This is a genomic window from Amycolatopsis sp. NPDC039088 (assembly GCF_055598845.1).
Window position 1 is genome coordinate 1 of sequence record NZ_JBVKAE010000023.1, and the last position, 113084, is coordinate 113084.

Here is a 113084-nt window from a genome sequence, read left to right on the forward strand (position 1 = left end):
CAGACACACCCCAAACACCCACACCACACCGGTGGATCCAGGCTCAACGTCCCAATTCCTTCATAGACGTCGGCCTGCGCCATGACCAAGAGGTCCCCGACCTGCACGATCCCGACTTTGCCGGGCCCCTGACCTTGAGCGTAGGGAAGGAGGCCTTCACGGAGTCTTTCCGAACAGGGCCTCCTGTGCCGCGCCCATCGCGGTCAGCACCGCGCCTTCCCGCACCGCGCCGCCGCCGACGGTCCCCGCGCGTACCTCGGTTCGCAGCGGCGAGATCTCCGCGAGCCGGCGGCTCACCCGGTCCGCCAGCGCGTCGCCGCCCGCCCGGCCGACTTCGCCACCGAGTACGACACAGCCCGGGTCCAGTACCGCGGTGACCGCGGCGGAGCCGATGGCGATCCGCTCCGCGAGGATCTCCAGGAAGTCTTCGGCATCCGCGTCGATCGCGTACCCGACAGCCGCTTCGGCCGCTTCGGCGTTGTCGGCGGGCGAAGCCGGGATGCCGTGCGCTCGGGCCAGTTCGCAGATCGCGGCGCTGCCCGCGAGGGTGTGGAAGCCGCCGTCGCAATCGGTCGCCGTAGGAAGCCGACCGGGACCGAGCATCGGCAGGAACCCGATCTCCCCCGCACCGCCCGACGCGCCCCGGCGCAGTGAACCGTCGAGGACCACGGCCGCGCCGACGCCGAAACCGAGCCACAGCAGGACGAACGTGTCCCGGTCGCGGGCGGCGCCGAGTCGTTGTTCGGCCGCGGCCGCGAGGTTGACCTCGTTCTCCAGCAGCACCGGGATGCCCAGCCGTCGCCGGAGTTCGAAGACGAGTCTCCCGTGCCACGCGGGCAATCCCCCGGCGGGACGCAGTCCTCCGGTCGCCGGATCGACCAGTCCGGGAGCGCCGACGGCGATCGTGTGCAGCACGGACGCGCCAGCTTCGGCGGTGGTGGTCTCCAGCAGTGTGATCGCGCGTTCGACGGCCACGTCGGTGTCGATGTCCAGCTCGAACGGGAGCGAGGCCTCCGCGCGGGTCCGCCCCAGCAGGTCCGCGACCGAAACGGCCATGCCGTGCGTACGGATGTCGAGGCCGGCGAGGAACGCGCGTTCGGCGACGATGCCGTACAACTTCGCGTTGGGACCTCGGCGTTCGGCGCCCGCTTCGCCGACGACGGCGATCAGCCCGGCGTCCTGCAGCCGTTCGACGAGGTCGGCGACGGTCGGCCGGGAAAGCCCGGTCGACGTCTTGAGCTGAGCGGCCGTCAGCGGGCCCTCGCGCTGGAGCAGGTCGAGGGCGAGCCGGTCGTTGATGGCCCGTGCGGTACTCGGGGAGGCGGACGGCGTCCGAATGACACTCACCGGCAGATCCTCCCAGAATTAATTATCAGGTTCCCTTCCTGATAGTTTACGCTGACGCTCATCGGGTTGTCTCGTGGACCTTGGGGGCCCAGTGAGTAATGCAGTGGAAACCGTCGGCGAGCCGACGCGGCGGGTACGGCAGGCGCGGGTCGCCGTCGCCGCCGTCTTCGCCGTGCACGGCGCGGTGACCGGGAGTTTCGCCACCCGGATCCCGTGGATCCAGGAACACGCGGGGATCAGCGCGGGGCAGCTCGGCCTCGCGCTCGCCTTCCCCGCCATCGGTGCTTCGCTCACCATGCCGCTCGCCGCGCGGATCGGGCACCGGCTCGGTGGTCGTCAGGGACTGCGAGTGCTGCTCGCGTACTGGACGCTCGCGCTGATCCTGCCGTCACTGGCGGGCAATCTCTTCACCCTGTGCCTGGCGCTGTTCGTCTTCGGCACGGCGGCGGGCACCTCGGACGTGCTGATGAACGCACTGGGTGTCGACGTCGAGGAGAAGATGGGCAAGTCGGTCATGTCGGGGCTGCACGGCATGTGGACCACGGGCGCGCTCGTCGGATCCGCCGCCGGTGCGCTCGCCGCGCACGCCGCACTGGACGCCCGGGTGCATCTGGCGATCGCGTCGGCCGTGCTCACCGTCGCCGGCGCGCTCATCTGCCAAGGGGTGCTCGACGTCCGCAGCGCACCCGACGAGCATCCGCCGCCGAGGTTCGCGTTGCCACCGAAGTCGGCCGTGATCATCGGGGCCGTCGCGTTCTGCGCTGTCTTCGCCGAAGGGGCGAGCCTCGACTGGTCCGCCGTCTACCTGCGCGACGTCCTCGGCACCTCGCCCGGTATCGCGGCGGCGTCGACCACCGCGTTCACCTGCACGATGGCGGTCGCCCGCCTTTCCGGCGACGCGTTGGTGCGGCGCTTCGGCGCGGTGAAGACGGTTCGCGCGGGCGGCGCTTTCGCGACGGCGGGCGGTCTGCTGGTCGTCTCGGCCGCGCATCCGGTGATGGCGATGGCCGGGTTCGCGTTGATCGGGCTCGGTGTCTCCGTCGTCGTGCCGCTCGCCTTCGCGGCGGCCGGACGCAGCGGCCCGACGCCGAGCCAGTCGATCGCGGGCGTCGCGACCATCACCTACTCCTCCGGGCTCGTCGCGCCGTCGCTGATCGGCGGGATCGCCGACCTGACGTCGCTGACGGTGTCCTTCGGGCTGGTCACGCTGCTCGCACTCGGGTTGGTGGCGGGCGCCGGCGTCCTTCGATCCCGTTAGCCGAACTGGAGGGAACGCTTGGCGAGGCCGTACCAGTAGCCGTCGATGACGGTCTCGCCTTTTCCTTCGGAAGAACTCGCGCCGAGCGAGACGAACAGCGGTGCGAAGTGCTCGATCCTGGGGTGCGCGATGGCCGCGGCGGGTGCCTTGTGCTGGAAGTCCAGCAGCGCGTCGAGGTCGCCCTCGCGCAGGGTTTCCGCACCCCAGTGATCGAATTCGCTCGACCATGACGGCGGCGTGCCGTCGGTGCCGTCGGTCTGGCGCATCGCGCTCAGGTTGTGCGTGAAGAAACCGCTGCCGATGATCAGCACGCCCTCGTCGCGCAGCGGCGCGAGCTTCCGGCCGAGGTCGAACAGCTCCCGCGGGTCCAGCGACGGCATGGACACCTGCAGCACCGGGATGTCGGCGTCCGGGTACATCTCCACGAGCGGGACGTAGGCGCCGTGGTCGAGGCCGCGGTCGGGCGCGTCGTGGACCGGAGTTCGGGTCGAGCGCAGGAGTTTCCGCACCTTGTCCGCGAGTTCGGGAGCGCCGGGTGCGGCGTATTTCACCTGGTAGTAGCGATCGGGGAAGCCCCAGAAGTCGTAGACCAGCGGCACCGTGGTGGTGGCGCCGAGGGTCAGCGGCGCCTCTTCCCAGTGCGCGGAGACGACGAGGATGGCCTTCGGCTTTTCGAGGTCCGCCGACCAGCCGGCGAGCTGGCGGGTCCAGGTGGCGTCGTCGGCGAGCGGCGGCGCGCCGTGGCTGAGGTAAAGCACCGGGGTCATGTCAGCTCCAGGTGTTTGAATTTTCAACTAATACGAGAGACGACGCCGCCGCGTTCCGCCTTATTCCCCGGTGGGGATACTCGTCCTGTGAACAACGACGCCGTCGCCGACGTGGAACGCGCGATGATCGCCATCCGGCGGAGCCAGGCGAGACGCTCGCTGTCGAAGCTCGCCCGCGATCGCGCCGAATCGATGCCGGACCAGGCGGTGCAGGGCCTCCTCGACGCCGTCGAAGCGGCCGAGGAGAGCGGCGAGCCGGGCACCGTCACGAGCCTCGCGGTGGCACTGACCATCGACCAGCCGCGCGCGAGCCGTCTGGTCGCGCGGGCCGTCGACGATGGTTTCCTCCGGCGTGAGGCCGATCAGCGTGACGGCCGCCGGGCCGTCTTGGTGCTCACCGACGCCGGGCGCGCCGAGGTGACGCGCATGCACGAGTTCCGTCGTTCGGTGTTCGCCGAGGCGATGGCGGACTGGCCGGAAGAAGACCGGCGCGAGTTCGCCCGGCTGCTGACCGCCTTCGTCCGGAACTACGGCGCGCTCGGCGTGAAGTAGTTCACCAGGTTGCCGTCCGGGTCGCGGAACAGCAGCGACCGGTTCCCCCACGGCATCGTGGTCGGCTTCTGCACGATCTCGGGGGCCAGGTCCGCCAGCCTTTCGTACTCCCGGTCGACGTCCTCGACGCGGAACTCGAGGATCGCGGTCCGGTTCGATTCGGGCACCGCGGCGCCCGCGCCGAACAGGGTCATCGTCTCGGCGCCGCCGATCGCCAAGGTGCACGACGGGCCGACGAGTTCGGCGAACTGCTCCGCGCGCCATCGGGCCTCGATGCCGGTCGCCCGCTCGTAGAAGCGGGTGAGGCGGGCGACGTCGTTGGTGATGACGCGGACGGAAACGAACTGCATGGGTGGATCCTCTCGGTGCGGGAAGCGGGACACCGACCACGCTAAAAGCGATACTGGACAGAATCCGCCCGGTATTGCGACGCTCTTTTCGTGACCCGTCCGATCGCGCGAGTACTGGCCCTGCTGGAGATCCTCCAGAGCGGCGGCACCCGCACCGTCGCCGAACTCGCCGGACGGCTCGACGTCGACGAGCGCACCGTCCGCCGCTACGTCGAGCACCTCCTCGACCTGGACATCCCGGTCCGTTCGGTGCGCGGCAGGTACGGCGGATACCGCCTCGCCCCCGGCTACCGGATGCCGCCGCTGATGCTCACCGACGAGGAGGCGCTCGCCGTCCTGCTCGGACTCGTCGCGGGACGCCGTGCCGGGCTGATCACCACGTCGGTCGCGGCCGCCGAGAGCGCGGTCGCGAAAGTCCGTCGGGTCCTGCCCGAAGCCCTGGGCAGACGGCTGGACGCGTTAGTGGAGACCGCCGACTTCACCGCGCCCGCCCGGCAAGCCCTGTCCGCCGAGGCAGAGGTCCTGCTCACCGTCGCGGAGGCGGCGCGGGATCGCCGCCCGCTCGGACTCGCGTATCTCGCCGGTCACGGCGGTGCCAGCGAACGCGTCGTCCATCCGTACGGCGTCGTCGCGCACTCCGGACGGTGGTATCTGACCGGCTTCGACTCGGCCAGCGGAGAGGTACGGACGTTTCGCGCCGACCGGATCAAGTCGGTCGAGGCACACACCGGAACGTTCGAGATGCCGTCCGATTTCGACCCGGCCGAGCACGTGCTGACAGCGCTCGCCGAGACACCGCACCGGCACGACGTATCCGTGTGGATTCGAGCGACGCCCGAACGGATCCGGACCGTCTTCCCGCCGTCCGTCGCCATCCTCGAACCGGATGGTGCCGGAGTCCGCGTCCGGATCCGGGCCCAACGGCTCGACTGGATCCCGCCCCTGCTCGCCTCGCTCGACAAGCCGTTCGTCATCGAACGGCCGGATGAACTCCGTGACCTGGTCAGCGCACTGGCAGGCCGATTGGCGGCAAGTGCGGAAAATCAGACGGCCGACGGATAGACCGCCGGCCGTCTCGTTCTTCCTCACTTACCGCAGAAGACCGTCTTGAGCAGCTTGTTCAGCGCCGCCGGGAAGGCCTGCGTCGGGTCGCTCGCCGCGTCACCGGCGGTGATCGACGCGGTCAGCGTCTTGCTGCCGTCCGGCGTGCTGTACATCAGCGATCCGTAGCCGTTGAGGCCGCCGTTGTGGTTCAGGACGGGGCCGATACAGCCAGGGCCAAGGTCCTGAGTGAACTGTCCGAGGCCGTAGCGGCCGTAGAGGCTTTCGCTCTGCGGGTGCGTCTTGCGCATCTCGGCCAGGAGGGTGGCCGGGAGAAGCTTGCCGCTCTGCAGCGCGGAGAAGTAGGTCTGGAGGTCCTTGGTCGTCGAGATCATGTCCCCCGCGCTGGAGATCCAGGACGGGTTCTGGTGGGTGATGTCGATCGTCTTCCACTGACCGGCGTCTTCATAGCGGTAGTACGCGTGGGCGTACGGCTTGGGCATCCCCGGCCAGGCATCGGGCGACAAGGTGTCCCGCAACTTGAGCGGCCGCAGGATCCGCCGGTCCAGCTCGTCCGCGAAGGCGTGGCCGGTGAGCTTTTCGACCAGGAGCCTGGCGACCACGTAGTTGGTGTTGGAGTAGCTCCAGCCCGCCCCCGGCTCGAAAACCGGCGGTTTGGCCACCGCCAGCCGCACCAGCTCCTCGGGCTGGTAGGTGTGGAAGCGCTTGTCCACCCACTCCTTGCCTGCCCACGGGATCCCCGGCGTGACCGTCCCGTCCGGGTTGTACTGGCCGGTGTGGTTGAACAGACCGCTGGTGTGCTGCAGCAGCATGCGCACGGTGATCCGCCGGTCCAGCCCGAACTGCGGCAGGAAGCCCGCGACCGGGGTGTCCAACCCGATCCTGCCTTCGGCGACCAGCTGCAGCACCAGGGTCGCGGTGAAGTTCTTGGTCGTGCTGCCGACCCGGAAGTGGCCGTTGACCGGCGGCTTCGCCGTTCCGCCCAGCTCACGCACCCCGGCGCTGCCGGTCCACTCGCCCCGCTCGTCGCGGACACGCAGCAGCATCCCGCCGAAACCGGCGTCGACGAATTCCTGGGCGGCGCGCTGCAGCTCCGGCCGGTCCTGCCCGGCGGAGGCCGTCGGCGCGGCCACGCCTGCCAGCAGTGTGACGCCCAGCGCCGTGAGCCCGACGCGCCGGAGAATTCCGTTCCTCTTACCCCTCAGTGACTTGGTCATGGTGACCACGTTCGCGTGCCGCGCTGACACGGGGCAGTCACCGCGCTGACACGGCGGCTGTCACGGCGTTTGCCGCGTCAGGCGGGCTTCGATGCCGTCGAGCAGGAAGTCGAGGCCGATCCGGAAGGTCTGGTCGGCGTCCAGGTGGACGGCGTCGCGCACCACCGTCTCCAACGCGGGGAACCGGCCGGTGGCGAAGAGCCGTTCCAAATAGGGTCCGTGCGCGCTCTGCCACCGCTTCTCGTCCATCCCGCTGGCCCGTTCGGCACGCCGCTCGGCGATCTCCCGGCGCACCGCACCGATCACGTACGAGTTGACCGCGGCGACCACCGGCATTTTCGCGTCCACGCCGACGTCGTCCAGCGCGGCCAGCACGGTCTCCCCGCTCGCCATCGCGTTCGGCCCGAGCCGGGGCCTGCCGCCCAGGAGATCGGCGAGCCATTCGTGCTGGTGAGTGACGTTTCGGGTGGTTTCGGCGAGCGACCGCAGCACCTCTCGCCAGTCGTCTCCGGCAGGCCGGATCTCGGCGTGGACGGCGTCGACCATCAGGTCGAGCAGCTCCTCCTTGCTCGCGATGTAGCCGTACAGCCGCATCGGGCCGACGTCCAAGGCGGCGGCGACCTTGCGTAGTGACACCGCTTCCAGGCCGTCCGCGTCGGCCAGTCGGATCGCCGCTCGGACGATCCCCTCCCGGCTCAGCGAGGCCGGTACCGGACGATTCGGCGGCTCCGGCCTTTCCCACACCAACATGGCGCTGACAATACATCGCATTAAGCGATACAGTGTATCGACAAGTACAGCGTATCGAGGGAGTGACGACATGACCATCGCCATCGTCGGAGCAGGTCTGGGTGGCCTGGCTCTCGCCAGGGTGCTGCACGTGAACGGCGTCGACGCCGTCGTCTACGAACGGGAATCGTCACGCGAGGCGCGCGGTCAGGGCGGGATGCTCGACATCCACTCCGGCCAGCGGGCGTTGCGCGAGGCAGGTCTGATCGACCAGTTCTACGAGATCGCCCGTGGTGAAGGGCAGGACATGCGGCTTCTCCAGCCCGATGGCACTTTGCTGCTCCAAGAGGACACGCCAGACGACGCCCCGCTCGCCCGGCCCGAGGTCGACCGCGCCGATCTACGCGACCTGCTGCTGGATTCGCTCCCCGAAGGCACGGTGCGCTGGGGGCACGCGTTCGAATCCGCCGAAAACGGCAGGGTGCGGTTCGCCGATGGCGCGAGCGCGACCTGTGACCTGCTGGTCGGCGCGGACGGCGCGCAGTCCCGGGTCCGCGCGCTGGTCACCGACGCCCGCCCGGCGCATCTCGGCCAGAACGTCGTCGAGGTCGGCATTCCCGACATCGACCGCACACACCCCGACCTCGCGGCGATGGTCGGACGCGGCAACTACTGGGTGCTGGGCGACGGAGTGTCCTTGGGGGCGCAGCGAAACGGTGACGGCCGCGTCCGGATCGGCGTCAGCTTCTACAACACCGGCGAAGACTGGCTCTCCACCAGCGGTATCCCCTTCGACGACCCCGACGGCGCCCGTGCGCGGCTGATCGACCTGCTCGACGGATGGGACCCACGGATCACCGCGCTCATCGAGGCCTGCGACGACCTGGTCGTGCCGCGGTCGCTCACCGCTCTCCCGGTCGGACTGACCTGGCCGTCGGCACCGGGCGTCACGCTGATCGGCGATGCCGCGCATCTGATGCCGCCGGTGGGCGAGGGCGCCAACATGGCGCTGCTCGACGGCGCCCTGCTCGCTCTCGCCCTGGCCGCGCATCCCGACGACTACCCGACCGCCGTCAAGGAATACGAACGCGAGATGTTCGAACGAACCAGCGCCGCCGCCCGCATGTCCGCGGACATGCAGGAACTGCTGATGGCGCCCGACGCCGCCCAGAGGCTGCTCGCGTTCTTCCAGCCCGGCTGAAGTCACGCCTGAAGTGGCCTGACCGTCAGTCGCGCCCTAGTCGTGCGAGAGGTCGACGAACCGGCTGTAGTGCAGCTGGTGCGCGACGGTGATCGTCGCCGTCGGCCCGGCACGGTGCTTCGCGATGATCAGGTCCGCTTCGCCTGCCCGCGGGTCGTCCCGCTCCCAGGCGTCGGGGCGGTTGACCAGGATGACGAGGTCGGCGTCCTGCTCCAGCGAACCGGACTCACGGAGGTCGGACAGCATCGGGCGCTTGTCGGTCCGCTGCTCGGGACCACGGTTCAGCTGACTGATCGCGATCACCGGGACCTCGATCTCCTTCGCCAGCAGCTTCATCTGCCGTGAGAACTCCGAGACCTCCTGCTGCCGGGACTCGACGCGCTTGCCCGACGTCATCAGCTGCAGGTAGTCGAGGACGACGAGTTTGAGGTCGTTGCGCTGCTTGAGCCGACGGGCCTTCGCGCGGATCTCCATCATCGTCATGTTCGGCGAGTCGTCGACGAACAGCGGCGCCTCGGAGACCTCGCTCATCCGGCGCGCGAGCCGCGTCCAGTCGTCGTCGGACATCTTGCCACCGCGCATATCCGCCAGCCGGATCCGAGCCTCGGCCGAGAGCATGCGCATGACGATCTCGGTCCTGCTCATTTCCAGCGAGAAGATGACGCTGGTCAGACCGTGCTTGATGGACGCCGAACGCGCGAAATCCAGACCCAGCGTCGAGTTGTGGGTCGGGACCATCGATCGACCGGCCAGATACAGATGATCCGGCGCGTCGACTTCCACGCACCGCACCGGAACGGACGGTACGGGGCGGACGTCCACGATGTAGCGGAGGTGGGGGCGGACGCGGACGTTGGTGAGCCGTTCCTTCTGCAGCAGGTGCTTGCGCTGCAGCCAGAAAACTCGATCCTGCGTGGTGAAACCGAGGATGTAAGCCGTCGAGGTCGCCTCACTGCGTCCCTTGACCTTCTTGGTCGTGAGCGAGCAGCGATAGCCGAGGCTGATGATCAGTTCCCGTGTCTGTTCCGCGAGCACCTTGTTCGTCACGGCGAACTGAACCGCGCCGGAATGGGTGACAGTGCCGTCGGTGTCGAGCAGACCGGCGAGCAGGGCGCGGCGCTGTTCGACGGACGCCCGCAGGTAGTCCACGGGGATGTGTTTGTCGCCGAGTACGCCCATCGTGCGGAGAATCGCCTGCACGCTGCCGTGCTCGTTGCGGCACGGCTCTCCGCATACCTCGCAAAGCCGGTATTCCACCGGGTCCGGGGGGACGAGCCGCAGGGTGTACGACAGTTCACCGCGGCGTTCCACCAGAAGTCCGGCTTCCGCCTCGAGGTAACAGATGATCTCCGGGTCGGCCGTGGTGAACCGTGCACTGGCCGAGTGGCCGTCACCCAGCCAGGCTCCGAGCGCGTAGGGATGGAGCGGGAGTTCGCGTTCGGGCAGCTGCAGCGGGGCCGTGGTCGCGATCGAGTGGTTGGCTCGCCGGTCCCCGGTCTCGCACCGCACGGAGGCCGCCAGCTCTTCCGTCGTCCGCACCGACGGCGCTGACCGACCCGATCGGCGAGACGCCCTGGTGTCGGTCAGCCATTGGTGTTCGGCGTCCGCGACGATCACCGTGCCGTCCGAAAACTCGACTTCATAGCAGGGGCGGTCGTCCATGACCTCGGTCGCCGCGACCACGGTCGTGGGGCGTCCGTTCGCACCGAGCAGCCTGTCGCCGGGCTGGACTTCGCCCATGGTCGTCCAGCCGTCGGGAGTGGCCAGCGGGGTGTCCAGCGAGAGTGCCTTGCCGACACCGGGCCGCGCGGCGACGATGATCATCTGTCCCGGGTGCAGACCGTTGGTCAGATCGTCGAAGTCGGCGAATCCGGTCGGGATGCCCTGCGACTGCCCGCCGCGCGACGCGATCGCGTCGATCTCGTCCATGGTCGGCTGGAGCAGTTCTTCCAGCGCGACGTAGTCCTCGCTGGTGCGCCGCTCGGTGACGTCGTAGATCGCGGCCTGCGCGCGGTCGACGACCTCGTCGATGTTCGCGCCGTCGGCCGCGGCCGCGCCGTAGCCGTACTGCACGATCCGCGTGCCCGCCTCGACCAGGCGCCGCAGCACCGCCTTCTCGGAGACGATCTCCGCGTAGTACCCGGCGTTCGCCGCCGTCGGCACCGTCGCGATCAGGGTGTGCAGGTACGGGGCGCCGCCGACGCGGCCGAGTTCGCCTCGGCGTTCCAGTTCGGCGGAGACGGTGATCGGGTCCGCGGGTTCACCGCGTCCGTAGAGGTCGAGGATGACGTCGTAGATCGCCTGGTGCGCGGGCCGGTAGAAGTCGTCGGGGCCGAGGGCTTCGATGACGTCGGCGACGGCGTCCTTCGACAGCAGCATGCCACCGAGCACGGACTGCTCGGCCGCGATGTCCTGCGGCGGCTGGCGGTCGTATTCACCGCCACGCGGACCGGGGTCGCTGGGACCCGGGTCGGACTCCGCGTACATCGGATTGCGGTCGTCGGTCAGCGCCACCGCTGCTGCCACCTCCTCAGGCATCGAACACGCGTTCGATTATGCCAGAATTTCCCCGGTCAGTCCCCTGCGCCCGCCGTCCGCCCTCCCGCGGCTCCCCGAGCTCCCCTGCGTTCATCTCCCGGACCCCTCCGACGCAACACTGCGTACAGGCCCGGCGGGCACGGTAGGCCCCCCGAAAGGACCAGCGCAATTTCGCCTGGGGACCGCCCTGTGGACAACCTGGGGATGACTGCGGGCATCCCTTCACAGGTGGCCCAAAGCCTGTGTACAACTTGTGGGCAACGCTGGAATGGTCTGACAAAACAGCTGGTCAGGGCCTGTGGAGAGACTGTGGAGAACTTTATTCAAATCCGTCCGGCGTGTCGGGCAAAACACGTCGTTCGGCGTGTCGCACGGCGGCGCACAGGGGTGCCCTGTGGATGAATGCTACGGAGGGTAGAGGGTCCACCCGCCGAGCTGAACGGCGTGTGATTCAGGATGCGAACAACCTGCCCTGTGCGCTCCGTAGTCGTTCCGCGAGAACCTGCTGGTCGGCGGGTGTGAAGGCGATCCGCGGCTCGCCACTCCCCGGTACCTCTTCGGTCAGCCACCGGCCCTCGGCCGTATCGATGTAGTTCACCGGGCGTTCGATCCGCTGCCGCGCGCCGCTCCGGCCGCGAGCGGCGACATACAGGCTGCCGCTGCCCATCCGGCGTAGCGCGAGGATGCGGCGAAGCTCGTCGGCCTCCTGGCTGCCGGCGCTCTGCCGCCCGCTGCGAAGCACCTCGAAGCCCTCGTCCTGTGCTGTCGACGACGAGCGCGGCGCTTCGATCTGGCTCTTCGGAACGGCGATCGGACGTCCGCGTCCCGGCGCGAGCTTCGGGATCTGGTCGAGGAACTCGGTGAGCAGCGCCTCGGGCCGTACCGAACCGAGCGCGATGCCGTCGTGTTCGCTGTGCCGGGCGAGTACGAAGCCCTCCCCGCCGCTGCTGCCCGCCAGCAGGGTGAAGCTCAGCGCCTTGCCCTCGAATCCGCCGTCGACCCAGCCGTAGTACTCCAGGGACGGCCTGGCGATGGCTTCGAGCGTCGCCTTGAATCCGGGGTGCAGTCCCCTGGCGCCGAAGAGGCCCTGGCTCGCCAGTTCCTCGTTGGCCCGTTCGTCCTCGGTCCGCTGCGCGTCGTCGCTGTACCAGGTCGGGGTTTCCGACAGGATCGTGTGCGGTTCGCCGCCTCGGCGGCGGATCAGCGTGATGAGGGTGCCGGTCGTGATGGTGACCTGCTTGTCCAGCACCGGAACTGCCCCCTAGTCGTTCGTGTTCGTCCAGCCCGGAACAAGACAAGCCGGGCGCGGCGCCAATTTTGGCACGCGCCCGGCGCGGGAGTACGTATTACTCCCCGATCACCGGCGGCGCGGTGAGTTCGTCGGTCCCGAAGATCTCGTTGGGGTCGTCGCCGACGAGGAATTTGGAGCTGCGCTCCTCGTCCTCGCCGCCCTTGCCTTTCGCGCCACCGGCTCCCATACCGCCCATGCCGCCCATCATGCCGCCGGCGCCACGACCCGCTCCGGCACCGGCTCCGGCCGCGCCGCCGCCCATGCCGGCGCCGCCCATCGCACCCGCGTTGCCGGGCAGGGCCGCGCCGCTCCCGGCACCGGGACCGAACCCTGGGCCGAAGCCGCCGTCCGGACCGAAGCCGCCTGCTCCGGGGATGTCGGTGCCGCCGAAGCCGGCGCCACCACCACCGCCTCCGCCGCTACCCGGGCCGAAGCCGCCGGCACCGGGGATCTTCGGCGGGGTGAAGCCGGAGGCGTTCGTCCCGTCGTCCCAGGACGGCGGCTTGTAGTTGCTGCCGGGGATGTTCGGGTTGTACTGCCCGCCGGGCAGGCCGGAACCCGGCAGGTTCGAGCCGGGGATGTTCGACCCGGGCAGGTTGCTGCCCGGAAAATTCGACCCCGGCGGGTGCGCACCCGGCGTACCGATACCCGGGATGTTCGCACCGGGCACGGTCGGCATCCCGCCGGGCGGCATCGAACCGGGCGGCGTCGAGATGCCCGGCATGCCGTTGTGCCCGTTCCGGTCGCCCTGGCCGTTCCCGTTGCCGTCCTTGTCCTTGCCGTTTCCGCCGCCGCCGTTGACGTCGACGTTCGTGTTCTGCCCCTCCATCTTGCTGTAGGTGGGCAGCTTCTTGCCGTTCTCGGAACTGGCCTTGAAGTACTCGTTGAACGCGTCGACGTTCGCTTGACCCTTTTGGTTGTAGTCCCGGATCGCGCGGTCGGTGTCGGTCGTCCACGGGGTGATGGAGTTGAGCAGGTTGTTCTTCGGCGGATCCTTCGGAACCGGCTGGACCTTCGCCTTCACCGTGGTGAACGCGGTGTTCTGCTCGCCGAGGTACTTGTCGGAGTCCGTCAGCTTCTTGCCGGAGTCCTCCATCCAGGCCCGCAGCGGATGCGCGCCGGACTCCTGCGCGGCTTCGGCGCTCTTACCCGTCCAGGCGGCGTCCATCTCCTTCGACAGGCTGTCGATGGTGGTCAGCCTGTCCTGGTAACCGGCCTTGAGCCGGGTCGCCGCGGCCTGGCCCTCCTGGATCGACCCGGTACCCGGGCCGGTGACGATCTTCTCCCAGATGTTGTAGCAATCGATCTTGCGATCGCCGCCCGACGCTTCGAAGTCGCCGGATTTCGTGGTCGCCAGGTTGTAGGCCGAGTACCCGGCGATGATCGGCAGCAGGAACACGCCTCAGCCCTCCTTCAACGTCTCGATCATCGCTTCCCCCACTTTGCGCGCGACCGGGCACGGGTCGCTCGCGCCCGGCCCGTGGTCGTACTGCACCAGGATGTTCACGGACAGCTGGTCGGTCACGCCGACGAACAGCCCGCATTTGCCGCTCTTGCGGCCGTCGAGCGCCGCGGCGTACACCGCCGGGTATCCGGCGATCTCGGCCGGCTCGAAGTATTCGTCGTTGGCCTTCGTGTCGTAGACGTCGCTGAGGCCGTTCTTGTTCGCGAGCACCGGGCTGATGTCGATCTGGTTCAGCCGGTCGTCCACCGCGAACAGGGAGCAACCGGGGCCGGCGCTCGTGGTCCCCTGCTCACCGTCACTGAGCCCGAGTTCGGACCGCTTCGCCGGGGAAAGCGCGGAGCACGCGTTGCTCTCGATCGACGAGGTCTTCAGTGGGCTGGACACCTTGGGCGCGGAGCCGGACGAACCGCTCGACGCGCTCGGGGCGCCGGTCGTGTACGACGGCTCGGAGGACGCCGTGCCGTTCTTGGTGCCCGAACAGCCCGCGACCAGCGCGGCGGCGGCAAGAACGAAGACGAGGGAACGGCGCATCACACGGCCCGGTGCTTGTTGAGCGAAGCCTGCGTTTCGGCCTCGTTCGTGGCGATCTTCTGCTTCGCGGCGGTCAGCTGGTCGATGTAGTTCTGGACGTAGTCCTGCATCTTCTGGTTCTGCTCCAGGAACGCCTTGCCCGAGGGGTTGGCCAGCTTCTCCCAGTCGCCGCTCGCGAACTCCTTGCCCGGCGCCTTGACGTTCGCCATCAGGTTCGCGTCGCGGAAGTCCTTCTTGAGCTCGACCTGCAGGTCCGTCCACTTCTTGATGATGCCGTCGATCTTGTCCTTGTCGAAGGTGAAGCCGCCGCCACCTCCACCGGACGTCGACGCCGGCTTGTCCGGGTTGGCCGGCGCGGACACCGTGACCTTCTCCTGCCGGTTCTGCTCGGCATTGCTGTCGTAAGCCATTGCTCCCAGATCCCCTTTTTGCGTCCCCGTGCCTCGACGTCGAGTCAATCCTAAGACGTGACCCGGCCGAGTGGGGTTCCGTGGCAAAGCAAAGGGCGGGGCATCTCCGTGAAGGAGAAGCCCCGCCCTGTACCGAAGCGGTGTTACTTGGCCTTGACCTCGAGCCGCACGTCGACGCGGACGTCGGGGTGCAGGCGGGCGCCGACCGAGTGCTTGCCCACGGTCTTGATGTGGTCCTTCAGCTCGATGACGCGCTTGTCGAGCAGCGGGCCGCCGGCGGCCTTGATCGCGTCCACGATCTCGGCGGTGGTGATCGAACCGAAGAGCTTCTTCGAGCCTTCGGCCGCCTTGCCGGTCAGCTGGATGGCGCCGAGGCCTTCCAGGGTCGCCTTGATCTCCTTGGCGTGGTCGAGGTCGCGGATGCGACGGCTCTCCTGCGCCCGCTTGATCGTGCGCACGTTCTTCTCCGCACCCTTGGTGGCCACGATCGCGTAGCCGCGGGGAAGGAGGAAGTTGCGTGCGTAGCCGTCCTTGACCTCGACGATGTCGCCGGGTCCACCGAGGTTGGCGACGTCGGTGGTGAGAATGATCTTCGCCATTGACGTGCCTCCTTAGCGTGCGGTCGAGGTGTAGGGCAGCAGCGCCATTTCGCGGGAGTTCTTGACCGCGATGGCGATGTCACGCTGGTGCTGGCTGCAGTTGCCGGTCACCCGGCGGGCACGGATCTTGCCGCGGTCGGAGATGTACTTCCGCAGCAGGTTGGTGTCCTTGTAGTCGATGTTCTCCGGGCGGCCCTTCTTCTCGGCCTTGCAGAACACGCAGACCTTCTTCTTGGGCTTGCGGATGGGTGGCTTGGCCACGGTGCTACTCCTGGATTTCTACGTAGTGGTTGTCTCTGGGTGTCTCGCGGAGCTTTCGCCCGCGGTGGACGCCCTATGCGACTTTCGGATCAGAAGGGCGGCTCGTCGGAGAAGCCACCGCCACCACCGGCACCGCCGGCGGGCGGAGCGGAACCCCACGGGTCGTCGGCGGGCGGGCCGCTCTGGCCTCCACCGCCGCCACCACCGAAGCCGCCGCCACCGCCACCGGTGCCACGGCTGACCTTGTTCACCTTGGCGGTGGCGTAGCGCAGCGACGGACCGATCTCATCGACCTCGAGCTCGACGACAGTGCGCTTTTCGCCTTCTTTGGTCTCGAAAGACCGCTGCTTGAGGCGCCCCTGCACGACGACTCGCGCGCCACGGGTCAGCGACTCGGCGACGTTCTCGGCCGCCTGACGCCAGATGTTGCAGCGCAGGAACAGGGCCTCGCCGTCCTTCCACTCACCGGACTGCTTGTCCAGCGTGCGCGGGGTGGACGCGACGGTGAAGTTCGCGACCGCCGCACCGGAAGGGGTGAAGCGAAGCTCCGGGTCGGACGTGAGATTGCCGATCACCGTGATGACGGTGTCTCCAGCCATCGGAAAAGTCCTTCGGCTCAGGCCTTGGCGGCGACGGGCTTGGCCGGCTTGATCTCGCGGCGCATGACCTTGGTGCGGAGCACGGTCTCCTGAAGCGAGAGCTGACGGTCCAGCTCCTTGACCGCTTCCGACGTCGAGTTCAGGTCGAGGAGCGCGTAGATGCCCTCGGCGTGCTTCTTGATCTCGTACGACAGACGGCGGCGTCCCCAGACGTCGACCTTCTCCACGCTTCCGCCCGAAGTGCGGATGACGTTGAGGAAGGTGTCCAGGGTCGGTGCGACCGTACGCTCATCGAGCGTGGGGTCCAGGATGACCATTACCTCGTAATGGCGTGACACAACCACTCACCTCCTATGGGCTCGCGGCCACGGACTGTCCGTGGCAGGAGGGTTTGTCCAGGTAAGCGTACCTGGCGGCTTTCACCGGCCCCGAGCGGGCGTCAGGAGACGCGGCGAAGGACCCAGGTGCGGACCAGCGCGGCGGTCACGCCGGCGAGCACGAGCACCGCGAGCAGCATCGGCAGCTGGACGTCGCCGCCGGGCATGCCGTCGGTCGCGAGCGCCTCGGCGTTGCCCGCGTTGCGCACGTCCGGGCCCTGCCCGGCCTGGCCATCGCCGGGAAGGCCGTACTGCGGGGCGCCTTCGCCGGGAAGCGGGCTGTTGGCCGGGTAGCGCACGCCCGGCGCCACCGCGACACCCGGCTGCGCGACCGGCAGGTTGCCGTAGTCGCGCGGCGGGGCGTAACCGGTGCCGTTGTTGTTGCCGGGGAGCAGGTTCGGGGTGGACGGCAGCGCGTTGGTGCCGCCGCCGTTGCCGCCCTGCTGCGGGCCGGTGGTGCCCTGCGTGGGCAGCGTCGGCGCGACGTAGTTCGTGGCGACCGTGGTCAGGCCGCAGCTGCCGGCGACCTTGTGCTGGATGGAGTCGAGGGTCTTCTCGGGGTTGAGCCCGAGGCCCCAGGATTTGGTGTCCTTGACCGCCTGCCGCACGGCCGCGCCGATGGCCGCGCCCTGGACGGAGCCGCCCGCGGCGTTCGGGACCGTGCCGACGGAGATGGTGTTGACCTTGGCGATGTCGTTCGCGGCGACGTCGTAGAGGGCCAGCGTGCCCGCTTCCTTCGCACCGGCGCGCACCAGTTCCTTGACCGAGGTGCCGGTGATGGCGACGGTGTCGCCGATCCCGCCGTTGACGGTGCCGCCGCACGCGTTCGCCAGCGTGGTCGCCGCCGAGGCGGTGCCGCCTGCCAGGAACGCGCCGCCGGTGACCATGGCCGCGAGTGCGGAGACGGTGAGCGCCTTGCGGGTGGTCTGCCAGATGGTGGTCTTCCGCACGAGCGCGATCCTCCGGGGTCGGTGGGGGCGTGTGGCAGTGCATCAGGTTTTCACCGGCGAAAAAAGCACAGCCAACGGGGATAACGAGGGAGTGATCAGAAAGATACTAGGCGGTAGGACTAACTTGAAGCGGCCATTCGGCGGAGGACCCAGGTCCGGACCAGACCCGCGCTGACTCCGGAGAGTGCCAAAACGGCGATCAGCAGCGGAAGTTTCCCGTCCTGAGTGAATCCGTCGCTCACGTTCGGTAGCGCTTCGGCTTGTCCCGCGGTGTGGACGTCCGGGTTCGCGGTGCCGTTCTCACCTTCGGCGGCGACGCCGAACTGCGGCGCGTAACCGGGGATCTGGCTGCCGTAGCGCAGGCCGGGCGAAGGACTGAAGAGCCCGGCCGTCGCCATCGGGATGGAGCTGTAGTCGCGCATCGGGGCGTAGCCCGTGCCGATACCCCAAGGCAGGCCGCCGAAATTCGGGGTGAAGGTGCCGGGCAGCAGCGGGCTGTTCGCGGCCGGGATACCGGGGCCGCTCGCCGGGTTGCCGCCCTGCGCCGGAGTGCCGCCGGAGCCACCCTGTTGCGGGGCGCCGGTCCCGGGGGCCGGTTTCCCCGGAGCGGGCTGGGTGCCGGGGGCCTTCTGGCCGCCGCCGGTCAACGCCTGGGTGGTGCCCGTGACGGCGCCGTTCAGTGCTTCCGCGGCGGGTTCGCCGACGACCGGGACCGGTGCGACCACCGTGTTCACCACGGTCACCGTCACCTTGCAGACCGTGCCGAGCAGTGCGTTGATCGTGCCGGTGAGCACTCCGGAGACCGATCCCGCCTGGCCGAGGTTGAGCGGGATGCCGAGCAACGGTGTGGTGCCGAGGATCGTGTCGCCGGGCTTCGCGGTCACCGATCCACCGCAGGCGGCGGTCTTGGTCTCGGCGGCCGCGGCCGTGCCCGGCATGGCGAGGGCGGCCGAGCCCGCGAGAATGAAGGCCGAGGCACCCAGGGCGGTCGCCCTCCGTGTCCGTTCGCGCATGCCTTCGACTCCTCCGTCGTCGGGGTCATCTACCCGCATAACGACGCTAATGGAGACGAGTGACGCCCGCTCACTCGAAGAGGTCGGGCATTCGAGTGGAAGCGGGCGTCACGGACGGTGAAATCAGGCGGGCTTGCCCCGCAGCCAGGCACGGACGAGCGCCGCGGCGACGACGGCCAGCGCCAGCACCGCGAGGAGCAGCGGCAGCTTGGCCGGGGCGACCGGTGCCTGGACGGCCTGCGCGTTGCCGGTGTCCTTCTCGTCGACGGTGGGCGGCGGCACCTCGCCGGGGATGATCTCGGTGATCACCGGCGCCTGGACGAAGTTGCCGGGAAGCAGCGCGGCGTTGCTGATGACACCGGCGATCGAGTCGCCGCCGATGCCGGTGGAGGAACCCGGGCCGGATTCGACCGGGAGTTCGCTACCCGGACCGCCGGGCTGGCCCGGCCCCGGCTTCGGGGGCTGCGGCTGCGGCTGCGGCGGCTTGGGGTTCGGCGGGTTGGTCTCCGGCGGAGTCACGACCGGCGGGACGTCCTTGGTGACACCCTGCGTCAGATCGCCGACCGCGTTGACGGTGCCCTGCACCGGCGGGCAGACGCCCTTCGCGGCGAGGACGCCGACCGCGTTGTCGGTGAGGCCGGTCGCCTTCACGAGGTCACCGACCGGCAGGGAGAGCAGCGGCTTGCGACCCTCGGCGGTCTTGGCCTTCGAATCGAGACCGACGGTCAGCGCCTCGGGCGAGTTCAGCGGAGCGCCCGCGTCGAGAACGAGGCCGTTGCCGGACTGTCCGTTCTGCAGCGTGGTGGCGCAGTCGCCGGAAAGGGTCGGATTCGGCCCTTCCGCGGCCATCGCGATCGTCGGGAACGCGAGTCCGGCCGAGACCGAGAGCGCGAATCCCCAAACCGTGATCCGCCCGGCAGTCTTCCCCATCGAGTTCGTCCTCCGCCCCTCAAGACCCAACGCGGTTTTCACAGAACGCGCTCACGCTACCTCACGAGCGTGACCATCCGGCCCGCGCCGGGGAAATTCTCGCGAGGGTAAGTTGCCAGCATGAAAATTGGCGCCCATGTCCGCGACGACGACCCGCTGTCCGCGGTCGCCGAACGCGACGCCGAGGTTCTCCAGTTCTTCCTTTCCGACCCGCAGGGCTGGAAGGCTCCGAAACCCCACCCGCACGGCGAAGCGATCAAAGAGTCGCCGGTCGAGGTGTACATCCATTCGCCGTATTTGATCAACGTGGCGTCGATGAACAACCGCATCCGCATCCCCTCGCGGAAGAACGTCACGCAGCACGCGAACGGCGCGGCCGAGATCGGCGCGAAAGGGCTTGTCGTGCACGGCGGCCACGTCGGTTCCGCGGAGGACGTCGAAGAAGGCCTCGTCAACTGGCGCAAGCTCTTCGAGCGTGAACAGGAGAAGGGCGGCTTCGCCGTGCCGATCCTGATCGAGAACACCGCGGGCGGCGACAACGCGATGACCCGCGACCTCGACACGATCGCCCGGCTCTGGGACAAGGTCGGCGAATTCGGCGCGGGCTTCTGTTTCGACACCTGCCACGCGTACGCGGCGGGCTGGGACCTGACCGAGGCGGTCAAGAAGGTCAAGGCCATCACCGGCCGGATCGATCTGGTCCACCTCAACAACTCGCGCGACGAATTCGGCTCCACGCGTGACCGGCACGCCAACGTCGTCGGCGGCGACGGCACGATCGATCCCGAGGTGCTGGCCGCGGTCGCGGCCGAGGCGGGCGCGCCGGTGGTCGTCGAAACCCCGGCCGACGGCCAGGCCGCGGACATCGCCTACGTCCGCGAACGCGTCGCCTCCGCCTGACCCACCCACGCATTCAGTCCTCTAAATGCGCTCACGGCGTTGATGCCACGGCGCATTCAGAGGACTGAATGCGTCAGTCGGCGTCCTCTTCTTCGTGCTTCCGGCGCCGCATCTCGGCCCGCGCCGCGAGGGTGTCGCGGTGCCTGACCATCTGCGAGACGAGCGCGGCGGCGTCGCGCAAGGCTTCCCGGGTGTCGAGCTCGTAGTCGTAATCCGACGACTGGTAGCGCGCCCACGCCAGTTCGGTGTCGGTGCCGACAGCGCTCGTCCTCAGCCAGCTCACCGTGGTGTCGATCATCGAATCGAGCTGCGCCAGCCGGGCGTGCAGTCCACCGGTGCCGCTTTCGTCCGGTGCCTGGGCGAACTCGCTGGGCTCGTCGACGGCGTCGCCCAGCTTCTCCCGAGCGGTGGCGCCGGTGATCTCCTCGGCGGCGCGCGGCAGCTCCGCCGCCAGCTCCCACCGGCCCCGCGCGTAGCGCTCGACCATGATGATCGCGGAGTATCCGTGCAGCGTCGTGGTGCGGTACACGACCGTGCCGTGCGCCAGGTGGAAGGCCATGCGCGGAGGCTACCCAGGCGGGAGATCGTTCCCTCTCCAGCGGGAGGACCTCCCCCGCCGATCGCGAAAGGCTCGACCTCGGCCGGGAAACACCCGGCACTGGAGGGGAAGCCATGAACATCAAGTCGAAGATCGCCGCGGTCGCCGTGCTGGCCGTCGTCGGGGGAACGTTGGCGGCGACGCAGGCGACGGCGGCTCCGTCGTCCGGTTCGGTCGTCGTGGGATCGGCGGGAGGCCCGCTGACCTTCCCCGGTTACGAGGGTGAGCCTGTCCGGTTCGACTTCGCGGCTTTCGGCGAGCCTGGAAAGTCTTCTGGTCGGTTCCACGTGAATCACTTGTCCGTGGCCGGGAAGCTCGTCGCCGACTTCGACGGCCGGGTCGACTGCGTCGCGCGCGCCGGTGACCTCGCCATGGTGACCGGCGTGATCGAACGCGCGGACATCCCAGGGCTCCCGGTGAACGTCGTCGGCCGCCGAGTCGGCTTCTCGGTGCGTGACGAACCGCGCGGCCACGACTGGATCGGCTGGAGCTGGGCCTACGGCTCCATCGAGCAGGACGTCCTGCCCTGCACCGGGCCGGTTCCGTTCTTCCGGACCGGTGAGGGCGGCTACACCGTGCGGTAATCGGCTTGACCCTCACGCCACGGGAGGGTCGAACCTGATCCGCATGATCGAGCACCGGACCGTGTACCGGGCGGAGGACGGCGAGCACGTCGGCTACGTCGTCCCCGCCCGAGAGGACACTGCCGCGCGTTGGCAGGCACTGACCGTTTTCGGCTACCCGCTCGGCGGGCCTGCCGCCTTCGACGACTCCGTCGCGTTGCTGGAGGCCGAAGGACTGGCCGTCCTCGCCGACCGCTGGTCGGTCAAACACGGTGAGGACTGGTTCGCCTGCCGCCTCGTCGAGACCTCGCCCGACGAGGTCGTCGTCCAGATCGACGACTTCGGCGCCGAGGACTTCGGCGAGCGGATCAAGCTGGAGCGCCCTGGGCCTGAGGTGTTGAAACGCGCTTAGCGTCGGGCGCGCCGTCGAGGAAGCCACCCACCGGGTCGTCGTCCCCGGCGAGGCGGACGGGGTCTGTGCGCGGCTGGTAGATCTCGCGGATCACCAGCGCGCACAGGCCGATCACCGCGAGGTCGCGGACCACGACGGTGCCGAGGAACCAGTCCTCGGGCAGCCCCTTGTTGTCGACGCCGAGGTAGTACATCATCCGCGGCGCCCAGACCAGCGCGTCGATGATCATCCAGCCGAGCAGCAGCCGCCAGCGCGGGATCGCGAGCACCGCCAAGGGCACCAGCCACAGCGAGTACTGCGGGCTCCACACCTTGTTGGTCAGCAGGAACGCGGCCACCACGAGGAAGGCGAGCTGGCCGAGCCGTGGCCGTCGCGGTGCCTTCAGCGCGAGGTACCCGATGCCGGCGCAAGCGGCGAGGAACAGCAGTGCGACGACGGTGTTGAGCACGACCGGCGTTTCGCCCGTGGCGAGCTTCCCGTCGAAACCGGTCCAGCCGGAGAGGTGGGAGATCACGTTGTAGAGCGAATCCGGATCCATCGGGCGGACCGTGTTGAGCCGGAAGAACTCCCACCAGCCGGTGGGCGCGGCGAGCGCGAACGGGACGTTGACCACCACGAACGTCGCCACGGCGAGGCCCGCGGTGAGCGCCCACTGTTTGACCTTGCCCGCGCGCAGGCACAGGAAGAACAGCGGGATGAGCAGGAGCAGCGGATACAGCTTCGCCGCCGCGCCGAGGCCGAGCAGGAAACCCGCGACCTCCGGCCGCCGCCTGGCCCAAGCGAGCAGCGCGGTCGCGGTGAACGCGGTCGCGATCGCGTCGAAGTTGGTGAATGTGTGCACCAGCACCAGCGGTGAGATCGCCACCAGCGCGGCGTCCCACGGGCGGCGTTTCAACGACCGGCCGGTCGCCCACACCGTCACCAGCCAGGCCAGCGCGAGCCAGAGCGCGGAGATGTTGAAGTAGACGGCGACCGGGAGCGCGCCGGGCAGCCAGCCCGATTCCGCGACCGAAAGCCAGGCTTCGGTGAGCTTCGCGTTGATCCACTGGAACAGCCCGGTCACGACCGGGTACTCCATGTACCGCGTGGTCTCCTTCACCGTGCCCGCGTTCTCGGTCCACGAAGTCACGTACGGGAAGGTGTCCGGATTGTTCAGCCGCTCGGAACTGTAGAGCGGAACGATGTCCGAGTAGCACATCGCGACGAACGGGCGGCCCGCCCGCCAGTCGAGCTGGCTCATCCCGGAGTCGTCGGTGTACTGCTGGATGCAGGACGCCTTGCCGAACCACGACAGCAGCAGCGCGAGGCAGGCCAGCATCAGCCCGACTCTCTGCGGCGACCAGAACCAGTGCCGCCCCACCGCCGCGTGCTCGCCGAGCGGGCCGCCGATCGGCCGGGTGGCCGTGGCCACGAGCGGTTCGTTCCAGCTCGGGATGACCCGTTCGCCCGGGGTGAGGGAGAGCGGGGCCTCGGGCTCCGGCGGGGTCGTCTGGTCGGACACGTGGCGGATGTTAGCGCCTAACCGGGTGACCATCCGGTGATGTCGCCGCTGTCGTAGAACCCGGCCAGCACCTCGGCCGCCGCCCCGAACGCGACGACGTCGTCGCCCATCTCGTCGAGATCGACCTGGATTCGTTGCCAGTGCGGCAAAGGCAGCAGTTCCCGCAGCCGCGCGGCGACGGTGTCGCGGTAGATCTCCGGCTCCGCGCGGACCGCGCGTCCGGTCAGCACCACGCGTTCGAGGTCGAGGATCTGGACGAGGTCGGCGAGGCCGGTGCCCAACAGGCCCGCCGCCTCTTCCGTGGTCGCCGCCGCGTTGTGCAGCACCTCGACGCAGCCGCGGCGCCCGCAAGCGCAGCGCGGCCCGTCGAAGGCGAGGGTCGTGTGCCCGAACTCGCCCGCGTTCGTACGGGGACCGCGGTACAGCCTGCCGTCGATCAGCAGGCCGACGCCGATGCCGGTGCCGACGAGCACGACGGCGGTCCCGGTCTGGTCGCCTTCGGGCCAGTGCTGGGCGAACGCGGCGGCGTTGGTGTTCTTGTCGAGCCGCACGGGCAGTCCGGTGCGGTTCGCGAGCAGGTCGCGCAGGGGGACGTGGTGCCAGCCCGGCATGTTCGTGGCGTCCCGGACGACGCCTTCGCGATGGTCGAGCGGTCCGACGGCGCCGACGCCGAGGCCGAGCACGCGTTCGCGGTCGACGCCGTCGAGCAGCGTTTCGGTCGCTTCGGCGAGTGCGGAAACGGCCTGGTCAGGGGTGAACCCCGCGGGCAGCGTGCCGCCTTCCGACGAGATGATCTTCCCGGTCAGGTCGGTACTGAGCACGCGGAAGGAGTCCCGGTCGAGCTGGGCGCCGAGGGCGTACCGGGCATCCGCGCGGACGCGCAGCAGCGTGCGCGGCTTGCCGACCCCGGCCGCGGGCTGGCGCTCTTCGTCGAGCAGGCCGGCGTCGAGCAGTTCGGGGACGATCTTCGAGACGGCCTGCTGGGTGAGGCGGGTGCGTCCGGCGAGTTCGACGCGGCTGAGGCCGCCCGCGCGCAGGATGTGCGCGAGCAGCAGCGCGCGGTTGTGCTGGCGCAGGCCGCGCAGATTGACCCCGGTCTCCGGCATAGCGCGCATCCTGCCACGGCTGGCCTATTACGCAACACTGTTGTTTAATGGAGCCATGGCTGACTTGCGAGTGGGGATCTTCGGATACGGCACCGGCGGGCGGGTCTTCCACGCCCCGCTGGTCAACGCGACACCAGGGCTGACCCTGGCCGCGATCGTCACCTCGAATCCGGAACGGGTCGAACAGGCAGGCGCCGACTATCCGGACGCGGAGGTGCTGCCGGACGCGGACGCGCTGTTCGCGAAGGCGGGTGAACTGGATCTGGTCGTGGTCAGCACGCCGAACCGCACGCACGTCCCGCTCGCCCTCCAGGCGATCGAAGCAGGGCTGCCAGTCGTCGTCGACAAGCCCTTCGCGCCGACGGCGGCCGAAGCGGCGAAGGTCGTCGAGGCCGCGAAGGCCAAGGGCGTCGGCTTGACGGTGTTCCAGAACCGCCGGTTCGACTCGGACTTCCTCACCGTTCGAAAGCTCATCGAAGCCGGTCGTCTCGGCGACGTCTTCCGCTTCGAATCGCGCTACGACCGGTGGGTGCCGAAACCGCGGGACAACTGGCGCGAGTTCGGCGACCCGGCCGAGGCGGGCGGGCTGCTCTACGACCTCGGCGCGCATATCGTCGACCAGGCACTGCAGCTGTTCGGCCCGGTCGCCGAGGTCTACGCGGAGCTCGACAAGCGGCGTGCCGGGGTGTCGGTCGACGACGACGTCTTCGTCGCCCTTCAGCACACCAACGGCGTGCGCTCGCACCTGTGGGCGTCGGCGCTGGCGGGGACCCGGAACCCCCGGTTCCGCGTGCTCGGCGACAAGGCGACGTTCACGAAGTACGGTCTCGACGTCCAAGAGCCGCAGATCAAGGACGGACTGCGGCCCGGCGATCCCGGCTGGGGCGTGGAACCGGCGTCGGACGCCGGTCGGCTCGGCGTGAACGACGACGTCGAAACCGTGCCCACCGAGGTCGGCCGCTACGAGGACTTCTACGCGCAGGTGCGCGACGCGCTGCTCGGCAAGGGCGATTTCCCGGTCGATCCCGCTTCCGCCGTCGAGGCGCTCCGGGTCATCGAGGCCGCTCACCGTTCCGGTGCCGAAAAGCGCGTCGTCACCCTCTAGCTATTCGTTGTCGCCTCTGCCGCCGCCACGGCCGGGAGTGTTGCCGCCGCCTTCTTCGCCGTTGTTCTCACTGGACGACGGAGGATTCTTCGAGCTGGACGGCGGCTCCTCCTCTTTCCGCGAGGACGACGAGCCCGTCGACGGGCCGGTCGACGGAGTGCCGGTCTCACCAGGGTCCTCGTTGTCGTCCGGCGGGGTCTGCGTCGACGGGACGGTGTTGTTGTTGTCGTCCCCGCCGATGATCTTGACCTTGTCGAAGCGTTCGCCCGGCTTCCCGTTCAGGTACAGGGAAAGGAACTTCTGCCAGATCGGCCCGGCGATCGTCGAACCGAAGATCGCCTTGCCGTTCTTGCCCTTCAGCGGCTTGTCACCGTCGCCGCCGACCCAGACCGCGGCCGCGATCGACGGCGTGTAGCCGACCATCCAGGTCTGCGAGTTGGAGTCCTTCGCCGACGCGGGCTCGCCCGGACGGTAGGTGTGCTGCTGGGTTCCCGTCTTGCCGGCGCACTCGTGCCCGTTGGGGCACTTGAGCTTCGAGAACGGGATGACACCCTTGAGCGACTCGGTGACATTGCCGGCGATCTGCTTGCTCTTGTCGGCGTCGTCGGAGAACGCGGGCTTCGCCTCTTCCGGAGCGGAGTACGCGGCTTCGTCCTGCGAGTTGGTCACCTTGGCGACGAAGTGCTTGGTCCGCCGCTGGCCATCGGCCGCGAAGGTCGAGTACGCGGCTGCCATGTCCTCCGGGGTGACGGCCGTCTTGCCGCCGCCGAGGGCGATGTTGTTGTCCGCGAACAGTTCGGAGGCGCCGTCGGGAGCGGGTTTGACCCCGGCGTCCTTGGCGGCCTGTGCCACCGGCCCCGGCTTGGTCACGTTCACGACCATGTCGTAGAACACCGTGTTCGCCGAGCGCTGCATCGCCTCGGACACCGTGCACTGCTGCGAACAGGAACTGCCGGGACCGGCGTTTCGGATCTTCTGCTTCCCGAATTGCCTGCCGTCGGTGCCGTCGAACGTCGAGTTGATACCGCCCTTGCCGAGCTGCATGTACGCGGTGAGGTCGAACGGCTTCATCGACGATCCGGGGTTCTGCGGCGTATTCGCCCAGTCGCGGCCCTTTTGGTCCTTGCCGTCGGGTCCCTTCACGATGGACGCGCCACCGTAATACGCCTTCACCCCACCGGTTTTGGGGTCGACCGCGACGAGCGCGTTGAGCAGGTTCTCGTCGGTCTGGCCCTTCATCCCGTCGGCGACCGCCTGTTCTGCCGCGGCCTGCGCCTTCGGGTCGATGGTCGTGTAGACCTTGTAGCCGCCCCGGTAATAGACGTCGTCGGTGATCCCGTTCGCGGCCAGTTCTTCCTTGACCTTGTCGCGGATGAACGGATTGACCACACCGGCCTGCTGCTTGTCCTCCTGCGGGATCGGCGTCGGGAACTGCAGGTTCGCGCGGTCCGCGGCGGAGAGGAAACCGTTCTGCACCATGCGGTTCAGCGCCACGGTCCAGCGGTCGTTCGCGACCTTCGGGTTCTCCGAGCGGCCCGGCTGCTGGATGAGACCCGCGAGCAGCGCCGCCTCGGACGCGTTCAGCTCGCCGGCGGGCTTGCCGAAGAACGCCTGCGCGGCCGATTCGATCCCGTACGCGCCGCGCCCGAAGTAGATGATGTTCAGGTACGCCGAGATGATGTCCTTCTTCTCGTACGTCTGGTTCATCTTGAAGGATTTGGCGAGTTCGGTCCATTTACGGGTGAGCGACGATTCGTCGTCCCCGCTGGCGACCTTGATGTACTGCTGGGAGATGGTCGAACCACCGCCCTTGCCCGCGGTCACCTGGTTGTAGACCGCGCGCAGGATGCCGCCGATGTCGAAGCCGGAGTTCGTCTCGAAGGAGGCGTCCTCGGTGGCGATGACGGCCTTCTTGACGATGTCCGGGATCTGCTCCGGCGTCAGGATCTGCCGGTTGCCACCCTTGGGCACGTCCTTGCCCATCTCGGTGTTGTCGGCGTAGTAGTAGGTCACCGCCTGGCCCTGCGTGGCCGCGACGGACTGCGGCGACGGGACGTCGACGACGAAGTAGGTGATCACGAACGCGATCGCCGGGATGACGACGAACAGGCAGAACAGCGCGAGCAGCACCCGCCGGATCCGTCTCCACCTGCGCTTCTTGCGTTGCGCCGGGGTGAGGATGGGCTTGCCGTCTTCGTCGGTCTCTGGGCCGGGCCGCTCGTCGTCGTACGGCTCTTCGTAGCCGCGGTCGGCGTCGTACCGGTGCTCTGTGCCGTTGTGCTCGTGATGCGTGATGAGGTCCGGCTCGTGCTGCGGCGCGACCGGCGGTCGCTGCGAACGCCGGGGCGGCGGCTGCTGGGGCGAACCCTGCTGCCGTTGCCATGGCGCTTGCCCGGGACCTTGCTGGTGGGCGCCCGGTCGCTGTCCGTGGCCCGGAGGCGGGCCCGCGGGACGACGGGGTGGTCCGGCCGGGCGTTGCGGACGACGTGCGGGGTCAGGGTCCTGACCTGGCCATCCGCCGTGGGGATCGTCGTTCACTTGGACGTCCTCCGAACCTTTCCGTGGTGAGCGCGGTCCTGCGGTCGCAGGTCTCCTTCTATAGAAGACGTGTCAGATCCGTTCAGGTTCATCGGATACGCCCGAAAGAAGGTGTGCCGGGCTCGCCCGGCACACCTTCTTCAGTCGTTTTCGCCCGGTCAGGGGTCCCCGGTATTCGGGAACAACGGATCGGAGGTCCCCGGCCCCGGACGAGACCATGGCGGCTTCGTCGGTTTCGTGGGTTTCGTCGGCGTCGTCTCCGTCGGCTCGGTGGAGGAGGGCGGCGGCGGAGCCGACGAGGTCGTCTCCGGCGGCGGCGTCGACGTCTCCGGCGGCTTCGGCTGCGTGGTCGTCACCACCGCACGGGCGTCCTTGCCGATGGGTTTGACCTTGCCGAACTTCTCCGTCGGCTTCCCGGTCAGGTACCGGGACATGAAGTCTTCCCAGATCGGGCCGGCGATCGTCCGGCCGTAGATCGGCTTGCCGCTCTTGTCGTGCAGCGGCTTGTTGCCGTCGCCGCCGACCCACACCGCGGTCGAGATGGACGGCGTGTAGCCCACCATCCAGGTCTGCGCGTTGCGCTCGCGGTAGCTCGCCGGGTCGCTGTCCTTGAAGTCGTACTGCTGCGTCCCGGTCTTGCCCGCGCAATCGTGGTTGGACGGGCACTTCAGCTTCGAGTACGGGACGACCGGCTCGAGCGCGTCGGTGACGTTGCCGGCGATCTGCTTGCTCTTGTCGGCGTCGTCGCTGAAGGCGGGAGTGCCCTTGGGGGCCGTCTCGTCGAACTCGACCTCGTCCTGGGAGTTGGTCAGTTTGGCGACGAAGTGCTGCTTCTGCCGGACACCCTCACCGGCGAACGTGGCGAACCCGGCGGCCATGTCCTCCGCCGTGGTCACCGTGCGGCCACCGCCGAGCGCGATGTTGATGTCGGGGTAGAGGACCGAAGTGCCGCCCTCGTCCACCGTCTCCACGCCGGCTTCCTTCGCGGCCTTCGCCACCGGGTCGACCTTCGTCTTGTTGATCACCATGTCGTAGAACACGGTGTTCGCGGAGACCTTCATCGCTTCGGCGACCGTGCACTGGGCGCCGCAGTTGGAACTCTCGCCCGCGTTCTTGACCGTGCGGTAGTTGCCGCCGCCGACGTCGAACTTCCGGTTGTTGGACCCGTCGAAGGTCTCGCCGAGACCCTTGCCCATCTTGAGCCACGCGGCCAGGTCGAAGGCCTTGAACGCGGAACCCGGGTTGTGCGGGACGTTCGCCCAGTCGTGGGCTTGGACGTCCTGGCCCTGGTCGTTCTTCTTCCAGTCCGGGCCGCCCCAGTAGGCGACCACGCCGCCCGTCTTGGGATCGACCGCGACCAGCGCGTTCAGGATGTTTTCGTCGGTCTGGCCCTTCATCCCCTCCGCGACGGACTCCTCGGCCATCTTCTGCGCCTTGGGGTCGATCGTCGTGGTGATCTTGTATCCGCCCTGGTGCAGCCTGTCCTGGTCGTAGCCGCGGGCTTCGAGTTCGTCGATCACCCGGTTGCGGATGTGCAGGCTCAGCGTCCCGGCGTCGTCGGCCTTCGCCTGTGCCTTCGGGATCGGCTTCGGGAAGGTCGCGGCCGCGCGGTCGGCGGCGGGCAGCCAGTTGTTCGCCACCATCTGGTCCATCACGAAGTTCCACCGCCTGGTGGCGTACGCCTCGTTCTCGGACTTGCTCGGACCCTGGATCAGGCCGGCGAGCAGAGCGGCTTCGGACGGGCTGAGCTCCTTGGCCGGTTTCTTGAAGTAGGCCTGCGCGGCGGCTTCGATGCCGTTCGCGCCGCGGCCGAAGTAGATGGTGTTGAGGTAGGCGGTGATGATCTCCTCTTTGGACATCTGGTTATTCATCTTGAAGGATTTGGCCAGCTCGGTCCATTTACGGGTGAGCGTCGGCGCCTCGTTGGCCGTGGCCTTCTTGATGTACTGCTGGGAGATCGTCGAACCGCCGCCCTGACCGCCGGTGACGTTGTTGTAGACCGCGCGCAGGATGCCGCCGACGTCGAACCCGGAGTTGGTTTCGAACGACGAGTCCTCGGCGGCGTACACGGCGTGCTTCACCGAGTCCGGGATCTCGCCCGGCTTCAGCAGGTACCGGCTGCCGCCGGTCGCGGGCGCGATCTTGCCCATCGGGCTGCCGTCGGCGTACATCAGCGTGATCGGCTGGCTCTGCTGGCTCGCGACGCTTTCCTGGGACGGGACGTCCACCAGGAAGTAGGTGATGACGAACGCGATCGCCGGCACCACCACGAACAGGCCGAACATCGCGTAGAGCACCCGGCGGATGATCTTCCAGCGGCGCTTCTTGCGCTGCTTCGGCGTGAGGGTCTTCTTCTTGTCGCCGTCTTCGTCCTCGGCGGGCTCTTCGTCGTCCAGGTCGTCGCCCTCGGCCCCGAGGGCGACGCTTTCGTGACGATCGTCATAGCGGTCGTCGTACGGGTCGTAGCCGTACGGGTCTTCGGTGCCGTTGTGGGCGTGGTGCGTGATGAGGTCCGGTTCGCGCTCGTACGGATCCGGCTCGACGGGGCGGACCATCGCGGTCGCCTGCTCGGCGGGAGGGGGCGCGGGCGGACGACGGTTGCCGGGCGGAGGCGGCGGCCGATGGCCGGTGGCACCCTGCTGGGAACGCTGGACTCCGGCTCCAGCAGCGGCAGCGGCGGACCGGCCGCCGGGCGGCGGGGGTCCCGGCCTGCGCGGGGGCATGCCGTTGGCGCGGCGCGGGGCGGCGGGGCGGCGCGGTTCCTCGTCGGACGGCCACTCCGGACCGCCGGCGTCACCTCCTGGCCACTGTGGGGCCGGCGGTCGCGGGTCCGAGGAGCGTGGCTGCGGGGAGCGCGGTGCGGCCGCGCGGGGGCCGCCGTTGGGGGGTGTCCGGCGCTGGGGGCGGCGCGGGGGTTCCTCGCCCGGCCAGCCGGGTCCGTCCTCTTCGCCCGGCCATTGGGCACGGCGAGGTGCATCAGGCTCCTGGCCAGGCCAGGAGCGGTTGCGTTCGTCGTTCACGAATGGGCCTCCCAGACCGGCGCTTCGGGGTACGCCGCTCTGTGCTCAACTGCGATTTCGATACCTGTCACCGACCCGCTGTCCTTTGCGACCGGGTCCGTGGCCGGGTGCTTCCCGGATCTCCTGTTCCGAGGACGTAGGAGCGCACCAGGTGGTTCCAGTGGCAGCTCCGGCAGACCTCGACCTCGTAGACGGTGAACTCCGCGAAGAGCCCGTCCATCCGCACCAGTTCGTCCGGCGTCTTGGCCGATCCGGCGACGTGCTTCAGCTCGTCGCCGTAGACCCAGGACACCAGGGTCAGTTCCTCCCGATGACAGACCGGGCAGTCTTGCTCACCTGGTCGTCCGTGGAATTTCGCGGCCCGCAGGAGGTACGGACCCGCGTCGCAGACGTCGTATGTGCCGACCCGTCCGGAGTGGACGCCCTTGAGCAGCGCGCGCCGCTGTAAGGCGTAGTCCACGACCTGCCGCTGGTTTCGCACGCCAACAGAGTACGGGCTCTTGCTGTGTGGTCCACGTCCCGTTCTCGACCGGACGGGGCGCGCGCATCCGGACACGCCGAGGATTCGATAACTCTCCGGTGAATTTCGTCCGGTTGGCGAGGGCCCTGATCGGGTTAGCTACACCACTTCGATGTATCGGCGCGATATAGTGGGCCGGTAGGTTGACCGAGCCGGTCTCGGTGGCCAACGCGACCGGTCGCGGTTTGTTCCCGGAAGGGGGTGCGGTGTGCTCGAGCTCGCGATCTTGGGGCTGCTGCACGAGACCCCCATGCACGGTTACGTGCTGCGCAAACGTTTGCACGAGACGCTCGGGATGTTCCGGACGTTCTCGTACGGCTCGCTGTACCCGACACTGCGTCGGCTGCTTCGCGCCGGTTACCTCGTCGAGGAGCTCGAAGAGGTGGAAGACCGGGCGTGGGCACGCCGGGGCAAGCGCGTGTACAAGCTCACCGCCGAGGGCAAGGAGCGGTTCGCCGAACTGCTCGGCGACGCCGGTCCGCAGACGTGGGACGACGAAGGCTTCGGCGTCCACCTGGCGTTCTTTTCGAGGACACCGGCCGACGTCAGGATGCGAATCCTGGAAGGCCGTCGTCGTCGGGTCGAGGAACGCCGAGAAGGACTTCGGACGGCAATGGCGCGGGCCGAGGAGAAGATCGACCGCTACACCCGTGAGCTGCACCGGCTCGGGCTGGAGTCCAGCGAGCGGGAGGTGCGCTGGCTCAACGAGCTGATCGCGCACGAACAGGCCGAGCAGCGCGGACCGGAGACCTGAGGCGCTCTCCGGCCCCGCTGAGCACTACCTACAACTGTTGGACGAATGAAGGAGAAACCGGCATGGGCGAGAACCGCCGCGTTCGGGTGGCCATCGTGGGCGTCGGCAACTGTGCGGCCTCGCTGGTCCAGGGCGTTCAGTACTACCGCGACGCAGATGCCGGCACTCGCGTGCCCGGTTTGATGCACGTCGTGTTCGGCGAGTACCACGTCCGCGACATCGAGTTCGTCGCCGCGTTCGACGTGGACGCCAAGAAGGTCAGCCGCGATCTGTCCGAGGCGATCTTCGCGAGCGAGAACAACACCATCAAGATCGCCGACGTGCCGCCGCTGGGCGTCACCGTGCAGCGCGGCCACACCTACGACGGTCTCGGCCGCTTCTACCGCGAGACCATCGAAGAGTCCGACGAGACTCCTGTCGACGTCGTCGCGGCGCTGCGCGAGGCCGAGGTCGACGTGCTCGTCTCTTACCTGCCCGTGGGTTCCGAAGAGGCTGACAAGTTCTACGCGCAGGCGTGCATCGACGCGGGTGTGGCGTTCGTCAACGCGCTGCCGGTGTTCATCGCCTCCGACCCCGAGTGGGCCGAGAAGTTCCGCGCGGCGGGGGTGCCGATCGTCGGTGACGACATCAAGTCCCAGGTCGGCGCCACCATCACGCACCGCGTGCTGGCGAAGCTGTTCGAGGACCGCGGCGTCCAGCTCGACCGGACGATGCAGCTCAACGTGGGCGGGAACATGGACTTCCTGAACATGAAGGAGCTCGAGCGGCTCGAGTCGAAGAAGATCTCGAAGACCCAGTCGGTCACTTCGCAGGTCGATCGCGAACTCGGCAAGGGCAACGTCCACATCGGCCCGTCGGACTACGTGCAGTGGCTCGACGACCGCAAGTGGGCCTACGTCCGGCTCGAGGGCCGCGCCTTCGGCGACGTTCCCCTGAACCTGGAGTACAAGCTCGAGGTGTGGGACTCGCCGAACTCGGCGGGCATCATCATCGACGCCGTGCGCGCCGCGAAGATCGCGAAGGACCGCGGTATCGGCGGCCCGATCCTGTCGGCTTCTTCCTACTTCATGAAGTCGCCGCCGGAGCAGTACGACGACTCCACCGCGCGTGACGAGGTCGAAAAGTTCATCGCCGGCGAGGCGTAAGCCCCCGGTAGCGCGCTATGAAAGGTCCTTTCCTTGCAAATTTTGCAAGGAAAGGACCTTTCATAGCATTGGCGAGGTAGCGCGGCTCAGTCCTTCGGCTTCTGAAGGGCCGCCGGCAGGTCCGTGATCTTCGCGACCACCGTCGTCTGCTCCAGCACCGAAGGATCCGGCGGGAAATGCGGGTTCGGCACCGCGTACACCGTCATCCCCGCGGCCAGCGCGGCGCGAAGCCCGTTCGTCGTGTCCTCGACGGCCGCGCAGTTCTTCGGCTCCACGCCCAGTAGCTCGGCCGCCTTCAGGTACACGTCAGGCGCCGGTTTCCCCGCGCCGACCTGCTCCGAGGACACCGCCGTCGGCACCGGCAGCCGCGTGATGTCCAGGAACGCCTTGATCAGCAGCGGGGGCGACGAGCTCGCGATCGCCACCGGCCAGTGCTTCGCGACCTCGCGGACGACGTCCGGCCCGCCGGGGATGATCGGCGGCTTCTCCGCGTACCGGCGCGCCATCCGCTCGATCACCACCTGCGCGACGTCGGCGGGGCGGAGCCGGACGCCGAGGTCGTGCGCCAGGTAGGCGGCCCATTCCGGGGTGCTCATCCCCTGCATCGCCCTGGTCGATTCGTCACGCCAGGTGCCGTGGAACTCGTACGCGACCGCCCGTCGGACCTCGTCCCACATCGTTTCCGAATCCACCAGGACACCGTCGAGATCGAAGATCACCGCTTCCACACCACAACCCTAGAACGTCGCGGGAGATCTTGTGCGCCAGATTACTTAGCCATGCTCAGTAATTTTAGTTAGCATGGCTAAGTGACCACGAAAGCCGCCGACCTCGCGCATCGGCTCCGCCCGCTGGTCTTCCGGCTGTACTACCTCGTCCGCCGGGAGACCCCGCAGGTGCAGCTCACCCTCACCCAGGGGTCGGTGCTGTCGGAGCTGCTGAACGGCGGTCCGCGCCGGATGAGCGCGCTCGCCGAACTGGAGCGGGTCCGGATGCCGACGATGACCGACGTCGTCCGCCGTCTCGAACGGCTCGGCCTGGTCAGCCGCCGCGCCGATCCCGCCGACGGCCGGGCGGTGCTCGTCGAGGTCACCGAGGTGGGGCAGCGGTTCCATCGGCGGTTGGTCGTCGCCAGGGAGGAATTCCTCCGCGAGCGGCTGATCGGACTGGACGAGACCGACCGCGCCGCGATCGAAGCCGCGCTCCCCGCCCTCACCAGGTTGCTGCAGGAAGACAAGAAGGAGGAACTGATCCGCGATGAGCGCTGAGCACCACTCGAGCCTGTTGGATGCCGTCAAGGGACAGCCGAAACAGGTATGGATCACCGCGTTCGCCGCGGTCATCGCGTTCATGGGGATCGGGCTGGTCGACCCGATCCTGTTGTCGATCGCCGAAGGCCTCCACGCGACGCCGTCCGAGGTGACCCTGCTGTTCTCCAGCTACCTCGGCGTCCAAGCGGTCGCGATGCTGGTGACCGGCGCGATGAGTGCCCGATTCGGGGCCAAGCGGACCGTGGTCGCCGGGCTGACCCTGGTCGTCGTCGCCACCGCGTTGTGCGCCGCCTCCGGCTCGATCGAGCAGCTCATCGGGTTGCGCGCGATCTGGGGACTCGGCAACGCCTTCTTCATCGCCACCGCGCTCTCGGTCATCGTCGGCGCCGCGACCGGCGGCCAGGCGGGCGCGATCCTGCTCTACGAGGCCGCGCTCGGTGTCGGTCTCGCGGTCGGCCCGCTGCTGGGCGCCCTGCTGGGCAGCATCTCGTGGCGCGGTCCGTTCCTCGGCACGTCGCTGCTGATGCTGTGCGGACTCGTGCTGTGCTCGATCTTCCTGACCGGCGACGCCAAGGAGAAGCGGCCGAAGATCCGCCTGCTCGACCCGTTCCGGGCGTTGAAGCACGCCGGGCTGCTGCGCACCTCGATCGGTTCCGCGCTCTACACGGCCGCGTTCTTCGTGGTGCTGGCCTGGTCGCCGTTCGTGCTGGAGTGGAGTGCCGTCGCCGTCGGCCTGATCTTCTGCGGCTGGGGCTTTTCGGTCGCCGTCGCGGGCGTGGTGCTGGCACCGAAGCTCGCCGCGAAACTCGGTGAACGGCACGCGACCGTGGTCGCCGTCTTCGGTTACGCGGTACTGCTGCTGATCATGGCGATCCCGAGCAAGCCGGTGCTGGTCGTCGGCATCGTGCTTTCGGGTCTGGTCTCCGGGCTGCTCAACACGCTCTTCACCGGGACGGCCATGTCGATCAGCGGCGCTCCGCGTCCGGTCGCGAGTGCCGGGTACAACTTCTGCCGGTGGCTCGGCGGCGCGGTCGCCGCGACCATCGTCGGTCACCTGGCGGAGTGGTTCGGCGCCGAGCAGGCGCCCTTCGTGATCGCCGCGGTCCTGTGCGTGCTCGCCGGTGCCCTGCTGACGATCCGCGAGAAGACCGCCGACCCGCATACGGTCCCGGCCGAAGCGGTCCTCGTGGGCGAAGAGATGTAATCGGAACAAAAGGTGAACACCGGACCAACGAGGGGTTTCCTCTCGCTGGTCCGGTGCCTTAGCGTCGACCTCCCGAACTGCAGATGCGGAGGTCCGCGTGAAGTTCCTTCCGTTACTGGCCGGCCACTCACCAAGCCGGGCGTCAGTGACCTGTACTTACCGCTGTGGCGACGCGTGCTTCCACGACGCGCCGAACACCTCGGACAACCCCACCTTCGCCGACGTTCTCGGCGCGGTGAGCCGCCGTGGCGCGTTGAAGGCGACCGCGGTCGTCGCCTTGGCCGCCGGCACGCCGCTCGCGCTCGCCGGGCCCGCGTCCGCCGCGCCCGAGGGCCGTCCGAAACCGCCACCCGGTACCGACTACCAGCGCGTCCAGCCGAACACGCTCGACGCCGTCGTGGTGCCCGATGGCTATCAGCAGGGGATCGTGATCCGCTGGGGTGACGCCGTGCTGCCCGGCGCGCCGGAGTTCGACTTCGACAACCAGACGGCCGCGGCGCAGGCGAAGCAGTTCGGCTACAACTGCGACTTCGCCGCGCTGCTCCCCCTGGACCATTCCGGCCTTTCCGCGCTGCTGGTGACGAACCACGAGTACACATCGGAAGAGTTCATGTTCCGCGGGTACGACCGGAACAACCCGACCGAGGAACAGGTCAAGATCGCCTGGGCGGCACACGGGCTGACCGTCGTCCAGGTGACGCGCGGGCGGGACACCGGGCACCTGCGGCCGAGGATGTCCCGCTACAACCGGCGCATCACGCTGCACACGCCGTTCAAGGTGGCAGGCCCGGCGGCGGGCAGTGATCTGCTCAAGACCGCCGCCGACCCGACCGGCACGGTCGTGCTGGGCACGATGAACAACTGCGCCGGTGGCGTCACGCCGTGGGGCACGATCCTGTCTGGCGAGGAGAACATCAACCAGTACTTCGGGAACGCGGACACGGTCACCGATCCCGTGGCGCGCAAGCGGTACGCGCGCTATGGCATCAACGGCACCGCGACCACCCGGAAGTGGGAGCGGTTCGACGCGCGCTGGGACATCGCCAGGGAACCGAACGAGGCTCACCGCTTCGGCTGGGTCATCGAACTGGACCCGAACGACCCGGACAGCACCCCGGTCAAACACACGCATCTCGGCCGGTTCAAGCACGAGACGGCGAACATCCGCGTCGCCAAGGACGGCCGCGTGGTCGCCTACTCCGGGGACGACGAGCGATTCGAGTACATCTACAAGTTCATCTCCAAGGGCCGGATGAAGCCGGGCGACAGCCGCCACGCCCGGCGGCACAACATGACCCTGCTCGACGACGGCACGCTCTACGTCGGCCGGTTCACCGGCGACAGCCCGGCCGCCGAGATCGACGGCACCGGGAAACTGCCGAGCGACGGGGAATTCGACGGCGTCGGCGAGTGGATCCCGCTCGCCTCCGGCGACAAGTCCTTTGTGGACGGAATGACCGCCGAAGAGGTGTACGTGTTCACCCGCGAGGCGGCCGATCGGGTGGGCGCCACCAAGATGGACCGCCCCGAGGACATCCAGGCGCATCCGTACACCGGCCGGATCTACTGCGCGCTGAGCAACAACGTCCAGCGCGGCAACCCCGGCAAGGAAGGCGCCACCGAGCCCAATCCCCGGGTCAACAACAAGCACGGCCAGGTGCTGGAGTTCGAGGAGCACCGCGGGGACGCGCTCGCGCTGACCTTCAGCTGGCGGCTGTTCCTGGTGTGCGGTGATCCGTCCTCGCCGGACACCTACTTCGCCGGCTTCCCCAAGGATCAGGTCTCGCCGATCTCCAGTCCGGACAACGTGGCCTTCGACAAACACGGCAACCTGTGGATCTCCACCGACTCGGCGGGCGCGCTGGGTATCAACGACGGCCTGTACTCGGTGCCGCTGGAGGGCCGTAACCGCGGCGAGCTGAAGCTGTTCCTCACCGTGCCGCGCGGTGCGGAGACCTGTGGCCCGATCGTCGAAGAGAAGATCGTCACAGTCTGTGTTCAGCATCCGGGTGAGGTGGACGGTGCCAATGCCGACAAACCGGCCTCACACTGGCCGGACGGCGGTGAAAGCCAGCCACGGCCCTCGGTGGTGGCGGTGTGGAAACCCGGTCGTCACGGGCTGTGTGACATCGGTTCTTAGTCGGTAAGCAACGTTCTAGCAGTACTTTTCGTCGATGGCGCGCGGCCGGTTCCGGCAGCGCGCCATCGCTCGTTCGCACGCTGTTCATCTGCTGGTCGGGACTGGATCGTTTTGGTCGCTTACCGTCACGGCGTTCCCCTGACCGGATTACGTGAACCCACCGCGAACCATGGAGGCCCTGTGTCCTTCGAGCCTCGGCGGCTCCTGCCGTTGATCACCTCTCATCCCGGCGGCCGCTCCGCGGTCACCTGTGAGTACCGCTGCGGCAACGCGTGCGCCCACCCCGAGCCCAACGGCTCGGAGAACGAATACTTCGGCGACGTGGTCAAGGACATGCTGTCCCGGCGTGGCGCGCTGAAGGCCGGTGCCGTGATGGCCGCCGCCGCGGGTGGCTTCGCCGCGCTGTCCGGCACGGCCGCCGCCGAACCCGCCGACGTCGCGGCCGCCGGCCACGGCAAGCCGGGGCGCCCCGGCCGTCCGGTGCCCGGCACCGACTTCGAGGCGGTGCCGCCGAACAAGCTCGACGCCGTCACCATCCCCGAGGGGTACGAACAGCGCGTCGTCATCCGCTGGGGCGACGCCGTCGAGGCGGGCGCGCCGAAGTTCGACTTCGCCAAGCAGACCGCGGCCGCGCAGGCCAAGCAGTTCGGCTACAACTGCGACTTCGTCGGCCTGATCCCGCAGGATCCGCTGGGTATCCGCAACCTGCTGGTGGTGAACCACGAGTACACCACCGAGGTCCACATGTTCCCGGCCGACCAGTACGACCCGGCCAACCCGACCGAGGAACAGGTCAAGATCGCCTGGGCGGCACACGGCCTCTCGGTGGTACAGGCCTTCCGCGACCCGATCGGCGGCGCGCTGCACGTCACGCCGAGCCGGTACAACCGCCGCATCACGCTGAACACCACCTTCGAGGTCCGCGGCCCGGCCGCCGGCTCGAAGTACCTCAAGACCTCCGCCGACCCGAGCGGCCGTAAGGTGCTCGGCACGCAGAACAACTGCGCCGGCGGCGTGACCCCTTGGGGCACCGTGCTTTCCGGTGAGGAGAACGTCAACCAGTACTTCGCCAACGCGGACAAGGTCACCGACCCGGTCGTGGCCGCCCGCCTGAAGCGGTACGGCTTCTCCGGTACCGCCACCACGCGGAAGTGGGAGCGGTACGACAAGCGCTGGGACCTCGCGCAGGAGCCCAACGAGGCCAACCGGTTCGGCTGGGTCGTCGAGATCGACCCGAACGACCCGCACTCGACGCCGGTCAAGCACACCGCGCTCGGCCGGTTCAAGCACGAGGCCGCGAACGTCAAGATCACCAAGGACGGCCGCGTCGCCGTCTACTCCGGTGACGACGAGCGGTTCGAGTACATCTACAAGTTCGTCTCGAAGGGCAAGTACAAGCCGGGCGACAGCGCGCACGCGCGCCGCCACAACTCGGCGCTGCTCGACGAGGGCACGCTGTACGTCGGCCGGTTCACCGGTGACAGCCCGGCCGCCGAGATCGACGGCACCGGCAAACTCCCCGCGGACGGCGAATTCGACGGTGTCGGCGAGTGGATCCCGCTGGTCTCCGGCGACAAGTCCTTTGTGGACGGATTCACCGCCGAAGAGGTCTACGTCTTCACCCGTCAGGCCGCGGACAAGGTCCAGCCGACCAAAATGGACCGTCCCGAGGACATCCAGCCCAATCCGGTCAACGGCCGGATCTACGCGGCGCTGACCAACAACAGCCAGCGTGGTCCCGCGGGCAAGGCGAACGTCGACGAGGCGAACCCGCGGCCGAACAACCGCAACGGGCACATCCTGGAGTGGGACGAGGAAGGCGGCGACTCCGCGTCGACGCGGTTCTCCTGGCGGCTGCTGCTGGTCTGTGGTGACCCGAAGACGGCGGACACCTACTTCGGCGGCTTCCCGAAGGACCAGGTCAGCCCGATCTCGTGCCCGGACAACGTCGCCTTCGACCGGCACGGGAACCTGTGGATCTCCACCGACGGCAACGCGCTCGGCGCGAACGACGGCCTGTTCTCGGTGCCGGTCGACGGTCCCGAGCGTGGCCGAGTCAAGCAGTTCCTGTCGGTCCCGGTCGGCGCGGAGACCTGCGGTCCGGTGGTGACCGACCACCTGGTGCTCGTCGCGGTGCAGCACCCCGGTGAGGACGCGCCCTCCTCCGCGAACCCGACGTCGCACTGGCCGGACGGTGGCACTTCGCAGCCGCGGCCGTCGATCGTCTCGGTGTGGAAGAAGGGCCGCTGGGGCCAGGTCGGCCGCATCGGCGTCAAGTAGCGGCGACCGGCGCCCCGATCACTCTCGGCAAGACACGTTCTGCCTGATCGGGGCGCCGGTCGACACCGTTCAGCGATTACGGAACGGCGCCGCGCTCACTAGCTTCGGCCCTGTGAAAAGGGCACTGGTGTTGATGACGGCTGGCACGCTTCTGCTGGGTGCGGGTGCTTTTCCCGCGCGGGCGCAGGCTCCGGACGTCCCGTCCGGCTGCACCGGCGGCATCGCGCCGAACCCGAGCGTGGAGGAGGGCAGCCCGCCAGCCGGGTACACGTTCAACCCGGCGGCCCCGGTGCCCCCTGGGACGCCGAAGAGCAAACAGCCACGGTTGTCGACGGCGGGCGGTTACCAGCAGGACGGCGGCAAGTACGCGCTGATCGCGACGCCGGACAAGATGGTCAGCACCGCCTACGCGGCGATGAAATTCGTGCCCGGCGCCGTCTACACGCTCACCGGCTGGACCGGCACGAACGACGACAATCTCCGTCGCGCGGACGCCGTCCGGGAAACGGGACTGCGGTTCTACAACGCGACGAACAAGGTCGTCCTGGAGAACAAGCTCAAGGTCGCGCACGCCGTCGAGTCCGACGGGAAGGTCGCCCGCCAGGACTTCCCGCCGTCGACCGCGCCGCCGACGGCCACCTCGGTGAAGTTCTTCGCCGCCACCGACCACAACTGGGTGATGTGGGACTGTGTCCAGCTGAGGGTCGCCTCGTTGTCGGTGAAGGCGGAGGTGCGGGACCCGGCGAGCGGCGTCTGGGGCGGCACGGCCACCATCGAGGCGGGCACCACCGCGAACTTCCGGTTCACGCTGACCAACGACGGCACCGAGAACCTGACCGGCATCAAGGTCGATGACCCGTACTGCGACGTGAAGCCCGCCCCGATCGCGAACCTCGACGGCGGCAAGTCCACGACGATCACCTGCGACCACGCGAACGTCATCGAGGCCGACAACGGCCGCGTCGGCACCGTCACGGTCTCCGGGGCGAAGCATTCGGGCGGCACGCTGCCGCAGAAGACCGCGACGACGACCATCAAGGTCACCCCGCCGCCCGCGATCGACGAGATCGGGGAGTTCGTCTGGAACGACCTCGACCGGGACGGCCTGCAGGACGCCGGGGAGCCGGGTGTCGCCGGGGTGAAGGTGACCTTGAAGGACGCTTCGGGCACGGCGCTCGGCACACTCACCACCGACGCCGCCGGCAAATACCGCTTCGCGAAGCTGAAGGACGGCATCTACCAGGTCTGCTTCGACATCGGCGCGCTTCCGCCCGAGTTCGCTGGTTACACCTTGACGGCGAAGGACGCGGGTGACGACGCGAAGGACTCCGACGCCGATCCGAAGGGCTGCACCGCGACCACCACGGTCGGCCCACGGAAGCGCCAGGACCTGACGCTCGCCGCGGGTCTCGTCGCGCCCGTGAGCAAACTGGGCGACTTCGTCTGGCTGGACCAGGACAAGGACGGTCTGCAGAGCCGCGACGAGATCGGCGTCCCTCAGGTGAAGGTGACGTTGAAGGACGCTTCCGCGAAGGTGGTCGGCGAGACCGTGACAGGGCCGGACGGCCGGTACGCCTTCGAGGGTGTCCCCGCGGGCTCCTACCAGGTCTGCTTCGACGCCGGAGCCCGGCAGCTGACCAGGTCGGGCGCGGCGCAGTACAACGGCACCGATTCGGCGGCCGACCCCGCGACCGGCTGCACGCCGGTGACCAAACCGGGGGCGCCGGAGGATCTGACCAGGGACGCCGGGCTGATCGAACCGTGATTGTCGGTGGGTGCGGTTACCGTCGCCCACCGTGACCTCCCATCTCGACGCCACCCGCGAGTCCTACGACACCGTCGCCGAGGACTACGTGACGCTGGTCAAACCACTGTTCGACCAGGAGCCGGTCAGTCGCGCGATGCTGGCCGGATTCGCCGAGCAGGTGCGTGGCCCGGTCGCCGACGTCGGCTGCGGACCGGGCCATGTCACCGCTCAGCTGGCCTCGCTCGGCCTCGACGTCTCCGGTGTCGACTTGTCGCCCAAGATGGTCGAGATCGCCCGGCGTCAGTACCCGGACCTGCGGTTCGAGGTCGGCTCGATGACCGCGCTCGAGGTCCCCGACGGCACGTTGGGCGGCCTCGTCGCCTGGTGGTCGATCTTCCACCTGCCGCCGGAGACCCTGCCGGACGTGTTCGCCGAGTTCCGGCGGACGCTGGTGGCCGGCGGGCACCTGCTGATCGGCTTCCACGTCGGTGACGAGCGCCTGAGTCCCGAGAGGGCGTACGGCCACCCGGTCACCTACGACGCCTACCTGCTGCGACCGCCCCGGATCGCCGAGCTGCTCGGCCAGTCGGGATTCGAGGTCACCGCGCGGCTGGAGCTGGCCGGGAAGAAGTGGCCGCAGGCCTGCCTGCTCGCCGTCGCGGTTTGACTCGTGGGCCGCGGACCTGATTCCCTGCGGACGCAACCGAGCCGGGCGGGGCCATGACGCAGACGAGTACGACGGCGAGCGAAAGCACGCCCGTGTGGCCTTCACGTGCCTGGTTCCGGCGGCCGTCGACCTGGACGTGGCTCGGGTTCGGCCTGGTGCTGGTGGTCTACGCCGACCTCGCCTGGCGTCGCCGCTGGATGAGCGACGACGGCCTGATCGTGCTGCGGACGGTACGCCAGATCCTCGCGGGCAACGGGCCGGTGTTCAACATCGGCGAGCGGGTCGAGACCAACACCAGTCCTTTGTGGACGGCGATACTGAGCGTTCTCGGCCTGATCCCGGGGGTGCCGCTGGAATGGATCTCCGTGGTGACCGGACTGGTCTTCTCGGTCGCCGGGCTGTTCTTCGGCCTGGACGGCGCCCGGCGGCTCTATCAGCCGCTGGCGTTCCACGGCCTCGCGCCCGCCGGGGCGCTGGTGATCTGCGCGCTGCCGCCGTTCCGCGACTTCGCGACGTCCGGGCTGGAGACCGGCCTGATCACCTTGTGGCTGGGCGGTACCTGGTGGCTGCTCGTCCGCCGTATGTCCACAGTGGATGGACTGCGGACCTGGCCGGTCGCCGTCGTCGCCGGTCTCGGGCCGTTGGTGCGGCCGGATCTCGCGCTCTTCAGCGTCGTCGCGTTGCTGGCGTTGCTTGTTCTTCTCAGGCCAGGACGGCGTCGAGCGATGGGCCTGCTGGCCGCCGCGGCCGCGCTCCCGTTGGCGTATCAAGTGTTCCGGATGGGCTACTACGGTCTGTTGACGCCGAACACCGCGTTGGTCAAGGAGGCGTCGGAGGCGAACTGGGCTCGCGGCTGGGCGTACCTCACCGACCTCGCTCAGCCGTATTGGCTACTGGTCCCGATCCTCCTGCTTGCCGCCGCAGTCTTGACCGTGATGTCCACTATGGACAGGACCTTCGTGGTGCTGGCGGCGGTCCCGCTCATCGGCGCGGTCCTGCTTTCGCTGTACGTGATCAGGGTCGGCGGGGATTTCATGCACGGGCGCATGTTGCTCCCGGCGCTGTTCTGCCTGTTGCTGCCCGTACTGGCGTTGCCCGTGACGAGGGCGACCGCGGTACTTCTGGTCGGCGTCGGGATCTGGGCGGTCGTGGCCGCGGGGTCGCTCCGTCCGCCGTATTCGGCCGCGCCGCGTGCCGTCGGCATCACCGACGAGCGGGCCTACTGGTCACGGGCGACCGGGCACGAACATCCGATCCTGGCCGAGGATTACGCCGACCATCCGTCGATGCCGACGGTGCTGGACGCCATCCGCGGGGTGCGGGGCCCGGCGGTGCTGATCCAGGACTACTCGACAAGGAGCTGGTACGCGTACCCGACGGACAGGCCGTATGTGACCGTCGCGGCGGACAGCATGGGCGCGCTCGGCGTGCTGATCCCGCTCGATATGCGGCTGCGTGACGGTTACGGCCTCGCCAACCCGTTCGCCGCGCATTCGACGTCGTTCCCGAACGGCCGCCCCGGGCACCAGAAATGGCTGCCCCCGGTGTGGGAACTGGCGAACTCGGCGCGGCTGCCGATCCCCGAGGGCGGTCCGGTCCGTGCCGAGGACGTCGCCGCCGCGCGACTGGCGCTCAGCTGCCCGGAGCTCGTGGCGATCGACGCGTCGGTGCGGGATCCGCTGACGGCGGGACGGTTCGCGGACAACCTCATCGGGTCGTTCGCGCGGGGCTCCGTGCGGTTCCCCCGGGTGGCGTCGCCACCGGTCGTCTGCGGCCCCTGATCACGCGAGTTCGCCTTCCAATCACGTGAGTTGGCCGTCTGATCACGCGAGTTGGCCGTCTGATCACGCGAGATACCCTTTCGATCACGCGAGACCGCCGTACTAGCGTGGCAGCCATGGCTGATCTCCCCTTGGCTCTCGTCACCGGCGCCACCCGCGGTATCGGTGCCGCGGTCGCCCGCGCGCTCGCCCCGACCCACCGGCTACTGCTCGGCGGACGCGACGCCGACGCGCTCGGCGAACTCGCCGGAACGCTGCCCGGCGCGAGGCCGTGGCCGGTCGACCTGACCGACGCCGAGACGCTGGAAGCCGCGACCGCCGAATTCGGCGAGCTGGACGTGCTGGTGCACTCGGCCGGTGTCGCGCGGCTCGGCACGGTCGAAACCGCGACCGACGCCGACTGGCGGGCGAACTTCGAGGTCAATGTGCTCGGGGTGGTCACGCTGACCAGGCAGCTGCTGCCCGCGTTGCGCGCCGCGAAAGGGCACGTCGTCGTGATCAACTCAGGTGCCGGGCAGAACGCGCGGCCGGGCTGGGGTCCGTACGCCGCGAGCAAATTCGCCGTCCGGGCCTTCGCCGACTCGCTGCGGGAGGAGGAGTCCGTGCTTCGGGTGACATCGATCTACCCCGGCCGCACGGACACCGAGATGCAGCAGGCGATCGTCGCCGACGAAGGGCGCGACTACGAGCCGGAACGCTTCCTGCGCCCCGAATCCGTCGCGGCCGCCGTCGTCGCCGCGGTCTCCGCCACCGGCGACGCGCACCCGACCGAGGTGACCCTCCGGCCCCGAGGCCTGGTCTAGCCCCCCGCCCGCTTCGCCGCCCGCGTGTTCCCAATGTCGCATTCGAGACCCTCAGCGTCTCGAATGCGACATTGGGAACCCCGGACTCGGGTTCCACCGCCAGCCGCGAGTTGTCCACAGCCCCGCCCCGTTGTGGACAACCAGGCCCTGATCGGCACTTTTCCGCAGGCCCCAGCCCCAACCCCCGATAGACTGGCCTCGGGGCCGCCCCCTGGGACGGGTGGGGGGCTGCGTAGGTGAGTTAAGAGCGCAGCCGCGCCGAGGTTTCGGCGACTTCGGCCTGCACCTTCGCGCGGTCCACCCGCAGGGATTCGCCGTCGCCGACCACCTGCTCGCCCGCCACCCACACGTCGCGCACCCGGCGCGAGCCCGCGGCCCACACCAGGTTCGAGAGCAGCTGCTCGTCCGGGACGTCGATGCCCGCCGCGAAGGCCGGGTCGTCCAGGTCGACGTGCACCATGTCCGCCCACCGGCCGGTTTCCAGCGCGCCGATGTCGGCTCGGCCCAGCGCGTCCGCGCCGCCGCGGGTGCCGAGCAGGAACGCGTCGGCCGCGGTCAGCACGGTCGATTCCCCGGTCGCGAGCCGCGCGAACATCGCCGAGAGCTGCAGCTCCTCCCACAGGTCGATGTCGTCGTTCGACGCCGGGCCGTCCGTGCCCAGCCCGACGGCGACACCGGCCTTCCGAAGCTCCGTGACTCGCGCGATGCCCGAAGCGAGCTTCGCGTTCGAGCCAGGGCAGTGCGCCATGCCGACCCCGCGGGCGGCGAACAGCGCGATGTCCTCGTCGGACAGGTGGATGGCGTGCGCGGCCAGCGTGCGGCCGCGCAGCATCCCGACCTTCTCCAGTAGCGCGGGCACCGAGCCGTGCTCTTCGCGCTGCTTGACGTCTTCGAGCGCCGCCTCGGCCACGTGGATCTGCACCAGCGCGCCACGCTCGGCCGCCGATTCCGCGGTGGCGCGCAGTGCTTCGGCGTTCAGCATGTACGCCGAGTGCGGTCCGTAGCCGACCTCGATCCGCTCACCGGGGCCGAACCGGAGGCCGTCGGTGTCGATCCAGCGTTCGATGCCCTTGAGCATCGCGCGCCAGTCCATCCCCGGCAGTTCCATGATCGGCGGGCCCAGCAGTACGCGGCCACCGGTGGTGAGCACCGCGTCGGCGAGCTGTTCGCCTTCGAAGTACATCTCCGCGCTGGTCGTGACACCGTGCCGCAGCATCTCGACCGAGCCGAGCACCATGCCGGTGCGGATGTCGGCGGGCTTCAGCTTCGCCTCGGCAGGCCAGATGATCTCGGTCAGCCACCGCAGCAGCGGCAGGTCGCCGCCCATCCCGCGCAGCAGGGTCATCGGGCTGTGCGCGTGCGCGTTGACCAGACCGGGCAGGAGGATGCCGCACAACCGGGTCACGGGAGCGGACGTTTCCGGAGCCCCGGATGCGGGACCGACATGGGTGATACGCCCCGTCTCGTCCACATCGACCACAGCGTCACGCAGCAACGAGCAAGCGGGGTCGGCGGGGAGTACGACAGGAGCGTGGAAACGGCGTTGCATGAAAAGAGCTTACTTTCAGTCGACGACCCCGCTGCGCCACGCCCAGGCGGCGATCTCCACCCGGTTCCGCGCACCGACCTTCCCCTGCACAGAGGCCAGATGTGTCTTCACCGTCGACAGCGACAGGAACAGCTCGGCCCCGATCTCGGTGTTCGTCAGCCCCTTCGCGGCCGCCTTGACCACGTCCAGTTCTCGCGCGGTCAGCGGCTCCGAAGGCGGGCTGACGTCGCGTTTCACCGTCCCACCGTCGAAATGCTTCAGCAGCCGGACGGTGATCTGCGGCGAAACCAGCGCGTCACCGCGCGCGGCCGCTCGCACCGCCTCGATCAGCAGCGCGGGCCCGGCGTCCTTCAGGAGGAACCCGCTCGCGCCGTTCCGCAGCGCGGTGTGCACGTACTCGTCCAGATCGAACGTCGTGACCACCACCACCTTGAGCGGATCGGTGACGTCCGGGCCTGCCAGCTGCTTGGTGACTTCGAGCCCGTCGATCCCCGGCATGCGGATGTCCAGCAGGCAGACGTCCGGCCGCAGTTCACGCGCCTTCGCGACCGCCGAGACGCCGTCCGCCACGTCGGCGACGACCTCGATGTCGTCCTGCGCGTCCAGGATCATCCGGAAGCCGATCCGCACCATGTCCTGGTCGTCGGCGATCAGTACCCGGATCACTCTTCTCCTTCAAGTGGTAGCCACGCTTCGACGCGCCAGCCGCCGCCCGGCGCCCGTCCGGCGGAGAGCCGGCCGTGCAGCAGGGCGACGCGTTCGCGCATGCCGATCAGACCGTAGCCGCCCGACCCGCCTGCCGGACGGCCCTGTGGCTCGCGTCCGTCATCGGTCACCTGGAGGTGCAGTTCGTTCTCGACCACCTCGGCGATGACCAGCGCCTCCGTCGCGCCGGACGCGTGCTTGCCGACGTTCGTCAGCGACTCCTGCACCAGCCGCAACGCCGACCGCCCGACCTCGTGCGGCACGTTCGGCGGCAGTTCGAGCTTCATCGACGTCTCCACGCCGTGGTTCGACCGCTCGATCAAGGTCCGCAGGTCGGCGGCCAGATCGGTGGTGGCCTGTTCGCTGAACTCGCTGCTCCCGGCCGGGGCGTCGCCGCGCATGCTCCGCACGAGCCGCCGCATCGCCGCGAGCGCCTCCACCCCGGCGTCCTCGATCCGGCCCATCGCCTCGACCGCGACCTGTGGGTTCTTCTCACCCATCATCTTCGCCGCCTGCGCCTGCACGACGATCCCGGTGACGTGGTGCGCGACGACGTCGTGCAGTTCGCGCGCGAGCGCCATCCGCTCCGATGTCTGCGCGTCGCTGATCGCCGACTGGATGACCTGCGTGCGCTCCGAGTCCCGCGAACGCAGCGCCAGGCCGACCGCCACCGCGATGCCGAGCAGCAGTAACGCCACGACCCCGTACCCGGCGATGTCGTCGGGATCCGTCATCAGCCTGGAACTCGGCCGTTTGGTGTTGAGGATCGAGGAAACCGCGACGACCCCGGTCAGCACCGCGAGCCGTGGCATGGCCTTGGCGAGCCCGGCCGCGCGGACCAGCGAGACGACCACTCCCATCCCCGCGACGATCTGTGTCCCCGGCACGCCGCCGGGCAGCGGGAAGTCGTAGCCGAGCCGGAGGAACGGGGTGACCAGCGTGGAAAGCAGCATGACGGCGGCGAGCGCGACTATCGCGTCGGCCGGTCGCCGTGGCGCGGCGACCGCGATGATCCCGGCGATGATCGAGCAGACCAGGATGGGCAGGCCGCGCGCCCCGGTGGCGTAGGTGAAGCCGAATTCCAGGAGCAGCGCGATGCTCAGCATGCCGATGAGCGGCCACTGGCCCAGCACCAGCTTGTTGACCTTCTGCAGCTTCTCGTAGCTTCTGGGGGTGGCCGTGCGGTCGCGCCCCGGAATCGCGAAGACCAGCGTTCCGCCGAGCAGGATCCCGCCGAACAACATCGCCTGCGCCATGGTGCCGTTGGAACCGCCACCGTAGTAGTAGCGGCCGGACACCGCGGTCAGGGTCGCCAGCACCAGCCCGCTGATCACGGCGAACGCGACACCTGGCCGCGTCCGGCGCGCCGCGTAGAACAGCACCTCGACCCCGGCCACCACCTCGGTGATGGACAGGTGGGCGAGCACGCTCGAGTAGGTCGGGATGTCGAAATACCGGACGACCAGCGTGTAGGCCACCAGCACGACCGAAGCCGCGACGGCGGCGACGGCGGCCCGTCTCTGTGCCCAAAGCGCGCAGAACACCATCCCGAAGATGCCGGGGAACAGCAGCAGGTCGATGCCGCGGGGGCCGGTGTTGTCGAGTGCGGCGTCGGTGATGAAGAACAGGTCGAACGCGAGCGCGGCCAGCAGTACGACGGTGGGCATGCCGAGGCGGCGCACGAGCGAACTCGCGCGGGCATAGAACTTGTTCTGGGATGGACCTGCTGTCACACCGTGACGGTAGAGGATTCGCCGCCGTCCGCACCTTGGCCGACCGGTCCGACCTGGGTCGGCCGATCGGCCGATGCGCGCATGATCAGCACTGGCCGTCTGCCCGAAGTGGACACAGGCCCTTCGAAGCGAAGCTCTTCCCCGAAGCAGAACACAAGGTTACTGACTAGGGAGATCACGGTGGAAGATCCACAGTGGACAGGGCAGCCGGTGCTTTCGGGCCGCGGGCTGGTGAAGCGGTACGGCACGCAGTACGCGCTGGCCGGGATCGACATCGACATCCAGGCGGGTGACGCGGTCGCCATCGTCGGGCCGTCCGGCTCGGGCAAGACCTCCCTGCTGCACGTGCTCGCCGGGATTCTCCGCGCCGACTCCGGACAGATCTTCCTCGCCGGGCAGCGCGTCGACCAGCTTAACGAGCGCAAGCGCAGCGAATTGCGGCGTACCGAGTTCGGCTTCGTGTTCCAGTCCGGGATGCTCGTCGCCGAATTGAGCGCCGAGGAGAACGTCGCGTTGCCGTCGCTGCTGAGTGGCAAGGGCCGCAAGGAATCCATCGAGGCCGGCCGCGAATGGCTGGCGAAACTCGGTCTCGCGGGCAAGGAGAAGCGCCGCCCCGGTGAGCTTTCCGGCGGTGAGGCGCAGCGCGTCGCGATCGCGCGGGCGCTGACACACCGGCCGAAGGTGATCTTCGCCGACGAGCCGACCGGCGCGCTCGACACCCGCACCGGCCGCGCCACCATGGACGCCCTGCTCGCGGCCGCCGCCGAAAGCGGCGCCGCGGTGATCGTGGTGACCCACGACCGCGAACTCGCCGAAGCCATGCCGCGCACCGTCTCCATCCGCGACGGCCTGATCGCGACGAGGCTGGCCGCCTGATGAACAGTTTCCAGCTGGCCATGCGGGTGCTCCGGGTCGACCGCCGGACCCGCACGTCGGCCATCCTCACCGCGGTCGGGGTCGCCGTCGCGACCAGTCTGGTGCTCCTGCTGGCTTCCCTCCCGGGTGCCACGCAGGCCCGCTCACAGCGGGCGATCTGGCAGGACATCCACAGCTATTACTCCACTTCGGGGGAGGCCCAGCGTCCGGCGCCGCTGCTGATGGCGGCGAACAAGGACTACTCCGGTGACCGCGAGATCATCCGCGTCGACATCGCACAGACCGGCACTTCGCCGATGCTGAGCCTGCCGCCGGGCATCCCGAAGCTGCCGGGCCCCGGCGAGTCGATCGTTTCGCCCGAGCTCGGGAAACTGATCCAGTCGACGCCGCAGGCCCAGCTCGGGGACCGGTTCGGCAAACTCGTCGACTCGCTCGGCCCGGACTCGCTGATGTATCCGGAGCAGCTGGTCGCCGTCGTCGGCCACACCCCGGAGTCGATGCCGCAGTCGGCGCAGGCCGCGGACGGCTTTCCCAACAAGGAGGCCAAACCCGACCCGATGCTCGAACTGCTCGCGTGGGTCGGTGTCATCGTCCTGCTCGTGCCGAGCCTCGTGCTCGTCGCGTCTTCGGCCCGGCTCACCGCCGCCCGGCGTGAGCTGCGGATGGCGGCGCTGCGGCTGGCGGGCGCGACCCCGGGGCAGGTGACGAAGATCGTCGCCGCCGAGACCGCGTTGTCCGCGGTCGTCGGCGCCCTGCTCGGCATCCTCGTGGCACCGGCGCTACAGGGCCTCTCGACGTTCGTCCCCTGGGCGGGCGGAACCTGGCTCGCGTCGGACTTCAGCCTTTCGCTCGGCTCGACCATCGCGGTCGCCGTGGCGATCCCGCTGCTGGTCGTGTTCGCCGGGGTCCTCGGCATCCGCCGCGTGCTGAAGACGCCGCTGTTCGCGGCCTCGGCGCACGCTCGCAAGCCGCTGCACTGGTGGCGTCTGCTCGCGGTCCCCGTGTCCGGTGCCTTCTTCCTCTTCGCGGTCAGCCAGGACAACGCCAGCTTGCCGATGGTGATGTTCGGCCTGTTCCTGCTGGTCGCGTCGGCCGCGATCATCGGACCGTGGGTCACCTCGGCGGTGGGCGGCACGTTCGTCCGCGTCTGGCGCAAACCGGCGTCGCTGCTGGCCGGGCGCAGGCTCCGTGACGATCCGAAGAGCGCCTACCGGGCCACGGCGGGTGTCGTGCTCGCGGTGTTCACCGGCTCGATGGCGCTCACCCTGCTGCCCTCGTTCGAGTCGATGGCGGGCGGCGGGCGGACCTTCAAGGACAACGTCCTCTACGCCGACGCCGACGCGACCCACTCGCAGCAGATCGTGGAGGGCACCAACGCCTCCCTCGCCCGCAACGGGATCACCGACAAGGCGATCGCGGTCGGCCAGGTCTACCTGACCACCGGCGAGGTGGGAACCCGCTCCCAGACGGTGAACCGCGCCTTCGTGATGACCTGCGAAGACGCCACGAAGCTGCTTCGGGTGAACATCGGCGGCTCCTGCCGTCCTGGTCCCGCGATCTACAGCAGCAACAAGATCGACCCGGCGTCGTACCGCGTGACGGCGGACTACGACAAGGCCGGTACTCAGCTCGGGAACGTCCCGGCGCACACGTTCCCCAAGTCCGATGAGGACACCTACGGCACGATCGTCATCGACCCGGCCCTGCTGCCCGCGGACGTCAAGCCGCAGTACCTCGACGTGGTCGTGCCGACGACCCCGGCGAACGGCGAGATCGTGCGGACCGCGCTGGTCGGGGCGGCTCCTGGCCAGGAGGTCGGCAGCCGTGGCCTGCACCTGGTCGGCCAGCAGCAGGAACTCGCCGACCTGCGCCGGGTCACCGTGATCGGCCTGATCGCCGCCGGGGTGCTCGCCGGGTGCAGTGCGGCCGTCGCGACCGCCGGCTCGGTGATGGACCGCCGTCGCACCTTCGGGGCACTCATCGCGGCCGGGACCCCGGTCCGGGTGCTGGCGAGGGCGCTGCGGATGGAGGCGGCCCTGCCCGCGATGGTGGCCACCATCGGCGCGGGTGTGGTCGGGATCGGAGTCGGCGTGGGGCTCTACAGCATGGTCGAGAAGGACCCGGTCGTGCTGAGCCCGTGGCTGCTGGCGCCCGTGGTGCTGGGAATCGGGGTGGCGTTGCTCGGGGCATCCGTCTCGACCCCGGCGCTCAAACGGGTGCAGTCGGAGCCGCTCGCCGACGAGTGAAAAGTTCGCCCGAATGGCGTCATGGCGCCTGGGCGGGCAGGTCTCGTGGGTGGAGTCGGTGGTTCCACCCACGAGCCGGGTGACCCGGTCGTCCCTCTGTCGGGGGAGGGACGAGCGGGTACCGGGGACGCGCAGGGGGCGTCCCGTGGGCACGGGGGTGTGCGAAAGGGCCGGTCAGGACGGGGGACGTCCTGACCGGCCCTTTCAGGCGTTCTGTCGAGAGGCAAGTCAGATGTGGCCTTCGAACCCTAGACCCGTTCGAAGATCAAGTCGTGCGAGATCCGCCCTTCGACGTCGGCCCGGTTCTCGAACTTGGTGATCGGCCGCCACTCCGGGCGCGGGGCCCAGCCGCCGGGCTCGCCGGCGTGGCGGTTGCGCAGGAGTGGCTCGGCCGAGCAGACCTCCATCATCTGCTCCGCGTAGTTCTCCCAGTCGGTCGCCATGTGGAACGTGCCGCCCGGTTCGAGCCGCGAGGCCACCAGCGAGACGAACTCCGGTTGCACGATCCGCCGCTTGTGGTGCCGCTTCTTCGGCCACGGGTCCGGGAAGAACAGCCGGACCCCGGACAGCGTGCCCGGCTCGACGTGCTCGGTCAGCAGGATGACGGCGTCGCCGTGCATCAGCCGCAGGTTCTTCACCCCGAGCTTCTCGGCGCGCAACATCAGCTGGCCGAGCCCGGGGTCGTAGACCTCGACCGCGACGTAGTTGAGTTCCGGCGCGGCCGCGGCGAGCTGGGATGTGGTCTCGCCCATCCCCGAGCCGATCTCCACCATGACCGGGGCCTGCCTGCCGAACCAGTCGTCGAAGTCCACCGGGCCTTCGGGCAGCTCGCCGACCGTGCGGCCGAGCGACGGCCACAGCTCGTCCCACGCTCGCTGCTGCCCGACGGTCATCCGGCCGCCGCGTTTGACATAACTGACCACGCTGCGCATCCGTGGCTGGTCCTCGTTTTCCACCCACCCATTAAACGTGGGGTTACCGGACCGCTTCGAACTCCCCCAGCCGCGAGCGCAGGCCCGCGAATCCGGCGACCGCGATCGGCGGCGGCGTCGTGCTGGAGTGGGCGGGGAGAACGTCGATCCAGCCGTCGTGGCGGCTGGTGTTCAGCACCGTGGTCGGGATCGAATGCCCGGACGCACCGCGTTCGGAAGGGATGAACTCCCAGTAGCCGGATTCCCCGTCCGCGGCCCATGGGACGAATTCCCAACCGGGACGCCTGCCGAGCAGGCCCGCGATGCGATCCTCGATGCGGAAACCGAGTTCCCGCGATTCGAGTCTGCCTTCCACGACGGCGCGAAGCCACCACGGTGCGGGGATTTCCCCGTGCATTCCGCTGGACGCGCGGTACAGCGCGACAACGAGATCTTCGGGCGCGCGGTGCACCCAGGCGCGGCGAATATCGGATGGCCGGGTCGCGGACGCCACCGTGCGGGGCAGTTCGATCGCCTGTGACCATTCGAGGTCGAGCATGGGCTCGAGCCGCGGCTGCGTACTTTCCGTGCGGGCTTTCGGGATCATGCGTTCTACTCCCTGACCGGAATCCACCGTCAAGGATCACCTCCGGGGCCGAAGAGCCGAAATAGGCTCATCCCGAGCATCGCCCGGTCGGGAACAGTATGTCCGCTTCCTGTGAGAGAAGCCACAGCCTCTTAACGTGGACTTAACTCCTTTGGTGGCGGTAAAAGCTCACGCGTCCCGGCGGTGGGTGATCATCAGTCCAGCCGTATAGACAATCACACAGATACCAGCGAAATAAGCCAAATAGCCCCACGGCCCCATCGGCGGCTGGAGTTTCAGCATCGAAACCGTCAGATCCGGGCCGGAAAATTGATTCGCCGCGAAGAACGGCATCCACTGGTAGATGTCGTCGCCCACACGTGGAATCAGCACGATGAGGCCCTCGAGTAGCTGGGTCCAGGCCAACGCGAAACCGAGTGCGAACGCGGGGTTGCGGAACAGCAGTCCGAGGCCGACGCCGAGCAGCCCGGTCAGGAGGAAGGTCAGGCCCTGGCCCGCCACCGCGCGCCAGTCGGCTCCCGAAGCCAGCCCCAGGTCGGCGGCCGGTTTGATCAGATAGGCGACCGCCCACGAGCCGAAGCCCACCAGCAGTCCGATCAGTCCCGAAAACACCCCGACGACGGCGCCCTTCGCCAGCAACGCCGGCACCCGCGAGGGCACTGCCTGGAAGGTGAGCTTCATCGTGCCCCAGCTGAACTCCGTCGCCGCCGCGAGGATGGCGAGGACGAGCACCACGGTGCGGCCGAGCGCGCTGGCGACCTGGGTCGAGTTGACGCCTGTCTGGCCCTCGATCGGCACGAAGCCGAAGAACAACGCGGTGTAGGCGAGCGCCACCACGACCGCGATGCCCGCGCACCACCAGGGCGCGCGTGTGCTCAGCAGCTTGATCCGCTCGGCGCGGAGCATGTTCACCGCGGTCATCGGACGACCTCCGCTACCTGGCCGGTGCCGTATTCGACGGCTCCGGCGGTCAACTGCATGTAGGCCTGTTCGAGCGAGCCGGTGAGCGGCTTCAGCTCGTGGAGGGTCGCGCCCGCGGCGAACGCGAGTTCGCCGATGTCGTCGCTGTCCATTTCGGACACGACGAGCGCGCCGTCGTCCTCGTGGAATTCGGCGCCCTTCTCGGTCAGCGCCGTCCGCAGTTCGGGCAACTGCGGGCTGCGGACCCGCACGCCGAGGCCCTTCGCCCGGCCGATGAAGTCCTCCATCGTGCCCTGATAGATCAGCTTCCCCCGGCCGATCACGACGAGGTCCTGCGCGGTCTGCGCCATCTCCGGCAGCAGGTGGCTGGACACGAACACGGTGCGGCCCTCGGCGGCGAGCGCGTGCATCAGCTTCCGGATCCACACGATCCCCTCGGGATCGAGCCCGTTGACCGGTTCGTCGAACAGCAGCACCCGGGGGTCGCCCAGCAACGCCGTGGCGATGCCGAGGCGCTGCGACATCCCGAGCGAGAACTGCCCGGCCCGTTTGCGGGCGACCGATTCCAGCCCGACCAGCCGGAGCACCTCGTCGACTCGCTTGTCGGGAAGCCCGTTGGTCGCGGCGATCCAGCGGAGATGCTCGCGGGCGGTGCGGCCGGGGTGGCGCCAGGTGGCGTCCATCATGCCGCCGACCGTCCGAAGTGGATCACGCAGTTCGCGGTAGGACCTGCCGTCGATCGTCACCGAGCCCGCCGTGGGGTTGTCGAGCCCGAGCATCATCCGCATGGTGGTGGACTTGCCCGCGCCGTTGGGACCGAGGAACCCGGTCACCCGGCCCGCCTGTGCGGTGAAGGAAAGATCGTCGACGGCGAGCTTGTCGGCGTAGCGTTTCGTGAGTCCGGCGGCCTCGATCATCAGGCCTCCCTCCCGCCAGTGGATTCCGACGTTACGCGGGAAAGGACCGGGCTGCCCCCCGATAGGCGGCCCGGTCCTTGTTTCCCCTTAAGCGTCGCGCTTGTTCGCGACGACCAGCGAGATGACCAGCAGCACCAGCGCGAAGCCGGCGAAGTAGGCCAGCGATCCGGCCTGGCTCAACGGTGCTTCCGCCCTGGCGGGGCCCGAACCGGTGAGGAACCTGTCGGCGACACGGAACGGCATCCACTCGTAGATGTCATTGCCGATCTTCGGGATGAGCCGGACCAGGTTCTCCACCGCGAGGGCGTAGATCAGCACGAGTGAGATGGCGCCGGCGCTGTGCCGGATCAGGATGCCGACGGCGATCGCGATCACCGAGGCGAGTGCGAACACCACGCCCACCCCGGCGACACTGGTCCACTCCGCGGCGGTGTTCAGTGCGAGGTCTTCCGGCCGCATGACCGAGGCGAGGCCCCAGGCGCCGAACGCGGCGATCTCGCCGACCACGAGCGACAGGATCGCGACGACGCCGGTCTTGGCCAGCAGCGCCGCGGTGCGGTTCGGCACGGCCTGGAAGGTGGTCCGGATGGTGCTGAAGCGGTATTCGGTGGTCACCGAAAGCGCGGCGAGCACCATGATCACGGCCATGCCGAAGCCGTAGCCGAACTGGGTCAGGCTGACGTCGGTGAGTCCTCCGGCGGGTGCGGCGGCGGAGACGATGGCGGCGAAACCGATCACGACCGCCAGTGCGGCCAGCGCGCACCACCAGGGTGAGCGTGTGGTGAACAGCTTGATGCGTTCCACGGCGAGCAGAGTCATGGCTTTTCTTTCCTCAAAAGAGTGAGCGGCTACTGGGCGGCGACCACTTCGGCGGCTTCGGCTTCGAGACCGGTGTGGTACTCGACCGAATCGCCGGTGATCTGCATGAAGGCCTGCTCCAGGGAGCCGGTCTGCGGGCTGAGCTCGTGCAGCACGATCTGGTTGGCCGCGGCGATCTCGCCGATCTTGTCACTGTCCATTCCGGACACGACGAGGGCGTTGTCGACGGCGGTGACCTGCGCGCTCGCCTGGGTCAGCGCGGAGCCCAGCGCGGGCAGCTGCGGCGACCGGACCTTGACCGTGTTCTCGGCGGCACGGGAAATGAAGTCCGCGGTGGAGGACTGGGAGATCAGCTGTCCCTTGCCGATCACCACCAGTTGGCTCGCGGTCAGCGCCATCTCCGAAAGCAGGTGCGAGGAAACGAGTACGGTACGGCCTTCGTCGGCCAGCCGGTGCATGAACTTCCGGATCCAGAGGATGCCCTCGGGGTCGAGGCCGTTGACCGGCTCGTCGAAGAGGAGGACCTCCGGGTCGCCGAGCAGTGCCGCCGCGATCCCCAGTCGCTGCGACATACCGAGCGAGAAGCCACCGGCGCGCTTTCCGGCGACGCTGGTGAGCCCGACGGTTTCGAGTACCTCGTCGACCCTGGCCGCCGGGATCTTGTTCGACCTCGCCATCCACTGCAGATGCGCCCGCGCCGACCGGTTGGGGTGCACCCACTTGGCGTCCAGCAGGGCGCCGACCGTCCGCAGCGGATCCTTCAGCTCGCGGTAGAGCTTGCCGCCGATGCGCACCGAACCCGCGGTCGGGTTGTCCAGGCCGAGGATCATCCGCATGGTCGTCGACTTGCCCGCCCCGTTGGGGCCGAGGAATCCGGTGACCTCTCCACCCGCGACGGAGAAGGAAAGGTTGTTCACCGCCAGTGTCTTGCCGTACCGCTTGGTGAGGCCCACTGCCTCGATCATGTCTGCTCCCCTCGGCGACTGCGAAACAATCGTCGTCCATGTGGGTGGCCGAGCGCGTCATCCTGAGGTGCCAACCTGATACCCGACCTGAGAGGTAGCTTGCCGTCTCCCGACGGCGTACGCGATCGGTGATGCCCCCTGAGACCGACCCTGAATCGCCAGGGTTAATGAACCGTGGTTCAATAACTGCATGGCGAGGCCGCGCACCATCACCGACGAACGACTGCTGAAGGCGGCGGAGACCGTGATCGGCATGGTCGGACCGGGTTTCACGCTGGCACAGGTGGCGGCGGAGGCCGGGGTCGCGGTCGGCACCCTCGCTCAACGGTTCGGTTCCAAAAACGGCCTGTTGCAGGCGTTGAGCCGGTTGAACACGCGGACCGTCGTCGAGCGGATGCGGGAATGCGGCGAGCTGGCCGATCCCGTGGAGGGCCTGCGGGCCGCGATCGTCGTGGTCTACGAGGGCCTGGGGTCGGCGGAAACGGCGGCGAACCATCTCGGGCAGCTGGGGGTGGACATCGGCGATCCGGAACTCCGCGCCCTGCTGGGCGCGCATTTCGCCGCGGTGGAAGCGGAATTGCGGCGGTTGACGCGGGTCGCGGTGCGTGACCTGCCGGGTGCGCCGGGTGTCGTCCGTGCGGCGCGGGTGCTGCTGGGGGTGGCGAACGGGGCCGCGCTGGACTGGTCTATCCGGCCGAAGGGCCGGTTCCTCGATCGGGTGGGGCAAGACGTGGACGCGGTGCTGACCGCATGGAAAGGAGTGTCCTGAATGGACAAGAGAGTGGCCGTGGTCGCGGGGGCGACGCGGGGATGCGGCCGGGCGATCGCGGTGGAACTGGGCAGGCTCGGCTGGACGGTGTTCGTCACCGGCCGCACGACGCGGGAGCACCGGTCACCGATGAAACGGTCGGAGACGATCGAGGACACTGCGGAACTCGTCGACGCGGCGGGCGGCCGGGGTATCGCCGTCCGTACCGACTTCACCGTGGTGTCCGATGTGGACGCGCTGAAGGCGCGGATAGAGTCCGAAGTGGACGGGCGGATCGACGTCCTCGTCGACGACGTCTGGGGCGGTGACCCGTTCGCGGACTTCGAACGGGCGTACTGGGATTCGAGCCTCGACGACGCGCTCACGCTGGTGCACAACGCGATCGACACGCATCTGATCGCGCTGCACCGTCTTCTCCCGCTGGTCGTGAAGTCCGAGGGCGGCCTCGTCATCGAGGTCACCGACGGCGACCACGACGAGTACGTCGGCGCGGGGATCCCGTACTTCCTCGCGAAGTCCGGCATCCGCGCGATCGGCAGGGCGCTGGGAGCGGAACTGAAGAAGTACGGCTGCGTCGGCATGACCGTCACGCCGGGCTTCCTGAGGTCGGAGTCGATGCTCGACCACTTCGGCGTCACCGAGGAGACGTGGCGGGACGCGGTGGGCAAGACCGCGCCGGTCGACTTCGCCATCTCGGAGACCCCGGCGCTGCTCGGACGGGGCGTCGCGAAACTGGCGACCGATCCGGAGGTCGCGCGGTTCGCGGGCAAAACGCTGGCGTCGTGGACGCTGATGAACGAATACGGCCTGACCGACGTCGACGGCTCGCGTCCCGACTTCGGCAAGTGGATGGCCGAAGTCAGGGACGCGGGCAGGGATCCGGAGACGGCGGATCACGCCCTGTACCGCTGAGTTCGTGCTGGCCGGGAGCTACTTCTTCCCGGCCAGCACGTCCAGGTAGTGCTGGTTGAACATCACGCCGAGGACGTTGCCGAACGGGTCGACGACCGCCGCGGTCACGAAACCGGGTCCGCGCTCGATCACCGGCTCGTACTCCTTCGCGCCCTTTTCGAGCAGCTTCGCGAAAGCGTCTTCGACGTTGTCGACGGCCCAGTTCGCGATCGCTCCACCGGGGCCGGGCTGGGCGAGCGCGGGCCGGTAGTCGCCGCGGAGCAGCCCGAACTCGTGCTGGTAGTCGCCGATCCGGAACTCCGCGTACGACGGCTTCTCGTCATGGCCGTCGCGGACGAAGTACGGCTCGATCCCGAAGAGGTCGGAGTACCACTCGATCGCGGCGGTCATGTCGTCGGCGTAGAACGTGGTGGTGGTGAGTCCTCGCAGCATTTCCTTCTCCTCCGGTAGTGGCTCTGGAGACAAGGATCCACCGCAAAGTGCTCACCGAATGACCACTTTTCTCGACGAGTTCTCAGGTGACGCCGGGCCGCGCCAGACCGGTCTCGTAGGCGAGCACCACGGCCTGCACCCTGTCCCGCAGATCCAGCTTGGAGAGGATCCGCCCGACGTGCGTCTTCACCGTCGCTTCGGACAGGAACAGCGTCTCGGCGATCTCCAGGTTCGAAAGGCCCTTCGCGATCAGCACGAGCACCTCCCGCTCCCGTTCGGTGAGGACGTCGAGTTCGGCCGCGTCCCGCATCGGCTTCCCGCCGCCGCCGACGAACCGGTCGAGCAACCGCCGCGTCACCGACGGCGAGACCACGGCGTCGCCGGAAGCGACCGCCCGCAGCGCCGACACCAGGTGATCCGGCTGGGTGTCCTTCAACAGGAACCCGCTCGCCCCGCCCTGCAACGCCGAATAGACGTACTCGTCCAGATCGAACGTCGTCATCACGAGCACCCGCGCCGTCCCGGCCTCGACGATCCGTTTCGTCGCCTCGACCCCGTCCAGCACCGGCATCCGGACGTCCATCAGCACGACGTCCGGCCGCAGCTCCTCGGCGAGGCGGATGGCCTGCGCGCCGTCACCGGCCTCGCCGACGACATCGATGTCGGCCTGCGCGCCCAGCACCATCCGGAACCCGACACGCATCAATTCCTGGTCGTCGACGACCACCACTCGGATCACGTCGCCAACCTAACCGGGAGCCTCGCGTGCACTTGCCACCCTCCACCTGGAGCGGGGCCGACCTCCAGCGTGCCGCCGAAGACGTTCGCCCGTTCCCTCATGCCGATCAAACCGTTCCCGCCGGGGACCGCGAGCCGTCGTGGCCCGGTGGGCGCTCCGTGCGGAGCGGCCTTCGTCGCGGCAGGCACGAGCTGTTTGGCGTTGCCGGCGCCGTCGTCGGTGACCCGGACGTCGATCACGTCCGCCTCCCGGCGCACCAGTACCTCCGCCTGCGCGCCGTGCCCGGCGTGCTTGAGCGTGTTCGTCAGTGACTCCTGGACGATCCGGTACACGCCGAGCGAGACACCGGCGGGCAGCCCGTCGAGCGCGTCCACGCCGATCGCCAGCGTCACCGGCACCCCGGCCAGCCGGATGCGATCCGCGAGATCGGTCAGCGCGCTGGCGTCCGGCTGCGGTACGCGAGGCTCCTCGTCACCGTCGCTGCGGAGCACGTCCAGCAGCCGTCGCAGCTCGGCGAGCGCGCCGCGGCCGGTCTCCGAGATCGTCTGCAAGGCCCGTTTCGCCATCTCGGGATTCCCGTCGACCGCGTACGAGGCGCCATCGGCCTGCACGACCATCACGCTCACCGCGTGCGCGACGACGTCGTGCAGCTCACGGGCGATCCGTCCGCGTTCCTCACCGACGGCGATCCTGGTCGCCTGGTCCCGTTCGGTCTCCAGTAGATGCAACCTGGCCTCCACCTCCTCGTGATAGGCACGTCTCGCGCCGGCGAACTCGCCGAGCGTCCAGCACAGTGCCGCGGCGAAGACGCCGATGATGGCCAGCACCAAGACGTCCTCCGGCGGATCCACCCGCAGTTGGATCCCCGAGATGACGAGCGTCGCCAGCAGGTACAGCAGCCCTTGTCTGCGCCCGACGTAGACCAGCACCGAGTAGATGCTGATCATCAACGCCAGCGCGCTGGCCACGCCCAGTTCCAGCGCGCCGTGCGGGATACCGACCAGCAGCACCGCGTACGCCGACCACAGCGTCGCCTTCCGGCGGAAGATCAGCGGAAGGACCATCGCGATGTCCAGCGGCACCGCCACATACCAGGGTGGCATCGGGACTTCCGGCGTCTCGGCCGCCGCGACGTAGAACAGCAGGTCGGTCAGCAACAGGACGACGGCGATGAAACTGTCACCCGCCATGGGGTGGGCACGCATCCAGAGGCTCAACCGTCGCACCTGGTAACACTATGTCGGCCCGGGCCGCTCGCGCGTCAGTCGCCGGTACCACCTTCGGTGCGACCCGAGGATGAGCGGCATGGCACGATTCGACTCGGCAGGCTCGACGACTGGGAGGGGCAGGCGCCGTGACGTCACCGACGGAGCAGGGGCGGCTCGCCGGTCCGCTGTCGATGTCGGTGGCGAACCTCTGCCATCGCCTGCAGCCGCAGGTGTCCGCGCGGACCGCCGCCGGATTCGCCGAAGTGCTGCGCAGGCTGGGCGGTCCGCTGCAGGTCGCCGTCGCGGGGCGGATCAAATCCGGTAAGTCCACGCTGGTCAACGCCCTGATCGGGCGCCGGGTCGCGCCGACCGACGTCGGCGAGTGCACCCGGCTGGTGACCCGGTTCCAATACGGCACTGTCGACCGCGTGGAGATCGTCTTCAACGACGGCCGCAAGCAGGTGCTGCCGTTCGCCGCCGACGGGATGATCCCGGCGGAGCTCGGCATCGAAATCGAGAAGGTCTCGCATATCGAGGCGTACCTCACCAACGCGGTCCTGCAGGGGATGACCGTCATCGACACCCCCGGCCTCGGTTCGCTCGACGCCGCGTCGGTGTCGCGGACCGAGCAGCTGCTGGGCGCGGCGAAGCATCGCAAGGCCGACGACGATGACGACGAAGAGGGCTCCGACGAGCTGGATGACACTTCGCGCAACGCTGTCGCGGGTGCCGAGGCCGTGCTCTACGTGGTCACGCAGGGCGTGCGCGCGGACGACCAGCAGGCGCTCGCCGCGTTCACCGCGGCGACCGCGAGCCGCGAGGCCGGCCCGGTCAACGCGATCGCGGTGCTCAACAAGGCGGACACCATCGCGCCGGAGTCGGTCGAAGGCTCGGGCGGCGACGTGTGGAAGGCCGCGACGCTGCTTTCGGAGAAGCAGGCCGCGACGCTGAAACCCCGCGTCGCGGACGTGCTGCCGGTGATCGGGCTGATCGCGGAATCGGCGGAGTCCGGCGGGTTCACCTCCGGCGACGCCGAGGCGCTGCGCCAGCTGGCCGAGATGGACGACGACATCCTCGAGACCATGCTGATCTCGGCGGACATCTTCACCAGCTGGGAATGCGACGTCGCGGCGGGTACCCGGCTGCGGCTGCTGGAGAAACTGGACCTGTTCGGCGTCCGGTATGCCGTCGAGGCGATCCGCAAGGAACCCGAGATCACCGCGGGCTCACTGCGTCGGAAGCTCATCGACGCCTCGGGGCTCGAAGCCGTCCGACAGCGCCTGAGCATCGTCTTCGCCGCCCGCGCCGACGGCATCAAGGCGGCCGCCGCACTGGCTTCGGTCACCGCGCTCGCCCACGCCTCGGGCGACCCGGCCGAACGGCAGCGGGTCCACGACGCGATCGAGGTCCTGCTCGCCAAGCCCGAGGCGCACCAGCTCCGGCTGCTCGAAGCGCTCACGCTGGTGGCGTCCGGAGCGGTCGACATGCCAGAGGACCTGTCGGAGGAGGTCCTGCGGGTCGGGAGCAACGCCGACATCGGAGCCCAGCTCGGCAAGCCGGGCGCACCCCGAGCCGAACTCGCGGCGCACGCCCTGGAACGCGCAGGCTGGTGGCGCTCCTTCGCGTCCTTCGGCGCGACGCCCGCCCAAAGCCGCGTCGCGCACGTCGTGCACCGGGCGTACTTCCTCATCTGGCAACAAATCCGCGACTGACCCCTCGCCTTCCCCCGCATTCTAGGGTCCCGGCGAAGTCGCATAACTGCTGGTCGGCTCCATTACTAGAGCGGGTCAAGGCGAACGTGTCGTGGCGTACCCGGCGGGAGCGGATTCACGCAAAAGGGGCCTCACCTGGCTCCCGACTGTCCATAAGGGACACTTCTCGGGACAAGTGTGCCCGATTTGGTCGAGTTGTGGGGTTTGGCGAGGGGGTCGTGAGTGATGTGGGTCGTTCTAACCCTCATTAACACTCACGACCCCGCGCGGAAACGTATTTAGCGGCATCAATCGGACAGTCGATCGGCTGGCGGTGTCCCTTGTGGACACTGAAGTCCCGCTGGTGTCCAGAATCAGGCCTGCCCTACCCCGGCTCGATCAAGCTCCGCCGCTGGTGCGCGCGGCCCGTGACAGTGCAGGCATAGCCGCCTGACCTGCAAGATCGCGACTTTGCCGAGACCTTCCCCCGCATTCAGAGGACCAAACGCGGCCCGGTTTGATAAACCGAGTGCTCGGTCTAATAATAGAGCCCATGGAAACGATCGTCGACGAACCCCAGTGGCTGCGCGCGGGCTCCTGGCTCGGCTGCCCACTGGCGGGCGCCGCCATCGGCTGGTTCCTCCAGTCGATCTCGGGCTGGGTGGTCTCCCTGAGCTGGGTCCCGTTCAAGGGCCCGTTCCAGCTCGTCTCGGACATCCCCCACCCGTGGGGTGCGGTCGCCGGGATCGGCGCGGGCCTGGTCCTCGGCCTGCTGTTCGCCGCGGTCTGGGCGCACGAGCGGCTCATCGTCAAGGTGACGCCGACGCGCATCACGCTGACCACAAAGGGCCGCAGCCGCGCCTATGAGGCCGAGCTCGAAGCCGTCTTCCTCGACGGCAAGGAACTCGTCCTGCTCGCCGCCGACGGCCGGGAACTGGTCCGCGAGAAGGCCGACGTCGATCGCCAAGCCGTCGCCAAGGCCTTCCTCGAGTACGGCTATCCGTGGCTGGACGAGCCACCGGCGGTGAAATGAGGACGGTCGACCCGGTCAAGCACGAGGCGAAGCGCCGCGCGATCCTCGACGCCGCCACGGTGTGCTTCGCGGAGAAGGGCTTCGCGAAGACCACGACGGCGGAGATCTGCCGCGCCGCCGGGATCAGCACCGGCAGCCTTTTCCACTACTTCCCGAACAAGCGCGCGGTCTTCGTCGGCATCTTCGAGCAGGACGCCGACGAGACCACGGCCCTGCTCGCGGCGGCGAGGGAACTCGAGGATCCCTGGGAATCGATCCTCCACGTCATGGTGCACGTCTGCGAGCAGCTCCTGCACCCCGTCGTGGCCAAGCTCGTCCTGGAAGTCGCCGCGCAGTGCGCCCGCGACGCCGAACTGGCCGAGCTGATCCAGGGCAACGACCGGTTCCTGCGTGATGGCCTCCTCGACCTCGTGGAGCGGGCGATCGGGGCGGGACGGATCGATCCCGGCTTCGAACCGAAGGTCGCCGCAGACTGGCTCACCGCGTTGATCGACGCGCCGCTTTCCCGGGTGATCCTGGATCCCGAGCTCGATCCGGCCGCGGAAATCGCGGTGCTGAAGGTGATGCTCACCAGATTCCTCCGCCCCGTTCTGCCGATTTCACCCCCAGACGGCGCGGCCGTAGCCGACACTGGTGAAATCTCTCCGAGCTGATCGGGCAGCTCGAGAACGCCAGTAACGGGGGTCGATGCGGGTGGGTGCCTGGCTGCGCAAGAAGGCGGTCGAAGTGGAGAATCCGGACGATGTGCCGACCGGTCAGATCCCGGCCGTGAGCATCGCGGCGATCATCGCCGAAGCCGACGGTGAGACTTCGCCCGTCGAGGGAACCGAGGCCGTCGAAGCCGCGTCGAAGACCGATGTGGAGTCCACGACCACGGGTCCGGCCGACCTCGAACAGGCTCTCGCCGACCGGCAGGCGCTGATCCAGCTCTGCCTGTACGCCCTCGACCGCGCCCGCAGCGGCGGCGTCGTCGAGCGGCTCGAACACGGTCTCGCCGGCATCGGTGTCCGTGCCCTGCGCCCGGACGGCGAGCGGTTCGACCCCGCCGTGCACGAGGCCGGTGGCGCGGTCGCGACGGAGGATCCGGCACTCGAAGGGCTCGTCGCGGAGACCGAGGTCGTCGGCTTCGCCGATCACGACCGCGTCCTGCGCGCGCCGATCGTCATCGTCTACGCGAAGAAGGCCCAGTGACCGCTCCGAGCGCGGCGGCCAACCTGCCGGCGGTCGTGAAGAGCACCCGCGAACAGCTGCTCACCGTCGTCCGTGAAGCCGATCCTCAAGCCGCCAAATGGGTCGAGGACGTCCGGAAGGCGCGGCCGAAGAAGCCGTCGGTCGTGGTGGTCGGCGAGACCAACCGCGGCAAGAGCTCGCTCGTGAACGCGCTCCTGTCCATGCCCGGTCTGTCCCCTGTGGACGCCGATGTCGCCACGGCGACGTACCTCGTCTTCGAACATGCCGAGCAGTGGTCCGCGCAGGCCTGCTATCCGGGGCAGCTGGCTCCGGTGCCGATCAACCTGAACGAGCTGATCCACTGGGTTTCGGCCGCGCACGAACTGCCGGAAGGGCAGATCCCGCCGCGTTACGTCGAGGTCTCCGGCCCGGTACCGCTACTCGAACGCGTGTCCATTGTGGACACTCCCGGTGTCGGTGGGCTCGACTCGCTGCACGGCGAGCTGGCGAAGGAGGCGGCGGCCGGTGCCACCGCGCTGCTGTTCGTCGTGGACGCCTCCTCCCCGTTCACCGCGCCGGAGCTGCAGTTCCTGCACGACATGGGCGAGCGCGTCGAGACCGTGCTGTTCGCGCTGACCAAGACCGACCAGTTCCGCGGCTGGCGCGAAGTACTCGAAGCCGACCGGCGGCTGCTCGCCGAGCACGCTCCCCGGTTCGCCGACGCGGTGTTCCACCCGGTGTCCGCGCGCATGTTCGAAACGGCGACCAAGGCGCCGAACGAGCAGATGGCGATGATGCTGCGGGAGAAGGCCGGGATCGCGGCGCTCCAGGGCGCGCTGCAGGAGATGCTGGTCGGCCGCTCGGCGATGCTGGGCGAGGCCAATACCCTGCGCGCGTTGTCAAGCGCGCTCGCCGAACTCAAGGCGAAGCTGCAGGCGGAAAGCCGTGCGCTGTCCGCCGGTGAGGCCGAGGCGGAACAGCTGCGCCAGCGCCGCGACGACCTGACCACCGAACGTCGCTCGTCGACGCGTGGCTGGCAGCTGAAACTGCGTGCGGAGATCCAGCGGACCCGTGTCGAGGTCGGACACGAGACCAGCAGGCAGATGCGCGACGCGTCGACGCATTTCCGGCAGCAGATCGACGGCGCGAAACGCGACGCCCTCGCCGCGCTGCCGCAGCAGGTGGACATCGCGCTGCAGACGACGTCGCAGCGGATCTCGATGCTGCTCTCCCAGCGGCTCAACCAGGTCACGAACGTCGCGCTTTCGGAGCTGTTCTCTGCCGAGGAACTCGACATCATCCGCGGCCAGTTCGCCAGGGCGGGCGGCCCGCCGGTCGTGCTGCGCCCGCCGGACAAGAAACCGCCGACGGCCGAGGACAAACTGCTCATCTTCATGGGCGTTTCCGGCGGTCTCGGCGCCGGGAAGGTCGCCGCGCTGCCGCTGGCGGGCGTCGCGATCCTGAACCCGGTGATCCTGCCCGCCACGATCATCATCGGCCTCGGCGCCGGCTGGTGGATGGCACGGACCCGCAAGCACGCGTCCGACAAGCAGCACATGAAGCAGTGGCTGGTCGAGGCGATCGCCGACGCGCGGTCCACGTTGGACCAGCTCGTCGCGGAGCAGCTGATCGAGGCCGAACAGCAGCTGTCGATGGCGCTCGACGAAGCACTCGGCCGCCGCATCGACGCGATCGAGGCGGAGCTGAAGGAAGTCGACAAGACGATCAAGATGGGCGCGCAGGAACGGGCGAAGAAGATCTCGGTCGTCGCGAAGCGCCTCAAGGACGTCTCCGACGGTCGCGACCGCGCCGAGGCACTCCTCGGTCGCATTCGGTCACTGCGCGACAATCAGGCGTGACCTTTCCTCCGCAACCGCCCCAGCAACCTCACGGACAGCAGCCGCAGCAGCCGCCGGGACAGCAGCCGCCGTACCCGCCACAGCAGCAGCCGTTCGGGCAGCCCTACCCGCCACAGCAGCAGTTCGGGCAGCAGTTCCCGCAGCCGGGACCCGCGCAAAGCCCGTTCCCGCCGCTGCCTCCGCAGAAGGGGCTGCCCGCGAAGCTGCAGCGGCTGAGCGAAATGGCCCGCGATCCACAGGGTCGCAAGAAGCTGATCCTCAGGACCTTGCTCGGCATCGTCGCGCTGATCGTTTTCATCGTCGCGGTGGTCGCGCTGTTCGCCTTCGTGATCGCTCCGGTGGCCGACCACTTGTCGAAGTAGCCGCTCCGGACGGCCCAGCCGGGTGGCGCTGTTGTGGACCGGAACCGAACGGGCCTACGGTGAGTCATAAGCTTCGACACACCAGCAGGTCAACGAGGGGGTTATCCCATGTGGGTCGACGAGAGCGGCGGCACGGACACCGAGGCGGGCTCCACGGAGGCCGTGACGGTCCACGTTGACGGCGAGGAGTACCAGGCCGAGCTCAACTACGACCTCGACAAGGACGGCGTGAACGACGCGGCCGTCATCCAGCACGACGACGGCACCGGCCAGGCCTTCGTGGACACCGATGGCGACGGCGACGCCGACCAGTACGCGGTGCTCGACGAGAACGGCAAGGTCGTCCAGGAAGCCGTCTACGACGAGGCCTCCGGCGCCTGGGTCGAAGCGGGCGGCAGCGACGACAGCGGCAGCGACGCGGGCACCAGCGGCACCATGCACGCCGACATGCCCAACGGCGACGTCGAGGTCGGCCCGCCGACGATCGACACCAACGGTGACGGCACTCCCGACACCGCCGTCATCCAGACCGAGGACGGCCGCACGATCGCGTTCACCGACAAGGACGGTGACGGCAAAGCCGACATCGCGGTCGAGACGGACGCTTCGGGCAACTCGAAGACCTACGAGCACACCGGCCCCGGCCAGTGGACCGAGACCAACAGCGGCGTGGTCAACGAGGACATCGGCTCGGCTTTCGCGAGCACTCCGGCCGCCGTCGGCGACCCGGCGGGCGACGCGGCGTGGGGTGGCGCGGGCACCGAAACACTCGAAGGAGTGGCGAAGATCGATTCCGCCACCGGCCAGTGGATCAGTCCTAACTAAACCTTGAAATGGCCTGAACCACCAGTCGAATGGTTTAGTCCATTCCATTAGGCCAATTCGTGTAATCCTGGTCACAGAACAGCCCGGTACGAGATCTCGTGCCGGGCTTTCTCATGTCCGATTCGCCCCGCCCGTTGTGCAGTCGATCACCGGAAGAATTTTTGCGTATGGCCCATTCCGGTGATACTGAATCGATTCCCTTATCGTTCTTGTGAGAGAACCGACAGGTCAGCTCTCGGTTACCTGCCGGTCATCCGGCTACTCTCGGGGAATCCCAAAACCTGCACACCGGCCTTCCCGCCGGTGTGCGAAGCCATTCGGTCGCCGGCATCGAAGCCCGCATCGGAACAGCGTCGTTCCCGGTGTGGGCTTCTGCCGTCGGAAGTCAGGAGTAGAGATGACCGCAGTCGCCATCCCCGGACTGGATAAAGCGCCGACGACGCACTCCGGCGTCCTGTCCTGGGTCCGGGAGGTCGCCGAGCTGACCACCCCGGACCGCGTGGTGTGGGTCGACGGGTCCGACGAAGAGGCCGCGCGCATCAACGCCGAACTGGTCGCCGCCGGCACGTTCGTGCAGCTCGACGCGAAGCCCAATTCGTACTGGGCCGCTTCCGACCCGAATGACGTCGCCCGTGTCGAAGAGCGCACCTTCATCTGTTCGGAGAACGAAGAAGACGCCGGTCCCACCAACAACTGGATGGACCCGGCCGAGATGAAGGCCACGATGACCGAGCTGTACCGCGGGTGCATGCGCGGTCGCACGATGTACGTGATCCCCTTCTGCATGGGCCCCCTCGGCGCCGACGACCCCAAGCTCGGCATCGAGATCACCGACTTCGCCTACGTCGTCGCCTCCATGCGCGTGATGACCCGCGCCGGCAAGGCCGCGCTGGACAAGTTCGTCACCGAAGACGGCACCGAACGCGAGTTCGTCCCGGCGCTGCACTCCGTCGGCGCCCCGCTGGAGCCCGGCCAGAAGGACGTCTCCTGGCCGTGCAACACCACCAAGTACATCTCGCACTTCCCCGAGAGCCGGGAGATCTGGAGCTACGGCTCCGGCTACGGCGGCAACTCGCTGCTCGGCAAGAAGTGCTACTCGCTGCGCATCGGTTCGGTCATCGCCCGCGACGAGGGCTGGCTGGCCGAGCACATGCTGATCCTCAAGCTGATCTCGCCGGAGAACAAGGTCCACTACGTCGCGGCGGCGTTCCCGAGCGCCTGCGGCAAGACCAACCTCGCCATGCTGCAGCCGACCATCCCCGGCTGGCGCGCCGAGACCCTCGGTGACGACATCGCGTGGATGCGATTCGGCGAGGACGGCCGCCTGTACGCGGTGAACCCCGAGTTCGGCTTCTTCGGCGTCGCGCCGGGCACCGACTGGCACACCAATCCCAACGCGATGCGCACCATCGAAAAGGGCAACACGGTCTACACGAACGTGGCGCTCACCGACGACGGCGACGTCTGGTGGGAGGGCATGGGCGAGAAGCCCGCGCACGCCACCTCCTGGAAGAAGCAGGATTGGACGCCGGAGTCGGAAGAGAAGGCCGCGCACCCGAACTCGCGCTACTGCACGCCGATGTCGCAGTGCCCGATCCTCGCGCCCGAGTGGGACGACCCGAAGGGTGTGCCGATCTCGGCGATCCTGTTCGGCGGCCGTCGCAAGACCACGGTTCCGCTGGTGAACGAGGCCCGCGACTGGCAGCACGGCGTGTTCATGGGCGCCACCATGTCGTCGGAGACCACAGCGGCCGCCGCCGGCGCGGTCGGCAACGTGCGCCGCGACCCGATGGCCATGCTGCCGTTCCTCGGCTACCACGCCGGTGACTACTTCAAGCACTGGCTGGACCTCGGCAAGAACGCAGACGCGAACAAACTGCCGAAGATCTTCTACGTCAACTGGTTCCGTCGTGGCGACGACGGTCGCTTCCTGTGGCCGGGCTTCGGCGAGAACTCGCGGATCCTGAAGTGGGTCATCGACCGCGTCGAAGGCAAGGGCAACGCGAACGAGACCCCGGTCGGCTTCGTGCCGAACGCCGAGGACCTCGACACCGAGGGCCTCGAGGAGCCGCTGGCCGACATCCAGGCCGCGCTCGACGTCTCCGCCGAGGAGTGGCGCCAGGAACTGCCCCTGATCGAGGAGTGGTTCGAGAAGATCGGCGACAAGGTCCCGTCGTCGCTGCGTGACGAACTGGACGCGCTGAAGCAGCGTCTCGGCTGATCCAGCACTCCGGAGAAGGCCTCATCCTCATGGTCATTCCTGAGGATGAGGCCTTCTTCTTTCGCTCTTGGGTACCGTGGCCGCATGGTCAAATTCGGCGTCAACATGGTCGTCCCGGAGAGCCGGGCGGCGTGGGTCGGGAAATGCCGCAGGGCGGAGGAGCTCGGGTTCGACGTCATCGGTGCAGCGGATCATCTGGGGATGGCGCCGCCCTTTCCCGCGCTCGTGCTCGCCGCCGAAGTGACCGAACGCGTGCGGCTCAACACCTTCGTGATCAACACCGCCTTCTACAACCCGGTGCTGCTCGCCCGCGATGTCACGGGCACGGATCAGTTCACCGAAGGCAGGCTGGAACTCGGGCTCGGCGCGGGGTACGTGAAGTCCGAGTTCGAAGCGGCCGGGATGGACTTCCCCAGTGCGGGTAAGCGGGTCGATCACCTCGAACACACCATCAAAGAACTCAAACGGCTCTACTCCGACGATGCCCACAAACCGGAAACCGTGCAGAAACCGGGCCCGCCGTTGATGATCGCCGGCCGTGGGGACAGGTTGCTCACGCTGGCCGCCGAACACGCCGACATCATCGGGTTCACCGGCACGTCCGCGGTTCCCGACGGCGGTGCGCTCGTCGCCGCGGACGCCGCGGAAATCGAAGAACGAGTGAACTTCGTCCGGGAAAAGCTGAACGGCCGCGAAGCCGAATTGAACATTCTTTCGCATTTCATCGGTGTCGTCGAAGACCGGCAGACCGGGTTGGAGCAGGTCCGCCATTCGTTGAAGGGGTCGCTGACCGTCGAGCAGCTCGCCGAATTGCCGACGGCGTTGATCGGTACGCCGGAGCAGATCGCCGATCAGATCCTGGCTCATCGCGAGCGGTTCGGCTTCACCTATTTCACCGTGCTGGAGCACAATATGGAGTCGTTCGCGCCGGTGCTCGAGGTGCTGCGCGGCCGATGATCGACGTACGCGGGCTCGGTGTCCAGGCCGGGGAGCAGTGGTTGTTCGACGGCCTCGATTTCGAGGTCGACGCGGGCGAATGCGCGGTGATCGTCGGCCCGAACGGGGTCGGGAAATCGACCCTGCTGCGCTGCCTGTACGGAACGCAGACCCCGCAGCGGGGCCGGGTCGTCGTCGCGGGCGGAAAACCCGACGAACGCGACCTTTCCTTCCGTCGCAAGGTTTCCGTGCTGTTCGACGATTCGGATTTCTTCGCCGAACTGACCCCGCTCCAGCATCTCGAACTGCTGGAGGGCTCGTTCGGAGCGGATCTCGGCGATTTCGGTGCGCTGCTGGCGGACGCGGGTCTTTCCGAACGGGCCAAGGTCACCGCCGGAAAATTCTCCGCCGGGCAGCGCCGCCGACTGCTGCTCCTCGGCGCGACGGCGCGGCCGCACGACGTACTGCTCCTCGACGAGCCCGAGCGAGCGCTCGATGTCGCCGGGAAGGAATGGCTGACCTCGCTGATCGCGCGTTCGACCGGCGCGGGGGCGGCGGTCGTCGTGGCCACGCACCATCCCCCGCTGCTCGAAGCGGCCGATTCCACCCTCGAGTTGTGGTGAGTACCAAGGCCCCCACGCGGGTTCCGGGGCGTCAGCGATTCGGCGGACTGCTCAACGGGGATTACCAGACCTTCCTGGCGCTGTTCGGATTCGGCGCGCTGTTCACCGCGTTCCAGAACCTGCCGAAGTTACGCCATTTCCTTTTTGGACAGTCCGTTGTGGACTTCGCCGCGGTGTTCGGTCTCTTGATCGTGCTGTGCGCGATCTTCTGGCGAAGCCTGCTGCGCCGCGGTTTCGTCTGGGCCGAACCGGCGGCGCTGACGTGGATGGACTTCGCGGGCGTCGACAGGCGCCGCCTCGTCGTGAAGCGGATGTGGACGTTGTGGCTGGGCCTGGTCGTGGTGGTCGGCTACACCGGGGCGCTGGTCACCGCGATCGGCGGCGGGTCGAAGGACGTCTGGATCGCGATGTCGGCCTTGACCGCTTCCGGCGCGATCCTGGCCGGGGTCACCGCCCGGCGGACGGCGATCCGTGGCGAAACGGCGGGCCCGGTCGTGCTCGCACTGGCCGGGCTGGCGGTGGCCGCCGCCGGACTGGGCCCGATCGCGGTCGAAGCGCTGGCCGGCGCCCTGTTCATCGTCGCGGTCGCGGTGGCCTTCGGCGGTGAGCCGGTGTCCGGGGTCGGTCGCCAGGAACTCGTCGACGGCTGGAACGCGCGGCTGCTGCGGGCGATGGCCGTGGTCTTCATGGACCCCATGCTGCTGATCCCGGAATCGAGGCCGGTGCCGTGGCTGTCGCTGAGGCGGCCGACGACACTGCGGCTCGCGTTGGCCGGGGTGCTCGGCCGTCTGCGTTACGCGGCGGCCGGTGTGGTGATCGCGTGCCTGACCGGCGCCGGGCACCTCGCCTTCCCCGCGATCCCGGCGGCACCGCTGTTCGCGCTCGGCGCGTACGCGGCCCTCGTGCCGTTCGTCGGCGGGCTCGGCGAACTGTGGCGCAACCCCGGCCGCAGGCGCTGGCTCGGCGCGTCCGACTGGGAGTTGCGGCTGGTCAACGGCCTGGTGATCGCCGTACTCGGCTTCGGGTGGGGCGGGCTGCTCGGCCTGGTGACCTTGACGCTCGGAGTGACTCCCGCCTGGCCGGTGTGGCTCGCGATCCCGTTCGCCTCCGTCGCCGCGCTGCGGACGGCGACGCGGCCGCCGATGAACTACGAAGTCGGCGGCGGGGCCGCTGGGATGCAGGCACTCCGAGGCGCCGACTTGCTGATCGTCGGCTCGATAGTGCTCTCCGTGACCACCTGACCTCACCCGTTCCCGCGTTCGGATCATTCGAATACTCCGAATGCCAGCTACCCTCGGGGCGACGAAGGGAGCACGAGTGGGCGGCGGGCACGCACCGGGAAAGGGACGGCGGGCGACCAGCGAATTCCCCGCGGGCTGGACCGACGAGCAGATCATCGCGGTGATCAAGGACGTCGCGAACGATCCCAGCGAACCTCGACGCAGACAGCACAACGGCCGCTGGCGCTGTGCGGGCGAACGGTACGGCGTGCACCTGATCGTGCTGGTCGAGGACAACGGGAACGTCAAGACGGGATATCCGGTCGCGGGCCCCGGCGTGGTCCGCAATCCCGACACCGCTGCCGATCCGGCGAACCCGACCGTCGCCGACCTCGCCGCCGGTCGCATCAGCTTCTTCGGCGAAAGCCTGCTCGACCAGATCGCCGACCGCGTCGCGCCGGACATCCTGGCGTTCTACCGGACCCTGCATTGGTCGGGCGAGTGGGAAGAGCTGGCCGACGTCCTCATCGCGCACGCGATGAACGAGAACCTGCGGCTCGGGGTGGACGAGTTCGCCACCCTGGAGAGCCTGTTGAACAGCTTCGAGCTGCCGATCGACGGCTTTCTCTACCTGAACGACCGGGCACACACCCTGGCCACCCTGCGCCCCTAGCTCGCTTCGGCGACTTCAGCGGCTCCGTCCACAGACGCGCGGAGGACGTCCAGCGGCATTCCGACGGCGTCGGCGATCGCCGCCACCGTGAAGAAGGCGGGCGTCGGGATCCGGCCGGTCTCGATCTTCCGGAGCGTCTCCACCGAGATCCCGGCCTCAGCGGCGACCTCGACCATGCTCCGCGACGCCGACGCGCGGGCGTCCCGGAGCGCCAGCCCCAGCCGCTCGCCGCGTTCGCGTTCTTCGTCCGTCAACGGCACTCGCACCATGCGCCCAATACTAATACCGCCTCGCGAGGCATCCTGCCGGAGTTGTCCCCACCGGGTTGCCCACAGCCTGTGGATAACTCTGTGCACAGGTCTGTGGACCGGTAAAAGAAAGGGCCCCGCCGAGCCGAAACTCGACGGGGCCACAATCCCTAGGGGTTTCAGGTGCCCGCGGGCACCGGAAGTGGGAGTCCGGGGACGCTCTGGTCGTTCGGCACCTTGCCGTCGACGAGGAAGTCCTCCACGAGCTTGTCCACACCCGCGTTGCCGCCGGCGTAGATGCCGTGGTCACCTTCACCGGTCACCGTGATCATCCGCGAGTTCGCGAAGCCGCGGTGCGCACGGGTCGCGCCCTCGATCGGGGTCGCCGGGTCGTGCACCGACTGGACGATCAGCACCGGCGGGACACCGGCACCGTCGAGCTTCGGCAGGTCGACCGGCTTGTTCTTCCAGAAGATGCACGGCTGGATCAGCCAGCCGGCGCCGAGCAGCGGCAGGTCCTTGTCGATCAGCTTCTGCGACTGCCGGATCACGCTGTTCCGGTTGCCGTACCACGGGCCCTCGTTGCAGGGGATGGTCCAGAAGCTGGCGTTGTAGGAGTCGCCGTCGGTCGGGACGAACAGCGGCTGCGGGCCGATGACGCCGTCACCGTCCACCGTCTCCGCCTTGACCTTCTGCGCGGCCGTGGCCTTCTGCTGCTGGGTCGAGGTGCCCTCGGTCAGCGTCTTCAGGTTGACCAGGTAGTCGGCCAGCGTCGTGAAGTTCCGCTTCGAGTAGAGGAAACCGGCGATGGTCGAGTCGAGGGCGTTGGCCGACACCGGGACGCCGTCCACCTCGACCGGGTTCTGCGTCAGCGCGAAGCGGACCTTCTCGTAGGTCTGGCGCGCGGCTTCACCGGTCTTGCCGAAGCCGTAGACCTTGTCGTACTTGCCCATCCACGGCAGGAAGTCCTGACGCCAGCGGCGCTCGAAGCCGAGCGGCTGCCCGTCGAAGGAGTTCTGCCAGGTGGTGGTGAACTCGGTCGACGAGTCGAGCAGGAACTTGCCGGTCCGGGTGGGGAACTGCTGCGCGTAGTGCGCGCCCATCCAGGTGCCCGCCGAGTAGCCGACCCAGTTGATCTTGTCGCGGCCGAGCAGGACACGCAGCAGGTCGATGTCGCGAATGGTCTGCGCGGTGTTGATGAGCGGGCCCAGCTCGCCGGACTTCACCTGGCACGAGTCCGCCGCGTACTTGGTGGCGTCCAGGATCAGGTTGAGGTTCGCCCGGCTGCGGTCGCGCGGGTCGAGGTCGGAGCCGGTGCCGATCGCGTTGCCGCAGGTGATGTTGGTGCTCTTGCCGGTGCCGCGCGGGTCGAGACCGATGATCTCCTGGTTCGCGCGCAGCTTCGTCTGGTTACGCAGACGGGCCGGGAAGTTACGGCCCGGAGCGCCAGGGCCACCCGGGTTCGTGATGACGCTGGCCGTCGCCTTGCCGCTGGTCGCGGCGAGACGGCTGACGGCGATCGTCAGGTCGATGTTCTCGCCGGGCTTGTACCAGTTACGCGGCGACAGGTAGGTCGCGCACTCGATGTTCTCGGCACCCGGAGGCGGCGCTGACGGCAGCTCACCGGCCGTGCACTTGTGCCAGTCCAGCTTCTGGCCCGCGTACTTCGCCGGAATGTTGGTGGAGTTCAGAGGCTGCTGCGTGGCCGCCTCAGGTCCTGCGAAAGCAGGAGTGAACCCGGCCAGCATGGTGCCGGCGACAGCCGGGATCACCACCGCATAGCGGAGTTTCTTCATCCGATGCCCCTTTGGTCTTGCGTGCGAAGTTCCTGTTCGCGACTGCGGGCTATTGATATCCGCTCCGGATGCGGGCGGCAACCGTCCTTCGTCGGATCGACGGTGCTGATCAAATCGATATCGGACGCGCGTGACCCAAGTGGGGGCGAGGTTCTAGGGTCATCGGGACCATCCGGGGTTACGGGAATGTTAGGTGAGGTCCGATGGCGTCAGGTAAGGCAGACGGGAAGGTGAAGGGCTTTCAGTTCAGCCCTTGGAACCTCCTGCTGATCATCCCGTTGCTGGTGCTGATCACGTCGTTGTTCAATTCGGACGGCCCTCGGCTGTTCGGGATGCCGTTCTTCTACTGGTTCCAATTCGTGTTCGTGGTCGTGGGCGTCCTGTGCACCTGGATCGTCTTCGTGATGACCAAGGACAAGCCGACCAGTGAGCGTCCCGACCGGTTGTCCGTGGACGAGCTCGACGAGGGGGACCTCAAGTGACGAACATCCAGTGGCCCGAGCTGATCATCTTCACGATCCTCTTCGCGGTGGTCACCGTCCTCGGCTTCGTCGCGTCGCGCTGGAAGGCCGGCAACACCCTCGACCACCTCGACGAATGGGGCCTCGGCGGCCGCAAGTTCGGTTCGTGGATCACCTGGTTCCTGCTGGGTGGTGACCTCTACACGGCGTACACCTTCGTGGCCGTCCCCGCGCTGATGTTCAGCGCCGGCGCCATGGGCATGTTCGCGCTGCCGTACACGATCATCGTCTACCCGATCGTGCTGATGCCGGCGCTGCGCATGTGGTCGGTCTCCCGTGTCCGCGGCTACGTCACGCCCGCCGACTTCGTCCGCGGCCGGTTCGGTTCGCCGACGCTGGCGCTGCTGATCGCGATCACCGGCATCATCGCGACGATGCCCTACATCGCGCTGCAGCTCGTCGGCCTCGAAGCGGTGCTGCGGACGATGGGCATCAACGGCTCCGGCATCGTCGGGCACCTGCCGCTGCTGATCGCCTTCGTCATCCTCGCGGTCTACACCTACCAGTCCGGCCTGCGCGCGCCCGCGCTGATCGCGTTCGTCAAGGACATCCTGATCTACCTCGTGATCATCGTGGCGATCATCTATCTGCCCGCGAAGCTCGGTGGCTGGTCGGCGATCTTCGACGCGGCCGACGCGAAGTTCGACAAGTCGCAGTCCCCGGCGGACGGCATCCTGCTCAACGCCAACAACCAGCTGCAGTACGCCACGCTGGCGCTCGGTTCGGCGCTCGCGCTGTTCCTGTATCCGCACTCGCTCACCAGCGTGCTCGCCTCGCGCGGCCGTAGCGTGATCAAGCGGAACATGGTCGCGCTCCCGGCGTACTCGCTGGTCCTGGGCCTGCTGGCGCTGCTCGGCTACGTCGCGATCAGCGCGTCGGTCTCGCCGATCAAGAACAACGCCACCGGCAGGCCGGACACCAACACGATCGTCCCGGTGCTGTTCGACTCGCAGTTCTCGTCGTGGTTCGCCGGGATCGCGTTCGCCGCGATCGGCATCGGCGCGCTGGTGCCCGCGGCGATCATGTCGATCGCGGCGGCCAACCTGTGGACTCGCAACATCTACAAGGAGTACATCAAGAAGAACGCGACGCCGGGCCAGGAGGCGAAGCAGGCCAAGCTCGCTTCGCTGATCGTGAAGTTCGGCGCGGTCGCGTTCATCCTGTTCATCGACCCGCAGTACGCGATCGACCTGCAGCTCATCGGTGGGGTGCTGATCCTGCAGACACTGCCGGCTGTGGCGCTTTCGCTGTACACGCGGTGGTTCCACCGCTGGGGCCTGATCGCCGGCTGGGTCGTCGGCATCGGCTGGGGCCTGATCATGCTTTACAACATCCCCAACCCGGCCACCGGCCAGAAGCACTTCGGCGCGTCGGCGCTGGCGCTGGACAAGCTGTCGATCGTCGGCTGGCACCCGTTCAGCGGCTCACAGCTGCAGATCTACGTCGGGTTCGTGGCGCTGGTGGCGAACCTGCTGATCGCGGTGATCTTCACGGTGGTCGCGCGGCAGCTGAAGGTCTTCAACGGCACGGACGACACCGAGCCCGAGGACTACCACGCCGACGAGCACGACAAGGATCTCCGCGAGATCGGCGTCCACTAGCTCACGCGCTGGGAATGGGCCGCGTCCTGCCGGGACGCGGCCTTTCTCATGGCCGCGTCCGCCGCCAGGTAGAGCACGAGACCGTTCAGCAGATGCCAGACGAAATGCGTCCCGGCGGGGAAGTTCCCGCAGACGGCGTGGTCGGCCGACCGGAACAAGAGTGACACCCCGAAGACCGCCGCGGTGATGGCGAAGCGTCTCCGGTCCGCTCCTTTGAGGACGATCGCGAAGACCACGAGGCCGATCAGCGCCGAGAGATAAAGCCCGCCGCCCACCGTGGCGAAGACGGCGGTGAACGCCAGGAACACGGGGATCCCCAGCCAGGAAAGCCTGCGGCTGACGCCGTAGAAAAGGCGGGGGAACACCGCCGCGTAGTAGAGGACGAACACCAGGATGAAACCGGTGTCGGCGGCCGCGGACCAGCGGTTCGCGAGCAGATGGAAGGCCGTGCTGCCGAGGAACACGAGTCCGATGAGGACGGCGAAGACGCGGCCGTGGGTCTCCTTGGCCTGACGCCAGACAACGATCGCCGCGACCAGGAACGCGAGATTGCTGAGGCTGTTGAGCGGCTCGCCCCAAAGGCCGGGGGCCAGGCGTTCGCAGTACCTGTCGAGGTAGGCCGTCCAGTTCACCCCTCTAGATAACCCTTCCCGCGTGAACTCCGGGTGTTGCCGTCTTCCCTGTCGACGCGCCGACACCTGCCCGAGTTGTCCACACCCCACCGCCGTTGTGGACAACTCCGTCCCCCACCCCGCACGAACCCGCTCCCCGACACCCCCTCCCGATACGCTGGAGCGGGGCGCGCCCCCCTGGGACGGGTGGGGGGTGGGGTTCGTGCGCAGAGGCTGGTCAGCCCGAGTGGGTGGGTTGGGTCAGGAAGCGGCGTCGCGGTTCAGGGGCAGCCGACGCCGAACACCTCACAGCTCCAGCCGCCACGTCTGCCCGGTCAGCTCGTAGCCGAAGCCGGGGATGCTCTCCTCGTCGGCGAGCCGGAACCCGGCCTTCTGGTAGATCGCCCTCGCCGCGTCCAGCAACGACACCGTCCATAGTTCGATCGCCGCGTAGCCGGACGCTCTCGCGAACTCGACACATTCGGTGACCAGGCGTTTCCCGACGCCGCGGCCGCGGGCGGCCGGTTCGAGCAGCAGCAGTCGCAGCTTCGCGGTGCGCCCGTCTTCGGCGGGCATGCAGAAGACGCTGCCGACACGCTCTCCGTCGAGTTCCGCGATCCACCCGGCCTGGCGAGGATCACCTCGATGGTCGGCGTAGTCCGCGACGACCCGGGCGACGAGAGCTTCGAAACGTTCGTCCCAGCCGTATTCGCGGGAGTAGAGGGCGCCATGGCGGTGGACCACCCAGCCGAAGTCGCCGGGCCGGGGCGGGCGCAGCACCAGTGTGGGATCCGATCGGCGGTCACCGACCAGCGAGGTGATCGTCCCCATGGCGCCGAGCAGCCGCTCCTGCTCGTCGTCGCCGAACCGGCCGAGCAGCGCACCGATCCGGTCCACCGAACGTGCGTCGAGGACGGCGAAGGCCTTTCGGCCGTTCTCGGTCAGCCTGATGACCTGACGGCGGGCGTCCTCGTCGCTGCGTTCGCGGGTGAGGAGGCCGCGGCCTTCGAGCCTGACGAGCAGCCTGCTCGCGTACCCGGCGTCGAGGTCGAGGCGTTTGCGCAGATCGGTGACTTGGGTCGAGTTCTGCTGCGCGAGTTCGAAGAGAACCCTGGCCTCGCTCAGGGAGTACTCGGCGTCGGCCGGTCCTTCGTCGAGGACGCCGATCACGCCGGTGTACAGCCGGTTGAACGCCCGGACGGTCGCCACCCGGTCCGCGGATCCAGTCATTTGACCACCTCAACAGATTCGTTGACTGGGTCAAAGATTACCGCACAAAGCGGTGATGGTGAGAAGTTCAGGGAAAGGGTCCAGACATATGGAAACCCCGTGATGCTGCCAGGTCGGGGGTCCGCCAGCATCACGGGGTCGTAATGGGTATCGACGCTGCTTTCCGCGGCGTTACACCCCACACACTATGTGTCGTAGGTCACTCGAATGGGCGACACTCACACGGTGTTTCGTCGGATCAGCGCATGTGCGTGTGACGCGCCTGCGAGATAGCGATGAGCTCCTGACGAACGGTCGCGGTGGCCGCGGTGTCGATCGCCCGGTTCAGGGCCCGGCGAGTGCGAGCCTCGGCGCGACGGGCACGGAGCTTGGCGGCGATGTTGTTCATCGGTTTAAGTCATCCCCTTGAGGGTCTTGTGTCTTCGTGGCTGTGCACCTAGTATGCGCCTTTTTTCACATGAACGCCAACGATTATCCGGTGACTTGGCACACTCGCCGATGAATCATCGGCAACAGCGAGGGAAATCCGGAGAGATTTGGTGTCGCCGGTCACTTCTTGGTAACGCTAGGGATTTCTAGTGTTTGCGCGATACGGCGGAAGAGGGCGCGATGAAAGCCAAGCCGTAGCGTTCTCTACGGCTTTCTAGCGGTCGTGCTAGAGAGAGTCAGAGAGGGCTAGTCCCGGCCGAGCAGGTAGTGGCCGAAGTGCGGGACCGTGAAGGCGATATGCCCGCGCTCGGCGGAGTACACCAGGCCCTTCTTCATCAAACTGTCCCGCGCGGGAGACAGCGAAGACGGCTTCCGGCCCAGGTAGACGGCCACATCGGCGGTGCCGGCGGCCTCGTCCCGGCCTTGCGTCAACTCGGCCATCGCGAGCAGATACTCGCGTTCGGCGGGCGTCGCGCGCTCGTAGCGGGAGCCGAAGAAGCCGACGGCGAGTTCCGATTCGGCTTCCGGCGCGGCGACCTGGACGTCCTTCACGGTGATCGGATCGGCCGGGGCCGCGTCCCAGGCGGCCTTGCCGTACGCCTGGATGAAGTACGGATAGCCGCCGGACGCGTCGAACAACGCGTCCAAGGCCTCCGGCTCGATCCCCGCGTCTTCGCGTTCGATGGGCGCCATCACCGCGACGTCGGCGTCTTCGCGTTCGAGCCTGTCGATGCGCGCGTAGCGGAAGAGACGTTCCGAGTACGACTTCGACGCAGAAAGGACGGCGGGTACGTGCGGCAGTCCCGCGCCGACCACGACCAGCGGGGCTCCGGACTGCGAGAGCTCGTGACAGGCGGCGCAGAGCGCGGAGACGTCCTCGGGGAGCAGATCCTGGATCTCGTCGATCAGCAGCGCGACGCCGGTGCCGACGTCCGCGGCCAGTTCCGCGACCTCGGTGAACAGCTCGACCAGGTCGATCTCGATATCGCCGGAATCGGCGCGGCCCTGCGCGGCGGGCACGTCGATGCCCGGTTGCCAGCGGTCACGGAGTTTCGCGTCCGGTTTGTTGGCGCGCAGCGCGAACGCCTTGAGCACGCCCAGCACCTGCTCGACCCGGTCCGGCGCGCGGTGGCGAACGGCGAGGTCGCGGATCGCGCGGTGCAACGCGGCCGAAAGCGGCCGCCGGAGTTCGGTGTCGGGACGGGCTTCGATCTTGCCCGCGCCCCAGCCGTGCTTGATGGCCTTCGAGCGCAGCTCGCCCAGTAGCACGGTCTTCCCCACGCCGCGCAGGCCGGTGAGCATCAGGCTGCGTTCCGGTCTCCCGCGCGCGACCCGTTCGAGAACGACCTCGAAGGCCTGGAGCTCACGCACACGACCGGCCAGCTCGGGCGGCCGTTGACCGGCGCCCGGGGCGAAGGGGTTGCGGATGGGATCCACTCTCACACGCTATCGGCGTTTCTAGCGCGGACCCGATATTCGGTGATAGAGGGATAGGCGTGTCGCGGCGGGTTACGCCGAGCGGGACGGGTCTGCAGCCCCGTCCCTGGTGCTTACTCGCTCAGGTTGCGCTCGGCGTAGACCGCCATCGCGTCGCGGATGTACTCCGCGGTGCCCGTGCCGTGCTTCTCGTCGTACTGCCCGTAGCGCGGGTCGTCGACGTACAGCTGCCCGAGACCGGCGAAGTAGCCCTTCGACACCGTCCGCACGGCCGGCCGGAGCCATTCGTACAGCCGTCCCGTGATCGCCTGAGCCTCGTCACCGTCGGCAGGCAGACCCTTGGCGTGGGCCTCGCCGAACGCGGCCGCGATGTCGTTCTGCTCCCGCTGGTGCGCCTTCTTGTCCTCGGAACTCAGCGACTTCCACCACCGGTCACCCTGCTTGTAGGCGTCGGCGCCCTAGCGTTCGGTGACCTCCTTCTCGTACTTCGTGTGGTCGAAGCCGTCGAACACTTCCGTTGCCATCAGTTGTTCACCTCTCTCCGTCTTCCTCAAGGTCGTCCTGACCGATTCGATCTGCCGTCCGAGTCGCTGTCGCTCCTGCTCCAGCCACTTCAGGTGCGTGCGTAGCGCCGCCGTCGTGTCCTGCTCCCCTTCGAGGACTTCGCCGATCGCGGGCAGGCTCAGCCCGAGTTCGCGAAGCAGCAGGATCCGTTGCAGCCGCACCAGCGCGTCCTGGTCGTAGTAGCGGTATCCGTTGCTTCCCACCCGGCTCGGTTCGAGCAGCCCGATGTCACCGTAGTGGCGCAGCGTGCGGCTCGTGGTCCCCGCCGAGCGGGCGATGTCCTGGATCGACCACTCCTTCTCGTCCGGCATGTCCACGACGGTAGAGGTTGACGTTGCGTCAAAGTCAATCGAAGTTCACCCGGCTGTGTCATGGTTCCGCCATGAAGACCTTTGCGCTGGTCATGGCCACCGCGCTCACCTTGACCACGGCCGGGGTCGCCGACGCGCACCCGCGCCGCGCCTTCGACATCCAGGCCCACCGCGGCGGGCTCGGCCTCACGGTCGAGAGCACGCTCGCGTCGTTCGGCAAGGGAATGGAACTGGGGGTGACCACTCTCGAACTCGACCTCCAGATCACCAAGGACGGTCGCGAGGTGATCACTCACGACCGCAAGACGACGCCGTCGAAATGCCGCGACACCGCCCCGGCGACACCAGGCGATCCGGCGTATCCGTACGTCGGGAAATACGTGAAGGATCTGACGTTCGCGCAGGTCCGCACGCTGGACTGCGGGTCGATCCGGCAGCAGGCCCACCCCGGCCAGACACTCTCCCCCGGCGCCAAGATGCCGACGCTCGCCGAGCTGTTCCAGCTGGTGCGCGACCACCACGCCTGGGGGATCAAGTTCAACATCGAGACGAAGGTCGAGGCCGCCGCCCCGCACGAGACGGCGCCGCGTGAGCAGTTCGTCCAGCGGGCGGTGCACGAGATCCTGCGCTCCGGTTTCGCGCACAACGTCACCGTCCAGAGCTTCGACTGGGGAACGCTGATGCGGCTGCGCCAGGTCGCGCCGTGGCTCCCGGTGGTCGCGCTGACCCAGCCGGAGTTCCTCCAGGTCGGGCAGCCGGGCAAGTCGTCGTGGCTCGGCGGCCTCGACATCGACGACTTCGGGGGCAGTCCCGTCCGAGCGGTGAAGTCGTTCGGTGCCCGCGCGCTCTCGCCGGTGCACGGCAATCCGCAGGGCGGGAAGGTCGGCGACCCGGACTACCGGCCGTTCACGACGAAGGCGCTGGTCATGGAGGCGCATCGGGCGGGGATCAAGGTCGTGCCCTGGACGGTCGACGACCCGGCCACGATGCACAAGCTCATCGACGACGGCGTGGACGGCATCATCACCGACTACCCGGACCGGCTGCGGGAGGTCGCGGCGGACCGTGGGTTCAAGCTGCCGAAGGCGTATCCGGCTCGCTAACGGAATCTAGGGCTTTCTAGTGTCAGAGAAATATTCGCGGATACTCCGTTAGGGCGGTTCGGCGGCCTGGCGGACGGGAAGACTGGGGATAGATTTGCTGTCCCGGATCCGGATCAAGAAAGGCTACGACCGTGATTCTCCGCCGCGTCGCACGTCCGCTCCTCGCCGCGATCTTCATCTCCGGCGGGATCGGCGCGCTGAGGGACACCCAGGGCCACGCGAAGGCCGCGGAGCCGTTCCTCACCGAGTCCTTCGACAAGCTGGAAGGCGTGGTGCCGGAATCGGTGCCGCGCGACCCCGCCACCCTGGTCCGGATCGACGCGGCGGTGAAGGTCGGCGCGGGGGTCGCGCTCGCCACCGGCAGGGCGCCGCGGCTGGCCTCGCTGTTGCTGCTCGGCAGCCTGGTCCCGACGACGCTCGCCGCGCACCGGTTCTGGGAGATCAAGGAACCCGCCGAGCGTCAGCAGCAGCAGATCCAGTTCATCAAGAACGCCGGCCTCGCCGGAGGTCTGCTGCTGGCCGCCGCCGACACCGCGGGGAAGCCGTCGCTCGGCTGGCGCGCCCGCCGGGCCGCGTCGAAGACGGAGAAGCGCGCCGAGAAGCTGGCGAAGAAGGCCGAGAAGGCCATCACCAAGTAGCGAATCGCGTTTAGTCCTCTAGTTGCGGTAGTTGCACGCGCAAGGACCGCGTTTAGTCCTCTACATGCGAACCTGCATGTAGAGGACTAAACGCCTGGGCTTCACTCGGTGAAGGCGGCGATGTCCTCTTCCTCGACGATCGTCCGCACCTCGACCTCGATCTCGTCGAACAGCGCGGCGTAGGACTCGGCGAACGAGGTGGCCTCGGCCAGGTCCTTGGCGTTGATCAGCGCGAACCCGCCGATGACCTCCTTGGCCTCGGTGAACGGGCCGTCGGTCGCGGTGATCTTGCCGCCGCGCGTCTTGCGGACCTTCGCACCCCTCTCCGACGGGTGCACGCCCTCCGCCGTGATCAAGATGCCCTTCTCGAAAGAATCCTGGACGAAGGCGCCGATCTTCTCGATGAACTCCTGGCTCGGGTTCCAGGCTTCCGGGGCGCTCTCGTCGAGCCGGTGCATCATCAGAAACCGCATCGCTGCTCCTCAAGTGTTGTGGCGGGGCTGTTTCTACCGCGCCTTCACCAGCGCGTCGAGCGGCTCGACAGCGGTTCGACATTTCGTTCAGAAAAATGTTTCAGCCGCAGAAACCTTTCTCAGCGGCTGGCGACCTTCTTGTACTGGGCCGTCGCCAGCGGCGCGAAGATCGCGATGATGGCGACGCAGCACAGGATCGCGTACAGCGAGGCGTGCTCGGCAGGCCAGCCTGTCGGTGCCGCGCCGAAGCGGTTCCCGAACAGGTCTCGCGCCGAGTTGATCACCGCGGTGAACGGGTTCCAGTCGGCGATCGCCTTCAGCACGCCCGGCAGTTTGTCCGCCGGCACGAAGGCCGTCGAGATGAAGCTCAGCGGGAACATCCACATCAGCCCGGCGCTCTGCGCGACCTCGACGCTGCGCGCGACGAGCCCGATCCACGCGCCGACCCAGGACAGAGCCCAGGCGAACATCAGCATCACCAGGTAGCCGAGCACCGCGTCGAGGAAGCTGCCGCGGATCCGCCAGCCGACGAGCAGCCCGCACAGCGACATGACCACCAGCGCCACCACGCTGATCACCAGATCCGAGGTCGTCCGGCCGAAGATCACCGCCAGGCGGGAGATCGGCAGCGAACGGAACCGGTCGATGATGCCCTTCTGCAGGTCGTTCGCGAACCCGATCACGGTGAACGCCGAGTTGAACGCGACCGTCTGCGCGAAGATGCCGGCGATCAGGAACTCGCGGTAGGCTAGCCCGCCCGCTTCCCCGCCGATCGCGTCGCCGAAGACGTAGGCGAACAGCAGCACGAACATGATCGGCTGCAGGGTCGCGGCCATCAGCCAGTCCGGGTTGCGCTGGACGTTCTTCAGGTTCCGCCAGGTGATCACGCCACCGTCGGAAAAGGCCTTCGCGACCGCGCTCACTTTTTCTCCCCCTCATCCGTGGCGTGCCCGGTCAGCGAAAGGAAGACGTCGTCGAGCGTCGGCCGGTGCAGCGCGACGTCCTGGACGGCGACGCCGTGGCCGTCCAGCCGCCGCAGTGCCTCGATCAGTGCCTTCGGGCCGCCCTCGACCAGGACGTCGACCTTGCGGGTGTGCTCGTCGACCGTCGGCGTCCCCGAGCCGACCTCGGTGAGCACCTGGGTGGTGACGGCGAGGTCGTTCGTGTCGGCCACGACCAGTTCCAGCCGCTCGCCGCCGATCTCCTGCTTGAGTTCGTCGGCGGTGCCGCGCGCGATGACCTTCCCCTTGTCGATCACCACGATCGAGTCGGCGAGCTGATCGGCCTCCTCCAGGTACTGCGTGGTCAGCAGGACCGTGGTGCCATCGGCGACCAGTTCCTTGATGACCTCCCAGGTGTCGATCCGGCCGCGCGGATCGAGCCCGGTGGTCGGTTCGTCGAGGATCACCACGGTCGGCTCGGCGACCAGCGCCCCCGCGAGGTCGAGCCGGCGCCGCATCCCGCCGGAGTACGTCTTGGCCGGCCTGTCGGCCGCGTCCTCCAGCCGGAACCGCGCGAGCAGTTCACGCGCCCTGGACTTCGCCGCGGCCTTCTTGCTCCCGTACAGCCTGCCGACCATGTACAGGTTCTCGAACCCGGTGAGGTTCTCGTCCACGGCGGCGTACTGCCCGGACAACCCGATCGACCGCCGGACGGCGTCGGGCTGAACGAGCACGTCGTGCCCGGCCACCTCCGCTTCGCCCGAATCCGGGCGTAGCAGCGTGGTCAGGATGCGGACCGTCGTCGTCTTTCCGGCACCGTTCGGCCCCAGGAGGCCCAGCACCTTGCCCGTCGGGATCGACAGATCGACCCCGTCGAGCGCCCGTGTGGACCCGTAGGTCTTGACCAGCGCTTTCGCCTGAACTGCGAACATGCGCACACGCTAGACCCGGGTACCGACAAAGGCACCCGGGTTTTTCCCCGATCCGCTGCGGGCGAACGGCTACTTTTCGAGGATCGCGGTGACGCCCTGTCCGCCCGCCGCGCAAATCGAGATGAGCCCGCGGCCGGATCCCTTCTCGTTCAACAGCTTCGCGAGCGTGGCGACGATACGGCCGCCGGTCGCGGCGAACGGGTGCCCGGCGGCCAGCGACGAACCGTTGACGTTCAGCTTCGCCCGGTCGATGGAACCGAGCGGCGCGTCGAGGCCCAGCTTCTCCTTGGCGAACGCCGGGTCCTCCCACGCCTTGAGGGTGGCGAGCACCTGCGAGGCGAAGGCCTCGTGGATCTCGTAGAAGTCGAAGTCCTGCAAGGTGACTCCGGCGCGCTCGAGCATCCTCGGGACCGCGTACGCGGGCGCCATCAGCAGTCCCTCGTCACCGTGGACGTAGTCGACGGCCGCGGTCTGCGAGAACGTCAGGTACGCGAGCACCGGCAGCTTCCTGGCCTTCGCCCACTGCTCGGTCGCGAGCAGGACGGTCGACGCGCCGTCCGACAGCGGCGTCGAGTTGCCCGCGGTCATCGTGCCGTCGGGACCACCGAAAGCGGGCTTCAGCTTCGCGAGCTTCTCGACGCTGGAGTCGGGCCGCAGGTTCTGGTCGCGGACCAGCTTGAGGTACGGCGTCACCAGGTCGTCGAAGAAGCCGCTGTCGTAGGCGGCGCCGAGACGCTGGTGGCTGGTGGCGGCGAGTTCGTCCTGCGCCTCGCGGGTGATTTCCCAGACCTTCGCGGTCAGCGCGGCGTGCTCGCCCATGGAGAGGCCGGTACGCGGCTCGGAGTTGCGCGGGATCTCGGGGACGATGTGGCCGGGACGCAGTTTCGCGGCGAGCTTCAGCCGTTCGGGGAGCGTCTTCGCGGCGTTGAGCTGCACGAGGATCTGACGCAGGTCGTCGTTGACCGCCAGCGGGGCGTCGGACGTGGTGTCGACGCCGCCCGCGATGGCCGAGTCGATTTGGCCGAGGGCGATCTTGTTGGCGACGTTGATGATCGCCTGCAGACCGGTGCCGCACGCCATCTGCACGTCGGAGGCGGGAGTGGCGGGATTCAGCTTGCTGCCGAGGACGCTTTCGCGCGCGAGGTTGAAGTCGCGGGCGTGCTTGAGCACCGCGCCGGCGGCGACCTCGCCGATCACCTCGTCCTGGAGGGAGAAGCGGCTGACCAGGCCGTCGAGGGCGGCTGTGAACATATCCTGGTTCGAAGCTTTCGAGTACGGACCGTTCGAGCGGGCGAAGGGGATCCGGTTGCCGCCGATGATCGCGACCTTGCGCACGGGTGCCGTCCTTTTCGTGGCCATTTTTTCCACTCCTCCGTAGGCTCTCTCACACTGTAACCTACTAGCGAGTAGGTTAGACTGCGACGTGACGCAAACTGCACGGGAGGCACGTAATGGCTGACAGGTACCAGCAGTTCACGAAGAGCCCGGTGGGGAAATTCGTGGTGCCGAAGCTCGGCCTGCCGAATCCCGCCACGCTCCGCCGGTACAAGCCCGGTCAGCCCCCTCTCGAGGGTCCCGCACTTCTGGGCGCCGCGCCGGGCGGTCGCCTCGAAAAGGTGATCGAGGCACAGCTGAACCGCGCGGGCATCGAGGTCGTCTCGACGGCGGCCGACAAGCACGCCGCGCTCGTCTTCGACGCGACAGGCGTGAAGGACCCGAAGCAGCTTCGCGAGGTCTACTCCTTCTTCCACCCGGTGATCCGCAGCGTCGGGTCGTCCGGCCGCGTCGTCGTCCTCGGCACTCCGCCCGAGCTGGCCGAGGGACACGAGCGGATCGCCCAGCGCGCGCTCGAAGGCTTCGTGCGCTCCGTCGGTAAGGAACTGAAGCGCGGCGCGACCGCTCAGCTCGTGTATGTCGCCGAAGGCGCCGAAGAAGCCACCGAGTCGACACTGCGGTTCCTGCTGTCGGCGAAGTCCGCCTTCGTCGACGCCCAGGTCATCCGCGTCGGCACGGAGACCAAGACGGCCTCGGCCCCGGCCGACTGGTCGAAGCCGCTCGACGGCAAGGTCGCCCTGGTGACCGGCGCCTCCCGCGGCATCGGTGCCGCCATCGCCGAGGTGCTGGGCCGCGACGGCGCCCACGTCGTCGCGCTCGACATCCCCGCGCAGGGCGCGGATCTGTCCAAGGTGGCCAACAAGGTCGGCGGCTCGGCGTTGCAGCTGGACATCACCGCCGCCGACGCGCCGGAGAAGCTCGCCGAGTACCTGACCAGCCGCCACGGCGGCGTCGACATCGTCGTGCACAACGCCGGCATCACGCGGGACAAGACGCTGGGCAACATGACCGAGGGCGGCTGGGACTCGGTCATCGCGGTGAACCTCGCGTCGCAGCTCGCGGTGAACGAGAAGCTCCTGTCCGGCAAGGTGCTGCACGAGAACGGCCGGATCATCGGCGTCTCGTCGATCGCCGGGATCGCGGGCAACGTCGGCCAGACCAACTACGCCACCAGCAAGGCGGGCGTCATCGGCATGGTGAACGTCGGCGCGCCGAAGCTCGCGGAGTACGGCGGCACGATCAACGCCGTCGCACCCGGTTTCATCGAGACCAAGATGACCGCCGCGGTCCCGCTGTTCATCCGCGAGGCCGGGCGACGGCTCTCCAGCCTCGGCCAGGGCGGTCTGCCGGTCGACGTCGCCGAGACGATCGCCTGGTACGCGAACCCCGCTTCGGCCGCGGTCAACGGCAACGTGGTCCGCGTCTGCGGCCAGGCACTGCTGGGGGCGTGATCATGGCGGTCAAGGAACTTCGCGAGACGCCGAGCCTGTCTTCGTTGTATCCCAAGGCTCTGCTCGGCTCGCTGCGCAAGAGCGGCGGGGACGCCCTGCCGGGGACCGAGTTCGTCCGCGAGGGCGTGGTCGTGGACCCGGCGCATCTCGCCGCGTACAACCGGGTGTGCGGGTTCCGGCTGGACGACGTCCTGCCCGCGACGTACCCGCATATGCTCGCGTTCCCGCTGCAGATGGCGCTGATGACCGAACGCGACTTCCCGTTCCCCTTGCTGGGCATGGTGCACGTCGCCAACCGGATCACCCAGCACCGGCCGCTGCGGCTCGACGAGTCGTTCACCCTGCGCGTTCGCGCCGAGGATCTGCGTCCGCACGAAAAGGGCAAGCAGTTCGACGTGATCAGCGAGCTGCTGGTCAATGACAGTCCTGTTTGGACGGATGTCAGCACCTACCTGCGCCGGGGTGGCGGCAGCGGGGAGAAGGCGTCGCGCGGTCAGCTTTCCCAGCCTTCACCCAGCGCGATCTGGCACGTCCCCGCCGACATCGGCCGTCGCTACGCCGAGGTCTCCGGCGACCGCAACCCGATCCACCTGCACCCGATCACCGCGAAGGCGTTCGGCTTCCCCACCGCCATCGCGCACGGTATGTGGACGAAGGCGCACGCGCTCGCGGCGTTCGAAGGCAGGCTGCCGGAGGCGTTCACCGTCGACGTCAAGTTCAAGCAGCCGGTGCTGCTGCCGTCGAAGGCGGCGTTCACGACCTGGAGCGAAGGCGGGGGCTGGGCCTTCGAAATCTGGAACGCGCGCAAGCCGAAGCCGCATCTGGAAGGTTCAGTCGTCGCTCTCTGACGGCTTCCAGATCTCGCCCTCGACGAGGTCGTTGAACCCGAGCCAGACCAGGTTCATCAGCCACGAGGCGAGGACGCCGTCGGAGACATCGGGGTGGTCGAGCGCCCAGTCGGCCAGCGACTCGGCCGCCCCGACCAGCGCGGCGGACAGCCCGGCGCCGGAGAACTCGGCCTGTTCGCCGAGGCCCTTGCGGGTACCGGCGGAGACGACGAGCGCGGCGACCAGTTCGATCGCGCGGGTGCGCATGTCGGTGATCTCCGCGGCGAAGGCGCCGCCGACGGTCATGGCCTGGCGGTGCAGCACCGTCCAGGACTCGCGGTAGTCGGCGACGAACCGGTAGAACGCGCGAAGCCCGTGCCAAAGCTGCATGTCCGGCGGCAGGTCGGGTTTGATCCCGTCCTGCACCGCTTCCAGCAGGCGAGTGGCTTCACGGCGGATGCACGCGCCGAAGAGGTCTTCCTTGGAGCCGAGGTAGGTGTAGATCATCGGCTTGGACACACCGGCGACCTCGGAGATCTCGTCCATCGACGCGGAGTGATAGCCGTAGCGCGAGAACACCGAGACCGCTGCGTCCAGGATCTGGCGTTCCCGCACCGCTCTCGGCAGCCTTTTGGCGCGTTCGGCAGGACGCGGTACTTCCTCGGACACTCAGGACCTCCCTCTAGTTCCCGTAAGACGCTACCGGGCTGCACCCGGCACGGGTGATTTCGGCACGCTTGCCCGGCTACCTACTGGCGGGTAGCCTTACGCTTGGGTAGGCGGAGCTGGAGGGGCAGATGACCGAGATCGTGGGGCTGACCGGCCGCGCGCTGATCGACGAGCTGGAACGGATCGAGCCGGATTCGGCCGAAGCGCACTCGCTCGACGTCAACGAGGTCGCGGGTGCCATCGACCCGAAGGACCTGGGCAAGGACGACGTCCGGCGGCTGCTGACCGCGCTCGGACGGCTTGCCCAGTCCGCGCCCGCCTTCGATCTCCGCAAGGTCGACCCGGTCCGGTTCGCGAACCTCGTCGCCCGCGCTTCGCGCACACAACTCGAAAGCGTCGTCGCCGAACGGCCGCTGCGGGATCGCGTACTGCGCGAGATCTTCGACCGCATGGGCGCGCACATCCGGCAGGATCGCGCGAAGACACTGCACGCGGTGGTCCACTGGCGGCTGTCGGGTGGCACCGGCGACGGCGGATACGACCGCTACGAGACGGTGATCTCGCACGGTGAATGCACGGTCAGCAGGCAGATGAAGGAGAAGCCGAGGGTGACGATCACGATCGCGCCCGTCGATTTCTTCCGGCTCATCACCCACCAGGCGACCCCCGCTGTGCTATTCGTCACCGGAAAGATCAAAGTAAAAGGTGACCTGGCCTTCGCGGCGGGCTTGATCGGTTTCTTCGACCTTCCGGAACCGTCCTGAGTCCGGCAAAGCGGTTACACTTCCGGCCGTGCCCCGAAATTCTCCGAACCGGCGCTGGCGGGACAAGGTGCGCTTTTCCCGTCCGTTGCGGCTGCACAAGACGCGCACCGCGGGCGAGCACGTCGTCAACGCCTTCGCGGAGAAGCTCGAACTCGCGAAATTGAGCCCCGAACAGTTCGTGCAAGTGCTGGAAACCCTGCACATGCTGGGTGAAACCGGTGCGGGCATCGAGTTGAGCTCGCTGGAGACCGAGGTGCTCGTCGACATCGTGCAGCGGGCGTCACGAGAGCAGCTCAAAGCGATCGCCGACCATCCGGAACTGCGTTCGGCGTTCCTCGACGAGATTTTCCGCAGAATGTCGGACCATTTCGCCCCGGAACGCGCGCAACATGTCAACTTCGTCGTCGCGTGGCGTTTTACCGACGGTGACGGCGAAGACGGTTTCGATCGCTTTCAAACGGTCATCGAAGACGGCGTCTGCGTTTCCAGTACCGATCTCGCGCGTACTCCGGACACGACCATCACGCTGTCGGTCGACGATTTCATCCGGATGGCCACCGGTAACGCGGCCGTGGCGGCGATGTTCGTGACCGGCAAGGTGAAGGTCAAGGGCGAATACGCGCCGGCGGTGCGGTTCAGCGGCTATTTCGACATACCGAAACCGAGCGGCACTTAGCCCGGGGTAAGTAAGGCAAAGGTGTCCGGTGTTCGATGTGTCGTCAAGGCTTGATCTGGACGCCAGGTGGGTTTCAGTGTCCACAAGGGACATATCCCGGCGATTGAATGCCCGATTGATGTCTTTATGCGCGATTCTGCGGGCAGTCGTGAGTGCTAATGAGGGTTATTGAGGGAAAAGGCAAACGTGTCGCGGTGTGGGGCCGGTGTCGCTCCTGTGTACGCGTTCTTCTGGGAGTGAAGGCCTCCTTGCCTACCCTGACGGTAGTGAAGGAGGCTTTCACTACCATCGGATGTGAGCCCTGGTGACAGTGGGACGGCTGTGATCTCGGCGGCCGGTCGTGAAGTACATGAAGGCCCCCTTGCTTGCGTCTGGCGCAAGGGCCCGGGAAAGTCGCGGTCTTGCAGGTCAGGCGACTATTCCTGCATTGTCGCGGGGCCGCATGTGCCGGTCGTGGAGCTTGATCAACGGAGGATCAGGGACACTCAACGTCCCTGATCTTCCGTTGATCAAGGTCGAGCCGAGGTGGGGCAGGCCTGATTCTGGATGCCAGTGGGCCTTCAGCGTCCACAAGGGACACCGCCAGCCGATCGACTGTCCGATTGATGCCGCTAAATACGTTTCCGTGCGGGGTCGTGAGTGTTAATGAGGGTTAGAACGACCCACATCACTCACGACTCCCTCGCGAAACCCCGCAACTCACCCAAATCGGGCACGTTTGTCCCGAGAAGTGACCCTTATGGACAGTCGGGAGCCAGGTGAGGCCCCTTTTACGTGAACCCGCTCCCGCCGGGTCCGCCACGACACGTTCGCCTTGACCCGCTCTAGTAATGGAGCCGACCAGCGATTATGCGACTTTGCCGGGGCCCTGGCGTCTAGCGCAAGGAAGGGGGCCTTCATGTACTTCGATAAGGCGTGACTCGCGTGCCCGGATGCCGCACTCCCGCCCGAGACACGACACGTTTCCTTACCCCTCAATAGAACGACCCAAATCACTCACGACCTCGAAGAGTGTCCCTTGTGGACAGGCGGGAGCCGAGGGCCTCTTGTGTAAGCCGCTCGCGTCGAGCATGCCGCCCGTCCTAGCTTCGCCACTGGCAGTGTAGTGGCGAAGTTGGTGGCCTCAGCCCTCGACAACGCGGCCTTCGATCACCGGCGGCTGCCTCTTGGCGGCCTCGGCGGGCGGCGTGTCGGTGACGACCTCGCTGTCCACCACCATCACCGGCCCGGGTGACCGGTTGGCGAACTTGATCGCGCGGCGCTGCATCCGCTTCTGCCAGACCTTGCGCGCGACACTCCGCGTCGGCGGCAGGATGAACAGCAGGCCGATGACGTCGCTGACGAAACCGGGGAGCAGGATCAGCAGACCGCCGAGGCCGATCAGCATCCCGTCGGTGAGTTCGCGCTCCGCGTCGGCCGGGCGGCCGAGCCGTGCGGACTCGGCGAACGCGCGGCCGCCTTCTCGGCGGGCGAGCCAGGACCCGATGAACGCGCCGGCGAAGAGCAGCGCGATCGTGCCGAGCACGCCAATGGCCGAGCCCACCGCCCACACGGCGGCGATCTCGGCGACGACATAGAGCAGGAACGCGACAGCCATACCTGGACAACGTACGGCTTGCCCGTTTTGCTCCCTGCCCGCCGATACGGTGCTCGACAACGTCGAGCGGGTGGCGACCGAATTGCCGGAGCGCTACGTCCGGCGGAGCTGACCCAGCAGGTTGTCCACCATCGATCGCAGCGCGTCCGCCAGCCGTGCCGACTCGCCGCTCTTGAGCAGGTGCGCGACCAGTTCACTGCGGAGCGAACCGAGCAGGATGTGCGCGATGACCTCCGCGTCGAGGTCCGCCCGCGCCTCGGCGATCAGCCCGCTGACGTGTGCGTGCCAGGTGGCGTAGAGATCGTTCTGGTGCCGGTGTTCCGCGGACTTTTCGAACGCCGCCATGAGCGCGACGTTCCGGGTCGCCACCGCGACGACGGCGTCGAAGAACGCCGTCAGCCGTTCTCGTGGCGGAGCGCCGGGGCCGAGCGGTGGCGGGCCGGACGTGAACGCCTCGTTGTGGGCGCGCATCCGCTCCTCGATCAGCGCGCTCATCAGCCCGGCGCGATTGGTGAACCGGTGGAAGACCGTGCCTTTGCCGACGCCCGCCGCGGCCGCCACGCGTTCCATCGACACGTGGTCGGGACCGTGCTCGGCCAGGAGTTCTTCGGTGGCGCGCAGGATCGCCCGTCGGTTACGGGCGGCGTCCGCGCGTTCCGCTGCCATCGGTGCCCCCTCGACAAGTTGACCGTCGGTCCATATATTACCGGCAGAGAACTTGACCGGCGGTCCAGTTAGACGATGGGGTGAAGTGATGCGTGCTGTGCTGATGCGGGCGCAAGGTGGCCCGGAAGTGTTGCGGATCGAGGAAGTCCCGGTGCCGGAACGGAAAGCGGGTGAGGTGCTGATCCGGACCGAGGCGATCGCGGTCCCCTGGTACGAGATCCAGCTGCGGTCGGGGGCGCTGCCCGCCGGTGAACTTCCGGCGGTTTTCGGGCACGAGGCCGCGGGGGTGGTGATCGAGGCGGACGACGCCGCGCTCGTCGGACGCCGGGTCGTCGCGACGTCGATGACAGGTGGCGCCTACGCGGAGTTCTTCGTTGCGCCCCGGAAGGACACGATCGCGATCCCGGCCGGTCTCGACGCGGTGGACGCCGTCGCGGCGGCCGTTCCGGCGTCCGTCGCGCTCGCGCTCGTCCGGACCGCGAAACTCGTGGAGGGTGAGACGATCCTGATCGAGGCGGCCGGCGGCGCGCTCGGCGGCTATCTCGCCAGGTTCGCCGCCGGCCATCGCGTGCGGGTCGTCGTCACCGCCGGTGCCGGGAAGACCGACACGGTCACGCACCTGGCCCCGGACCTCGTGCTCGACCACCATGACCCCGAGTGGCGTTCGAAACTGCCGGACGGGATCGACGCCGTCTTCGCTTCCATCGGCGGGCCGGAGACCACCGGACTGCTCGCCAAGATGACACCCGGCCGGGGCCGGATCCTGGTCTACGGGCTGCTCAGCGGGTCGCTGCCGACGATCACGGCGATGGATCTCATGCCACGCGGGCTCACGATGGTCGGCTTCGGCGGCACCGGTTTCGCCACCGATGTGGACGCCGCCCGCCCCCTGGCACTGGACCAGGTGGCGAACGGCATGCTCACGGCGATCGACCGCGTCTACCCGCTCGAAGAAGCGGCGGCGGCCCACCAGCGAGTCGAAAGCCGTGCGGGCCGGGGCCGGGTCGTGCTGACCGTCAACTGACGGCCTCGTCGAGATACGCGGCGGCTTGGAGAGTGAACAGTTCGGCGTAGCCCGCCTTCGCCGCCATCAGCTCTTCGTGTGTGCCGTACTCGGCGACCTTTCCGTGCTCCAGCAACAGAATCCGCTCCGCCTGCCGGACGGTGGAGAACCGGTGCGAGATGTACAGCGTCGTACGTCCCTCCGAAAGCTCCCGTAGGCGAGAGAAGAGGTCGTGCTCGGCTTGGGCGTCCAGCGCGGACGTCGGTTCATCGAGGATCAGGATCGGCGCCTCCCGCAGGAACGCCCTGGCCAGCGCGATCTTCTGCCATTCCCCGCCGGAAAGGCTGACACCCTGGTCGAACCAGCGGCCGAGTGGGCTGTCGTACCCGTTGGGCAGCCGTTCGATCCGCTCGTCGGCACCGGCCCGTTTCGCCGACTCCTCGATCCGCTCGCGGTCGACGAGATGCGTCAGGTCGCCCAGCCCGATGTTCTCGGACGCGGTGCCCTGGTAGGTCACATAGTCCTGGAACATCGCGCTGATCCGCCGCCGCAGTTCGACCGGGTCGTACTCACGGATGTCGACGCCGTCGAGCAGGATCCGCCCGCCCGTCGGGTCGTAGAGCCGGCACAGCAGTTTGAACAGCGTCGACTTCCCGGCTCCGTTACGGCCGACGACGGCGACCGTTTCGCCCGGCCGGATCTCGAAGCTCACGCCGTCGAGTGCCGGCTCGGCGGCGCCCGGGTAGGTGAAGGACACTTCCTCGAACTCGATGTGTCCCTCCACAGTGGACGGAAGGGGGCGCGGCTCCGGTGGCGCGACGATCTCCGGTTCCGTGCCGAGGAAGCGATACAGCGTGTCGAGATAGAGATTGTTCTCGTACATGCCGGAAAACGCGGTGAACAGGCCCTGGACCGACGTCTGCACCGAGGCCGCGGCGGCCGTGTACAGCGCGAGATCGCCGAGCGTGAGTCTGCCGCCGACGGCCTCCAGCGCGATGTACAGCGCGATCGCGGATCCGGCGGCGGTGCTCAGCAGACCCCAGGACGTCGAACTGACGCTGCGCTTGCGGGTCAGTATCCGCTGGCGTTCGTAGAACACCTGGCCGAGCCGCTGGAACCGGTCGACGAAGTACGGGCCGAGGCCGAAGAGCTTGGTCTCCTTGGCGTAGGTGTCCGTTGTGACCAAAGAGGACAGATAGTCCATCCGCCGTTTCAGCGGTGACATCAGCAGCGTCAGCCAGAACGCGCGGGCACCGTACTTGGACTGCGAGATGAACGCGGGAATCGGCGCCACGAGTGCGACGAGCGCCAGCAGCGGGCTGATCGAGACCAGCAGCGCGACCATGCTGCTGAAGGTGATCGCCGTGCGCACCAGTCCCAGTGCCGAGTTCATCATCGACAGCGGCCGGGTCGGCGCCTCCTGCGCGGCCTGGCGCAGCATGTCGTAGGAGGCGGATCCCTCGAAATACGACAGGTGCAGCCTGCTCGCGTGACTCATCACCTGATGGCGGATGGTCAGCGTCATCCGTTCCTGCAACAGGGACTGACCATAGGTGGTCACCGCCTGCGAGAGCGCGGTGAGCACCAGCGCGCCGAACTGGAACAGCGCGACACCGACGATCGCGCCCTTGGTGCCGTGGCCCTGGATCGCCGCGACCACCGAATCGATCAGCAGCTTCGCGATGTAGGCGGTCGCCGTCGGAAGGAGACCGGACAGCAGGGTCACCACGGTGATCGTGATGGTCAGGATCGGGCTCGCCTGCCAGGTCAGCTTCGCGACCTTCGGGAGCCCGCGAACCGTACCCGCGACGTTGACCCACATGCGGTCGAGCCGTGACTTCAGATCCTTCGGACCGGTTTCGGGCTCGGGCTCCGGGATGTCGACCGGCCCGGTCAGCCCGCTGTCGGGCACCGTCGTCGGTGGACGGCGACGTCTGCCACCGCGTGCCAGGAATATCTCCATGCCGCCCCCGCCGGGCGGGCCGATCACGCGGGCCCCAAGGCGCCGTTGAGGAAGACGTCGACGAGTTCCATCGTGGTGGGTTCGTCGCCGTTTTCGTCGAAGCGCATCCGCCCGCTGAACAGCAGAGACAGGAAGAGCGCCGCCAGCTGCGCCGACGGCAGCCGAAGTCGTTTCCGCTCCGGTTCGAACAGTTCGGCCATGGCGTCCCGCATCACGCCCATCGATTCCCGCCGCCGGTCCTTTCCGCCGGGTTCGCGGCGGGCCGGACGGTTGCCGGAACCGTGCATCGCGGCCATCAGCGCGCCCATCCGCTGGAGGTGCGCGCTGAGTGCGTCGGCCGCCTCGACGAGCCTGTCTTCGAGTGGCTGGTCGAGGTCGATGACCGCGATCGCGTCGAGCACCTGGTCGGGCTTCAGCGCCTCGGCGAAGCAGGTGGCGAAGAGTTCGTCCTTGTCCTTGAACACACGGAAGACCGTGCCCTCGCCGATCCCGGCGGCGCGGGCGATCTGGGCCGACGTGACACCGGCGCCGTGCTCCACCAGTAAGGGCAGCACGGACTGGACGATCATCCGGCGCCTCTCGTCGGCGCTCATCCCCGGCGCTCTCCGCCGGGTGGTTTCGGGGGTGGTCATGCGAACAGTGTGCGGAGTGAGTGCTCACTCCGTCAAGTGGATTTGGCCGAGTGTACTAGGTCACATTCGCCCGGAAGTCACGCAACGTAAGACCCGTCTCCCCCGTCACCCAATCGTGTAAACGATTGCTCGATCCACGAGCACGGAGAGGGACGGGGGTGCGGAATGCGTGGCGGTGCCATGACAAAGCGACCTTGGCGGGTGACGGCCGGTTTGACGGCGGTGGTGCTCGCCGTGGCGGCGTGTTCGTCACCGAGTCCGGCGGCTCGGCCTGACGAACCCGATCAGCCGAACCCGGCCCCCGGCGCGGCCCCCGGTCCGGCGTTCACCGCGCCCTACCCGTTCGGCACGATCCAGCAGAAGGCGCCGCCGCCGGCGGACGGCGCTGTCCAGGTCGTCCGGCGCATCGCCACCGACAAGCCCTTCGTGTTCATCACGATGGACGACGGCGCGGTCAAGGATCCCGAAGCGCTGCGGCTCATCAAGGAGTCCGGCACCCATCCGGTGCTGTTCCTGAACCAGAAGTACGTAAAGGGGCATGAGGACTATTTCAAGGCCCTCCTCGACGCGGCCGGCGCGACGCTCGGCGACCACACCGTGAACCATCCGAACCTCAAGGGCAAGCCGTTCGAGTTCCAGCGCAAGGAGATCTGCGACGACGCGGACGCCTTCCAGGCCGAGTTCGGGATGCGGCCGGTGCTGTTCCGCCCGCCGTTCGGCAACTACGACACGAACACGCTGCGCGCGGCCTCCGCGTGCGGGATGCGGGTCGCGGTGCTGTGGTCCGCGGCGGTCAACGACGGGCATGTGCAGTTCCAGGTCGGCGACAAGCTGCGGCCAGGGGACATCGTGCTGATGCACTTCCGCAAGACCTTCACCCAGGACTACACCGCGTTCCTCGAGCAGGCCAAGAAGGACGGGGTCACGCCCGTTCCGCTGGCCGACTTCCTCGGCGCGTGAAGGCCCCTTCCCCCGGCTGAGGTTTTGAGTGACGAGCCGAGGGAAGGGGGCTTTCACGCGCGAAACGTCAGTAGGTGATCGCGACCGCGGGGTCGGCCAGCAAAGCGCCGACGTCGGCCAGGAACTCCGAACCCTGCTGCCCGTCGACCACGCGGTGGTCGAAGCTCAGCGAAAGCTGGAGCACCTTGCGCACCTTGATCTCGCCGTCGACCACCCACGGGGTGTCCTTGATCGCGCCGAGGCACAGGATCGCGGACTCGCCGGGGTTGATGATCGGCGTACCGGTGTCGACGCCGAAGACGCCGACGTTGGTGATGGTGATGGTGCCGCCGAGCATGGCCGCCGGAGTGGTCTTGCCCTCGCGGGCGACGTCGGTCAGCTCGGTGAGCGCGATCGCGAGTTCCTTCAGCGACATCGAATCCGCGTCACGGACCTTGGGCACGACGAGCCCGCGCGGGGTGGCCGCGGCGATGCCGAGATGCACGTAGTCCTTGTAGACGATCTCCTGTGCCGCCTCGTCCCACACCGCGTTGACGTCCGGAGTGCGCTTGGCCGCCAGGCAGACGGCCTTCGCCGCGAACGTCAGCGGGGTGACCTTGACCCCGGCGAACTCACGCGACTTCTTGAGCTTCTCCCGGAATTCCATCATCGGCGTGACGTCGACGGTGAGGAACTCCGTGACATGCGGAGCGGTGTAGGCGCTCTGCACCATCGCGGCCGCGGTGGCCTTGCGGACACCCTTGATCGGCACCCGGCGTTCCCGTGTCGCCGGGTCGTAGCCACTGTCCACAGCGGACTGAACGGGGGCGGCCGGAGCCGAACCGTTCGCGGCGGCCTGCACGTCGTCGCGGGTGATCACGCCGCCGTCGGCGGTGCCGGTGAGCGCGTGCAGGTCGACGCCGAGGTCCTTGGCGAGCTTGCGCACCGGCGGCTTCGCCAGTGGCACGTACCCGCCCTTGGGCTTGGCGGGAGCGGCGGCGACGGGAGCAGGCGCCGGCGCGGGTGTGGGTGCGGGTGCCGCCGGAGCAGCGGGTGCCGAGCCTTTCCGGGCCCGGCGCTGCGTGACGACCGCCTTGGAGCCGTAGCCGACCAGCGGCTTCATCTCCTCCTCGGCAGGCTCCTCGGGAGCGGCGGCGGCAACGGGGGCGGGGGCCGCCTTGCCGCCGGGGTCGACGTCGATGGTGAGGATCGGCGCGCCGACCTCCACCGTCTGACCCGGTTCGACGAGCAGTTCGGTGACCACGCCCGCCCACGGGATGGGCAGTTCGACGGCGGCCTTCGCGGTCTCGACCTCGACCACGATCTGGTTCACCGTCACGGTGTCACCCGGCTTGACCTGCCAGGCGATGATGTCGGCTTCGGTCAGCCCTTCGGCCGTGTCGGCGAGAGGGAATTGTTTGTACTCGGGCATTTCAGGAACTTCCCCCTTACCAGGCGAGTGAACGGTCGACGGTGTGCAGCACCCGGTCCAGGTCGGGGAGGTAATGCTCCTCGAGCTTGGCAGGCGGGTACGGCGTGTCGAATCCGGTCACCCGCAGCACGGGGGCTTCGAGCGAGTAGAAGCATTCCTGCTGCACGCGCGCGGCGATCTCCGAGGTCAGCGACGTCTCCGACGGCGCCTCGCTCAGCGCGATGAGCCGCCCGGTTTTGCGCACCGACTCGAACACCGGGTCCAGATCCAGCGGGGACAGCGTCCGCAGGTCGATGACCTCGAGGGATTTGCCCTCGTCGGCGGCCGCGGTCGCCGCGTCGAGCGCGACCTTCACCGAAGGGCCGTACGCGACGACGGTGGCCGTCGTGCCTTCACGGACGACACGGGACTTGAACAACGGGTCCGGCGTGCCTTCGGTGTCGACCTCGGCCTTCATCGCGCCGGAGTGGTACAGCTTCTTCGGCTCGAAGAACAGGATCGGGTCGTCGGATTTGATGGCCTGCTGGATCATCCAGTACGCGTCGACGGCGTTCGAGCACGAAACGACCTTGAGGCCGGGGACGTGCGAGAACAGCGACTCCGGCGACTCCGAGTGGTGCTCGACGGCGCCGATACCGCCGCCGAACGGCACCCGGATCACGATGGGCATCTTGACCTTGCCCTGTGTCCGGTAGTGCAGCTTCGCCACCTGGCTCACGATCTGGTCGAAGCCGGGGAAGATGAAGCCCTCGAACTGGATTTCGCACACCGGGCGGAAACCGCGGACGGCGAGGCCGACCGCGGTGCCGATGATGCCCGACTCGGCGAGTGGCGTGTCCAGCACGCGCTGCTCGCCGAAGTCCTTCTGCAGACCGTCGGTGATACGGAAGACGCCGCCGAGCTTGCCGACGTCCTCACCCATCATGAGGACCTTCGGGTCCTCTTCCATGGCGCGCCGGAGGCCGAGGTTGATCGCCTTGCCGATGGTGAGTTTCTGGAGGTCGCTCATCTCAGTGCTCACCCGCCCCGACAAAACCGTCCAAATAGGACAGGAACTCTTCACGCTGCGCGTCCAGCATCGGCGTCGACTCCGCGTAGACGTTGGCGAAGATCCGCTCGGGTGGCGGTTCGGGCATGTTGAAGCAGTAGTCGCGCAGCTCGGCCGCGAAGGCGTCCGAATCGGCCTGAACCTGGTCGAAGAACGCCTGGTCGGCGAAGCCGCCGCGGGCGAGGTACGCCCGGACGCGCTCGATCGGGTCCTTCAGCTTCCACTCCTCCAGCTCGTCGGAGAGCCGGTAGCGGGTGGGGTCGTCGGTGGTGGTGTGCGCGTCCATCCGGTAGGTGAACGCCTCGATCAGCACCGGGCCGTTGCCGTGACGGCATTCCTCCAGCGCCCAGCGGGAGACCGCGAGGCAGGCGAGGACGTCGTTGCCGTCCACGCGGATGCCGGGGAAGCCGTAACCGCGGGCACGCTGGTACAGGGGCAGCCGCGACTGGCGTTCGGTGGGCTCCGAGATCGCCCACTGGTTGTTCTGGCAGAAGAACACGAGCGGCGCGTCGTAGACGGCTGCCCAGACGAAGCCTTCGTGCACGTCGCCCTGCGAAGTCGCGCCGTCACCGAAGTAACAGATGGTGGCTTCGCCGTCGTCGTCGCCGACCTTGCCTTCGAACTTCTGACCCATCGCGTAACCGGCGGCGTTGAGCACCTGGTTGCCGATCACGATGGTGTACGGGTGGAAGCCGTGGGCCTTGTAGTCCCAGCCACTGTGGTCGGTGCAGCGGAAGATGCCGAGCACCTCTTTGAGGTCGACGCCGCGGGCGTACGCGACACCGTGTTCGCGATAGCTGGGGAACGCCATGTCCCGCTTCCGCAGCGCGCGGCCGGAGCCGATCTGCGCGGCTTCCTGGCCGAGCAGCGGGACCCAGATGCCGAGCTGGCCCTGACGCTGCATCGCGTTGGCCTCGCGGTCCGCGCGGCGGACCAGGACCATGTCGCGGTACAGGCCGCGAAGGGCTTCGGCGTCGATGTCGTCGACGTACCGGTCGAATTGCGGCGAGGAGACCCGTTCGCCTTCGGGGGTGAGCAGCTGAGTCAGCTCAGCGCCACCTTCGCTCGTTGCTCGCAAACCGGCGATCACCTGTTCGGGGGAAGGTTGCGCCGCTACCGCGGCGGGTCCATCTCCAGGCTCCGGGTGCGTCCAGTGTTCGGACGGCATGCGCTGTTCTCCTTGGTGTCGGCGCCTCTGGCGGCCACTTGTGGCGGCCACAGTGACTGCGCCGGCGGGGACCAGCGCGTCGGATCTGAAGCGCTGGGTCACCATCGGCGTTGACGGTTCGTGCGCACATCCTGGCATGCCGGATGCCGTTTTGGTCAGTGGCGGATGCTGATTTGTTGCTGAGAAAGGGTGTCTGATCAGGGGAAATGCTAGGAAGACCGAGTGTGGGGCCGCCGAAAGTAGGGGATTCACCCGCGCGCCGACCAGCGGGCGGCGCGTCCGGACGGGTGTCCTGTGCGGCTTGATCGATGACGATCCGTGCCCGCCGTTGTGACCCATCACACCCTCCCGTCCCCGTGGCAGGATGGCGGACGTGGAGCAGAAATCCGTACGCGAAACCGTGGTTTCGAACTGGGCGCACGACGTCCTTCCCAGCCTGTCCGGCCTGGTGGCGATCCCCGCCTTGTCGCCGGCCTTCGATTCCGAGTGGGCGAAGAGCGGTCATCTGGCCGCCGCCGTCGAGCATGTCCGGTCCTGGATCGCCGCCCGGGAAATCCCCGGCGTGACGCTCGAGGTCGTGGAGCTCGAAGGCCGCAGCCCGTTACTGGTCGTCGACATCCCGGCGACGTCCGAGGCGGCCGACAAGGGCACCGTGCTGATGTACGGGCACCTCGACAAGCAGCCCCCGGTCGGTGGCTGGTCCGAGGGCCTCGACCCGTGGACGCCGGTGATCCGCGACGGTCGGCTGTACGGCCGCGGCGCGGTCGACGACGGCTACTCCGGCTACGCGGCGACCACGGCGATCGAAGCCGTGCGCGCCGCCGGTGGCGAGCACTCCCGCGCGGTCGTGCTGCTCGAGACCGGTGAGGAGTCCGGCAGCCCGGACCTCCCGGCGTACGTCGAGCACCTGAAGGAGCGGCTCGGCGCGGTGTCGCTGGTCGTCTGCCTCGACGCGGGCGGCACGGACTACGAGCGCCTGTGGCTGACCACCAGCCTGCGCGGGATGTTGCACGTCAACGTCACCGTGAAGGTGCTCGAATCGGCGCAGCATTCCGGCATGGCCAGCGGCATCGTGGCGAGCTCGTTCCGCGTGCTGCGCGCGTTGCTCGACCGGATCGAGAACGCCGAGACCGGCGAGATCAAGCTCGCCGAACTGAGCGTCGACATCCCGGAGAACCGCGTCGACGAGGCGCGCGGCGTCGTCGAGATCGCGCCCGGCGCGGCGAAGACGCTCTTCCCCGTGGTCGGCCGTCCGGTTTCCGACGACGATCTCGAACTGCTGCTCAACAACTCGTGGCGGCCGACGCTTTCGGTGATCGGCGCGGAAGGCTTCCCACTCCCGGCGGAGGCGGGCAACGTGCTGCGCGCCAGCACCACGCTCACGCTGAGCTTCCGGCTTCCCCCGACCGCCGACGCGAAGGCCGCGATGGAGGCGGTTCGCCGTGTCCTCACCACCGACGTCCCCTACGACGCTTCGGTCGAACTCGGCGACTTCCAGGCCGAGAACGGCTGGAACGCGCCGGACACCGCGCCGTGGCTCGACGAGGCCCTGCACCGCGTGAGCGGCGAGGTCTTCGGTGCGCCGCACAAGAGCTACGGCATGGGCGGATCGATCCCGTTCATGGGTCTGCTCGGCGAGAAGTACCCGGACGCGCAGTTCGTGGTCACCGGCGCCTGCGGCCCGGACTCGAACATCCACGTGCCCGACGAGTGGCTGAACATCGACTTCGCGCAGCGGGTCACCGAGGCGGTCGCGCACATCCTCGACGCGCACGCGCGGAGCTGATTTCCCCACTCACGCTGCGATGAAAGGTCCTTTCCTTGCAAAATTTGCCAGGAAAGGACCTTTCATGGCGCGTACGGGAGGATCATGTTCGAGGGTTTCGAGCTCGAGAACGTCGACGTCGGCGAAGCGACCTTAAGAGTCCGTCACGGCGGCTCGGGACCGCCTCTCGTTCTGCTGCACGGACATCCACGCACCCACACCACCTGGTACGACGTCGCGCCCCGGCTCGCGGACGCGTTCACCGTCGTCTGCCCGGACCTTCCCGGTTACGGCCAGTCCTCGAAACCCGAGACCACCGAAGACCACTCCGCGCATTCGAAACGCGCCATGGCGAACGACATCGTCGCGCTCATGAGCCATCTCGGCCACGACCGGTTCGCCGTCGCCGGGCATGACCGCGGCAGCGCCGTCGCCTACCGGCTGGCCTTCGATCACCCGGAAGCCGTCACGAAGCTGGCCATCCTCGACGGCATCCCGATCGGCGAGCATCTTTCCCGCGCGGACGCGAAGTTCGCACAGGCCTGGTGGCACTGGTTCTTCTTCGGCCAGCTCGCGAAACCCGCCGAACGCGTGATCAACGCCGATCCGGACGCCTGGTACCGCGGTGATCCGGCGAAGATGGGGGCGGAGAACCACGCCGATTACCTGCGAGCCATCCACGATCCCGAAACCGTCCACGCCATGCTCGAGGACTACCGAGCCGGTCTCGGGCCCGACCGCGCGGCCGACGACGTCGACAAGGCGGCCGGGAACAAGATCGGGTGCCCGGTGCTGGTCCTGTGGTCCAGCCTCGACGATCTCGGCGAACTGTACGGCGATCCGGTCGCCGTCTGGCGTGAGTGGGCCGAGGACGTCCGGGGGTTCGCCATCGAGTCCGGGCACCACGTGGCGGAGGACAACCCGGCCGATCTCGCCGCCGCGCTACGGGAGTTCTTGGGCTAAGCGAACTTGTTCAGCGCGGCGGCCAGTTCCGTCAGCTGCGGCGTGAACCGCTGGTAGGAGAACGGCGTCTCGTTGTTCCAGGGGATCAGTTTCCCGGCTTTCACCGCGGGCAGCTGGGCCCAGGTCGGCACCCCGCCGAGGCCTTCCGGGCCGAGCGAGAGCGAGCCGCCCCGGTTGTCGTACATGATCACGTCGGCGGTGTACTTGCCGATGTTCTCCCAGCTGATCTGCTGGTAGTAGCCGCCCTGGCTTTGGTCCGGCGCTTCGGGGAGGACGAAGTCCATGCCCTTGTTCTGGTAGTGCTTCGAGGTCGCGAACATCGGCGGGTTCGCGACGTAGACGGTGTCCTTCTGCGCGGAGACCAGGAGGACCTTCAGCCCGGACGACTTCTTGACCGCGTCGCTGAGCGCGGCGTCGGCCTTTTCGTACTCGGCCTTCGCGGCCTGGATCGCCGGAGTCTCCGTGTCGGCGCCGAGTGCTTTCGCCAGCGCGATGAACTTCGCGATCCCCTCCGGCATCGCGAGCCCCTGCAGCCGGATGCCGACGCTCGGCGCGGCCTTGTCGATCTTCTCCGTCTGCGTGTCCGGGACGTACCACATCTGGTCCTTGAGGTACATCACGCTGACCAGCAGCTGCGGGTTCAGCGAGACGAACTTGTCGAAGTTGAACTCGTTCCAGACGTTCCCGAGCGACGTCACCGCGTTCAGGTCGACGCCGCCCGCCTGCGGGTCCGGCTTGCCGTCGGCGAACTTCGACGGGCCGAAGATCCCGACGGACTTCACGCCCAGATCCCACAGCGCCGCGGCGGCGGTCACCTGTGCGACGATCCGGGTCGGCCGCTCGCCTTCGAGTTTGCGGCCGCGGTCGTCGGTGTACGACCACGTCGTGCCTGCCCCTGACGCGGGTTTCTCCTCCTGGTAGCCGCAAGCGGTGAGGAGGCCGGTCGCGCCGAGCGCCGCGGTGCCGGCGAGAAAGCCGCGTCGAGAGAGGTGCATGGAGATCTTCTTTCACCGAGGGACCGGAATTCGTCGTTAGGCTAGCCTCCCCTTAGTCTGAACGCCATGGTCCAGGTCACGGAGCGCGTCGGCTCACCGAAGACCAGCGTCTCCGTGCGAACGCTGGTCCTGGTGGTGTCGCTGGTCGCCCTCGCCGCGGTCGTCCTGCTGTCGATCGGCTTCGGCTCGAATCGCCTTTCACTCGGCGAAGTCCTGCACGCCCTCTTCGCCTACGACGGCGGCTACACCGACGTCGTCGTCCGCGACGACCGGTTGCCCCGGACGGTGCTGGGCGTCCTCGTCGGCATGGCGCTCGGGCTGGCGGGCTCGCTGATGCAGGCGATCACCCGCAACCCCGTCGCGGAACCCGGCCTGCTCGGCATCAACCACGGCGCCGCCGTCGCGATCGTGCTCGGCTCAGCGGTGTTCTCGGTGACTTCGCCCGGCGAATACGTCTGGTTCGCCTTCGCCGGAGCGCTGGCGGGCACCGCGCTGATCTCGGTGATCGGCGGGACACGGGGCGCCACGAGCCCGCTGCGGCTGGTGCTGGCCGGGGTCGCGGTCCAGGCGGTGTTCGTCGGCATCAACCAGGGGATGCAGATGATCAACACGCACAATCTGCAGGCCATGCGGTTCTGGCTGGTCGGTTCGCTGGTCAACCGGAACCTGCACACCCTCTCCGTACTGCTTCCGTTCTTCGTCGCGGGCGTGGTCATCGCGGTCGTGCTGGCCCGTGCGCTGAACGCGTTGGCGCTGGGCGAAGACACCGCCCGCGGTCTCGGCGCGAACCCGGCACTCGTCCGGATCGCCGGGATGGTCGCCGTCGGGCTGCTCTCGGCGTCGGCGACCGCGGCCTGCGGGCCGATCGCCTTCGTGGGGCTGATGATCCCGCACGTGGTCCGGTCGATGATCGGCCAGGACGAACGCTGGGTGATGCTGCTTTCGGCACTGCTCGGACCGGTACTGCTCCTCGGCTGCGACGTCCTCGGCCGGTTGCTCGGTTCGCCGGGTGAGATCCAGGTCGGTGTGATGACCGACGTCTTCGGCGGGATCGCGTTCGTGATCGTGGCCCGGCGACTGAAGGCGGTGCGCCGATGACCGCGTCCGTCCGCCGCGAGTCCGGTTTGGACAGCCGATCGATGGTCGTCGTCGCCACGCTGGCCCTGGCGACCCTGGCCCTCGTCGTACTTTCGGTCGGCACCGGCGACTACGAAATGAGCCCCGGCGAGGTACTCACGACCCTGGCCGGTCAGGGCACGAAGGCGCAGTACCTGGTCGTCATGGGACGTCTTCCGCGAGTGCTGGTCGCGATCCTCGTCGGCGCCGCGCTGGCGCTGGCGGGGACGATCTTCCAGACGGTGACCCGGAATCCGCTGGGCAGCCCGGACATCATCGGCTTCACCACGGGTTCGGCGACCGGTGGCATCGTGACCTTGCTGTTCTTCGGCGGCGGCCCCGCCGTCGTCTCGCTCGGCGCGCTGGCGGGCGGCCTGCTGACGGCACTCGTCGTCATGGCACTGTGCGCGCCGCACGGTCTGCTGAGTTCGCGGCTTGTGCTGCTCGGGATCGCGGTCAGCGCGGTGCTGGTCGGCGTGAACTCGTACCTGCTGGTGAAGGCGAACCTCGAAGCCGCCGCGCAGGCGGTCGGCTGGCTGGTCGGTGATCTCGCCGGACGCGACTGGAACTACTTCGTGCCGCTGGCGATCGCGATGGCGGTGTTCACTCCGATCGTGTTCGTGCACGGCCGCGCGTTGCGCATGCTGGAGATGGGTGACGACGCCGCCACCGGTATCGGCGTCGACGTCCCCCGCGTGCGGCTGACGCTGGTGCTGGTCGCCGTCGCGTTGGTCGCCGCCGCCACCGCGGCGACCGGGCCGCTCCCGTTCATCGCACTCGCCGCGCCGCAGCTGGCGCGCCGGATGACGCGCCTGCCGGGGCCGAACCTGGTGGCGTCGGTCTTCGTCGGCGCGACCCTGGTCGTCGCGGCGGACTACCTCGGCCAGCGTCTGCTGGAGTCGTCGTTGCTGCCGGCAGGCGTCGTCGCGGCGGCCCTCGGCGGTGCGTACCTGCTCTGGCTGTTGCTCCGACGGCGGGTCTAGGTCAGCCGCGTCAGCTGCACCGAGACGTCCAAAGTGGACTGACCGCCGCCGGTGAAGATGCCCTTGAGCGGCGCGACGTCGGCGTAGTCCCGACCGTAGGCGACCCAGACATGCCTCGGTCCGACCGGGATCGCGTTCGTCGGGTCGTAGGCCCACCAGCCGCCGGTCCAGACGTCGACCCAGGCGTGGCTCTCGCCTTCGACCATCTCGCCGAGCTTCGCCTCCGGTTTCGTGTGCAGGTACCCGGAGACGTACCGCGCCGGGACGCCGATCGCGCGCAGCATCACCAGCGTCACATGCGCGAAGTCCTGGCAAACCCCTTCGCGCGCACGCCACGCGTCGGTCGCCGTGCTGTGCACACCGGTCGTTCCCGGCTGGTATTTCAGCTGCTGGTTGACCCATTCGCAGACCGCGAGCACGGCCTCGGCCGGGTCGAGCCCCTTCCGGAGTTCGCGCGCGACCTTCGTCAGTTCCGGATCGCGTGGCGTGTACGGCGTCGGCGTCAGGTACTCGGTGCGGTGATCGACCACGGTGTCGCTCCGCAGGTCCTTCCACGACGCCGAGCGGATCGGCTCGCCTTCGTCGGCGGTCTCGACCACCGACGTCGCGAGCACGGTGAACTCGGTGTGCGGCGCGTGAAGGTCGAACGAGGTGACGACAGTGCCCCAGTAATCCGTGTACCGGTAGGCACGGGTCGCCGGCGTCGTCTCGACCCGGTTCACGACGGTGACCTGCCGCCGGTCGGACCGCGGGGTCAGCCGCGCCTCGTTGTACGACTGTGTGGCGGGCGTCGCGTACCGGTATCCCGTCCGGTGAGCCACCCGAAGTTGCCAGGTCACAGCGAAACCTCCGCACCGCTCCAGGCCACCCACGGCGACGAATGGAAGAACTGCACCGAAACCGCCTCGCCGATTTCCTTGATCGACGTCTGCAGCGAGTTGAGCCGCTTCGGCAGATCCTCCAGCAGATCCGACGGCCGCAGGAACTCCAGCTCGCTGCGGGCGCGGCCGAGCTGCCGCAACGCCTCGGACTTCTCGTTGGTGCGCGAGTTGACCCCGGGATCCAGCTGCTCCAGGCATTCCTCGGCCTGGCGCAGTGCGTGGAACACCGAACGCGGGAACAGCGTGTCCCGCAACAGGAACTGCACGACACGGGCGGCGTCGAGCGCGCCGCGATAGGTCCGCAGGTAGGTGTCCTGCGCGCCCGCCGACCGGAGCACCGTGATCCAGCCCGGCGACGACGCGCTGTCCTGAACCCGCGAAAGCAGCAGCCGCACCACCATGTCCGCGCGTTCGACCGAACGGCCGAGCACCATGAACAGCCAGCCGTCGTCCCGGCTCATCGTCGAATCCGCGAGACCGGCGAACATCGCCGCACGTTCCTCCACAAAGGACAGGAAGGCGTGCGGACCGGCGCGGCGCGCGTACCGCTGCCTGTCCGGTACCGCGTTCCACGTCGCGTTCAGGCATTCCCACAGCTCGGTCGAGACGACCTCGCGGGCACCGCGGGTGTTCTCGCGGGCGGAGTTGATCGAGCCGACGATCGACGCCGGGTTGTCCTTGGCGTAGGCGACCAGTTCGGTCAGCTTCCACACGTCGAGCGAGTCCATGCCCTCCGGCGAGATGCCGAGGACGGCGAGCAGCTGGCGGCTAGCGTGGTCCGGATCGACGCTCGCGTCTTCGAGCAGCTGGTGCACGGAGACATTGAGGATCCGGGAGGTGTCGTCGGCACGTTCGACGTACCGGCCGATCCAGTACAGCGATTCCGCGTTGCGGGCGAGCACATCAACCTCCCGTTAGGCCTGTTGCTGCTGTTGTTGCTGGGTCGTGGTCAGCTCGGGCCCCTGTTCGGCGACCAGACCATCCACTTGGGACAGTTCGCCGAGTGCGGGCCGTTCGAGCTCGCGCTCGGCGGTGGACGACCGCGCCGCCAGTACCCAGGTGTCCTTCGACCCGCCGCCCTGCGACGAGTTGACCACGAGACTGCCCTCGGGAAGCGCTACGCGGGTCAGTCCACCCGGCAGTACGAAGATCTCCTTGCCGTCGTTGACCGCGAACGGCCGGAGATCGACGTGCCGGGGCGCGAGTCGATCGTCCACTTTGGATGGAGCGGTGGACAGCTGGACGACTGGCTGGGCGATCCAGCCGCGTTTGTGCGCGCGAACCTTCCGCTTCAGCGCGGTCAGCTCGGCGGGCGTCGCTTCCGGTCCGAAGACGATGCCGTAACCACCGGAGCCTTCGACCGGTTTGACGACCAGCTCCTCCATATGCTGCATGACGTAGTCGAACTCGTCCGGCAGCCAGCACCGGAAGGTGTCCACATTGGGCAGCAGCGGCTTCTCGTTGAGGTAGTACTTCACCATCTCGGGCACGTAGGTGTAGACGAGCTTGTCGTCGCCGACCCCGTTGCCGACCGCGTTCGCGATCACCACGTTGCCCGCGCGGGCCGCGTTGAGGACCCCGGCGACGCCGAGCACGGAATCCGGCCGGTAGTGCACCGGATCGAGGAACTCGTCGTCGATCCGCCGGTAGATGACGTCGACCTGCTGTTCGCCCTCGGTGGTGCGCAGGTAGATGACGTTGTCACGGCAGAACATGTCGCGGCCTTCGACCAATTCGACACCCATCAGCCTGGCCAGCAGCGAATGTTCGAAGTACGCGGAGTTGTGGATACCCGGCGTGAGCACGACGACCATCGGATCGGCGACGTTCGCCGCGGCCGCCGCCCGCAGCGCGCGCAGCAGATGGGAGGCGTAATCACCCACTGGGCGGACCCGGTGCTGGGCGAACAGGTCCGGGAACACACGCGCCATCGTGCGGCGGTTCTCCATCACGTACGACACACCGGACGGGTTGCGGAGGTTGTCCTCGAGAACCCGGAACGTGCCCTCCTCGTCACGCACCAGGTCCACACCGGACACGTGGAGGCGCACGCCGTTGGGCGGGTTGATCCCGAACGCCTCGCGCTGGAAATGCTCGCACGAGGTGATCAGCCGCCGAGGAAGAACGCCTTCGCGCAGGATCTGCCGGTCGCCGTAGATGTCGGCGAGGAAGGCCTCCAGCGCGCGGACCCGTTGCGCCACACCGCGTTCGAGCTTGCTCCATTCGGTGGAAGTGATCACGCGCGGCACCAGGTCCAGCGGGAACGGGCGTTCCTGGCCGGACAGCGAGAACGTGATGCCCTGATCCACCATCGCGCGGTCGATCGCCGCCGACCGGGACGAGAGATCCGTGGACGTCAGCGCGGAGATCGACTCGTACAAGGCCCGGTACGGCTGGCGGACCGTCCCGTCGGCGGTGAACATCTCGTCGTACGCGCCCGCGTGCGGTCTCGACGGCGAGAGATAGCCGTCGAACTGCGCTCCGGGTTTCGCCGCCCGCCGCGCCGACGTCGTCGCCCGCGGGCGACGGCCCGACGGCGGAAGGCGCGGCGCCGAGTTGTTGTTCATGGTCGCCATACTCGCTCACCCTGCCATGTCGGCGCGATACCCCGCGTAAGGACAGTGACTGCCGAAACGGCCCTGTAACGTCGCGGTGCTGTGCTTGCCGCCGGATGAGTGGCAATATGCGTGCTCTCGACACATGGGAACTACAAGGAGTGACGACGTGGCCCGATTGAAAGCGCTCGCCCTGATCCCGGCGCTCGCCCTAGCCGCGGGAGTGCTGTCCGCTTGCGGTGACGAAGGCGGTTCCGCGGCAGGCGGAGTCCAGCTCGTCGCTTCCGGCAAGGTCACCACCTGCACGCACTTGCCCTACCAGCCGTTCCAGGTCAAGCAGGGCGACAAGATCGTCGGCTTCGACGTCGACCTGGTCGACCTGGTCGGCAAGAAGCTG

At 68.2% G+C, this 113084-nt stretch carries 106 protein-coding genes and 2 pseudogenes (1 of these 108 running past the window's edge); 49 read left to right on the forward strand and 59 right to left on the reverse strand.

Features of this window, described 5'->3' with window-relative positions:
- Positions 1-156: 156 nt before the first annotated feature.
- The gene (locus ACZ7KI_RS26880; RefSeq protein ID WP_470275849.1) at positions 157-1347 is read right to left on the reverse strand and encodes an ROK family transcriptional regulator; all 1191 of its coding nucleotides are present in this window, start codon (positions 1345-1347) and stop codon (positions 157-159) included.
- Positions 1348-1438: 91 nt separating this feature from the next.
- Here ACZ7KI_RS26880 and ACZ7KI_RS26885 point away from each other — a divergent pair, with 91 nt between their 5' ends.
- Entirely contained in the window at positions 1439-2605 is a 1167-nt protein-coding gene (locus ACZ7KI_RS26885; protein ID WP_470275850.1) for an MFS transporter, read from the forward strand.
- Here the strand turns inward: ACZ7KI_RS26885 and ACZ7KI_RS26890 are convergent.
- Positions 2602-3372 (reverse strand): dioxygenase family protein, encoded by a 771-nt coding sequence (locus ACZ7KI_RS26890; protein WP_470275851.1) that lies wholly within the window; start codon positions 3370-3372, stop codon positions 2602-2604. The genes ACZ7KI_RS26885 and ACZ7KI_RS26890 overlap by 4 nt on opposite strands.
- Positions 3373-3495: 123 nt before the next feature.
- Here ACZ7KI_RS26890 and ACZ7KI_RS26895 point away from each other — a divergent pair, with 123 nt between their 5' ends.
- Entirely contained in the window at positions 3496-3924 is a 429-nt protein-coding gene (locus tag ACZ7KI_RS26895; RefSeq protein ID WP_470275976.1) for a MarR family winged helix-turn-helix transcriptional regulator, read from the forward strand.
- Here the strand turns inward: ACZ7KI_RS26895 and ACZ7KI_RS26900 are convergent.
- Positions 3900-4274: a VOC family protein gene (locus tag ACZ7KI_RS26900; RefSeq protein WP_470275852.1), complete on the reverse strand. Its 375-nt coding sequence runs from the start codon at positions 4272-4274 to the stop codon at positions 3900-3902. The genes ACZ7KI_RS26895 and ACZ7KI_RS26900 overlap by 25 nt on opposite strands.
- Positions 4275-4364: 90 nt before the next feature.
- Here ACZ7KI_RS26900 and ACZ7KI_RS26905 point away from each other — a divergent pair, with 90 nt between their 5' ends.
- Entirely contained in the window at positions 4365-5336 is a 972-nt protein-coding gene (locus tag ACZ7KI_RS26905; protein WP_470275853.1) for a helix-turn-helix transcriptional regulator, read from the forward strand.
- Positions 5337-5359: 23 nt separating this feature from the next.
- Here the strand turns inward: ACZ7KI_RS26905 and ACZ7KI_RS26910 are convergent, their stop codons facing one another.
- Positions 5360-6553 carry a serine hydrolase domain-containing protein gene (locus tag ACZ7KI_RS26910; protein ID WP_470275854.1) on the reverse strand — a complete coding sequence of 398 codons (1194 nt, stop codon included), beginning with the start codon at positions 6551-6553 and terminating at the stop codon, positions 5360-5362.
- A gap of 60 nt (positions 6554-6613) precedes the next feature.
- Entirely contained in the window at positions 6614-7303 is a 690-nt protein-coding gene (locus ACZ7KI_RS26915) for a TetR/AcrR family transcriptional regulator (protein ID WP_470275855.1), read from the reverse strand.
- Between the two features lie 70 nt (positions 7304-7373).
- Here ACZ7KI_RS26915 and ACZ7KI_RS26920 point away from each other — a divergent pair, with 70 nt between their 5' ends.
- A complete protein-coding gene (locus ACZ7KI_RS26920; protein ID WP_470275856.1) occupies positions 7374-8483 on the forward strand; it encodes an FAD-dependent oxidoreductase in 1110 nt (369 codons plus the stop codon).
- Positions 8484-8519: 36 nt separating this feature from the next.
- On the opposite strand, the gene dnaB is transcribed toward ACZ7KI_RS26920, so the two are convergent.
- The 12 genes from dnaB to ACZ7KI_RS26980 all read right to left on the reverse strand — a co-directional run bounded on the left by dnaB (position 8520) and on the right by ACZ7KI_RS26980 (position 19447).
- Positions 8520-10997 carry a replicative DNA helicase gene (gene dnaB, locus ACZ7KI_RS26925; RefSeq protein ID WP_470275977.1) on the reverse strand — a complete coding sequence of 826 codons (2478 nt, stop codon included), beginning with the start codon at positions 10995-10997 and terminating at the stop codon, positions 8520-8522.
- 475 nt (positions 10998-11472) lie between these two features.
- Positions 11473-12270 (reverse strand): ESX secretion-associated protein EspG, encoded by a 798-nt coding sequence (locus ACZ7KI_RS26930; RefSeq protein WP_470275857.1) that lies wholly within the window; start codon positions 12268-12270, stop codon positions 11473-11475.
- A gap of 97 nt (positions 12271-12367) precedes the next feature.
- On the reverse strand, positions 12368-13711 hold the full coding sequence (locus tag ACZ7KI_RS26935; RefSeq protein WP_470275858.1) for a PPE domain-containing protein: 1344 nt from the start codon (positions 13709-13711) through the stop codon (positions 12368-12370).
- Positions 13712-13714: 3 nt separating this feature from the next.
- The gene (locus ACZ7KI_RS26940) at positions 13715-14308 is read right to left on the reverse strand and encodes a DUF3558 domain-containing protein (protein WP_470275859.1); all 594 of its coding nucleotides are present in this window, start codon (positions 14306-14308) and stop codon (positions 13715-13717) included.
- Positions 14308-14718 carry a hypothetical protein gene (locus ACZ7KI_RS26945; RefSeq protein WP_470275860.1) on the reverse strand — a complete coding sequence of 137 codons (411 nt, stop codon included), beginning with the start codon at positions 14716-14718 and terminating at the stop codon, positions 14308-14310. Before ACZ7KI_RS26945 ends, ACZ7KI_RS26940 begins: the two co-directional genes overlap by 1 nt.
- Before the next feature lie 143 nt (positions 14719-14861).
- Entirely contained in the window at positions 14862-15317 is a 456-nt protein-coding gene (gene rplI / locus ACZ7KI_RS26950) for a 50S ribosomal protein L9 (RefSeq protein WP_465500183.1), read from the reverse strand.
- Between the two features lie 12 nt (positions 15318-15329).
- Positions 15330-15578, reverse strand: a complete 249-nt coding sequence (gene rpsR, locus ACZ7KI_RS26955) for a 30S ribosomal protein S18 (RefSeq protein ID WP_005168122.1) — start codon at positions 15576-15578, stop codon at positions 15330-15332.
- 89 nt (positions 15579-15667) lie between these two features.
- The gene (locus ACZ7KI_RS26960; RefSeq protein WP_465459706.1) at positions 15668-16177 is read right to left on the reverse strand and encodes a single-stranded DNA-binding protein; all 510 of its coding nucleotides are present in this window, start codon (positions 16175-16177) and stop codon (positions 15668-15670) included.
- A gap of 17 nt (positions 16178-16194) precedes the next feature.
- On the reverse strand, positions 16195-16515 hold the full coding sequence (gene rpsF / locus ACZ7KI_RS26965) for a 30S ribosomal protein S6 (protein ID WP_177242327.1): 321 nt from the start codon (positions 16513-16515) through the stop codon (positions 16195-16197).
- A gap of 101 nt (positions 16516-16616) precedes the next feature.
- Positions 16617-17504 (reverse strand): hypothetical protein, encoded by an 888-nt coding sequence (locus ACZ7KI_RS26970; protein WP_470275861.1) that lies wholly within the window; start codon positions 17502-17504, stop codon positions 16617-16619.
- A 119-nt stretch (positions 17505-17623) separates the two neighbouring features.
- Positions 17624-18517 (reverse strand): hypothetical protein, encoded by an 894-nt coding sequence (locus ACZ7KI_RS26975; protein ID WP_470275862.1) that lies wholly within the window; start codon positions 18515-18517, stop codon positions 17624-17626.
- Between the two features lie 123 nt (positions 18518-18640).
- On the reverse strand, positions 18641-19447 hold the full coding sequence (locus ACZ7KI_RS26980) for a hypothetical protein (protein ID WP_470275863.1): 807 nt from the start codon (positions 19445-19447) through the stop codon (positions 18641-18643).
- A 120-nt stretch (positions 19448-19567) separates the two neighbouring features.
- On the opposite strand from ACZ7KI_RS26980, the gene ACZ7KI_RS26985 reads away from it, so the two are divergent.
- Positions 19568-20347: a deoxyribonuclease IV gene (locus ACZ7KI_RS26985; protein WP_470221494.1), complete on the forward strand. Its 780-nt coding sequence runs from the start codon at positions 19568-19570 to the stop codon at positions 20345-20347.
- A 73-nt stretch (positions 20348-20420) separates the two neighbouring features.
- On the opposite strand, the gene ACZ7KI_RS26990 is transcribed toward ACZ7KI_RS26985, so the two are convergent.
- Positions 20421-20906, reverse strand: a complete 486-nt coding sequence (locus ACZ7KI_RS26990; RefSeq protein WP_470275864.1) for a hypothetical protein — start codon at positions 20904-20906, stop codon at positions 20421-20423.
- A 113-nt stretch (positions 20907-21019) separates the two neighbouring features.
- Between ACZ7KI_RS26990 and ACZ7KI_RS26995 the strand changes: the two genes are divergently transcribed.
- Positions 21020-21529 (forward strand): hypothetical protein, encoded by a 510-nt coding sequence (locus ACZ7KI_RS26995; protein WP_470275865.1) that lies wholly within the window; start codon positions 21020-21022, stop codon positions 21527-21529.
- Between the two features lie 43 nt (positions 21530-21572).
- The gene (locus ACZ7KI_RS27000; protein ID WP_470275866.1) at positions 21573-21920 is read left to right on the forward strand and encodes a hypothetical protein; all 348 of its coding nucleotides are present in this window, start codon (positions 21573-21575) and stop codon (positions 21918-21920) included.
- Here the strand turns inward: ACZ7KI_RS27000 and ACZ7KI_RS27005 are convergent.
- Positions 21877-23421, reverse strand: coding sequence for a glycosyltransferase family 87 protein (locus tag ACZ7KI_RS27005; protein ID WP_470275867.1), 1545 nt, complete (start codon positions 23419-23421; stop codon positions 21877-21879). The genes ACZ7KI_RS27000 and ACZ7KI_RS27005 overlap by 44 nt on opposite strands.
- Positions 23422-23438: 17 nt before the next feature.
- On the reverse strand, positions 23439-24527 hold the full coding sequence (locus tag ACZ7KI_RS27010) for an ROK family transcriptional regulator (RefSeq protein ID WP_470275868.1): 1089 nt from the start codon (positions 24525-24527) through the stop codon (positions 23439-23441).
- A gap of 55 nt (positions 24528-24582) precedes the next feature.
- On the opposite strand from ACZ7KI_RS27010, the gene ACZ7KI_RS27015 reads away from it, so the two are divergent.
- Complete coding sequence (locus ACZ7KI_RS27015; protein ID WP_470275869.1) at positions 24583-25632, forward strand: Gfo/Idh/MocA family oxidoreductase; 1050 nt, start codon at positions 24583-24585, stop codon at positions 25630-25632.
- Here the strand turns inward: ACZ7KI_RS27015 and ACZ7KI_RS27020 are convergent, their stop codons facing one another.
- The 3 genes from ACZ7KI_RS27020 to ACZ7KI_RS27030 all read right to left on the reverse strand — a co-directional run bounded on the left by ACZ7KI_RS27020 (position 25633) and on the right by ACZ7KI_RS27030 (position 31671).
- Positions 25633-28170 (reverse strand): transglycosylase domain-containing protein, encoded by a 2538-nt coding sequence (locus ACZ7KI_RS27020; RefSeq protein ID WP_470275870.1) that lies wholly within the window; start codon positions 28168-28170, stop codon positions 25633-25635.
- Positions 28171-28328: 158 nt separating this feature from the next.
- Complete coding sequence (locus ACZ7KI_RS27025) at positions 28329-30725, reverse strand: transglycosylase domain-containing protein (protein ID WP_470275978.1); 2397 nt, start codon at positions 30723-30725, stop codon at positions 28329-28331.
- A 532-nt stretch (positions 30726-31257) separates the two neighbouring features.
- Complete coding sequence (locus ACZ7KI_RS27030) at positions 31258-31671, reverse strand: DUF5318 domain-containing protein (protein WP_470275871.1); 414 nt, start codon at positions 31669-31671, stop codon at positions 31258-31260.
- Positions 31672-31918: 247 nt separating this feature from the next.
- Between ACZ7KI_RS27030 and ACZ7KI_RS27035 the strand changes: the two genes are divergently transcribed.
- Together ACZ7KI_RS27035 and ACZ7KI_RS27040 are read left to right on the forward strand one after the other, a co-directional pair.
- Positions 31919-32464 (forward strand): PadR family transcriptional regulator, encoded by a 546-nt coding sequence (locus tag ACZ7KI_RS27035; protein ID WP_005168208.1) that lies wholly within the window; start codon positions 31919-31921, stop codon positions 32462-32464.
- A 62-nt stretch (positions 32465-32526) separates the two neighbouring features.
- Positions 32527-33609 carry an inositol-3-phosphate synthase gene (locus ACZ7KI_RS27040; RefSeq protein ID WP_061981706.1) on the forward strand — a complete coding sequence of 361 codons (1083 nt, stop codon included), beginning with the start codon at positions 32527-32529 and terminating at the stop codon, positions 33607-33609.
- 86 nt (positions 33610-33695) lie between these two features.
- On the opposite strand, the gene ACZ7KI_RS27045 is transcribed toward ACZ7KI_RS27040, so the two are convergent.
- A complete protein-coding gene (locus ACZ7KI_RS27045; RefSeq protein WP_470275872.1) occupies positions 33696-34337 on the reverse strand; it encodes an HAD family hydrolase in 642 nt (213 codons plus the stop codon).
- A gap of 81 nt (positions 34338-34418) precedes the next feature.
- Between ACZ7KI_RS27045 and ACZ7KI_RS27050 the strand changes: the two genes are divergently transcribed.
- From ACZ7KI_RS27050 to ACZ7KI_RS27085, 8 genes are all read left to right on the forward strand, one after another.
- Positions 34419-34877 carry a MarR family winged helix-turn-helix transcriptional regulator gene (locus ACZ7KI_RS27050; protein ID WP_470275873.1) on the forward strand — a complete coding sequence of 153 codons (459 nt, stop codon included), beginning with the start codon at positions 34419-34421 and terminating at the stop codon, positions 34875-34877.
- Positions 34867-36084, forward strand: a complete 1218-nt coding sequence (locus ACZ7KI_RS27055) for an MFS transporter (RefSeq protein ID WP_470275874.1) — start codon at positions 34867-34869, stop codon at positions 36082-36084. The genes ACZ7KI_RS27050 and ACZ7KI_RS27055 overlap by 11 nt, the downstream gene beginning before the upstream one ends.
- Before the next feature lie 97 nt (positions 36085-36181).
- Complete coding sequence (locus tag ACZ7KI_RS27060; RefSeq protein WP_470275875.1) at positions 36182-38224, forward strand: PhoX family protein; 2043 nt, start codon at positions 36182-36184, stop codon at positions 38222-38224.
- Positions 38225-38404: 180 nt separating this feature from the next.
- On the forward strand, positions 38405-40504 hold the full coding sequence (locus ACZ7KI_RS27065; protein ID WP_470275876.1) for a PhoX family protein: 2100 nt from the start codon (positions 38405-38407) through the stop codon (positions 40502-40504).
- A gap of 133 nt (positions 40505-40637) precedes the next feature.
- Entirely contained in the window at positions 40638-42269 is a 1632-nt protein-coding gene (locus ACZ7KI_RS27070) for a DUF7850 domain-containing protein (protein ID WP_470275877.1), read from the forward strand.
- Positions 42270-42300: 31 nt separating this feature from the next.
- On the forward strand, positions 42301-42918 hold the full coding sequence (locus tag ACZ7KI_RS27075; protein ID WP_470275878.1) for a class I SAM-dependent DNA methyltransferase: 618 nt from the start codon (positions 42301-42303) through the stop codon (positions 42916-42918).
- A 53-nt stretch (positions 42919-42971) separates the two neighbouring features.
- Positions 42972-44699, forward strand: coding sequence for an arabinofuranosyltransferase AftB family protein (locus tag ACZ7KI_RS27080; RefSeq protein WP_470275879.1), 1728 nt, complete (start codon positions 42972-42974; stop codon positions 44697-44699).
- Positions 44700-44815: 116 nt separating this feature from the next.
- Entirely contained in the window at positions 44816-45502 is a 687-nt protein-coding gene (locus ACZ7KI_RS27085) for an SDR family oxidoreductase (RefSeq protein WP_470275880.1), read from the forward strand.
- A gap of 241 nt (positions 45503-45743) precedes the next feature.
- On the opposite strand, the gene ACZ7KI_RS27090 is transcribed toward ACZ7KI_RS27085, so the two are convergent.
- Genes ACZ7KI_RS27090 through ACZ7KI_RS27100 form a run of 3 tightly spaced genes read right to left on the reverse strand, consistent with a single transcriptional unit; the run spans position 45744 to position 49489 of the window.
- The gene (locus tag ACZ7KI_RS27090) at positions 45744-47051 is read right to left on the reverse strand and encodes an amidohydrolase family protein (RefSeq protein WP_470275881.1); all 1308 of its coding nucleotides are present in this window, start codon (positions 47049-47051) and stop codon (positions 45744-45746) included.
- Positions 47052-47066: 15 nt separating this feature from the next.
- Positions 47067-47717 carry a response regulator gene (locus ACZ7KI_RS27095; protein WP_038521866.1) on the reverse strand — a complete coding sequence of 217 codons (651 nt, stop codon included), beginning with the start codon at positions 47715-47717 and terminating at the stop codon, positions 47067-47069.
- Entirely contained in the window at positions 47714-49489 is a 1776-nt protein-coding gene (locus ACZ7KI_RS27100; RefSeq protein ID WP_470275882.1) for a sensor histidine kinase, read from the reverse strand. Before ACZ7KI_RS27100 ends, ACZ7KI_RS27095 begins: the two co-directional genes overlap by 4 nt.
- Before the next feature lie 180 nt (positions 49490-49669).
- Between ACZ7KI_RS27100 and ACZ7KI_RS27105 the strand changes: the two genes are divergently transcribed.
- Together ACZ7KI_RS27105 and ACZ7KI_RS27110 are read left to right on the forward strand one after the other, a co-directional pair.
- Positions 49670-50365 carry an ABC transporter ATP-binding protein gene (locus ACZ7KI_RS27105; RefSeq protein ID WP_470275883.1) on the forward strand — a complete coding sequence of 232 codons (696 nt, stop codon included), beginning with the start codon at positions 49670-49672 and terminating at the stop codon, positions 50363-50365.
- The gene (locus ACZ7KI_RS27110) at positions 50365-52611 is read left to right on the forward strand and encodes an FtsX-like permease family protein (RefSeq protein WP_470275884.1); all 2247 of its coding nucleotides are present in this window, start codon (positions 50365-50367) and stop codon (positions 52609-52611) included. Before ACZ7KI_RS27105 ends, ACZ7KI_RS27110 begins: the two co-directional genes overlap by 1 nt.
- A gap of 248 nt (positions 52612-52859) precedes the next feature.
- On the opposite strand, the gene trmB is transcribed toward ACZ7KI_RS27110, so the two are convergent.
- The 6 genes from trmB to ACZ7KI_RS27140 form a co-directional block, all read right to left on the reverse strand.
- Complete coding sequence (trmB, locus tag ACZ7KI_RS27115) at positions 52860-53543, reverse strand: tRNA (guanosine(46)-N7)-methyltransferase TrmB (protein ID WP_470275979.1); 684 nt, start codon at positions 53541-53543, stop codon at positions 52860-52862.
- Between the two features lie 43 nt (positions 53544-53586).
- Positions 53587-54129 carry a hypothetical protein gene (locus ACZ7KI_RS27120; RefSeq protein WP_470275885.1) on the reverse strand — a complete coding sequence of 181 codons (543 nt, stop codon included), beginning with the start codon at positions 54127-54129 and terminating at the stop codon, positions 53587-53589.
- A gap of 168 nt (positions 54130-54297) precedes the next feature.
- The gene (locus ACZ7KI_RS27125) at positions 54298-55050 is read right to left on the reverse strand and encodes a hypothetical protein (protein WP_470275886.1); all 753 of its coding nucleotides are present in this window, start codon (positions 55048-55050) and stop codon (positions 54298-54300) included.
- Positions 55047-55967: an ABC transporter ATP-binding protein gene (locus tag ACZ7KI_RS27130; protein WP_470275887.1), complete on the reverse strand. Its 921-nt coding sequence runs from the start codon at positions 55965-55967 to the stop codon at positions 55047-55049. The genes ACZ7KI_RS27125 and ACZ7KI_RS27130 overlap by 4 nt, the downstream gene beginning before the upstream one ends.
- Before the next feature lie 87 nt (positions 55968-56054).
- Complete coding sequence (locus tag ACZ7KI_RS27135) at positions 56055-56786, reverse strand: ABC transporter permease (RefSeq protein WP_470275888.1); 732 nt, start codon at positions 56784-56786, stop codon at positions 56055-56057.
- Between the two features lie 29 nt (positions 56787-56815).
- Positions 56816-57751, reverse strand: a complete 936-nt coding sequence (locus ACZ7KI_RS27140; protein ID WP_470275889.1) for an ABC transporter ATP-binding protein — start codon at positions 57749-57751, stop codon at positions 56816-56818.
- A gap of 190 nt (positions 57752-57941) precedes the next feature.
- Here ACZ7KI_RS27140 and ACZ7KI_RS27145 point away from each other — a divergent pair, with 190 nt between their 5' ends.
- Positions 57942-58520 carry a TetR/AcrR family transcriptional regulator gene (locus ACZ7KI_RS27145; RefSeq protein ID WP_470275890.1) on the forward strand — a complete coding sequence of 193 codons (579 nt, stop codon included), beginning with the start codon at positions 57942-57944 and terminating at the stop codon, positions 58518-58520.
- Positions 58521-59432 (forward strand): SDR family NAD(P)-dependent oxidoreductase, encoded by a 912-nt coding sequence (locus ACZ7KI_RS27150; protein ID WP_470275891.1) that lies wholly within the window; start codon positions 58521-58523, stop codon positions 59430-59432. It abuts the gene before it with no gap.
- A gap of 18 nt (positions 59433-59450) precedes the next feature.
- Here ACZ7KI_RS27150 and ACZ7KI_RS27155 read toward each other — a convergent pair whose 3' ends face one another.
- The 3 genes from ACZ7KI_RS27155 to ACZ7KI_RS27165 form a co-directional block, all read right to left on the reverse strand.
- Positions 59451-59864 carry a VOC family protein gene (locus tag ACZ7KI_RS27155; RefSeq protein ID WP_470275892.1) on the reverse strand — a complete coding sequence of 138 codons (414 nt, stop codon included), beginning with the start codon at positions 59862-59864 and terminating at the stop codon, positions 59451-59453.
- Positions 59865-59946: 82 nt separating this feature from the next.
- Complete coding sequence (locus ACZ7KI_RS27160; protein ID WP_005167029.1) at positions 59947-60603, reverse strand: response regulator; 657 nt, start codon at positions 60601-60603, stop codon at positions 59947-59949.
- A complete protein-coding gene (locus ACZ7KI_RS27165; RefSeq protein ID WP_470275980.1) occupies positions 60600-61808 on the reverse strand; it encodes a sensor histidine kinase in 1209 nt (402 codons plus the stop codon). Before ACZ7KI_RS27165 ends, ACZ7KI_RS27160 begins: the two co-directional genes overlap by 4 nt.
- 149 nt (positions 61809-61957) lie before the next feature.
- On the opposite strand from ACZ7KI_RS27165, the gene ACZ7KI_RS27170 reads away from it, so the two are divergent.
- From ACZ7KI_RS27170 to ACZ7KI_RS27225, 12 genes are all read left to right on the forward strand, one after another.
- The gene (locus tag ACZ7KI_RS27170) at positions 61958-63523 is read left to right on the forward strand and encodes a dynamin family protein (protein WP_470275893.1); all 1566 of its coding nucleotides are present in this window, start codon (positions 61958-61960) and stop codon (positions 63521-63523) included.
- A gap of 532 nt (positions 63524-64055) precedes the next feature.
- Positions 64056-64535: a YqeB family protein gene (locus ACZ7KI_RS27175; RefSeq protein WP_470275894.1), complete on the forward strand. Its 480-nt coding sequence runs from the start codon at positions 64056-64058 to the stop codon at positions 64533-64535.
- Positions 64532-65188 carry a TetR/AcrR family transcriptional regulator gene (locus tag ACZ7KI_RS27180; protein WP_470275895.1) on the forward strand — a complete coding sequence of 219 codons (657 nt, stop codon included), beginning with the start codon at positions 64532-64534 and terminating at the stop codon, positions 65186-65188. The genes ACZ7KI_RS27175 and ACZ7KI_RS27180 overlap by 4 nt, the downstream gene beginning before the upstream one ends.
- 34 nt (positions 65189-65222) lie before the next feature.
- Positions 65223-65726, forward strand: a complete 504-nt coding sequence (grpE, locus tag ACZ7KI_RS27185; RefSeq protein ID WP_470275896.1) for a nucleotide exchange factor GrpE — start codon at positions 65223-65225, stop codon at positions 65724-65726.
- Positions 65723-67564 carry a dynamin family protein gene (locus ACZ7KI_RS27190; RefSeq protein ID WP_470275897.1) on the forward strand — a complete coding sequence of 614 codons (1842 nt, stop codon included), beginning with the start codon at positions 65723-65725 and terminating at the stop codon, positions 67562-67564. The genes grpE and ACZ7KI_RS27190 overlap by 4 nt, the downstream gene beginning before the upstream one ends.
- Complete coding sequence (locus tag ACZ7KI_RS27195; protein ID WP_470275898.1) at positions 67561-67926, forward strand: hypothetical protein; 366 nt, start codon at positions 67561-67563, stop codon at positions 67924-67926. The genes ACZ7KI_RS27190 and ACZ7KI_RS27195 overlap by 4 nt, the downstream gene beginning before the upstream one ends.
- Before the next feature lie 108 nt (positions 67927-68034).
- Positions 68035-68751: a DUF6802 family protein gene (locus ACZ7KI_RS27200; protein WP_470275899.1), complete on the forward strand. Its 717-nt coding sequence runs from the start codon at positions 68035-68037 to the stop codon at positions 68749-68751.
- Between the two features lie 397 nt (positions 68752-69148).
- Positions 69149-70972, forward strand: coding sequence for a phosphoenolpyruvate carboxykinase (GTP) (locus ACZ7KI_RS27205; protein WP_470275900.1), 1824 nt, complete (start codon positions 69149-69151; stop codon positions 70970-70972).
- An 84-nt stretch (positions 70973-71056) separates the two neighbouring features.
- On the forward strand, positions 71057-71929 hold the full coding sequence (locus ACZ7KI_RS27210) for an LLM class F420-dependent oxidoreductase (protein ID WP_470275901.1): 873 nt from the start codon (positions 71057-71059) through the stop codon (positions 71927-71929).
- Complete coding sequence (locus tag ACZ7KI_RS27215; RefSeq protein WP_470275902.1) at positions 71926-72531, forward strand: ABC transporter ATP-binding protein; 606 nt, start codon at positions 71926-71928, stop codon at positions 72529-72531. The genes ACZ7KI_RS27210 and ACZ7KI_RS27215 overlap by 4 nt, the downstream gene beginning before the upstream one ends.
- Positions 72525-73772: a hypothetical protein gene (locus ACZ7KI_RS27220; protein ID WP_470275903.1), complete on the forward strand. Its 1248-nt coding sequence runs from the start codon at positions 72525-72527 to the stop codon at positions 73770-73772. The genes ACZ7KI_RS27215 and ACZ7KI_RS27220 overlap by 7 nt, the downstream gene beginning before the upstream one ends.
- Positions 73773-73848: 76 nt before the next feature.
- Entirely contained in the window at positions 73849-74424 is a 576-nt protein-coding gene (locus tag ACZ7KI_RS27225) for an EndoU domain-containing protein (RefSeq protein WP_470275981.1), read from the forward strand.
- Here the strand turns inward: ACZ7KI_RS27225 and ACZ7KI_RS27230 are convergent.
- A complete protein-coding gene (locus tag ACZ7KI_RS27230) occupies positions 74421-74693 on the reverse strand; it encodes a helix-turn-helix domain-containing protein (protein WP_470275904.1) in 273 nt (90 codons plus the stop codon). The genes ACZ7KI_RS27225 and ACZ7KI_RS27230 overlap by 4 nt on opposite strands.
- A gap of 158 nt (positions 74694-74851) precedes the next feature.
- Positions 74852-76468 (reverse strand): alpha/beta hydrolase, encoded by a 1617-nt coding sequence (locus ACZ7KI_RS27235; protein ID WP_470275905.1) that lies wholly within the window; start codon positions 76466-76468, stop codon positions 74852-74854.
- A gap of 203 nt (positions 76469-76671) precedes the next feature.
- Between ACZ7KI_RS27235 and ACZ7KI_RS27240 the strand changes: the two genes are divergently transcribed.
- A complete protein-coding gene (locus ACZ7KI_RS27240; protein ID WP_465500130.1) occupies positions 76672-76950 on the forward strand; it encodes a DUF3311 domain-containing protein in 279 nt (92 codons plus the stop codon).
- A complete protein-coding gene (gene mctP / locus ACZ7KI_RS27245; protein WP_470275906.1) occupies positions 76947-78590 on the forward strand; it encodes a monocarboxylate uptake permease MctP in 1644 nt (547 codons plus the stop codon). Before ACZ7KI_RS27240 ends, mctP begins: the two co-directional genes overlap by 4 nt.
- Here the strand turns inward: mctP and ACZ7KI_RS27250 are convergent.
- The 5 genes and pseudogenes from ACZ7KI_RS27250 to ACZ7KI_RS27270 form a co-directional block, all read right to left on the reverse strand.
- Positions 78587-79222, reverse strand: coding sequence for a hypothetical protein (locus tag ACZ7KI_RS27250; RefSeq protein ID WP_470275907.1), 636 nt, complete (start codon positions 79220-79222; stop codon positions 78587-78589). The two genes, mctP and ACZ7KI_RS27250, sit on opposite strands and share 4 nt — an antisense overlap.
- A 285-nt stretch (positions 79223-79507) precedes the next feature.
- On the reverse strand, positions 79508-80431 hold the full coding sequence (locus ACZ7KI_RS27255; RefSeq protein ID WP_470275908.1) for a bifunctional helix-turn-helix transcriptional regulator/GNAT family N-acetyltransferase: 924 nt from the start codon (positions 80429-80431) through the stop codon (positions 79508-79510).
- A gap of 238 nt (positions 80432-80669) precedes the next feature.
- Positions 80670-80819: a hypothetical protein gene (locus ACZ7KI_RS27260; protein ID WP_007032374.1), complete on the reverse strand. Its 150-nt coding sequence runs from the start codon at positions 80817-80819 to the stop codon at positions 80670-80672.
- 287 nt (positions 80820-81106) lie between these two features.
- On the reverse strand, positions 81107-82297 hold the full coding sequence (locus ACZ7KI_RS27265) for an AAA family ATPase (RefSeq protein WP_470275909.1): 1191 nt from the start codon (positions 82295-82297) through the stop codon (positions 81107-81109).
- 113 nt (positions 82298-82410) lie between these two features.
- Positions 82411-83172, reverse strand: a pseudogene (locus ACZ7KI_RS27270) (MerR family transcriptional regulator).
- 71 nt (positions 83173-83243) lie between these two features.
- Here ACZ7KI_RS27270 and ACZ7KI_RS27275 point away from each other — a divergent pair.
- Complete coding sequence (locus ACZ7KI_RS27275) at positions 83244-84275, forward strand: glycerophosphodiester phosphodiesterase family protein (protein WP_470275910.1); 1032 nt, start codon at positions 83244-83246, stop codon at positions 84273-84275.
- 131 nt (positions 84276-84406) lie between these two features.
- Positions 84407-84913 carry a DoxX family membrane protein gene (locus tag ACZ7KI_RS27280; RefSeq protein WP_470275911.1) on the forward strand — a complete coding sequence of 169 codons (507 nt, stop codon included), beginning with the start codon at positions 84407-84409 and terminating at the stop codon, positions 84911-84913.
- A gap of 101 nt (positions 84914-85014) precedes the next feature.
- Here ACZ7KI_RS27280 and ACZ7KI_RS27285 read toward each other — a convergent pair whose 3' ends face one another.
- The 4 genes from ACZ7KI_RS27285 to ACZ7KI_RS27300 form a co-directional block, all read right to left on the reverse strand.
- Positions 85015-85386, reverse strand: coding sequence for a YciI family protein (locus ACZ7KI_RS27285; protein ID WP_470275912.1), 372 nt, complete (start codon positions 85384-85386; stop codon positions 85015-85017).
- A 119-nt stretch (positions 85387-85505) separates the two neighbouring features.
- A complete protein-coding gene (locus ACZ7KI_RS27290) occupies positions 85506-86309 on the reverse strand; it encodes an ABC transporter permease (protein WP_037307367.1) in 804 nt (267 codons plus the stop codon).
- Positions 86306-87259: an ATP-binding cassette domain-containing protein gene (locus ACZ7KI_RS27295; protein ID WP_470275913.1), complete on the reverse strand. Its 954-nt coding sequence runs from the start codon at positions 87257-87259 to the stop codon at positions 86306-86308. The genes ACZ7KI_RS27290 and ACZ7KI_RS27295 overlap by 4 nt, the downstream gene beginning before the upstream one ends.
- A gap of 69 nt (positions 87260-87328) precedes the next feature.
- On the reverse strand, positions 87329-88618 hold the full coding sequence (locus ACZ7KI_RS27300) for an acetyl-CoA C-acetyltransferase (RefSeq protein ID WP_470275914.1): 1290 nt from the start codon (positions 88616-88618) through the stop codon (positions 87329-87331).
- Between the two features lie 92 nt (positions 88619-88710).
- Between ACZ7KI_RS27300 and ACZ7KI_RS27305 the strand changes: the two genes are divergently transcribed.
- Both ACZ7KI_RS27305 and ACZ7KI_RS27310 read left to right on the forward strand, forming a co-directional pair.
- Positions 88711-90045: a 3-oxoacyl-ACP reductase gene (locus tag ACZ7KI_RS27305; protein WP_470275915.1), complete on the forward strand. Its 1335-nt coding sequence runs from the start codon at positions 88711-88713 to the stop codon at positions 90043-90045.
- Between the two features lie 2 nt (positions 90046-90047).
- Complete coding sequence (locus ACZ7KI_RS27310; protein WP_470275916.1) at positions 90048-90893, forward strand: MaoC family dehydratase; 846 nt, start codon at positions 90048-90050, stop codon at positions 90891-90893.
- Here the strand turns inward: ACZ7KI_RS27310 and ACZ7KI_RS27315 are convergent.
- Positions 90876-91541 (reverse strand): TetR/AcrR family transcriptional regulator, encoded by a 666-nt coding sequence (locus tag ACZ7KI_RS27315; protein ID WP_007032385.1) that lies wholly within the window; start codon positions 91539-91541, stop codon positions 90876-90878. The two genes, ACZ7KI_RS27310 and ACZ7KI_RS27315, sit on opposite strands and share 18 nt — an antisense overlap.
- Before the next feature lie 128 nt (positions 91542-91669).
- Here ACZ7KI_RS27315 and ACZ7KI_RS27320 point away from each other — a divergent pair, with 128 nt between their 5' ends.
- On the forward strand, positions 91670-92305 hold the full coding sequence (locus tag ACZ7KI_RS27320; protein ID WP_470275917.1) for an SCP2 sterol-binding domain-containing protein: 636 nt from the start codon (positions 91670-91672) through the stop codon (positions 92303-92305).
- An 85-nt stretch (positions 92306-92390) separates the two neighbouring features.
- The gene (locus ACZ7KI_RS27325; RefSeq protein WP_470275982.1) at positions 92391-92981 is read left to right on the forward strand and encodes an SCP2 sterol-binding domain-containing protein; all 591 of its coding nucleotides are present in this window, start codon (positions 92391-92393) and stop codon (positions 92979-92981) included.
- 1123 nt (positions 92982-94104) lie between these two features.
- Here the strand turns inward: ACZ7KI_RS27325 and ACZ7KI_RS27330 are convergent.
- Together ACZ7KI_RS27330 and ACZ7KI_RS27335 are read right to left on the reverse strand one after the other, a co-directional pair.
- On the reverse strand, positions 94105-94578 hold the full coding sequence (locus ACZ7KI_RS27330) for an FxsA family protein (RefSeq protein WP_470275918.1): 474 nt from the start codon (positions 94576-94578) through the stop codon (positions 94105-94107).
- A gap of 93 nt (positions 94579-94671) precedes the next feature.
- Complete coding sequence (locus tag ACZ7KI_RS27335) at positions 94672-95244, reverse strand: TetR/AcrR family transcriptional regulator (protein ID WP_470275919.1); 573 nt, start codon at positions 95242-95244, stop codon at positions 94672-94674.
- Positions 95245-95332: 88 nt separating this feature from the next.
- On the opposite strand from ACZ7KI_RS27335, the gene ACZ7KI_RS27340 reads away from it, so the two are divergent.
- Positions 95333-96268 carry a quinone oxidoreductase family protein gene (locus ACZ7KI_RS27340; protein ID WP_470275920.1) on the forward strand — a complete coding sequence of 312 codons (936 nt, stop codon included), beginning with the start codon at positions 95333-95335 and terminating at the stop codon, positions 96266-96268.
- On the opposite strand, the gene ACZ7KI_RS27345 is transcribed toward ACZ7KI_RS27340, so the two are convergent.
- Positions 96261-98210: an ABC transporter ATP-binding protein gene (locus ACZ7KI_RS27345; protein ID WP_470275921.1), complete on the reverse strand. Its 1950-nt coding sequence runs from the start codon at positions 98208-98210 to the stop codon at positions 96261-96263. The genes ACZ7KI_RS27340 and ACZ7KI_RS27345 overlap by 8 nt on opposite strands.
- Positions 98211-98233: 23 nt before the next feature.
- On the reverse strand, positions 98234-98803 hold the full coding sequence (locus ACZ7KI_RS27350; RefSeq protein WP_470275983.1) for a TetR/AcrR family transcriptional regulator: 570 nt from the start codon (positions 98801-98803) through the stop codon (positions 98234-98236).
- A gap of 219 nt (positions 98804-99022) precedes the next feature.
- Between ACZ7KI_RS27350 and ACZ7KI_RS27355 the strand changes: the two genes are divergently transcribed.
- Positions 99023-99802, forward strand: a complete 780-nt coding sequence (locus tag ACZ7KI_RS27355; protein ID WP_470275922.1) for a polysaccharide deacetylase family protein — start codon at positions 99023-99025, stop codon at positions 99800-99802.
- A 67-nt stretch (positions 99803-99869) separates the two neighbouring features.
- On the opposite strand, the gene ACZ7KI_RS27360 is transcribed toward ACZ7KI_RS27355, so the two are convergent.
- From ACZ7KI_RS27360 to pdhA, 3 genes are read right to left on the reverse strand one after another with little or no spacing between them, the layout of a single operon-like run.
- Positions 99870-101213 (reverse strand): dihydrolipoamide acetyltransferase family protein, encoded by a 1344-nt coding sequence (locus ACZ7KI_RS27360; RefSeq protein WP_470275923.1) that lies wholly within the window; start codon positions 101211-101213, stop codon positions 99870-99872.
- Positions 101214-101229: 16 nt separating this feature from the next.
- Positions 101230-102222 (reverse strand): alpha-ketoacid dehydrogenase subunit beta, encoded by a 993-nt coding sequence (locus ACZ7KI_RS27365; RefSeq protein ID WP_465500109.1) that lies wholly within the window; start codon positions 102220-102222, stop codon positions 101230-101232.
- Position 102223: 1 nt separating this feature from the next.
- On the reverse strand, positions 102224-103429 hold the full coding sequence (gene pdhA, locus ACZ7KI_RS27370) for a pyruvate dehydrogenase (acetyl-transferring) E1 component subunit alpha (RefSeq protein WP_470275924.1): 1206 nt from the start codon (positions 103427-103429) through the stop codon (positions 102224-102226).
- A 373-nt stretch (positions 103430-103802) separates the two neighbouring features.
- Here pdhA and ACZ7KI_RS27375 point away from each other — a divergent pair, with 373 nt between their 5' ends.
- Together ACZ7KI_RS27375 and ACZ7KI_RS27380 are read left to right on the forward strand one after the other, a co-directional pair.
- On the forward strand, positions 103803-105215 hold the full coding sequence (locus tag ACZ7KI_RS27375) for a M20/M25/M40 family metallo-hydrolase (RefSeq protein WP_470275925.1): 1413 nt from the start codon (positions 103803-103805) through the stop codon (positions 105213-105215).
- Between the two features lie 15 nt (positions 105216-105230).
- Positions 105231-106157: pseudogene (locus tag ACZ7KI_RS27380) on the forward strand (alpha/beta fold hydrolase); the annotation flags it as partial.
- Here the strand turns inward: ACZ7KI_RS27380 and ACZ7KI_RS27385 are convergent.
- The gene (locus tag ACZ7KI_RS27385; protein WP_470275926.1) at positions 106154-107152 is read right to left on the reverse strand and encodes an ABC transporter substrate-binding protein; all 999 of its coding nucleotides are present in this window, start codon (positions 107150-107152) and stop codon (positions 106154-106156) included. The pseudogene ACZ7KI_RS27380 and the gene ACZ7KI_RS27385 sit on opposite strands and share 4 nt — an antisense overlap.
- 66 nt (positions 107153-107218) lie before the next feature.
- On the opposite strand from ACZ7KI_RS27385, the gene ACZ7KI_RS27390 reads away from it, so the two are divergent.
- Both ACZ7KI_RS27390 and ACZ7KI_RS27395 read left to right on the forward strand, forming a co-directional pair.
- The gene (locus ACZ7KI_RS27390; protein WP_470275927.1) at positions 107219-108250 is read left to right on the forward strand and encodes a FecCD family ABC transporter permease; all 1032 of its coding nucleotides are present in this window, start codon (positions 107219-107221) and stop codon (positions 108248-108250) included.
- Entirely contained in the window at positions 108247-109251 is a 1005-nt protein-coding gene (locus tag ACZ7KI_RS27395; protein WP_470275928.1) for a FecCD family ABC transporter permease, read from the forward strand. Before ACZ7KI_RS27390 ends, ACZ7KI_RS27395 begins: the two co-directional genes overlap by 4 nt.
- Here ACZ7KI_RS27395 and ACZ7KI_RS27400 read toward each other — a convergent pair.
- The 3 genes from ACZ7KI_RS27400 to ACZ7KI_RS27410 are packed head-to-tail and all read right to left on the reverse strand — an operon-like array spanning position 109248 to position 112708.
- Positions 109248-110090 (reverse strand): transglutaminase family protein, encoded by an 843-nt coding sequence (locus ACZ7KI_RS27400; protein WP_470275929.1) that lies wholly within the window; start codon positions 110088-110090, stop codon positions 109248-109250. The genes ACZ7KI_RS27395 and ACZ7KI_RS27400 overlap by 4 nt on opposite strands.
- A complete protein-coding gene (locus ACZ7KI_RS27405) occupies positions 110087-111034 on the reverse strand; it encodes an alpha-E domain-containing protein (protein ID WP_470275930.1) in 948 nt (315 codons plus the stop codon). Before ACZ7KI_RS27405 ends, ACZ7KI_RS27400 begins: the two co-directional genes overlap by 4 nt.
- A 12-nt stretch (positions 111035-111046) precedes the next feature.
- Complete coding sequence (locus ACZ7KI_RS27410; RefSeq protein ID WP_470275931.1) at positions 111047-112708, reverse strand: circularly permuted type 2 ATP-grasp protein; 1662 nt, start codon at positions 112706-112708, stop codon at positions 111047-111049.
- A gap of 148 nt (positions 112709-112856) precedes the next feature.
- Between ACZ7KI_RS27410 and ACZ7KI_RS27415 the strand changes: the two genes are divergently transcribed.
- Positions 112857-113084, forward strand: the 5' portion of a protein-coding gene (locus tag ACZ7KI_RS27415; RefSeq protein ID WP_470275932.1) for a basic amino acid ABC transporter substrate-binding protein. The gene runs 588 nt beyond the window's last position; the window shows 228 of its 816 coding nt (coding positions 1-228); the start codon lies at positions 112857-112859; its stop codon lies beyond the right edge, outside the window.

Coding starts and splice junctions, on each gene's coding strand:
- ACZ7KI_RS26890 (WP_470275851.1), bottom strand. CDS start 3,372: ATGACCCCGGTGCTTTACCTCAGCCACGGCGCGCCGCCGCTCGCCGAC.
- ACZ7KI_RS26895 (WP_470275976.1), top strand. CDS start 3,496: ATGATCGCCATCCGGCGGAGCCAGGCGAGACGCTCGCTGTCGAAGCTC.
- ACZ7KI_RS26900 (WP_470275852.1), bottom strand. CDS start 4,274: ATGCAGTTCGTTTCCGTCCGCGTCATCACCAACGACGTCGCCCGCCTC.
- ACZ7KI_RS26910 (WP_470275854.1), bottom strand. CDS start 6,553: ATGACCAAGTCACTGAGGGGTAAGAGGAACGGAATTCTCCGGCGCGTC.
- ACZ7KI_RS26915 (WP_470275855.1), bottom strand. CDS start 7,303: ATGTTGGTGTGGGAAAGGCCGGAGCCGCCGAATCGTCCGGTACCGGCC.
- ACZ7KI_RS26920 (WP_470275856.1), top strand. CDS start 7,374: ATGACCATCGCCATCGTCGGAGCAGGTCTGGGTGGCCTGGCTCTCGCC.
- ACZ7KI_RS26940 (WP_470275859.1), bottom strand. CDS start 14,308: ATGCGCCGTTCCCTCGTCTTCGTTCTTGCCGCCGCCGCGCTGGTCGCG.
- ACZ7KI_RS26945 (WP_470275860.1), bottom strand. CDS start 14,718: ATGGCTTACGACAGCAATGCCGAGCAGAACCGGCAGGAGAAGGTCACG.
- rplI (WP_465500183.1), bottom strand. CDS start 15,317: ATGGCGAAGATCATTCTCACCACCGACGTCGCCAACCTCGGTGGACCC.
- ACZ7KI_RS26960 (WP_465459706.1), bottom strand. CDS start 16,177: ATGGCTGGAGACACCGTCATCACGGTGATCGGCAATCTCACGTCCGAC.
- ACZ7KI_RS26975 (WP_470275862.1), bottom strand. CDS start 18,517: ATGCGCGAACGGACACGGAGGGCGACCGCCCTGGGTGCCTCGGCCTTC.
- ACZ7KI_RS26980 (WP_470275863.1), bottom strand. CDS start 19,447: ATGGGGAAGACTGCCGGGCGGATCACGGTTTGGGGATTCGCGCTCTCG.
- ACZ7KI_RS26985 (WP_470221494.1), top strand. CDS start 19,568: ATGAAAATTGGCGCCCATGTCCGCGACGACGACCCGCTGTCCGCGGTC.
- ACZ7KI_RS26990 (WP_470275864.1), bottom strand. CDS start 20,906: ATGGCCTTCCACCTGGCGCACGGCACGGTCGTGTACCGCACCACGACG.
- ACZ7KI_RS26995 (WP_470275865.1), top strand. CDS start 21,020: ATGAACATCAAGTCGAAGATCGCCGCGGTCGCCGTGCTGGCCGTCGTC.
- ACZ7KI_RS27000 (WP_470275866.1), top strand. CDS start 21,573: ATGATCGAGCACCGGACCGTGTACCGGGCGGAGGACGGCGAGCACGTC.
- ACZ7KI_RS27010 (WP_470275868.1), bottom strand. CDS start 24,527: ATGCCGGAGACCGGGGTCAATCTGCGCGGCCTGCGCCAGCACAACCGC.
- ACZ7KI_RS27015 (WP_470275869.1), top strand. CDS start 24,583: ATGGCTGACTTGCGAGTGGGGATCTTCGGATACGGCACCGGCGGGCGG.
- ACZ7KI_RS27025 (WP_470275978.1), bottom strand. CDS start 30,725: ATGGTCCGCCCCGTCGAGCCGGATCCGTACGAGCGCGAACCGGACCTC.
- ACZ7KI_RS27040 (WP_061981706.1), top strand. CDS start 32,527: ATGGGCGAGAACCGCCGCGTTCGGGTGGCCATCGTGGGCGTCGGCAAC.
- ACZ7KI_RS27055 (WP_470275874.1), top strand. CDS start 34,867: ATGAGCGCTGAGCACCACTCGAGCCTGTTGGATGCCGTCAAGGGACAG.
- ACZ7KI_RS27070 (WP_470275877.1), top strand. CDS start 40,638: ATGACGGCTGGCACGCTTCTGCTGGGTGCGGGTGCTTTTCCCGCGCGG.
- ACZ7KI_RS27080 (WP_470275879.1), top strand. CDS start 42,972: ATGACGCAGACGAGTACGACGGCGAGCGAAAGCACGCCCGTGTGGCCT.
- ACZ7KI_RS27085 (WP_470275880.1), top strand. CDS start 44,816: ATGGCTGATCTCCCCTTGGCTCTCGTCACCGGCGCCACCCGCGGTATC.
- ACZ7KI_RS27090 (WP_470275881.1), bottom strand. CDS start 47,051: ATGCAACGCCGTTTCCACGCTCCTGTCGTACTCCCCGCCGACCCCGCT.
- ACZ7KI_RS27110 (WP_470275884.1), top strand. CDS start 50,365: ATGAACAGTTTCCAGCTGGCCATGCGGGTGCTCCGGGTCGACCGCCGG.
- trmB (WP_470275979.1), bottom strand. CDS start 53,543: ATGCGCAGCGTGGTCAGTTATGTCAAACGCGGCGGCCGGATGACCGTC.
- ACZ7KI_RS27120 (WP_470275885.1), bottom strand. CDS start 54,129: ATGATCCCGAAAGCCCGCACGGAAAGTACGCAGCCGCGGCTCGAGCCC.
- ACZ7KI_RS27125 (WP_470275886.1), bottom strand. CDS start 55,050: ATGACCGCGGTGAACATGCTCCGCGCCGAGCGGATCAAGCTGCTGAGC.
- ACZ7KI_RS27130 (WP_470275887.1), bottom strand. CDS start 55,967: ATGATCGAGGCCGCCGGACTCACGAAACGCTACGCCGACAAGCTCGCC.
- ACZ7KI_RS27135 (WP_470275888.1), bottom strand. CDS start 56,786: ATGACTCTGCTCGCCGTGGAACGCATCAAGCTGTTCACCACACGCTCA.
- ACZ7KI_RS27140 (WP_470275889.1), bottom strand. CDS start 57,751: ATGATCGAGGCAGTGGGCCTCACCAAGCGGTACGGCAAGACACTGGCG.
- ACZ7KI_RS27145 (WP_470275890.1), top strand. CDS start 57,942: ATGGCGAGGCCGCGCACCATCACCGACGAACGACTGCTGAAGGCGGCG.
- ACZ7KI_RS27150 (WP_470275891.1), top strand. CDS start 58,521: ATGGACAAGAGAGTGGCCGTGGTCGCGGGGGCGACGCGGGGATGCGGC.
- ACZ7KI_RS27155 (WP_470275892.1), bottom strand. CDS start 59,864: ATGCTGCGAGGACTCACCACCACCACGTTCTACGCCGACGACATGACC.
- ACZ7KI_RS27165 (WP_470275980.1), bottom strand. CDS start 61,808: ATGCGTGCCCACCCCATGGCGGGTGACAGTTTCATCGCCGTCGTCCTG.
- ACZ7KI_RS27175 (WP_470275894.1), top strand. CDS start 64,056: ATGGAAACGATCGTCGACGAACCCCAGTGGCTGCGCGCGGGCTCCTGG.
- ACZ7KI_RS27180 (WP_470275895.1), top strand. CDS start 64,532: ATGAGGACGGTCGACCCGGTCAAGCACGAGGCGAAGCGCCGCGCGATC.
- grpE (WP_470275896.1), top strand. CDS start 65,223: ATGCGGGTGGGTGCCTGGCTGCGCAAGAAGGCGGTCGAAGTGGAGAAT.
- ACZ7KI_RS27200 (WP_470275899.1), top strand. CDS start 68,035: ATGTGGGTCGACGAGAGCGGCGGCACGGACACCGAGGCGGGCTCCACG.
- ACZ7KI_RS27205 (WP_470275900.1), top strand. CDS start 69,149: ATGACCGCAGTCGCCATCCCCGGACTGGATAAAGCGCCGACGACGCAC.
- ACZ7KI_RS27210 (WP_470275901.1), top strand. CDS start 71,057: ATGGTCAAATTCGGCGTCAACATGGTCGTCCCGGAGAGCCGGGCGGCG.
- ACZ7KI_RS27215 (WP_470275902.1), top strand. CDS start 71,926: ATGATCGACGTACGCGGGCTCGGTGTCCAGGCCGGGGAGCAGTGGTTG.
- ACZ7KI_RS27230 (WP_470275904.1), bottom strand. CDS start 74,693: ATGGTGCGAGTGCCGTTGACGGACGAAGAACGCGAACGCGGCGAGCGG.
- ACZ7KI_RS27235 (WP_470275905.1), bottom strand. CDS start 76,468: ATGAAGAAACTCCGCTATGCGGTGGTGATCCCGGCTGTCGCCGGCACC.
- ACZ7KI_RS27240 (WP_465500130.1), top strand. CDS start 76,672: ATGGCGTCAGGTAAGGCAGACGGGAAGGTGAAGGGCTTTCAGTTCAGC.
- ACZ7KI_RS27255 (WP_470275908.1), bottom strand. CDS start 80,431: ATGACTGGATCCGCGGACCGGGTGGCGACCGTCCGGGCGTTCAACCGG.
- ACZ7KI_RS27260 (WP_007032374.1), bottom strand. CDS start 80,819: ATGAACAACATCGCCGCCAAGCTCCGTGCCCGTCGCGCCGAGGCTCGC.
- ACZ7KI_RS27275 (WP_470275910.1), top strand. CDS start 83,244: ATGAAGACCTTTGCGCTGGTCATGGCCACCGCGCTCACCTTGACCACG.
- ACZ7KI_RS27285 (WP_470275912.1), bottom strand. CDS start 85,386: ATGCGGTTTCTGATGATGCACCGGCTCGACGAGAGCGCCCCGGAAGCC.
- ACZ7KI_RS27295 (WP_470275913.1), bottom strand. CDS start 87,259: ATGTTCGCAGTTCAGGCGAAAGCGCTGGTCAAGACCTACGGGTCCACA.
- ACZ7KI_RS27300 (WP_470275914.1), bottom strand. CDS start 88,618: ATGGCCACGAAAAGGACGGCACCCGTGCGCAAGGTCGCGATCATCGGC.
- ACZ7KI_RS27305 (WP_470275915.1), top strand. CDS start 88,711: ATGGCTGACAGGTACCAGCAGTTCACGAAGAGCCCGGTGGGGAAATTC.
- ACZ7KI_RS27310 (WP_470275916.1), top strand. CDS start 90,048: ATGGCGGTCAAGGAACTTCGCGAGACGCCGAGCCTGTCTTCGTTGTAT.
- ACZ7KI_RS27320 (WP_470275917.1), top strand. CDS start 91,670: ATGACCGAGATCGTGGGGCTGACCGGCCGCGCGCTGATCGACGAGCTG.
- ACZ7KI_RS27330 (WP_470275918.1), bottom strand. CDS start 94,578: ATGGCTGTCGCGTTCCTGCTCTATGTCGTCGCCGAGATCGCCGCCGTG.
- ACZ7KI_RS27335 (WP_470275919.1), bottom strand. CDS start 95,244: ATGGCAGCGGAACGCGCGGACGCCGCCCGTAACCGACGGGCGATCCTG.
- ACZ7KI_RS27340 (WP_470275920.1), top strand. CDS start 95,333: ATGCGTGCTGTGCTGATGCGGGCGCAAGGTGGCCCGGAAGTGTTGCGG.
- ACZ7KI_RS27345 (WP_470275921.1), bottom strand. CDS start 98,210: ATGGAGATATTCCTGGCACGCGGTGGCAGACGTCGCCGTCCACCGACG.
- ACZ7KI_RS27350 (WP_470275983.1), bottom strand. CDS start 98,803: ATGAGCGCCGACGAGAGGCGCCGGATGATCGTCCAGTCCGTGCTGCCC.
- ACZ7KI_RS27355 (WP_470275922.1), top strand. CDS start 99,023: ATGACAAAGCGACCTTGGCGGGTGACGGCCGGTTTGACGGCGGTGGTG.
- ACZ7KI_RS27360 (WP_470275923.1), bottom strand. CDS start 101,213: ATGCCCGAGTACAAACAATTCCCTCTCGCCGACACGGCCGAAGGGCTG.
- ACZ7KI_RS27365 (WP_465500109.1), bottom strand. CDS start 102,222: ATGAGCGACCTCCAGAAACTCACCATCGGCAAGGCGATCAACCTCGGC.
- pdhA (WP_470275924.1), bottom strand. CDS start 103,429: ATGCCGTCCGAACACTGGACGCACCCGGAGCCTGGAGATGGACCCGCC.
- ACZ7KI_RS27385 (WP_470275926.1), bottom strand. CDS start 107,152: ATGCACCTCTCTCGACGCGGCTTTCTCGCCGGCACCGCGGCGCTCGGC.
- ACZ7KI_RS27390 (WP_470275927.1), top strand. CDS start 107,219: ATGGTCCAGGTCACGGAGCGCGTCGGCTCACCGAAGACCAGCGTCTCC.
- ACZ7KI_RS27395 (WP_470275928.1), top strand. CDS start 108,247: ATGACCGCGTCCGTCCGCCGCGAGTCCGGTTTGGACAGCCGATCGATG.
- ACZ7KI_RS27410 (WP_470275931.1), bottom strand. CDS start 112,708: ATGGCGACCATGAACAACAACTCGGCGCCGCGCCTTCCGCCGTCGGGC.